Source organism: Peribacillus sp. NPDC094092 (genome assembly GCF_050279365.1).
GTDB lineage: Bacteria > Bacillota > Bacilli > Bacillales > DSM-1321 > Peribacillus.
In genome coordinates, this window is the sequence record NZ_JBNNUC010000003.1 from 115343 (window position 1) to 230685 (window position 115343).

At 42.5% G+C, this 115343-nt stretch carries 118 protein-coding genes, 1 other RNA gene, 1 pseudogene and 4 riboswitches (2 of these 124 running past the window's edge); of the genes and pseudogenes, 32 read left to right on the plus strand and 88 right to left on the minus strand.

Translation table 11 applies throughout. The features are described from left to right. The 4 genes in view from ACQKNS_RS16200 to ACQKNS_RS16215 are tightly spaced (at most 23 nt apart) and all read right to left on the minus strand, a layout consistent with a single transcriptional unit that may run on beyond the window. Window positions 1-194 carry the 5' end (the start) of a 5' nucleotidase, NT5C type gene (locus ACQKNS_RS16200; RefSeq protein WP_427644373.1) on the minus strand. Its footprint begins 370 nt before the window's first position, so 194 of the gene's 564 nt are visible here — the first part of the coding sequence; the start codon lies at window positions 192-194; its stop codon lies beyond the left edge, outside the window. A 15-nt stretch (window positions 195-209) separates the two neighbouring features. Then, window positions 210-1307 (minus strand): FAD-dependent monooxygenase, encoded by a 1098-nt coding sequence (locus ACQKNS_RS16205; RefSeq protein WP_427644374.1) that lies wholly within the window; start codon window positions 1305-1307, stop codon window positions 210-212. A gap of 23 nt (window positions 1308-1330) precedes the next feature. Then, complete coding sequence (gene ribD / locus ACQKNS_RS16210) at window positions 1331-2425, minus strand: bifunctional diaminohydroxyphosphoribosylaminopyrimidine deaminase/5-amino-6-(5-phosphoribosylamino)uracil reductase RibD (RefSeq protein WP_427644375.1); 1095 nt, start codon at window positions 2423-2425, stop codon at window positions 1331-1333. 13 nt (window positions 2426-2438) lie between these two features. Continuing rightward, window positions 2439-3188 (minus strand): GTP cyclohydrolase II, encoded by a 750-nt coding sequence (locus ACQKNS_RS16215; RefSeq protein ID WP_427644376.1) that lies wholly within the window; start codon window positions 3186-3188, stop codon window positions 2439-2441. Window positions 3189-3442: 254 nt separating this feature from the next. Here ACQKNS_RS16215 and ACQKNS_RS16220 point away from each other — a divergent pair, with 254 nt between their 5' ends. Next, a complete protein-coding gene (locus ACQKNS_RS16220; protein WP_427644377.1) occupies window positions 3443-3838 on the plus strand; it encodes a hypothetical protein in 396 nt (131 codons plus the stop codon). A gap of 59 nt (window positions 3839-3897) precedes the next feature. Here the strand turns inward: ACQKNS_RS16220 and ACQKNS_RS16225 are convergent, their stop codons facing one another. Further along, complete coding sequence (locus tag ACQKNS_RS16225) at window positions 3898-5403, minus strand: leucyl aminopeptidase (protein WP_427644378.1); 1506 nt, start codon at window positions 5401-5403, stop codon at window positions 3898-3900. A 258-nt stretch (window positions 5404-5661) separates the two neighbouring features. Between ACQKNS_RS16225 and ACQKNS_RS16230 the strand changes: the two genes are divergently transcribed. Then, window positions 5662-6144, plus strand: coding sequence for a divergent PAP2 family protein (locus ACQKNS_RS16230; RefSeq protein ID WP_427644379.1), 483 nt, complete (start codon window positions 5662-5664; stop codon window positions 6142-6144). Window positions 6145-6153: 9 nt separating this feature from the next. Further along, window positions 6154-6942 carry a cobalamin-binding protein gene (locus ACQKNS_RS16235; protein ID WP_427644380.1) on the plus strand — a complete coding sequence of 263 codons (789 nt, stop codon included), beginning with the start codon at window positions 6154-6156 and terminating at the stop codon, window positions 6940-6942. A gap of 90 nt (window positions 6943-7032) precedes the next feature. Here the strand turns inward: ACQKNS_RS16235 and ACQKNS_RS16240 are convergent, their stop codons facing one another. The 5 genes from ACQKNS_RS16240 to ACQKNS_RS16260 form a co-directional block, all read right to left on the minus strand. Next, entirely contained in the window at window positions 7033-7725 is a 693-nt protein-coding gene (locus ACQKNS_RS16240; protein WP_427644381.1) for a 3D domain-containing protein, read from the minus strand. 349 nt (window positions 7726-8074) lie between these two features. Then, window positions 8075-8392 carry a YuiB family protein gene (locus ACQKNS_RS16245; RefSeq protein WP_230300510.1) on the minus strand — a complete coding sequence of 106 codons (318 nt, stop codon included), beginning with the start codon at window positions 8390-8392 and terminating at the stop codon, window positions 8075-8077. Between the two features lie 107 nt (window positions 8393-8499). After that, the gene (locus ACQKNS_RS16250) at window positions 8500-8979 is read right to left on the minus strand and encodes an NUDIX domain-containing protein (RefSeq protein WP_076368524.1); all 480 of its coding nucleotides are present in this window, start codon (window positions 8977-8979) and stop codon (window positions 8500-8502) included. Continuing rightward, window positions 8927-9199, minus strand: a complete 273-nt coding sequence (locus ACQKNS_RS16255) for a hypothetical protein (RefSeq protein ID WP_427644382.1) — start codon at window positions 9197-9199, stop codon at window positions 8927-8929. Before ACQKNS_RS16255 ends, ACQKNS_RS16250 begins: the two co-directional genes overlap by 53 nt. Before the next feature lie 18 nt (window positions 9200-9217). Next, a complete protein-coding gene (locus tag ACQKNS_RS16260) occupies window positions 9218-10432 on the minus strand; it encodes an NAD(P)/FAD-dependent oxidoreductase (RefSeq protein WP_427644383.1) in 1215 nt (404 codons plus the stop codon). 474 nt (window positions 10433-10906) lie between these two features. On the opposite strand from ACQKNS_RS16260, the gene ACQKNS_RS16265 reads away from it, so the two are divergent. Both ACQKNS_RS16265 and ACQKNS_RS16270 read left to right on the plus strand, forming a co-directional pair. Next, window positions 10907-11899 (plus strand): NAD(P)/FAD-dependent oxidoreductase, encoded by a 993-nt coding sequence (locus tag ACQKNS_RS16265; RefSeq protein ID WP_427644384.1) that lies wholly within the window; start codon window positions 10907-10909, stop codon window positions 11897-11899. Window positions 11900-12030: 131 nt separating this feature from the next. After that, window positions 12031-12672, plus strand: a complete 642-nt coding sequence (locus ACQKNS_RS16270) for an SDR family oxidoreductase (RefSeq protein WP_427644385.1) — start codon at window positions 12031-12033, stop codon at window positions 12670-12672. Window positions 12673-12744: 72 nt separating this feature from the next. Here the strand turns inward: ACQKNS_RS16270 and ACQKNS_RS16275 are convergent, their stop codons facing one another. Further along, window positions 12745-13107, minus strand: coding sequence for a HesB/IscA family protein (locus ACQKNS_RS16275; RefSeq protein ID WP_241592743.1), 363 nt, complete (start codon window positions 13105-13107; stop codon window positions 12745-12747). A gap of 245 nt (window positions 13108-13352) precedes the next feature. Here ACQKNS_RS16275 and ACQKNS_RS16280 point away from each other — a divergent pair, with 245 nt between their 5' ends. Then, a complete protein-coding gene (locus tag ACQKNS_RS16280; protein WP_427644386.1) occupies window positions 13353-13565 on the plus strand; it encodes a DUF2225 domain-containing protein in 213 nt (70 codons plus the stop codon). After that, window positions 13565-14026, plus strand: coding sequence for a DUF2225 domain-containing protein (locus ACQKNS_RS16285; RefSeq protein WP_427644387.1), 462 nt, complete (start codon window positions 13565-13567; stop codon window positions 14024-14026). The genes ACQKNS_RS16280 and ACQKNS_RS16285 overlap by 1 nt, the downstream gene beginning before the upstream one ends. Window positions 14027-14079: 53 nt before the next feature. On the opposite strand, the gene ACQKNS_RS16290 is transcribed toward ACQKNS_RS16285, so the two are convergent. Beyond that, window positions 14080-14316, minus strand: a complete 237-nt coding sequence (locus tag ACQKNS_RS16290; RefSeq protein WP_098371467.1) for a YuzB family protein — start codon at window positions 14314-14316, stop codon at window positions 14080-14082. 288 nt (window positions 14317-14604) lie between these two features. On the opposite strand from ACQKNS_RS16290, the gene ACQKNS_RS16295 reads away from it, so the two are divergent. Next, a complete protein-coding gene (locus ACQKNS_RS16295; protein ID WP_427644388.1) occupies window positions 14605-15672 on the plus strand; it encodes an NAD(P)/FAD-dependent oxidoreductase in 1068 nt (355 codons plus the stop codon). 81 nt (window positions 15673-15753) lie between these two features. On the opposite strand, the gene ACQKNS_RS16300 is transcribed toward ACQKNS_RS16295, so the two are convergent. Next, window positions 15754-16083 (minus strand): YuzD family protein, encoded by a 330-nt coding sequence (locus ACQKNS_RS16300; RefSeq protein WP_427644389.1) that lies wholly within the window; start codon window positions 16081-16083, stop codon window positions 15754-15756. Window positions 16084-16250: 167 nt separating this feature from the next. On the opposite strand from ACQKNS_RS16300, the gene ACQKNS_RS16305 reads away from it, so the two are divergent. Beyond that, entirely contained in the window at window positions 16251-16490 is a 240-nt protein-coding gene (locus ACQKNS_RS16305; protein WP_076368151.1) for a NifU family protein, read from the plus strand. A gap of 170 nt (window positions 16491-16660) precedes the next feature. Here ACQKNS_RS16305 and thrB read toward each other — a convergent pair whose 3' ends face one another. From thrB to yutH, 5 genes are all read right to left on the minus strand, one after another. Beyond that, window positions 16661-17605: a homoserine kinase gene (thrB, locus tag ACQKNS_RS16310; protein ID WP_427644390.1), complete on the minus strand. Its 945-nt coding sequence runs from the start codon at window positions 17603-17605 to the stop codon at window positions 16661-16663. After that, window positions 17602-18663 (minus strand): threonine synthase, encoded by a 1062-nt coding sequence (thrC, locus tag ACQKNS_RS16315; protein WP_076368153.1) that lies wholly within the window; start codon window positions 18661-18663, stop codon window positions 17602-17604. The genes thrB and thrC overlap by 4 nt, the downstream gene beginning before the upstream one ends. Then, complete coding sequence (locus ACQKNS_RS16320; RefSeq protein ID WP_427644391.1) at window positions 18660-19958, minus strand: homoserine dehydrogenase; 1299 nt, start codon at window positions 19956-19958, stop codon at window positions 18660-18662. Before ACQKNS_RS16320 ends, thrC begins: the two co-directional genes overlap by 4 nt. A gap of 187 nt (window positions 19959-20145) precedes the next feature. Continuing rightward, window positions 20146-21060 carry a L,D-transpeptidase family protein gene (locus ACQKNS_RS16325; protein WP_427644392.1) on the minus strand — a complete coding sequence of 305 codons (915 nt, stop codon included), beginning with the start codon at window positions 21058-21060 and terminating at the stop codon, window positions 20146-20148. A 105-nt stretch (window positions 21061-21165) separates the two neighbouring features. Further along, the gene (yutH, locus tag ACQKNS_RS16330; RefSeq protein WP_427644393.1) at window positions 21166-22167 is read right to left on the minus strand and encodes a spore coat putative kinase YutH; all 1002 of its coding nucleotides are present in this window, start codon (window positions 22165-22167) and stop codon (window positions 21166-21168) included. 186 nt (window positions 22168-22353) lie between these two features. Between yutH and ACQKNS_RS16335 the strand changes: the two genes are divergently transcribed. Beyond that, entirely contained in the window at window positions 22354-22851 is a 498-nt protein-coding gene (locus ACQKNS_RS16335) for a phosphatidylglycerophosphatase A family protein (protein WP_427644394.1), read from the plus strand. Window positions 22852-22911: 60 nt separating this feature from the next. Here ACQKNS_RS16335 and ACQKNS_RS16340 read toward each other — a convergent pair whose 3' ends face one another. The 3 genes from ACQKNS_RS16340 to ACQKNS_RS16350 are packed head-to-tail and all read right to left on the minus strand — an operon-like array spanning window position 22912 to window position 24286. Further along, the gene (locus ACQKNS_RS16340; protein ID WP_427644395.1) at window positions 22912-23679 is read right to left on the minus strand and encodes a TIGR01457 family HAD-type hydrolase; all 768 of its coding nucleotides are present in this window, start codon (window positions 23677-23679) and stop codon (window positions 22912-22914) included. Window positions 23680-23702: 23 nt separating this feature from the next. Next, window positions 23703-24140: a DUF86 domain-containing protein gene (locus ACQKNS_RS16345; protein ID WP_427644396.1), complete on the minus strand. Its 438-nt coding sequence runs from the start codon at window positions 24138-24140 to the stop codon at window positions 23703-23705. Further along, window positions 24128-24286, minus strand: coding sequence for a hypothetical protein (locus ACQKNS_RS16350; protein ID WP_427644397.1), 159 nt, complete (start codon window positions 24284-24286; stop codon window positions 24128-24130). The genes ACQKNS_RS16345 and ACQKNS_RS16350 overlap by 13 nt, the downstream gene beginning before the upstream one ends. Before the next feature lie 280 nt (window positions 24287-24566). Between ACQKNS_RS16350 and ACQKNS_RS16355 the strand changes: the two genes are divergently transcribed. Beyond that, complete coding sequence (locus tag ACQKNS_RS16355; RefSeq protein WP_034310182.1) at window positions 24567-24833, plus strand: DUF3055 domain-containing protein; 267 nt, start codon at window positions 24567-24569, stop codon at window positions 24831-24833. A gap of 70 nt (window positions 24834-24903) precedes the next feature. Next, a complete protein-coding gene (locus ACQKNS_RS16360; protein WP_427644398.1) occupies window positions 24904-25191 on the plus strand; it encodes a cytosolic protein in 288 nt (95 codons plus the stop codon). A gap of 30 nt (window positions 25192-25221) precedes the next feature. On the opposite strand, the gene ACQKNS_RS16365 is transcribed toward ACQKNS_RS16360, so the two are convergent. Next, complete coding sequence (locus tag ACQKNS_RS16365) at window positions 25222-25497, minus strand: YutD family protein (RefSeq protein WP_076368161.1); 276 nt, start codon at window positions 25495-25497, stop codon at window positions 25222-25224. Between the two features lie 113 nt (window positions 25498-25610). On the opposite strand from ACQKNS_RS16365, the gene ACQKNS_RS16370 reads away from it, so the two are divergent. Then, on the plus strand, window positions 25611-26273 hold the full coding sequence (locus ACQKNS_RS16370) for a YhcN/YlaJ family sporulation lipoprotein (RefSeq protein WP_427644399.1): 663 nt from the start codon (window positions 25611-25613) through the stop codon (window positions 26271-26273). Between the two features lie 39 nt (window positions 26274-26312). Here ACQKNS_RS16370 and lipA read toward each other — a convergent pair whose 3' ends face one another. After that, window positions 26313-27227, minus strand: a complete 915-nt coding sequence (lipA, locus tag ACQKNS_RS16375; RefSeq protein WP_427644400.1) for a lipoyl synthase — start codon at window positions 27225-27227, stop codon at window positions 26313-26315. A gap of 187 nt (window positions 27228-27414) precedes the next feature. Between lipA and ACQKNS_RS16380 the strand changes: the two genes are divergently transcribed. Further along, on the plus strand, window positions 27415-28404 hold the full coding sequence (locus ACQKNS_RS16380) for a M23 family metallopeptidase (RefSeq protein WP_427644401.1): 990 nt from the start codon (window positions 27415-27417) through the stop codon (window positions 28402-28404). An 86-nt stretch (window positions 28405-28490) separates the two neighbouring features. Beyond that, on the plus strand, window positions 28491-29243 hold the full coding sequence (gene yunB, locus ACQKNS_RS16385) for a sporulation protein YunB (RefSeq protein WP_427644402.1): 753 nt from the start codon (window positions 28491-28493) through the stop codon (window positions 29241-29243). 22 nt (window positions 29244-29265) lie between these two features. Here yunB and ACQKNS_RS16390 read toward each other — a convergent pair whose 3' ends face one another. From ACQKNS_RS16390 to ACQKNS_RS16490, 21 genes and pseudogenes are all read right to left on the minus strand, one after another. Beyond that, window positions 29266-30363: an HD-GYP domain-containing protein gene (locus ACQKNS_RS16390; RefSeq protein WP_427644403.1), complete on the minus strand. Its 1098-nt coding sequence runs from the start codon at window positions 30361-30363 to the stop codon at window positions 29266-29268. 178 nt (window positions 30364-30541) lie between these two features. Beyond that, complete coding sequence (locus ACQKNS_RS16395; RefSeq protein ID WP_427644404.1) at window positions 30542-30844, minus strand: YunC family protein; 303 nt, start codon at window positions 30842-30844, stop codon at window positions 30542-30544. Window positions 30845-30899: 55 nt separating this feature from the next. After that, complete coding sequence (locus ACQKNS_RS16400; protein ID WP_427644405.1) at window positions 30900-32291, minus strand: bifunctional metallophosphatase/5'-nucleotidase; 1392 nt, start codon at window positions 32289-32291, stop codon at window positions 30900-30902. Between the two features lie 16 nt (window positions 32292-32307). Continuing rightward, the gene (locus tag ACQKNS_RS16405) at window positions 32308-33135 is read right to left on the minus strand and encodes a sulfite exporter TauE/SafE family protein (RefSeq protein WP_427644406.1); all 828 of its coding nucleotides are present in this window, start codon (window positions 33133-33135) and stop codon (window positions 32308-32310) included. 83 nt (window positions 33136-33218) lie between these two features. Next, window positions 33219-34067 (minus strand): annotated as a pseudogene (locus ACQKNS_RS16410) (DUF72 domain-containing protein). Window positions 34068-34262: 195 nt separating this feature from the next. Beyond that, window positions 34263-35660 carry a Fe-S cluster assembly protein SufB gene (sufB, locus tag ACQKNS_RS16415; protein ID WP_427644407.1) on the minus strand — a complete coding sequence of 466 codons (1398 nt, stop codon included), beginning with the start codon at window positions 35658-35660 and terminating at the stop codon, window positions 34263-34265. Between the two features lie 55 nt (window positions 35661-35715). Further along, on the minus strand, window positions 35716-36144 hold the full coding sequence (sufU, locus tag ACQKNS_RS16420; RefSeq protein ID WP_076368171.1) for a Fe-S cluster assembly sulfur transfer protein SufU: 429 nt from the start codon (window positions 36142-36144) through the stop codon (window positions 35716-35718). Further along, window positions 36134-37363 carry a cysteine desulfurase gene (locus tag ACQKNS_RS16425; RefSeq protein WP_076368172.1) on the minus strand — a complete coding sequence of 410 codons (1230 nt, stop codon included), beginning with the start codon at window positions 37361-37363 and terminating at the stop codon, window positions 36134-36136. The genes sufU and ACQKNS_RS16425 overlap by 11 nt, the downstream gene beginning before the upstream one ends. Continuing rightward, entirely contained in the window at window positions 37363-38664 is a 1302-nt protein-coding gene (sufD, locus tag ACQKNS_RS16430; protein ID WP_427644408.1) for a Fe-S cluster assembly protein SufD, read from the minus strand. The genes ACQKNS_RS16425 and sufD overlap by 1 nt, the downstream gene beginning before the upstream one ends. 15 nt (window positions 38665-38679) lie before the next feature. Next, window positions 38680-39465, minus strand: coding sequence for a Fe-S cluster assembly ATPase SufC (sufC, locus tag ACQKNS_RS16435; protein WP_427644409.1), 786 nt, complete (start codon window positions 39463-39465; stop codon window positions 38680-38682). 755 nt (window positions 39466-40220) lie between these two features. Beyond that, on the minus strand, window positions 40221-41057 hold the full coding sequence (locus ACQKNS_RS16440; protein WP_427644410.1) for a MetQ/NlpA family ABC transporter substrate-binding protein: 837 nt from the start codon (window positions 41055-41057) through the stop codon (window positions 40221-40223). A gap of 15 nt (window positions 41058-41072) precedes the next feature. Beyond that, window positions 41073-41741 (minus strand): methionine ABC transporter permease, encoded by a 669-nt coding sequence (locus ACQKNS_RS16445; protein WP_427644411.1) that lies wholly within the window; start codon window positions 41739-41741, stop codon window positions 41073-41075. Continuing rightward, the gene (locus ACQKNS_RS16450; protein WP_427644412.1) at window positions 41734-42768 is read right to left on the minus strand and encodes a methionine ABC transporter ATP-binding protein; all 1035 of its coding nucleotides are present in this window, start codon (window positions 42766-42768) and stop codon (window positions 41734-41736) included. The genes ACQKNS_RS16445 and ACQKNS_RS16450 overlap by 8 nt, the downstream gene beginning before the upstream one ends. Before the next feature lie 153 nt (window positions 42769-42921). Next, window positions 42922-43033, minus strand: a riboswitch (SAM riboswitch). A 117-nt stretch (window positions 43034-43150) separates the two neighbouring features. Continuing rightward, complete coding sequence (locus ACQKNS_RS16455) at window positions 43151-44461, minus strand: O-acetylhomoserine aminocarboxypropyltransferase/cysteine synthase family protein (protein WP_427644413.1); 1311 nt, start codon at window positions 44459-44461, stop codon at window positions 43151-43153. Between the two features lie 100 nt (window positions 44462-44561). After that, a riboswitch (SAM riboswitch) is annotated at window positions 44562-44668 on the minus strand. 145 nt (window positions 44669-44813) lie between these two features. Beyond that, the gene (locus tag ACQKNS_RS16460; protein WP_427644746.1) at window positions 44814-45122 is read right to left on the minus strand and encodes a thioredoxin family protein; all 309 of its coding nucleotides are present in this window, start codon (window positions 45120-45122) and stop codon (window positions 44814-44816) included. Between the two features lie 3 nt (window positions 45123-45125). After that, the gene (locus ACQKNS_RS16465; RefSeq protein WP_048688210.1) at window positions 45126-45491 is read right to left on the minus strand and encodes a toprim domain-containing protein; all 366 of its coding nucleotides are present in this window, start codon (window positions 45489-45491) and stop codon (window positions 45126-45128) included. Window positions 45492-45583: 92 nt separating this feature from the next. Beyond that, on the minus strand, window positions 45584-45967 hold the full coding sequence (gcvH, locus tag ACQKNS_RS16470) for a glycine cleavage system protein GcvH (RefSeq protein WP_427644414.1): 384 nt from the start codon (window positions 45965-45967) through the stop codon (window positions 45584-45586). Between the two features lie 95 nt (window positions 45968-46062). Then, window positions 46063-46419, minus strand: a complete 357-nt coding sequence (locus tag ACQKNS_RS16475; protein ID WP_427644415.1) for an arsenate reductase family protein — start codon at window positions 46417-46419, stop codon at window positions 46063-46065. Window positions 46420-46559: 140 nt separating this feature from the next. Further along, complete coding sequence (locus ACQKNS_RS16480; protein WP_214791261.1) at window positions 46560-48347, minus strand: acyl-CoA dehydrogenase family protein; 1788 nt, start codon at window positions 48345-48347, stop codon at window positions 46560-46562. A gap of 69 nt (window positions 48348-48416) precedes the next feature. Continuing rightward, window positions 48417-49595, minus strand: a complete 1179-nt coding sequence (locus tag ACQKNS_RS16485) for an acetyl-CoA C-acetyltransferase (RefSeq protein WP_427644416.1) — start codon at window positions 49593-49595, stop codon at window positions 48417-48419. A 73-nt stretch (window positions 49596-49668) separates the two neighbouring features. Beyond that, window positions 49669-52053, minus strand: a complete 2385-nt coding sequence (locus ACQKNS_RS16490) for a 3-hydroxyacyl-CoA dehydrogenase NAD-binding domain-containing protein (protein WP_427644417.1) — start codon at window positions 52051-52053, stop codon at window positions 49669-49671. 207 nt (window positions 52054-52260) lie between these two features. Between ACQKNS_RS16490 and ACQKNS_RS16495 the strand changes: the two genes are divergently transcribed. Further along, a complete protein-coding gene (locus tag ACQKNS_RS16495) occupies window positions 52261-52395 on the plus strand; it encodes a YuzL family protein (RefSeq protein ID WP_072273724.1) in 135 nt (44 codons plus the stop codon). A 48-nt stretch (window positions 52396-52443) separates the two neighbouring features. On the opposite strand, the gene ACQKNS_RS16500 is transcribed toward ACQKNS_RS16495, so the two are convergent. Then, entirely contained in the window at window positions 52444-53361 is a 918-nt protein-coding gene (locus tag ACQKNS_RS16500; RefSeq protein WP_427644418.1) for a proline dehydrogenase family protein, read from the minus strand. Between the two features lie 150 nt (window positions 53362-53511). Here ACQKNS_RS16500 and ACQKNS_RS16505 point away from each other — a divergent pair, with 150 nt between their 5' ends. Together ACQKNS_RS16505 and ACQKNS_RS16510 are read left to right on the plus strand one after the other, a co-directional pair. After that, complete coding sequence (locus ACQKNS_RS16505) at window positions 53512-53790, plus strand: hypothetical protein (protein WP_427644419.1); 279 nt, start codon at window positions 53512-53514, stop codon at window positions 53788-53790. A 13-nt stretch (window positions 53791-53803) separates the two neighbouring features. Beyond that, entirely contained in the window at window positions 53804-54139 is a 336-nt protein-coding gene (locus ACQKNS_RS16510; RefSeq protein WP_076368185.1) for a spore coat protein, read from the plus strand. A gap of 80 nt (window positions 54140-54219) precedes the next feature. Here the strand turns inward: ACQKNS_RS16510 and ACQKNS_RS16515 are convergent, their stop codons facing one another. From ACQKNS_RS16515 to ACQKNS_RS16535, 5 genes are all read right to left on the minus strand, one after another. After that, on the minus strand, window positions 54220-55392 hold the full coding sequence (locus ACQKNS_RS16515) for an FtsW/RodA/SpoVE family cell cycle protein (RefSeq protein WP_427644420.1): 1173 nt from the start codon (window positions 55390-55392) through the stop codon (window positions 54220-54222). A gap of 146 nt (window positions 55393-55538) precedes the next feature. Beyond that, window positions 55539-56420, minus strand: a complete 882-nt coding sequence (locus tag ACQKNS_RS16520; protein ID WP_427644421.1) for a metal ABC transporter permease — start codon at window positions 56418-56420, stop codon at window positions 55539-55541. After that, on the minus strand, window positions 56417-57343 hold the full coding sequence (locus ACQKNS_RS16525; protein WP_427644422.1) for a metal ABC transporter permease: 927 nt from the start codon (window positions 57341-57343) through the stop codon (window positions 56417-56419). The genes ACQKNS_RS16520 and ACQKNS_RS16525 overlap by 4 nt, the downstream gene beginning before the upstream one ends. Before the next feature lie 7 nt (window positions 57344-57350). Further along, window positions 57351-58106 (minus strand): metal ABC transporter ATP-binding protein, encoded by a 756-nt coding sequence (locus ACQKNS_RS16530; RefSeq protein ID WP_427644423.1) that lies wholly within the window; start codon window positions 58104-58106, stop codon window positions 57351-57353. Window positions 58107-58118: 12 nt separating this feature from the next. After that, on the minus strand, window positions 58119-59042 hold the full coding sequence (locus ACQKNS_RS16535; RefSeq protein WP_427644424.1) for a metal ABC transporter solute-binding protein, Zn/Mn family: 924 nt from the start codon (window positions 59040-59042) through the stop codon (window positions 58119-58121). Between the two features lie 625 nt (window positions 59043-59667). On the opposite strand from ACQKNS_RS16535, the gene ACQKNS_RS16540 reads away from it, so the two are divergent. Both ACQKNS_RS16540 and ACQKNS_RS16545 read left to right on the plus strand, forming a co-directional pair. Continuing rightward, window positions 59668-60630, plus strand: coding sequence for a LacI family DNA-binding transcriptional regulator (locus ACQKNS_RS16540; protein WP_427644425.1), 963 nt, complete (start codon window positions 59668-59670; stop codon window positions 60628-60630). Between the two features lie 255 nt (window positions 60631-60885). Further along, window positions 60886-61071: riboswitch (Lysine riboswitch) on the plus strand. A gap of 96 nt (window positions 61072-61167) precedes the next feature. Beyond that, window positions 61168-62619, plus strand: a complete 1452-nt coding sequence (locus ACQKNS_RS16545; protein WP_427644426.1) for an amino acid permease — start codon at window positions 61168-61170, stop codon at window positions 62617-62619. 39 nt (window positions 62620-62658) lie between these two features. Here the strand turns inward: ACQKNS_RS16545 and ACQKNS_RS16550 are convergent, their stop codons facing one another. From ACQKNS_RS16550 to ACQKNS_RS16580, 7 genes are all read right to left on the minus strand, one after another. Beyond that, window positions 62659-64362, minus strand: a complete 1704-nt coding sequence (locus ACQKNS_RS16550) for a glycoside hydrolase family 13 protein (protein ID WP_427644427.1) — start codon at window positions 64360-64362, stop codon at window positions 62659-62661. Between the two features lie 84 nt (window positions 64363-64446). Next, window positions 64447-65529, minus strand: a complete 1083-nt coding sequence (locus ACQKNS_RS16555) for a Ger(x)C family spore germination protein (protein WP_427644428.1) — start codon at window positions 65527-65529, stop codon at window positions 64447-64449. Continuing rightward, window positions 65526-66626 carry a GerAB/ArcD/ProY family transporter gene (locus ACQKNS_RS16560; protein WP_427644429.1) on the minus strand — a complete coding sequence of 367 codons (1101 nt, stop codon included), beginning with the start codon at window positions 66624-66626 and terminating at the stop codon, window positions 65526-65528. The genes ACQKNS_RS16555 and ACQKNS_RS16560 overlap by 4 nt, the downstream gene beginning before the upstream one ends. A 23-nt stretch (window positions 66627-66649) precedes the next feature. Continuing rightward, entirely contained in the window at window positions 66650-68161 is a 1512-nt protein-coding gene (locus ACQKNS_RS16565) for a spore germination protein (protein WP_427644430.1), read from the minus strand. A 142-nt stretch (window positions 68162-68303) separates the two neighbouring features. After that, on the minus strand, window positions 68304-68846 hold the full coding sequence (locus tag ACQKNS_RS16570; protein ID WP_427644431.1) for a YhcN/YlaJ family sporulation lipoprotein: 543 nt from the start codon (window positions 68844-68846) through the stop codon (window positions 68304-68306). 54 nt (window positions 68847-68900) lie between these two features. Continuing rightward, on the minus strand, window positions 68901-69221 hold the full coding sequence (sugE, locus tag ACQKNS_RS16575; protein WP_427644432.1) for a quaternary ammonium compound efflux SMR transporter SugE: 321 nt from the start codon (window positions 69219-69221) through the stop codon (window positions 68901-68903). A 47-nt stretch (window positions 69222-69268) separates the two neighbouring features. Next, window positions 69269-69367: riboswitch (guanidine-I (ykkC/yxkD leader) on the minus strand. 40 nt (window positions 69368-69407) lie between these two features. Then, window positions 69408-69737, minus strand: coding sequence for a DUF948 domain-containing protein (locus tag ACQKNS_RS16580; protein WP_427644433.1), 330 nt, complete (start codon window positions 69735-69737; stop codon window positions 69408-69410). A 118-nt stretch (window positions 69738-69855) separates the two neighbouring features. On the opposite strand from ACQKNS_RS16580, the gene ACQKNS_RS16585 reads away from it, so the two are divergent. Both ACQKNS_RS16585 and ACQKNS_RS16590 read left to right on the plus strand, forming a co-directional pair. Next, window positions 69856-70035 carry a hypothetical protein gene (locus tag ACQKNS_RS16585; protein WP_034310080.1) on the plus strand — a complete coding sequence of 60 codons (180 nt, stop codon included), beginning with the start codon at window positions 69856-69858 and terminating at the stop codon, window positions 70033-70035. 466 nt (window positions 70036-70501) lie between these two features. Beyond that, window positions 70502-71122: an RraA family protein gene (locus ACQKNS_RS16590; RefSeq protein WP_427644434.1), complete on the plus strand. Its 621-nt coding sequence runs from the start codon at window positions 70502-70504 to the stop codon at window positions 71120-71122. A 59-nt stretch (window positions 71123-71181) separates the two neighbouring features. Here ACQKNS_RS16590 and ACQKNS_RS16595 read toward each other — a convergent pair whose 3' ends face one another. The 5 genes from ACQKNS_RS16595 to ACQKNS_RS16615 all read right to left on the minus strand — a co-directional run bounded on the left by ACQKNS_RS16595 (window position 71182) and on the right by ACQKNS_RS16615 (window position 78031). Then, entirely contained in the window at window positions 71182-73152 is a 1971-nt protein-coding gene (locus ACQKNS_RS16595; protein WP_427644435.1) for an LTA synthase family protein, read from the minus strand. Between the two features lie 1073 nt (window positions 73153-74225). Further along, window positions 74226-75170: a siderophore ABC transporter substrate-binding protein gene (locus ACQKNS_RS16600; protein WP_427644747.1), complete on the minus strand. Its 945-nt coding sequence runs from the start codon at window positions 75168-75170 to the stop codon at window positions 74226-74228. 218 nt (window positions 75171-75388) lie between these two features. After that, a complete protein-coding gene (locus ACQKNS_RS16605; protein WP_427644436.1) occupies window positions 75389-76147 on the minus strand; it encodes an ABC transporter ATP-binding protein in 759 nt (252 codons plus the stop codon). Next, entirely contained in the window at window positions 76141-77088 is a 948-nt protein-coding gene (locus ACQKNS_RS16610) for an iron chelate uptake ABC transporter family permease subunit (RefSeq protein WP_427644437.1), read from the minus strand. The genes ACQKNS_RS16605 and ACQKNS_RS16610 overlap by 7 nt, the downstream gene beginning before the upstream one ends. Continuing rightward, window positions 77081-78031, minus strand: coding sequence for an ABC transporter permease (locus ACQKNS_RS16615; protein ID WP_427644438.1), 951 nt, complete (start codon window positions 78029-78031; stop codon window positions 77081-77083). Before ACQKNS_RS16615 ends, ACQKNS_RS16610 begins: the two co-directional genes overlap by 8 nt. Window positions 78032-78297: 266 nt before the next feature. Between ACQKNS_RS16615 and ACQKNS_RS16620 the strand changes: the two genes are divergently transcribed. From ACQKNS_RS16620 to shc, 3 genes are all read left to right on the plus strand, one after another. Beyond that, a complete protein-coding gene (locus ACQKNS_RS16620; protein WP_427644439.1) occupies window positions 78298-78639 on the plus strand; it encodes a DUF1450 domain-containing protein in 342 nt (113 codons plus the stop codon). Between the two features lie 219 nt (window positions 78640-78858). Next, window positions 78859-80508, plus strand: a complete 1650-nt coding sequence (locus ACQKNS_RS16625; protein ID WP_427644440.1) for a M14 family metallopeptidase — start codon at window positions 78859-78861, stop codon at window positions 80506-80508. Between the two features lie 160 nt (window positions 80509-80668). Next, entirely contained in the window at window positions 80669-82564 is a 1896-nt protein-coding gene (gene shc, locus ACQKNS_RS16630) for a squalene--hopene cyclase (RefSeq protein ID WP_427644441.1), read from the plus strand. A gap of 224 nt (window positions 82565-82788) precedes the next feature. Here the strand turns inward: shc and ACQKNS_RS16635 are convergent, their stop codons facing one another. The 16 genes from ACQKNS_RS16635 to ACQKNS_RS16710 form a co-directional block, all read right to left on the minus strand. Further along, window positions 82789-83271 carry a tetratricopeptide repeat protein gene (locus ACQKNS_RS16635; RefSeq protein ID WP_427644442.1) on the minus strand — a complete coding sequence of 161 codons (483 nt, stop codon included), beginning with the start codon at window positions 83269-83271 and terminating at the stop codon, window positions 82789-82791. 230 nt (window positions 83272-83501) lie between these two features. Next, complete coding sequence (locus ACQKNS_RS16640; RefSeq protein WP_427644443.1) at window positions 83502-84056, minus strand: PepSY domain-containing protein; 555 nt, start codon at window positions 84054-84056, stop codon at window positions 83502-83504. Window positions 84057-84121: 65 nt separating this feature from the next. Beyond that, window positions 84122-85477 (minus strand): ATP-binding protein, encoded by a 1356-nt coding sequence (locus ACQKNS_RS16645; RefSeq protein ID WP_427644444.1) that lies wholly within the window; start codon window positions 85475-85477, stop codon window positions 84122-84124. Continuing rightward, a complete protein-coding gene (locus tag ACQKNS_RS16650; RefSeq protein ID WP_427644445.1) occupies window positions 85474-86169 on the minus strand; it encodes a response regulator transcription factor in 696 nt (231 codons plus the stop codon). The genes ACQKNS_RS16645 and ACQKNS_RS16650 overlap by 4 nt, the downstream gene beginning before the upstream one ends. A 111-nt stretch (window positions 86170-86280) precedes the next feature. After that, window positions 86281-86802, minus strand: a complete 522-nt coding sequence (msrA, locus tag ACQKNS_RS16655; protein WP_427644446.1) for a peptide-methionine (S)-S-oxide reductase MsrA — start codon at window positions 86800-86802, stop codon at window positions 86281-86283. Window positions 86803-86904: 102 nt separating this feature from the next. Beyond that, window positions 86905-87513, minus strand: a complete 609-nt coding sequence (locus ACQKNS_RS16660; protein WP_427644447.1) for a response regulator — start codon at window positions 87511-87513, stop codon at window positions 86905-86907. Between the two features lie 12 nt (window positions 87514-87525). Further along, on the minus strand, window positions 87526-88647 hold the full coding sequence (locus ACQKNS_RS16665; protein ID WP_427644448.1) for a sensor histidine kinase: 1122 nt from the start codon (window positions 88645-88647) through the stop codon (window positions 87526-87528). A 259-nt stretch (window positions 88648-88906) separates the two neighbouring features. Further along, window positions 88907-89614: a response regulator gene (locus ACQKNS_RS16670; RefSeq protein ID WP_427644449.1), complete on the minus strand. Its 708-nt coding sequence runs from the start codon at window positions 89612-89614 to the stop codon at window positions 88907-88909. Next, complete coding sequence (locus ACQKNS_RS16675) at window positions 89614-91203, minus strand: ATP-binding protein (RefSeq protein WP_427644450.1); 1590 nt, start codon at window positions 91201-91203, stop codon at window positions 89614-89616. Before ACQKNS_RS16675 ends, ACQKNS_RS16670 begins: the two co-directional genes overlap by 1 nt. 79 nt (window positions 91204-91282) lie before the next feature. Then, entirely contained in the window at window positions 91283-92809 is a 1527-nt protein-coding gene (locus ACQKNS_RS16680; RefSeq protein WP_427644451.1) for a tripartite tricarboxylate transporter permease, read from the minus strand. An 18-nt stretch (window positions 92810-92827) separates the two neighbouring features. Beyond that, entirely contained in the window at window positions 92828-93283 is a 456-nt protein-coding gene (locus ACQKNS_RS16685) for a tripartite tricarboxylate transporter TctB family protein (protein WP_427644452.1), read from the minus strand. Between the two features lie 57 nt (window positions 93284-93340). After that, window positions 93341-94363 carry a Bug family tripartite tricarboxylate transporter substrate binding protein gene (locus tag ACQKNS_RS16690; protein ID WP_427644453.1) on the minus strand — a complete coding sequence of 341 codons (1023 nt, stop codon included), beginning with the start codon at window positions 94361-94363 and terminating at the stop codon, window positions 93341-93343. A gap of 160 nt (window positions 94364-94523) precedes the next feature. After that, entirely contained in the window at window positions 94524-95450 is a 927-nt protein-coding gene (locus tag ACQKNS_RS16695; protein WP_427644454.1) for an AEC family transporter, read from the minus strand. Window positions 95451-95604: 154 nt separating this feature from the next. Then, window positions 95605-96477 carry a LysR family transcriptional regulator gene (locus ACQKNS_RS16700; protein ID WP_427644455.1) on the minus strand — a complete coding sequence of 291 codons (873 nt, stop codon included), beginning with the start codon at window positions 96475-96477 and terminating at the stop codon, window positions 95605-95607. A gap of 117 nt (window positions 96478-96594) precedes the next feature. After that, the gene (gene fdhD / locus ACQKNS_RS16705; protein WP_427644456.1) at window positions 96595-97392 is read right to left on the minus strand and encodes a formate dehydrogenase accessory sulfurtransferase FdhD; all 798 of its coding nucleotides are present in this window, start codon (window positions 97390-97392) and stop codon (window positions 96595-96597) included. 55 nt (window positions 97393-97447) lie between these two features. Next, window positions 97448-97810: a DUF2294 domain-containing protein gene (locus ACQKNS_RS16710; protein WP_076368224.1), complete on the minus strand. Its 363-nt coding sequence runs from the start codon at window positions 97808-97810 to the stop codon at window positions 97448-97450. Between the two features lie 334 nt (window positions 97811-98144). Between ACQKNS_RS16710 and fdhF the strand changes: the two genes are divergently transcribed. Beyond that, window positions 98145-101084, plus strand: a complete 2940-nt coding sequence (gene fdhF, locus ACQKNS_RS16715; protein ID WP_427644457.1) for a formate dehydrogenase subunit alpha — start codon at window positions 98145-98147, stop codon at window positions 101082-101084. A gap of 18 nt (window positions 101085-101102) precedes the next feature. Next, entirely contained in the window at window positions 101103-101579 is a 477-nt protein-coding gene (locus ACQKNS_RS16720; RefSeq protein ID WP_427644458.1) for a DUF1641 domain-containing protein, read from the plus strand. A gap of 200 nt (window positions 101580-101779) precedes the next feature. Here ACQKNS_RS16720 and ACQKNS_RS16725 read toward each other — a convergent pair whose 3' ends face one another. Both ACQKNS_RS16725 and ACQKNS_RS16730 read right to left on the minus strand, forming a co-directional pair. After that, window positions 101780-102631, minus strand: coding sequence for a nuclease-related domain-containing protein (locus ACQKNS_RS16725; RefSeq protein WP_427644459.1), 852 nt, complete (start codon window positions 102629-102631; stop codon window positions 101780-101782). A gap of 244 nt (window positions 102632-102875) precedes the next feature. Beyond that, complete coding sequence (locus tag ACQKNS_RS16730) at window positions 102876-103307, minus strand: Lrp/AsnC family transcriptional regulator (protein ID WP_076368227.1); 432 nt, start codon at window positions 103305-103307, stop codon at window positions 102876-102878. Between the two features lie 166 nt (window positions 103308-103473). On the opposite strand from ACQKNS_RS16730, the gene ACQKNS_RS16735 reads away from it, so the two are divergent. The 3 genes from ACQKNS_RS16735 (at window position 103474) to ACQKNS_RS16745 (ending at window position 105948) form a co-directional block, all read left to right on the plus strand. Next, window positions 103474-104055: a beta-class carbonic anhydrase gene (locus tag ACQKNS_RS16735; RefSeq protein WP_427644460.1), complete on the plus strand. Its 582-nt coding sequence runs from the start codon at window positions 103474-103476 to the stop codon at window positions 104053-104055. A 34-nt stretch (window positions 104056-104089) separates the two neighbouring features. Continuing rightward, window positions 104090-104539 carry a cyanase gene (gene cynS, locus ACQKNS_RS16740; protein WP_427644461.1) on the plus strand — a complete coding sequence of 150 codons (450 nt, stop codon included), beginning with the start codon at window positions 104090-104092 and terminating at the stop codon, window positions 104537-104539. A gap of 128 nt (window positions 104540-104667) precedes the next feature. After that, window positions 104668-105948, plus strand: a complete 1281-nt coding sequence (locus tag ACQKNS_RS16745) for a purine/pyrimidine permease (protein ID WP_427644462.1) — start codon at window positions 104668-104670, stop codon at window positions 105946-105948. A gap of 121 nt (window positions 105949-106069) precedes the next feature. On the opposite strand, the gene ssrA is transcribed toward ACQKNS_RS16745, so the two are convergent. From ssrA to secG, 5 genes are all read right to left on the minus strand, one after another. After that, window positions 106070-106431: a transfer-messenger RNA gene (gene ssrA, locus ACQKNS_RS16750) on the minus strand. A gap of 123 nt (window positions 106432-106554) precedes the next feature. Then, window positions 106555-107022, minus strand: a complete 468-nt coding sequence (smpB, locus tag ACQKNS_RS16755; protein WP_283916247.1) for an SsrA-binding protein SmpB — start codon at window positions 107020-107022, stop codon at window positions 106555-106557. Between the two features lie 67 nt (window positions 107023-107089). After that, entirely contained in the window at window positions 107090-109447 is a 2358-nt protein-coding gene (rnr, locus tag ACQKNS_RS16760; RefSeq protein ID WP_427644463.1) for a ribonuclease R, read from the minus strand. A gap of 33 nt (window positions 109448-109480) precedes the next feature. Then, window positions 109481-110227 (minus strand): alpha/beta hydrolase, encoded by a 747-nt coding sequence (locus ACQKNS_RS16765; protein WP_427644464.1) that lies wholly within the window; start codon window positions 110225-110227, stop codon window positions 109481-109483. Between the two features lie 140 nt (window positions 110228-110367). Further along, window positions 110368-110601: a preprotein translocase subunit SecG gene (gene secG / locus ACQKNS_RS16770; protein WP_427644465.1), complete on the minus strand. Its 234-nt coding sequence runs from the start codon at window positions 110599-110601 to the stop codon at window positions 110368-110370. Window positions 110602-110777: 176 nt separating this feature from the next. On the opposite strand from secG, the gene ACQKNS_RS16775 reads away from it, so the two are divergent. Next, window positions 110778-111320 carry a hypothetical protein gene (locus ACQKNS_RS16775; RefSeq protein WP_427644466.1) on the plus strand — a complete coding sequence of 181 codons (543 nt, stop codon included), beginning with the start codon at window positions 110778-110780 and terminating at the stop codon, window positions 111318-111320. Between the two features lie 55 nt (window positions 111321-111375). Then, window positions 111376-112200, plus strand: a complete 825-nt coding sequence (locus tag ACQKNS_RS16780) for a M15 family metallopeptidase (protein ID WP_427644467.1) — start codon at window positions 111376-111378, stop codon at window positions 112198-112200. A gap of 158 nt (window positions 112201-112358) precedes the next feature. Here ACQKNS_RS16780 and eno read toward each other — a convergent pair whose 3' ends face one another. The 3 genes in view from eno to tpiA are tightly spaced (at most 30 nt apart) and all read right to left on the minus strand, a layout consistent with a single transcriptional unit that may run on beyond the window. Further along, window positions 112359-113654 carry a phosphopyruvate hydratase gene (eno, locus tag ACQKNS_RS16785; protein ID WP_427644468.1) on the minus strand — a complete coding sequence of 432 codons (1296 nt, stop codon included), beginning with the start codon at window positions 113652-113654 and terminating at the stop codon, window positions 112359-112361. A 30-nt stretch (window positions 113655-113684) separates the two neighbouring features. After that, window positions 113685-115220: a 2,3-bisphosphoglycerate-independent phosphoglycerate mutase gene (gene gpmI, locus ACQKNS_RS16790; protein WP_427644469.1), complete on the minus strand. Its 1536-nt coding sequence runs from the start codon at window positions 115218-115220 to the stop codon at window positions 113685-113687. After that, window positions 115213-115343 carry the 3' portion of a triose-phosphate isomerase gene (gene tpiA, locus ACQKNS_RS16795; protein WP_427644470.1) on the minus strand. Its footprint extends 631 nt past the window's final position, so only the last 131 of its 762 coding nucleotides appear in the window; its start codon lies beyond the right edge, outside the window; it ends in the stop codon at window positions 115213-115215. The genes gpmI and tpiA overlap by 8 nt, the downstream gene beginning before the upstream one ends.

Consider the following 115343-nt stretch of genomic DNA (forward strand, 5'->3'; position numbering starts at 1 on the left):
ACTTCCTCGGCAAGGCTGTTCCACATCTTGCCCCCAGCCTCTTTATCAAGCCCGAACGCTTCATGAATCTCCAACGTCTTTAAAGCTCTGAATTTCTCTATCTCTATGTTCGTATTAAGCTTTTCATTATAAAGATGGAATGCGAACTCCCTCAAGTTAATAAGGGTATCGTCAATATCAAAACCGAATTTCATATCCTTCACTCCCATTCAAACATAAGCGGCGACAAACTGTGATGCGAAGGAAATTTCCTTGTCCACCTGAATGGCCTGTAATCTTTCAATTTCGGCTTTTCTTTTTGGCTCAGCCATTTTAAGCCCAAGGAAATCAGTATCCCCCTGAAGGATGCATCCAGAAATAAGCTCGGCTAATATATCGGCATCCTTCATGGCACAATTGAGTCCGAACGCACCTGTCGGCGTCATCGTATGGGCTGCATCACCTAATAAAGCAACGCCATCCTTTGTCCATGTTTCACAATAGCTGCTGTAAACATCCAATAAAATGAAGTCCTGCCAAGAGCGGATATTTTCACTCACAACCTTTTTTAATTCAGGAAAGGCAAAAAGCAAATCTTCAATGAACGGATCAAAATGCTGTTTTCGCAAATGGGGAAACGAACCATGTTCTATATTCCAGCCAATCTGGATGAAACCTCCAGCCTGAGTGAAGAGGGCAACCTGTGAGCCATTGACCAATGCCATCTTGATCGAAGGCTTCCAATCCTCGGGAGCTGGAATTTTTGCCCACAGTAAATCGTAACCATGATTTTTAATCACCACTGGGATTCCCGCTTTTTTTCGAACGATGGAAAATCTGCCGTCCGCTCCGATTATCAATGAACTTTGCACTTCCAGGTCATTTCCGCCATTTCGAGCCTTGACACCCGTAAAGCGGCCCATTTCATTTTGTATCAAGTCCGTAACCCTCGTATTCATCATCAATTGAAAAGAGTCCAGCTTTTCAGCTTCATTCAATATAGCTGTAAGCAGATGATTTTGAGGGACATGTATCCCAACATGATCGGCAGGCCATTCAGGGAAAATCTTTTTGAATAATTGGCCATCATTCCAATATTCAATTTGTTCCATCCTAAGCAAACCTAGTCTTTCCACACTCTCGAATAAACCGTGCTTTTTAAGAATGCCCTCTCCTTCATCGTTCAAGAACTCGCCCCTGAACTCCCTTGAAACTTCAGAATGCCTCTCAAGCAATACGACTGAAATGTCCTGTTTGGCCAATAGGTAGGCCAGCAGGGCTCCTCCAGGTCCTGATCCGACTATGCATACATCTGATTTAACCAACATGCCTCTTCACCTGTTGTCTATTATTATTTAGGATAAGCCGTGATGCGTATGTCCTCACCAAACGTTTCCACGCCAGAGAAGGAAACATCCATCGCTTCATCCATCGTATCCACATTCATTCCAGTATACGGTGTTAGTGAGTTTCTTCCGCCCAATAGTTTAGGAGCTATATAAATCAAGAATTTATCGATAAGCCCTTCCCTAAGGAAAGAGGCATTCACTTCGCTTCCGCCTTCCAGCAAGACATCCGTAATCCCTTTTTTATACAGTTCCTCCATTAAAACCCTCAGATTCAGTCCCTTCTCGTTTTTAGGGACGAAAATGAATTCGATCCCTTTTTCACGTAATAGGTCCATTTTATCCGCGGATGCATTTTCATGCGTTACGATCAAGGTTCTCGCATCCGATACTTGTACAACATTGGCATCCAAGGGAACACGTAATTCACTGTCTAAAATGATCCGGATCGGATTTTTCCCTCCGCCCTCCGGAAGTCTTGTCGTCAGTGATGGATCATCGGCCAATACAGTCCCGATACCAACAAGAATGGCATCCATCTCATTACGCAGCAAATGAACGGAATGACGTGATCCTTCCCCTGTTATCCATTTTGAATGGCCTGTGTGGGTTGCAAGTTTTCCATCGAGCGTCATCGCATACTTCGATATGACAAATGGCCGATTCGTCAGCATATTGTGAATGAAACGCTCATTCAGCCTTTGGGCTTCCTTCTCCAGGATCCCGACTTCCACTTCAATGCCCGCTTCCTTTATGATCGATATCCCTCTGCCGGCCACTTCCGGATTCGGATCTTGAGTAGCCACCACAACTCGCCGCACACCCGATTCTTTCACCAAATTTGCACAAGGAGGTGTCTTTCCATAATGCGAACAAGGCTCAAGAGTCACATATAGCGTTGCACCTTCTGCATACTCACCCGCCATTTTGAAAGCATGTACTTCCGCATGCGGTTCACCCGCTTTACGGTGGATCCCTGTCCCGGCTATCACACCGTCTTTGACTATGACTGCACCGACCACTGGATTCGGATTCGTCTTTCCTTTTGCACTGGCAGCCAAATCCAGTGCCAGCTTCATGTAATATTGATCATCATTCATACTATAGCTCTCCTTATACAATCAAAGTTGGCTTCTTTTGGGGAATATGTCCAGACTTCTTAACCTTTGTATCCAGATAGAAACTATTATCTTCCGTCAAGCCGCCCCAAAGCGGAATATGGTCCTTTGCCGCAAGTCCATGTTTCATGAGGGCGTCCAGTTTCTTGGGGTTGTTCGTGATTAAAGTCACCGGATCCTCGCGCAGTTCGCTCAAAACTCGAATGGCTCCCTCGTAGGATCGCGTATCATCATCGAATCCTAAAGCCTCATTCGCCTCGACCGTGTCATAACCTTCTTGCTGAAGCAAATAAGCAAGAGATTTGGAAAACAGGCCGATCCCTCTTCCTTCATGGTCCGCAAGGTAAAAGATGGCCCCGCACCCATGCTCGGCTATCATCTTCATCGATTGGTGGAGCTGGTAGCCGCAATCACAGCGTTTACTGCCGAAGATGTCACCTGTGTGACAGATGCTATGCATCCGGACAAGTGCATTCCCCGAATTTTTAAAATCTCCAAACACCAGAACGGAGGATTGCTGTCCAAAAGCAAGGTTTGCTTCCGTAAGTGAATCAAGCACCGTTTCCTTGTCATTATCCGTGCCGTCAAGCTGAAGCCATGTATACCATTGGAAAACCGTTGAGAAATCTCCTTGTTCAACAGGCAGGTTCACAGGTCCCACAAGACATATATCAGTTTTTCCAGGGGTTTTGATGATATTCATTTTATCTATTAAAAGTTTTTTTGTTTCCTCGGTTATTTTCATGTTAACATCACCTATTTTATAATTTATAGTGTGCCTTCTCCTTACTTTAGGTAAGTAAGTATATTACTATACACTATACCTGTCAATGAAGCAGTTTACAAATAATAGTGTGTCTTTGGCCATGATTTTCAAGAAGGTGTTTGCAGAAGAACAGTCATTCACAAACCGCTATCATATCGGCTGGCCTTAATACATATTTTAATATATAACGAAAACGTGTCTATAGACAGGCTTAAGGAAAGGATGGAAACCTTTTGGAGGATTTCCCTTATTTTTTATACGACTCTATCCTATTTCCGCCACACGCCAGGGCAATCAATAGGAATCTGGAACGGGAAGGAACATTGCGCCCATACTTGGCAACCAATCCAGATCTGCTTGTTAAATCGGCAAAGACCTCGCAATCTTTAATGATTGATGTGAAAAAAGTCATGGATACTATAGCCACATCCAAGCCTTTCTCGAACCGGTTGATGACTGCTGCCCAAGCATCGCAAAAGAGTGTCGTGATCGATATGATCCGAAAGATAGGAATTAATAACGAACCTGATATCACGTATAACCCCGATGGGATCCGTTTTGATTTCTATCCTAAATCGGGGGAAGAGAATTGTCATATCATCGTCAGCTTGAAATGGAGGGATATATAAGTCCAATACACTCTTTTGGTAAAAAAACCGAAGCCTATTTCGGCTTCGGATATTTAGGTTCATCTTGTTTTCGTTTCAAAGGTTTCAACCAGCAGTGCAAGCGTTCGTGCCATGACACCGGTAGCCCCCGCCGTGCACAATTCGGAGTTGCTCGAAGTTGTGGAAGTTCCGGCAATATCCAGATGGACCCACGGAGTGCCTTCAGCAAATTCGCCGATGAAGGCCCCGCCCATGATTGCATGTCCTGCCCCTCCAGGTGAATTATTCAAATCCGCTATTTTACTATTTCGTACCCGTTCTTTATCCTTTTCTGTAATCGGCAATCTCCAAATGGGCTCCCCGGCCTCCTCTGAGGCTTTGACCACTTGCTCATAGAATTCCGTGTCATTAGTCATCGCTCCCGTCATATCCATGCCAAGCGCCGTTATTACACCGCCCGTCAAAGTGGCAACATCAATAAGATAGTCAGCACCATGATGTTTAGCGTAAGTCATGGCATCCGCCAAAACCAGCCGGCCTTCCGCATCCGTATTCAATACCTCTATCGTCTTGCCGCTCATGGCAGTGATCACATCATCCGGCTTGAATGCATCACCGCTGATCATGTTATCAGTGGATGGAATGACAGCCACGACATTTTGATCAGGTCCTAATTCGCCGATAATTTCCATTGCACCCAAAACAGCTGCCGCACCGCCCATATCCGTCTTCATCCCAACGATTCCAGCCTTCGTTTTCAATGAGTATCCACCCGTATCGAATGTGATGCCCTTGCCGACCAGCCCGATAACATCCTTCCATTCATCCTTACCTTGATACTTCAGGACAATCATTTTAGGAGGCTCGACCGAACCTTTATTGACAGCAAGGAGTGCGCCCATTCCCAACTTGAGCATATCTTCCTTCTCGAGTATCTCCACTTCAAAACCATAACGTTCGCCCAAGGCGGATGAATAATCCGCCAAATCGGTGGAAGTCAACAAATTGCCTGGTGTGTTGACCAATGTTCTGGCTGAGTTCGTCGCCCTTCCGAAGACTCTCCCTACATGAAGCGCGGCACCGACCTCTTCTTCATCATATTCACTGTAAACCGTAATCGATTCGAGGCTTTTTTCGACCTGGTTCGATTTTTGCTTGTATCCGTCAAATTTATAGGAAGCAAGTTCGAAGGCCTCGGAACAAGCATGCGCTGCGTCCAATGCATCCAGATTTTCAGTCGTGAATGTATCCAAAGCGATGGAAAGAGTCGTAATTTTGGATTCTTTTATCGTCTTACGCGCTTTTCCCAACGCTTCACGGAGGGTTTCAAAGGATAGTTCCTTTTCCTTGCCCAACCCAACGAAAATCAATCTCTTTATGCTTAATTTACCTAATGTATGTATTTTGACCACCGATTTTTTCTTGGAAGAGATTTCTCCGGCTTTCACTAACTCCGTTAGCTGGCCGTCCAATCGTTCATCCGCTTCTTTTCCTATGCCTGAAAATTTTACGGGTCTGTCAAATACGCCTAGAATCAGGCATTCGTCAATCAAATCTATATTCAGGGAATCTTTTACTGTGAACATTCTGATACCTCCTCCATTCGATTACATCCATTATAACGAAATCTTCGAAAATTTTCGAATAAGGCCCGCGTAAATCATAATAAAAAGGATATTGTTTAAAATGGGTGACTTTAGAGTAATAGTATAAGATAGATCATATTTTACTATTACCGGCAGGGAATCGACCGGACTGAATGGAACTAATAATAAGGGCCTTATTCCGATTTACCCAGATATGGATTTCATCTTTACTTATAACTAGAAAGAAGGCTGATACTCTTGGAATTATTACTCAACTTCCCTTTAATCGCAGCATTGATCGCCATTTTCTTTGCTCAATTCATTAAAGTGCCCATCCACTTCATAGCATTTCGCAAAGTGAACTGGTCACTCATTAACTCCACAGGCGGTATGCCCAGCTCCCACTCTGCGGCCGTGTCCGCCCTAACCGTAGCGGTGGGGATCGAAACCGGGATGGATTCCCCTGTATTTGCGGTTGCCGCGATCTTTGCAGTCATCACGATGTTCGATGCGACAGGGGTGAGACGGCAGGCAGGAGAACAGGCAGCCGTCTTGAACCAGCTCGTTACCGACTTCAATACATTTGTCGAGCAAGCAAAGAACTGGCAGAAAAAAGAAGAAAAACAGAAACAGCAACAATTAAAGGAACTGTTGGGCCATAAGCCAATCGAGGTATTTTTCGGAGCCTTGACCGGGGTATTCATTGCACTGGCACTTCACTTTTTCATCTTTCAAGGGTAGGTGTTCAATTTGAAAATAATCTCTCTTTGCCCCAGCAATACGGAACTATGCACATATCTAGGGATTGAAGATCAGCTGATCGCCATCGATGACTACTCTGATTGGCCTGAAACCATACAGCACCTTCCCAAGGTCGGGCCTGACTTATCGATCGACATCAATCATGTTGAATCATTAAAACCCGATTTGGTGCTGGCTTCACTGAGTGTACCGGGCATGGAAAAGAATATCGAGGGGCTAAAAGAACGGAACATCCCCCATATCATCTTCAACCCGCAATCACTTGAAGATATCGCAAAAGATTTACTGACCTTGGGCGAGGCCATGGATCTTAAGGAAAAAGCAGAGGAACAAGCTGCCAAATTCCGTGATGCCATCCTTCAATATAAAAACGTCGCCGACAAAATCGAAACAAAGCCATCCCTGTATTGGGAATGGTGGCCCAACCCCTTATTCAGCCCAGGGGGAGTTAATTGGTTATCCGAGATCAGCATGCTTGCAGGAGGATATAACCTTTTCGAAGATGTCGACATGGCAAGCATTCAAGTCACTTCCGAAGATGTCCAAAAAAAGGATCCCGACCATATTTGCTTGGCTTGGGTCGGTGTCCCTTTACGAAAAGTAAACCCGGATCTGGTCAAGAAACGGAAAGGTTGGTCTGATATGAAGGCAGTGCGGGATAATCATATTCACATCATGGAAGAACCATTATTCTGCCGGCCCTCTCCGCGCTTGCTGGACGGTCTTGCCAAATTGGCAAAGACCCTGCATCCTGAAGCCTACAAAAGCATGGCCTAAGGGAGTCGCAGCTGAAACAGAACAATCAAAAAGGCTGCCTCAATCGAGGCAGCCTTTCACCTTCACTTTCTCCAATTCGTCTTTCTAACATTAAAAAGCAAAGGAAGCTACATGCTCGTTCAATGTTTTCTCAGCGATTTTCGGCTTGAATACCTGCTTGATCTTGGTTCCATTCAACCTGCTTAACTGTTCTTCAGATAACTCGCCATTCCCTCTTTGCACAACATATACTTCCAGGGTTTTCTTTCCCCAATTCTCGTAAACATCTTGTACCGTTTCGTAGTATAGGTCAAGGTGGTTTCCTTTGATCGCACCACCCTTGTCCGCTACAACCCCATAGCCATAGCCAGGAATCCAAAGGATGGTTCCGAGAGGGAATACGGCAAGATCTGCGGCAATGGTGGAAAAAAGATCCCGCTTCACCTTCACCCCTGAATAAGTGATTCCATAGGATGGGCTTTCCGGGTGCTTTCCTGTCGATTCATACCCTGCTGTATATCCTGTAGCCAAAACTTCATGCTTCGGGTATTTCGAGAGCTCGATTGCCTCCGCTATCGTCGTCGGGCCATTGCTCGTGGATGCCGAAGCCATTAGCGTCGCCACTTGACCTCCATTATGGATCGCTTTATATTCGAGACCGAGCATTCGATGTTGTCTCATTGCCTCTTCAAAAGGATGACCTTCAGACACAGCACCAAAAACATGATTTAAGGTTGATTCGATGGCCAGGATAAATAATATGATAATAGCAACCCTCAAAAATAATGCCTTTACAATCTTCATATGTATTAATTTCACTCCTCTCACAAGGATATTTGTTCCCTTTCCTGAGTGAAAGTATTCATAAAGTATCGAAAGAACCAATTTCCCTTACAAAAAAAGGCTCTTTTCATAAAGATTGTTGTTTTTAAAACGAAACTATTTAAGGATGATTGGAGCGGAGTGCGAGACTCCTGCGGGAGCAGCGGGATAGGTGAGACCAACAGGCGAAGGAGGCTCACCGCCCGCCATGCGGAAAGCGAGCATCTGGAGGGGAAATCAACCACACCGCACTGCTTGGTAAATAGCAACAAAGTATGCGAAAACAGCCTACAAAAAAAGGACCGTCCAAAAATGACGGCCCTTTCCTTTATCAAAACATTTGATATCCTTTTTTCCTTAAAATCCTGATGACCACACCCGCTAAAACAGCGCCAAGCAGCCCGCTTGATAAAATGATGATGTCTGCCGTATGAAGGGATGTAAGGTTCGTTCCAAGATTGGAAAAAGAGATTCCCGGATTTCTAAAATATTCTATTAGCTTTGTTTCATTGACAATGATGATGAAGACGATCGGAAATAAGATGACCATGATCCATGAAGAACGAAAGAGCATATTCAGCAAAAAGCCGATTCCGAAAAACAATATGAAAAATAAGAGTATTGAGATAATTAAAACAGGCAATGGCATGTTATTCTTGACCCTCCTTAAAAGCGACACCTTTAGTTTACTGAAAAAATAATTGCTGCGTCAACGACTTATACCAAATAATGCCGAAGAAAAGATAATTACCCAAATCACATGAATAATTTATAGGATGTATATCCAAATTGATCGCCCGGGTTCAACCCGTCGAGCATCGTCTGCATTCTTTCCTTCTTAAATGCTAACAGCTGTTCCAATAGTAAAGATTGCTTCCCCTCCTGCATGAGTAAATCAGGGTCATAAAATTTAGCTTCATACAATTCATCCAATTGGGCGGTTACTTCAAAACTGACCGGTTTAAGTAAAAATATCAACATATTATCACTTATATCCCCTTTGATGACTCCGCTTCTCACTCCTACAATACCTTCGATTTCTGTTTGAATGCCCGTCTCCTCCAACACTTCCCTTACGACCGCTTCATCGACGGTTTCATCATTTTTGACAAAACCTGCCGGAAGCGACCATTGCCCTTTCAATCCGCCATACCTTTTATTCACGACCAGCCACTCACCTTTATCAGATATCACAAGGCCGGACACTGCCAGCCAAACATTTTTGCATCGTTCCACCAAAACCCACTTCCCCTACATTCATTATAATTAGCGTAAACTCAAACAGCAGAAGATCATTCGATGGCGCCAAAGGCAAGGACTTTCTTGATATAGCTCCGCCATCCTTCTCCCCATTATATTCCACATAAGAAAAGTGCATACTCCACCATGACACACACTCAACGATGGATGAGATGCCAATGAAAAAACCATTCAGGGACACTCCCCAAATGGCCATTATTTATATCCAAAAAATTTAAAGGACGTTGAATTTACCTTTTTTCGCAACAAGGGACGCTCCGCCAATCAACAACAATGCTCTGTTATCAACCATTTTCTTCATGAATGATGCAGTCTTACCGGTCACTTTCTTGCCGAAGACAACACCAATCGCGTTGTCTTCACCAAGTGAACATACCGTCCCTTTGTTTTCGAAAGTGAACGTTTCAAGGTCGCTTTCATTACGAACCATTTTAGTCAGGTTCTTGGCAATGACCTCACCTTGCTGCATGGCGATTTGAGCGGTAGGTGGATATGGACGATTAATTTCCTCGTTGATGATCAAAGCGCAATCCCCCACGATGAAAATATCGTCATGGCCCGGTGCCCGCATGTCAGGGTTCACTTTGATACGTCCGCGCATAGCTTCAAAACCGGAAGCCTCTATCACGGAGTTTCCACGTACGCCAGCTGCCCAGACGACAGTCCCCGCTTTGATTTCCTCCACTTCATCTTCGCCTTTTGCCACGATGATCCCTTCGGGGGTAGCCCCCTTGATCGGTGTACCGATCTTGAATTCCACACCTTTTTTCTCAAGATAAGATACTGCATAATCTACCAATTCCGGATCGAAGCCAGGGAGGACGGCTGGTGCTGCCTCCACACAGTACATACGGACCTTTTGGAAATCGATGTCGTATTCTCTACAAAGTTGAGGGACACGGTTAGCCAATTCGCCAAGGAATTCGATACCCGTAAATCCTGCTCCTCCAACAACGATCGTCAAGCGATCTTCATTCTTCTCGGCCTCAGTGCTGTACGTAGCGAATTGCAGTTGGATATGGTCACGGATTTTTCGTGCAGTGTTCACGTTAGAGATAGAGAAAGCATATTCCTTTAGCCCTTGGATTCCGAATGTTTCCGATTCAGGTCCAAGTCCAATCACTAAGTAATCATAAGAAATTTCGCCGTTTTCAAGGATGACTTTTTTGTTCTCTGTTTTCACTTCCAAAACAGAGTCCTGGATGAATTTAACTTTGCTGTTAATGACACTTTTGATTGGATAGCGCACACGATCATGGTGTAGAGTTCCAGCGGATGCTTCATGCAGCCATGTTGTTTCATAGTGGTAATCATTTTTGTTAACTAATACGATTTCTGCTTCATTTTGACCTAATGCCTTCTGTAAGCGAGTAACAGTCATCAATCCACCATAACCTGCTCCCAAAACAACGATAGTTGGCTTTTTCAAAAGTATTCGTCCACCTTTACGATATTTTCTTGCGATGCTTTCCATAACTAAAATATATTGTCTATCTTATTAATTTCCATTATAAAAAGCACTCTTATACATTTGTGACGTATTTCACGTAACACTTCATAAATGTCATAAAAAATTCATAAAAATTTTACCAAATGATGTATAAGTAAATATTAGTCTTTTTCCATACCTTTTTCAAGTAACAAACCGAACTTTTTCGGGTTAAAACAAAGCCAAAAAACGTTACTTTTCACCCAGTTCCGAACCTATTTTTCCGATGTGCTTAACATTGATAAAGAGTAATTTTCCCCGCTTTTGAAAGAGAATAAAGAACATTCATCATGAAACCGCCCATATATAGTCAAAACTTTCTCACTTTTCTAACTTTACCCGTTTTTTAAAAGATCATCTATGTTAAAATAAGAGAATAAATTTCAGCAAACCTAGTATATCGGAGGGATAACGTTGGAAGTTAATGAAAAAGTTTATGATATTACCATCATTGGCGGAGGCCCAGTTGGATTATTCACTGCATTTTATGGGGGAATGAGACAGGCTTCCGTAAAAATCATCGAGAGTCTACCACAATTAGGCGGACAATTGTCGGCCCTTTATCCTGAGAAATACATCTATGATATCGCTGGTTTCCCTAAAGTGCGTGCTCAGGAGCTAGTGAATAATTTGAAAGAACAAATGGCAAAGTTCGAACAGGAAGTTGTCCTGGAGCAGGCCGTTCAAGAAGTGGAAAAGCAAGCCGATGGAGTTTTCAAGTTAACGACTGATAAAGAAATCCATTACTCCAAAACGATTATCATCACAGCTGGAAATGGGGCTTTCCAACCCCGCCGCATCGAAATTGATGATGCAAAAAAATATGAAAGCCGTAACCTTCACTATTTCATCGACGACCTCAATCATTTTGCCGGCAAAAAAGTGGTGGTCTTCGGAGGCGGGGATTCAGCGGTGGACTGGGCCCTGATGCTGGAGCCGATCGCCGAGAAAGTGAGCATCATACACAGAAGGGATAAATTCCGTGCCCACGAACATAGTGTCGAAACACTTAAAAATTCAAAAGTTGAAATAAAGACTCCTTACATACCTTCAGAGTTGATTGGTACAGACGGACAGATCCATACCATTGTCATCAAGGATACAAATGGTGAAGATACAGAGACGATGGAGGTAGATGCAGTCATCGTCAACTACGGCTTCGTTTCTTCCCTTGGTCCCATTAAGGAATGGGGACTCGATATCCAGAAGAACAGTATTTTGGTGAATTCCAGAATGGAAACGAATATCCCGGGAATTTATGCAGCAGGTGATATTGCAACATATGACGGTAAAGTAAAATTGATTGCAAGTGGTTTTGGTGAAGCACCCACTGCCGTCAATCACGCCAAACAGTATATTGACCCAAAAGCAAAAGTTCAGCCGATGCACAGCTCTTCCATGTTTTAAAATCTCTCAAAAAACCCGGCCTTCACAGCCGGGTTTTTAGTTGTCCCCAATCCGTTGGTTGTGGATAACTTATTTCCATTGGTTATCCACAGTGCTTACCCCTGTCATTCTAAGGGTAAAGAGTCACGTATATGAATATTTTAATTGCAGGAGCGAACGGAACGACCGGAAAACAGATCATTGGGGAATTATCAAAAAATCCGCAAATGAATGTATACGGGATGATCCGGAAAGAGGAACAGGCTCAAACGATAAAAGAACTCGGCGGGCATCCAATCCGTGCAGATTTAGAGGAAAATGTGGATAAAGCAGTGGATAACATGGAAGCCATCATTTTTGCCGCCGGATCCAGGCCAAAAACAGGGCCGGATAAAACGACAGCTGTGGATAAGAATGGAGCCATTAAACTGGTTGATGCCGCCAAGAAGAAGGGGATCGAACGTTTTGTCATGTTAAGCTCTGTCGGATCCGATAATCCGGAACTAGCCCAAGAAGGAATGCGTCATTATCTCGAAGCAAAACATGATGCCGATGAACATTTAAAAGCAAGCGGGCTGACATACACGATTGTCCGGCCGGTAGCTTTGACATATGAACAAGCCATCGGGAAAATATTTGCGGGTGAGAAAGTGGATCATACCAACAAATTCATTCCAAGGGCCGATGTCGCCGCCGTTCTTGCCCAATCAGTCACAGAGAAAAACACATTCAATAAAACATTCGAGATTTTCAGCGGCACCCTCCCCATCAAAGAGGACCTGTACAATATTTAAGGCAGCAAAAAAGCATAGAAAAAAGGGGGCACTCGTTAAAGTGCCCCCCTTTTCCCACTGTCTTGGAGTTTCTTAGCAGTTCTCCGGCGTTCCGGCGTTTTTTGCGGTTTTAAAGGAAGACCCGCAACCGCATGAAGCGATAGCATTGGGGTTTTCGATCGTAAAGCCTCCGCCCATCATCGTTTGTTTATAATCAATTACCGTTCCATTCAATATATCTGCATCCTCGGCATCAACAAGGATTTTAATTTCAAACTGTTCCAGCTGGCTATCTTTTTCCCCCGGCTCTTGTTCAAAACCCATTCCGTAGGATAATCCGCTGCAGCCCCCGCCTTTAACGGCCACTCTTAAAAATGAACCCTCTTCGCCATTATGTTTCATCATTTCTTTTATCTGAAAAGCGGCAGCTTCCGTTATTTGAACAACTTCACTCACAATAAATCCCTCCTTCTTCTGAAATGTGAGATAGAACTATTTCTCTTTATAGTATATACCAAAGAAATTCCCACGCTCAATTTTCCAGCTTGAAAAAATTCATATTCCCCCACCTATTTTACCAACAAAAATTAGTTTATAATAAAACGAATGGGTATAATGAACCAATCTATTAGACCTAATCACAAATTACAATTAAGGGGGTAATCTCCATCGAAGGTATACATCCTCTATATGATAAAAGCATGGAATGCCTTTTATGCAAGCAAAAATCAACCACTAAAAAGGTACGGTCGCGTTTTGTAAAAGTAACTAAGTATGACACGGACTTTCACCCCATTTATGCTGATCCAACCGTTAACGCCCTTTACTATAATATTTTTGTTTGCCCTCACTGCGGCTTTTCTTATTCCGAGGATTTCTCCCGGTACTCCCCCCCCCTACAATGGAAACCATAATGGAAAAAGTCTGCTCCCGGTGGGTTCCCCATCATTTCAGCAAGGAGAGATCCCTTAAAGATGCGATCAATACATACAAGCTGGCGAGTTATTGCGGAGCTTTAAAAAAGGAAAAACATATAACCCTTGCAGGAATCTATTTACGGATAGCCTGGTTATACAGGATCAAGCAAACCAAGGAAGAAGAAGAAAGATTTTTGAGGTTCGCCTTGAAGGAATATGAAGTCTCCTATTCAACAGGGGACTTCAGCGGCACCCAGGTATCCGAAGCAAGGGTCCTTTATCTCGCTGGCGACATCTCCAGAAGGATAGGAAATGAAAAGGCAGCCATCAAGTATTTTTCATTAGTGTTCGAAAGACAAAAAAATGCCCGGGAAGCCTCCATCATCCAGATGGCCAGGGATCGTTTTCTGGAACTCAAGCAGGAACATGGAACATCCCGCCCGATGCCGCATAACTGATAAGTAAAAAAGCTGTTCCATCGCGGAACAGCTTTTTTATTCACCGTTGATGATTAGAACATTTCATATTCATCAATGTACTTATATATTTTATCCACCAATTCATCCGTTGTGTCACCAAAAACCACTTCACCGTTTACAAGAGCATATAAGTTACTGGAGCACCTGCCGCAATATCCCAGACAGCCATATTCTATGATATCTAAATTTGGATCCCGCTCCAATCTTTCCAGAGCCTCCTGAGCGCCACTGGCCAGATTGCTTACACAAAATTCAATTATCGGGTACATTGTTTCACCTCACAGTTACTAACAAACCATCTTATTACTTTTCCCATATACAGTCAATATTTACGCATAAAAAATCTGCCGATTTCAAGATATCGGTTGTGATTTCCTTTTATATTCGTTATACTTTTGTCGGGGTACGTAAAAAAAGAAAATTATCTAATTTTTTTATTCTTGTTACTAATTGGGGTATATATATTTATTTAAACTTTAAAGGGGACCATTTGGGGGAATCCTATAGTTAAATGCTAGTCAAATTCTCAAGAGATCAAATAAAGGGGAAAAAATCATATGAAGAATCTAGTCATACTAGGTGGCGGGTATGGTGGTATGCGCATGTTGCAAAGATTGCTGCCTAATCAGCTTCCTGAAAATGTGAGCATCACGCTTATCGACCGTAATCCTTATCACTGCTTAAAAACGGAATATTATGCTTTAGCAGCAGGTACCATTCCAGATCAGCACATCCGTGTTGCATTTCCTGAACATCCTCGCTTGAAGAACGTATACGGAGAAGTACTTTCCATCGATATGGAAAATAAACAAGTCATTATAGAAAATCAAGATCCTGTCGCTTATGATGACTTAGTCATCGGCCTTGGCTGCGAAGATAAATACCACGATATTCCTGGTGCAGACACACATACTTACAGTATCCAAACAATCGATAAATCACGCAGCACATATTCAGCTTTGAATAATTTAGGTGCCGGTGCAACCGTTTCTATCGTTGGTGGCGGACTGAGTGGTGTCGAGCTTGCAAGTGAATTGATTGAAAGCCGTTCAGATTTAAACGTTAAGCTATTCGACCGCGGACCGCATATTCTATCTGCATTCCCAGAAAGATTAAGCACATTTGTTGAATCATGGTTCGATAAACATACAATCGAGATCGTCCATCATTCAAATATAACGAAAGTTGAGCCAAACCTTCTTTATAATGGCGACGAAGCCGTTCAAAGCGACGTCATCGTATGGACAGCTGGAATTCAGCCAAGTAAGATCATCCGCGATATGGATATTGAAAAGGACCGCCAAGGAAGAGCTGTTCTGACTCCTCAGCATTTCCTACCTAATGATGACAGCATCTTTGTCGTCGGCGACTGTGCGAGCCTGCCTCATGCACCAAGTGCTCAATTAGCGGAGTCCCAAGCAGAGCAAATCGTCCAAGTTCTTGTGAAGAAATGGGCAAATGAACCACTTCCGGAAAGCTTCCCTACAATGAAATTAAAAGGAACATTAGGCTCCCTTGGGAAGAAACAAGGTTTTGGTCTTGTTGCAAATCGCCCAATCACAGGCAGAGTGGCACGATTAATGAAATCAGGCATCCTCTGGATGTATAAATATCATAACGGTTGATTTCAACCGATGCTACATCAAACTGACCCATGAACTGCATGCAGCTCATGGGTCAGTTTTTCTTATTTCTTCCATTATATATCACGCCTGCATCGTATATCCGTATTTTTCCATGGTTTCCACCACTTTTTTGAGACGCACATTTCCTTCTGCAATGATTTCACCTTCAATGAGGACCAGTGGATAAAATAAATCCTCTTCGATCATCTTCGCGGCAAAGCTCTTTTGCTTCAACGTTTCTGGTGGATTATACATATCTATATAGGATATTTTGAATTTCTGCTCAGGAAACTTTCTCGTTAAAGCGGCTTCTAGCCACTCGCAGGTATCTTTCGAAGAAGGGAGATTCACGCAACTCGCGCATATTTGCTCCGCTCCATACACTTCTATTTCAATTTCTTTCTTTACCATACTCTTCCTCCCTCATTTTAGTATATTCACTTCATTTTTAATACTTTTTAGAAACATACACCTGTTTCCATCATACCAGAATAATATAGATTATATTTCCGCAAAGTTACAGTTGGATTTTTTATTACCTTCGCATTATAATATGATTAGGAAAGGAGTCGATTGCAATGTCCGACCAACAAACAATGGAAGTCCAAGTTCAAGAGGTTCTAGATAAGCTTCGTCCGTTTCTTCTTCGTGATGGCGGTGACTGTGAACTAGTTGACGTAGAAGATGGAATTGTAAAATTACGATTACTAGGTGCATGCGGAAGCTGTCCAAGTTCGACCATTACGCTAAAAGCGGGGATTGAGCGTGCCCTTCTTGAAGAAGTCCCTGGTGTAGTGGAAGTTGAACAAGTTTTCTAATAGCCCTTTAAAATAAGGGTGAAGGATCGATTCATCTATAAACGTATCCAGGCCGGAATCTTTTCCGGGCTGTAATAAAAATAAAGCTGACTCGGCTTTTGCCCTATCAATTGAATTGATACGGCTTGACACGGGTCAGCTTTTTTATATGGTCGTCAAATGAACATGGCTCACGATTTCAAAAACTTCAATTCCTTTTTTTCCTGTTCTGAAAGGATTGCCGTATAACTTCCATCATTATCAATTTCCAATTCTTTCACAAGGAATTCCGGAAATCTTTCCTTCAATCCAGTGAGCAAACCTTCACTTCTTTCCGGAGATGATAAGCATAAAACAGTCGGTCCTGCTCCGCTTAGTGCCGCACCAAATCCGCCTTCATTAAGGACAACTTCTTCTATAAGCGCTAAATGAGGGACCAACTCCGCTCTATATGGTTGATGGAAACGATCGCTTTGCATCATTTCGCCAACGAGTTTCCAATCTTTCGAAAGAACTCCCGCCAGCAAAACATTTGCGGCTGCACTTCCGCTTATCGCATCTTTATAGGAAAGCGAATTCGGAAGGACATTTCTTGAATCTTCAGTAAGCAATTCAAAATTGGGAATGACAGCAATCACCTTAACTCCCTCTATCGGAAACGACACGACATCCGTTCTTACATCCGTATGAAGGCCCACGACCAATCCACCATATACAGATGCGCCCGCATTATCCGGATGCCCTTCAAAGAGGGAGGCATGCCTATTCTTCTCATCATCGGATAAATGAAGTTCACCAACTATGTTCGCCAATTCAATCCCCGCCACAATGGCAGAGGCACTGCTTCCAAGACCCCGAGCGAGAGGAATTTCGCTAGAGACGAAAAGCCGGCATGGGGATAATTCCTTTCCATAGGAAGCCGCCGTTTCCTTGGCAATCTGGACGATGTAATTACGATCATCCCTTGGAAAAACAGACATTTCCTCTGAAAGGGGAACGACTTCCCAATGATCTGATGAAGATCCGTGTATTTCCAGGTAAAGTCCTAACGCCAAACCGATGGAATCGAATCCCGGTCCTAAGTTGGCCGTACTTGCTGGTACACGGATCAAGAACATCTCCGATTCTGCACTCATGCCTGCTTCACACCCTGCAGATGTTCTAAAATGACTTCTTCATCCATTGGCAGCAATGTCGGTTGAATCGTACTTGTATTGACTGCCACATTCGGATCTTTCAATCCATTTCCAGTCAATACTGCAACGATCTTACTACCTTTTTTGATTTCACCGCTTTTTAGTTGTTTATAAATACCTGCAATGGAAGCACAAGATGCCGGCTCTGCAAATACCCCTTCTTTTTTAGCAAGGAAATGATAGGCTTCCAGAATCTCTTCATCTGTCACCTCATCAATTTTGCCTTTGGATTCATTTGCTGCTTCGACAGCAAAGTTCCAGCTTGCAGGATTTCCAATCCGGATGGCTGTTGCAATCGTTTCTGGGTTTTCAATGATGCTATCCCGGACAATTGCAGCCGCACCCTCAGCTTCGAACCCTCTCATTTCAGGAAGGCCCGTTTGTTTCGACTCGTTATATTCTTTAAAGCCTTTCCAGTAAGCAGTTATATTACCTGCATTCCCGACAGGAAGCGCCAAAATATCCGGTGCTGAGCCGAGAGCATCACAAATTTCGAAAGCCGCTGTCTTTTGCCCTTCAATCCGGTATGGGTTGACCGAATTCACAAGAGTTATCGGTGAGCTCTCACTAAGTGAACGGACGATTTTTAAAGCTTGGTCGAAGTTCCCTTCGATCGAGATGATTTCCGCTCCATACATAACGGCTTGAGCAAGTTTGCCCATGGCTATTTTACCTTCCGGAATGACAACGATACAGCGCAGGTTGGCACGGGCCGCATAAGCTGCTGCAGCTGCTGATGTATTCCCGGTGGAAGCGCATATGATCGTGTCACTGCCCTCTTCTATCGCTTTGGCGACGGCCATGACCATTCCACGGTCTTTAAACGACCCTGTTGGATTGGCCCCTTCATATTTTACATGTAAGTCGATTCCCCACTCTTCGGATAATCGATTCAATCTGATTAAAGGTGTATTCCCCTCCAAAAGGGTTAGTGCAGGTGTGTTTTCATTAACGGGTAAAAAATCTTTATACGTACTTATAAGTCCTTGCCAGCTCATTTGATGTCCTCTCCTTCAACTCTGTATGTGCTTTTCACTTCTCTTACCATATTGTAATCATTTAATTTCTGGATTATTTGCTCAAATGCAGCCTTTGTGGCAGTATGCGTAACCAATACGATTTCGGAAGATTCCTTTTCATCCAGAGGCAATTGAAGGATTTTATCGAATCCTACCCCATGCTCGGCAAATAAATTCGTGATTTTGGCTAAAACGCCAACCTCATCTAGAACATGTAATCGAATGAAGAACTTAGCGAAAATCTCGGTTGCATCTTTCAATTGTTTCGGGTACTGAGGTGAAACGGCACTGTTGCCATTTACGCCCAGCCTCATATTCTTGATGACCGTCACCATATCCGAAACGACTGCAGTCGCAGTAGGAAGACTGCCGGCCCCCGGTCCGTAAAACATCGTTTCCCCCACGGCTTCCCCATAAACATATACAGCATTATACTCATTATTTACCGACGCTAATGGATGTGCTTCAGGAAGAAGTGCAGGCTGGACACTCACTTCGACCCTATCCCCTGCCCTGGAAGCGACGCCGATCAATTTCATTGTATAACCAAGCTTCTTGCTATATCTCAAATCCTCTTCGGATATCTCGGTAATGCCCTGTACCTCAACATCATTCAAACCAATGTTCATGGAAAACCCGAGCGTGGAAAGGATCGCCATTTTCCTGGCCGCATCCAATCCGCCTACATCGGCTGTCGGATCTGCTTCAGCAAATCCCAGCTCCTGAGCTTCCTTCAATACGTCATCATAAGCTCTGCCTTCCTTGCTCATTTTCGTCAAAATGAAGTTTGTCGTTCCATTGACGATCCCCATCATTTTCGTGATGCGGTCAGAAGATAACCCATCCACAAGTCCGCGCAGAATCGGGATCCCCCCTGCAACACTTGCTTCATAGAACAAATCGCATTGATTTTCGGTGGCCAATTCCAGCAATTCCGGCCCATATATGGCCATTAGGTCTTTATTTGCCGTAACGATATGCTTTTTATTCTTTATTGCCTCTACCAGATAACCGCGTGTTTCATCGATTCCACCCATCACTTCTATTACAACATCAATCTCGGGATTCGAAAGGATATCCTCAGGATTGTCAGTTAACATACCTTTATCGATCTCGACAAGTCTCTCCTTCGTCGTGTCTTTGACTAGAATCTTCTTAATGGATATGGAACAGCCCACTTGGTGCATGAGCTTGTCCTGATGGCTTTCAATGATTTGTACGACTCCTGATCCAACTGTACCTAAACCCAATAAACCGATCGAGATGGCTTTCATATTTTGGTTCCCCCTTAAAAACTGTTTGCCTGAAGAAGACGTTTGTATTTGTATAGTAGACATTATATGTTTAATTCATATAATTAGCAATAGTTGAAAAGATGAATGCTCGAACTTTTTTCGCCCATCCCTTGAACGAGTAAGAACGGAAAAGCTAAACTTTTTCGGGAAACCATTTTGGTGATTATTACTTGACGCCCTTCAATGAATCATTTGTACCCATTACAATATGTGGCTTTTGCACGGGATCCATCCATTTCAGTAAACTGACGACATTCTTTTCGGCCGTGGCTGTGCATCCAGCCGTCGGTTTTGTACTCCCTCTCCATATATGAAGAAAGATTGCACTTCCTTTTCCTTTTACGATGGGATTCGTATTATAATTAATGACTGCCCCATACTTATAGAGTTCATGATTCATCCTTTCGAAAGACTTCCATTTAACTGCAGGATTTCCTTTATAGGTTTTCCACTTGTTATAATCCGTGGATGTCCGATCATCAATCCAGTAGTCATATTTCGTCGTTTTCTTATAACTCATTTTCACTCCTGCCGGCTTCGTTTCGCTTCCAAAGGCCGTACCAAATGAATAAATCCCGACCGGGGATTTCCCATCACCCTCTTTTTTGCTCTTCGTGAAGCCGTTCTTCCCAATGACACCGTCCATCTTCTTCAATGCCCGGCGCCATTCCCCGAGTTTCTTCTCATAAGTTTGGATCGTGACCTTCGTATCACCCATCGATTTACCTGTCACTGATACAACTTGGTTAACGCCTTTTCTCCCATCGAATTTCACCAAAATGGCTTTTTCACCTGAACTGAAAACCTCTTTTGCATCTGCCATATTGATATATGCTGTCTTATTTGAGTGACAGACCTTATACCAGCTTCCAGTTCTTCCGCTTGTTGATAATTCTTTATTTTTCTTATAGGTTTTTAATGTTTTACTTGCAGCCGACGCCTTTTCCTTCAGATCCGCTTCAGCCTTCAAGACAATCTTGAATTGCGTTGCTTCGCAGCCTGTTTTCGTTTCAGCTTTCGCAAGATTTGCCGTTTGGATGATTAAAAGGGCTATAAGGGCGGCCATCATCAATCTTTTCATGGTCCCATCCTTCCGTAGTGATCAAATATCTAATTATTCTAAAAAATCTTGTTATCATCATAACATAGTAAGTAAGAATGCATCATATTTCTTTCCCGTTTTTATCTAAATCCAGTCAATTTTAGGCAAATCATATTGCTTGGCAGGAACCTCTGCCAATTCATAAAAATGTTTGAGGAAGGACTCATATTGTTGGGAGGATTTCGTGATTGAAGATATTTTATCCTCCAATTGGTTCGACCTCGATTCAGTCGTTTTTGAAAAATACTCTTCCACAGTTTCAAAATAATGAATGGGAAATAGCATCCTCGAATATAATAACCGGGCTGAAAAGCTGGAGAACGGTTCTATGGATTGATATTCCCGAAAGAAATGGCCAATTCCCCGCTGATGCGTATGCACATTTTGAAAATAATGTTCCCTCACCCATTCCGCTACATCCCTGGTTCCGTGGTCAAATACCCAATCGAACGGATTTTTCATCCACTTATTGCTTTTCCAGGTATCATGTAAAAAACGTTCATAACATACCGTTCCACTATCGACAATTTGCGGGGTATCACCGATTTCCGTGTCGACTAAATATTGAATCGCATTTTCACCCAGGACCATATAATAGGGAAAGGTTTCTATAAATAATTTTTCAAACTGGTTATCAGGATGGGCGTTGAGCTTATCCCGCCAAATCTTTTCTAACTGATCGATCCTTTGTTCCCAGAGTTCTTTCCATTTACCGATTCTTGAACATGTTCGAATCGTATCATTAATCGTTCTCCCACGCTGATGGAATCTTGCCAGTCGTCTTCCTGGGTTGAAATTCTTCGGACCTTCCAATGCCTGATTGGCAAGAAGGATGAATAATTGTTCATCCGCTTCCGAAACATAGCTTCCATGATTGGCAAGGACAAAGGCGGATACGTGACGATCACCTTGGGAAATCAGATGTTGAGACATTTTATAACGTTCCACTAATTCCTCCTGCTCCATATTTTCAATGGGAACGATACTGTACACCATATTCCCTGTACGGAAGCTTGGAAATCTGACATTGGATTCTTCAAGTTCAACCTGTATACCATAATTATTAAATATGATTTCTTCTATCATGGAATGGCCCCCTTCATCAAATGGATATAATAAATATTGGACATCATATACTTATATATATGTGGAATAACCCGTTTTCTGAATGATTATCGAAACCTTATTAGCAATTCCAATCAAAACGTTTAATCAAATCAAACTACCTGCATTAGAACTTTCCCTTTAAAATATAGAGAAATGGGTGATGACATGGCTAATATTGAACAATCAATGTCTGAAAAAACGGCCCGGAAATGGCTAATTGACCGAGGAGTGAAATTGGAGGATATTGCTGAGCTTGTCATGTATTTACAATCGAGCTACCATGAAAATCTCCAAATGTCCGATTGCCTTCACAATGTCGAACGGGTCCTTTCAAAACGCGAGGTCCAAAATGCCATCCTTACCGGCATTCAGTTGGATATTCTAGCAGAGAAAAAACTTCTCGAGGAGCCTTTGCAGAGCATCATTGAAATAGATGAAGGCCTATATGGGGTCGATGAAATATTGGCTTTTTCAATTGTGAATGTTTACGGATCCATCGGCTTTACCAATTATGGTTTCATCGATAAACAAAAGCCGGGTATCTTAAAATATTTAAACGATAAAAGCACGGGTAAGGTGAACACCTTTTTAGATGATATCGTCGGGGCAATTGCCGCTGCCGCTTCAAGCCGGCTTGCCCATAGGACCGAAAATGCGGAATAGTGGACTTTGATATTCACGGCATAAAAAAACCAGGGCCGCATTCGCAGGCCTGGTTTTTTTTCATTCGAAGCGCCATAAGTCGAGGGTGTCCACCACATGCGTCGGCTGCTCTTTATATTGCTTTAAGCGTTCTTTTGTCGTAACGCCAGTATGCACAAGAAGTGTATCGATCCCTGCATTGATTCCGGCAAGGATATCCGTATCATAGTTATCTCCAACCATGATTGTCTCTTCTTTAGGTACCCCTAATACTCTTAGAGCTTGCTCGACTATGACGGATTCAGGTTTTCCAATGAAAATCGGCTGTACCTGGGTCGAAACGGAAACTACGGAGGTCAAGGCACCATTCCCCGGTAAAAGGCCTTGCTCTGTAGGAATGGCAATATCACCATTTGTCGAAATGAAAACAGCGCCATTTCTTACAGCAAGACAGGCTTTTGACAACTTTTCATAATTGACCCCGCGGTCGATGCCCATTACCAGAAAGTCTGGATGTTCTTCCACAAGCTTCATTCCTTTTTCCTTAAGGGCCTCGATGATGCCTTCTTCACCCACCACATAAACCGAGGCATCCTTCTTTTGTTCAGCTATGTAATTGGCAGTGGCCATGCTTGTCGTGAAAACCTGGTGATCTTCCGTCGATATTCCGATGCTTCTCAATTTATCAGCTACCTGTGCCGGAGTCCTGGATGAATTATTTGTGACGAATAAATAAGGGATATCCCTTTTCCTCAGGTCATTAATGAACCCTGCCGCTTCCGCAATCTGTTCGGTACCGCGATACATGGTGCCATCCAAGTCAATTAAATATCCTTTATACGACTTCATTTGATTTCGCCTTCCTAACGCTGCTAGTTTTTAAAAGCTGATACAGGTCCCAATTCGTTTGTTAAATAGTTCCTTACCAAATCCGGGAATTGCTTGAATGCCTCGATATTTTCCGAAAATACGGCATGCAGTTCTTTGTGATTCACTTCAATGAAGTCTTGAACCAGCATTTTCCTTAGCGGCAAAACCTTTTTGAATTGTATCGCCTTTTCTTCAGAAATGACTTTTTCATCTTGCAGGATATCGATAATATCTTCATAACTTCCTGGATCACGCATAATAAAACCATCAATTACCGCATTTCCTACATCCAACACGGAATCGATGGAAGTTTGTATGAGCCTTTCAGCGATAAGTTCTGAAAGTTCTCCGTCCCAATTATCATGACCTTCAAAAAGTCCAAGCTGCTTTTCAAGAAAACCTAATATTTGTTCAATCTTTTGGCGGTCTACAAAGTACATTTTTTTCCAGATCCTTTCTGATCTAAGATGATATAGGGAATCATTGGTTGAATGAGCGGCATAGTTAAACCCTGTGCTGCACCAACCTTATTCCTTGATAATACCATAGCTTCTCCCTTACTCTCAATTCCTTCAACCACAACCATTGCTTCATCCAATAACTAACAGAAGCGGGTGTGTTGCACATTTGCCTTTCCTATTGGTGCATTCCCCGGCATCGACGGCAAGAAAACCAATTCACGACCTCCTTTATATTCTTACCATTTACATTTAATCGATGAACGCTCATGTTGCCGGAGGTTCCTGAGGCATCATGAGAAGAGACGGGGTTCTCCAGGCAGATGCCCCGTAAAATGTCTGTTTCCCTATTGAAGTCACTTTGTTATGATGGAACTACAAATGTAAAGATAAGAAGGGAATGATACCATGGAAGATCGTTTTTATTTATACAATGACGTCGTTGATTCAAAAACCCGGTTCATAAGCTTCATGGGAGAGGAATCAAGATTCGATCTGGCCATTACGGCTACCGATCGTTTTTATGGAAAGAAGCTTGTTTTAAATATGCAGAGTAATCGTTTCGCGATTATTGGGCCTGATGATTTAGAAGAAGAAGGCTATCTTGAGCATGCCTTTCAGTTATCGGAAGCGGAAGCCGAAGAACTGCGTCACTTTTTAATGGAAATCGTCTGAGTGCTGAAGTTTTTTATTTTAAACGGGAAACCTACTGAATGTAAGATCGATTACATGAGGGGGGATTATCTTGGACAAAGAAGAATACCACGATTTTTCCAATGTCGAAAAACAGAGGGATTATTTAATTCCTGAAGAATTTCCCGAAGGACCTTTTGGATCAGCCATAGCAAAAGATGCACCAGTTCAGAATAAAAACACCCCGTGGCAGGAAGGGCAACGATATCAAAGTGCCTTTAATTATGAAAATAAATCATTGCACGAAGGTTTACCTCGACAATATCCTGGTGCTCATCCGACACATGATGATCCAGAAAAAGATGAACAGCCTCCATATAAAGGATATGGTAGCTCTTAACATGGAAGGCCAGAGCGATTTCTGGCCTTTTTATTTCTTTATTTTCTTCACGACGAAATAAGGACAGCCAAAATTGCAGTATTCATATAAATATTCACTAAGCGTGCTTATTTTCGTATCAAAGGTCGCTTTCTGATTATTATCATCAAAAAATCCACGCAGCCTCAATTGCCCGTAACCCCAATCCCCCACTATATAATCATACTTCGTTAAAATCTCACTGTATCTGGCCTTAAACGCTTCTTCGTTATAGCCTTCCCTTTCATTCTCAATTATTTCATAGGTCATGTTATTGATGTTAATCATTGTTTTCACCTCTCATATATACATTCCTTCTTTAAATTATAACTGATTCCCCATCAATTACTAAGCGAAAAATAGAGAAATATGTTTATCCTAAAGTTACGGGGGTGTTATTGATGAAAAAAACAATAATAACGATAGGTTTAAGCTCGATTATTGCACTAACCGGATGTGCTGATAAAGATAAGGATCAGGGGCTCGGTGCAAAAAACAATGCCGGTAACCCAACAAACGTAAATAATCCAACTCAATATTATGATGAAGATTATCGTAATAATGACAATAAAAGTGATGATTTCGGTTTTACCCGTACAAATAGCGCAACCATTGACGGCCGTAACATTTCCAACAAAGCTGCTTCCATTGACCGTGAACAACTTTCCGATGTCATTTCGAAACTGAGTGTCCAGATTCCAAATGTCAATGATGCCGCTACCCTCGTTACCGATGAGGAAGTGCTTGTCGTATATGATACCAATGCCAAGGATCGGACGGAAACAGCAGACCAAGTTAAACGCACTGCCATGTCCGTCGTTCCTCGCTATTATCATGTCTACGTCAGTGATGATTACCAAACCCTTGCCCAAGATGTCGAGAATTTCTCCACATTGAAATCAGGCAGCAGAGGGATCGACTATACGATCGAACAAACCATTAAAAGAATGCTGAAGTCGCCTCAAGGATACAAAATGAGTGACGACGAAAATGAAAACGGGGAAATGGTTAACGATAAAAGAGATCATCACGATAACATCCATCAAAAAATGGATAACCGCTGAATAAAAAAGGACCGAATTCTTTCGGTCCTTTATTTCACTCTATTTCAATAATTCTTCACCTTGGTTTTGCTTATGTTTTGCTGCAGCATTAACCTGTTCATCCGCATGGTAGGATGAACGGACAAGCGGACCGGATTCACAATGGCTGAAGCCTTTTTCCAATGCGCGTTCCTTCAGCTCGGCAAATTCCTCAGGCGTGTAGTATTTCAACACCTTTAAATGCTTTTTAGTCGGCTGCAAATACTGTCCGATCGTCATGATATCCACATTATTGGCCCTTAGGTCATCCATGGTCTCAAGGATTTCCTCCCGAGTTTCACCCAAACCTACCATTAAGCTGGACTTTGTCGGGATTTCCGGATACAGTTCCTTGGCTCTTCTTAAAAGTTCCAATGAACGTTCGTACTTGGCCTGAGCCCGTACACGATCGGATAAACTTCTGACAGTCTCTATATTATGGTTCAGGATATCCGGTTTAGCATCCATCAAAGTCTTGATATTTTCAAACACCCCGCCCATATCGGACGGCAATACTTCAATTGATGTAAATGGATTTTTTCGTCGGATGGCACGGACCGTTTCAGCGAAAACTTCAGCGCCTCCATCTTTTAAATCATCACGGGCAACAGCCGTAATGACGACATGCTTTAAATTCATTAAAACGACGGAATCGGCAACACGCTCAGGTTCAGCCCAGTCCAATTCATTCGGACGTCCGGTTGTAACAGCACAAAAACGGCAAGCCCTTGTACAGATTTCACCTAAGATCATGAAAGTAGCTGTCCTTCTCACTGCCCAGCATTCGTGAATATTCGGACATTTCGCCTCTTCACAGACAGTATGAAGATTTTTCTCGCGCATCATATTTTTTAAACCGAGGTAATTTTCGTTAGTATTAAGCTTTATTTTCAACCAATCTGGTTTACGAAGAATTTCTTTATTTGTAGAAGACATGAAAATGCCACTCCATTCTATAGAAATTAACACACCCTACTTTAACAATAAAAAAGCTTTTATACAAGTTATAGTTGGTTTCCCATTATTTATTTTTCATGTTTATTGCTAAATCAGCAAAACTATAAAAGATGGATGGACTGATGTTTTTTAAATACGGAGAATGTCATGAAAGGAGCCTGCCCCGTTGAAAAAATTATTCCTTCTTACCATAACTTGTTTGTTTATTTTGAATGCACCAGGCCGAGTGGCTAATGCTGCCGATACCCCAGATGTTTATGCCGGGAGAATGGAGTTATATAAAAGCATGGAGGCCACCCTCCAAATCCCGTGGTATTACCTTGCTGGGGCTGATCAATATGAGCACAGCCTCAGAGCCGCACGAAGGGATTTAGAGCCGTCAAAGGGTTTAATAGGCATCCATATCGAGCCTTCAAAGTGGAGCGGGGCCCTCAATCCTGACTTAAAGGACGTGAACCCGCTAACGATCACATTTTTTGATGGGTTGGGCCAGGATGGCAATGGCGATGGTAAAGCTGATATCAATAATGATACAGATCGATTGTATGCTTTTTCAAGGCATCTCCAATCTTATGGTGCTGATGATGATAATATAAGGATCGGCTTGTGGGATTATTATAAACGAGATAAAGCCGTCAGCATCATAATCGGCAATGCCGAGATATATAAAAAATATGGCCGGTTGGATCTACATGAAAAGGCCTTCCCGGTTCCGGTACGAACTCATTATACGTACTTAAATACATGGGGAAGCGCTCGCGGATGGGGCGGAAGGAGAATCCATGAGGGCACTGATATTTTTGCGGATTATAGCCTTCCCGTTCGTTCCACGAGCTATGGGATCATTGAAATGAAAGGCTGGAATAAATTCGGCGGTTGGCGGATCGGGATACGGGATTTAAATAATACCTATCATTACTTTGCCCATTTAAGCGGCTTTGCCAAGGGGTTGAAAGTTGGGCAAATCGTCGAGCCCGGACAAGTCATCGGAAGTGTCGGCAGTACAGGTTACGGCCCTCCAGGAACTTCCGGAAAATTCCCCCCCCATCTTCATTACGGAATGTACAAAGACAATGGAATCACAGAATGGAGCTTTGATCCTTACCCCTATTTAAGATTGTGGGAAAGGAAAGATCTGGCTAAAAAGCAAAAGTGAGCGGCGTGAATTTTACGCTGCTTTTTTTTGATTCGAACATAAACCCCTGAACTTGATGCATAGTTATTAGTAAAGGGGGCTAAAGCGTGTTCCGAAAAAGATTTCGAACGAAGAAATTCCGAAAAAAGGGGCCTCTTCCCACCCGAAAAGTATTTCTCTATTCCTTTATCCTGTTTATCATATCAAGCATCATGACCCTTTGGTACGTGGACAAATCAATCGAACCCGTGATCATGAGTGTAGCCGAATATGAAATCAAACGGATTGCAACGGAAACGATACATGAATCGGTCGATGAGAATATAGCGAAGGTCGATATGAACAAAATCATCACCAACACCAAGGGTGGTACGGACTCCAGTTCTTCCTATAGCTTCAATCCGGTCATCTACAGTGAATTGCGGGCTAACATTACGAATGATATTCAAAAAAAGCTTGGCATCAAACAGGGAAACCCTTTTAAAACAGGTTCAGCCAAAATAAATGATGATGAACAATATAAAAGCGTGGTCTATTATATACCATTTGGGGTCGTAACCGGGAATAACCTCCTTTCCAATTACGGGCCTGAAATCCCAGTGAAAATGTCGGTCATCGGGAATGTTGAATCGGATTTGAGGACAAAATTGACTAACGCAGGCATCAATAATGTTTATTATGAATTGATAGTGGATTTTGATGTCAATATTCAAATCGTCATCCCCTCATTCACAAAGGAGACCAAGGTGAGTCAGGAAGTGACCGTCGGAAGCTTGCTGATCGAAGGTGATGTCCCAAGTTATTTTAGTAACGGGAACGGTTCGGTTGCACCTCCCATCATGAAGGAAAACAAGGAATGAAAAAACCAGCTTATCCTTGAGGTTAGGCTGGTTCTTGTATATTGAGACATTTCATGATAAGCAAATGCAGGTTTTTATTCAGGTCCACTTCATACGGCTCCTTGATTTGCTCCCCATCTTCTTCAAGAATCCTTATCATGGGACGGTCTCCTATCCCCTCGTTCTGGGCGGATACCACCCCTTTCCTCCCATCATTCAATTCAACGGATAGACCGTTAGGATAAATGGCAACCGCCCGGCGGAATGCTTCGATGATCGTATTGTCGAACTTTTTCCCGACTCCGGCATAAAGGACTTCCAATCCCTGATGCGGAAGCATGGCCTTACGGTAAACCCGGTTGGAAGTCACGGCGTCGAATACATCGGCAACGGCAATGATTTTGCCGAAATAATGGATTTCATCCCCCTTTATCCCACGGGGATAGCCAGATCCATCCAACCGTTCATGGTGCTGATAGGCACAATTCGCAACTAATAGGGAAACGGTATGAACATTTTTGATTAGATGGAATCCGTAATCGGCATGTTTTTGGATTTGTTCAAACTCCCTTTCAGTCAGCTTACCGGGTTTATGGAGGATTTCCAAAGGCACGAGCATTTTGCCGACATCATGTAAAATCGCTCCCAGCCCAAGAATTTCGAGATTTCTATCATTGATATTCAATTCCATCCCGATTGCCAAGGTATATAGGGTCACATTGAAGGAATGAGTAAAGATATAGTCATCGTATGTATAAACATCGGCCAATAGAGTCATTAACTCTTTATTCTTTTTCAGCTTGCCCATGATGTTCCGAACTAATTGAGTGAGCTTGACGTTAGCCCGCTCTATCGTGAATGAACCAGCAAGGTTCATTTTGTTTTTCATGTCCAGGAAAGTGGTTTCAATCGTATCAATGGCTTCTCTTCTTAGTTTCCCTGACACTGGGGGCATGGGAATAATGTCATCCGTCCTGGAATCTCGAATGTAAACAAAGGGAATATCAAGGGACACCAGTCGATTGATCATTTTCTGCGTTAATGTCAGACCCTCGCATAATAGGATATGGCCCCGCTCATTATAGATGTTTTTACCGAGCCTCGCTCCAGGGCTTAGGGACTTTGTAATAGCTAGCCTCATACGTTTACTCCATTTCCCCATTCAATATTGTTAATCAAACCGATTCTTTCCTTTATAAGGATTATCGGAAATTATTTTGATAAATGAATCAGTTTGAATACATTTATTGAAAAAAATATCAGCATTTTCTTTGATAAAAAAATAAGGCCCCCTTCTGGAAAAAAGAAAGCCCCCCTTTTCAAATCATTTTGATTAATGCCTCTTTACCAATCATCCCTGGATGAATGCCCCTTTCCACTGCCTCCCAGGTAACTGATTCAAGCGGCGCTTCCAATAGCTCTTCAATCGATTTAACTCCTGTGGCCCTTCCTGCAAGGATTTTACGATCTCTCAATTTATCATTCAGCAGTCCCACATCTAATGCACCGCACATTATATACCCTTTTCCGGACGAGACAGCAAGTAAATTCGTTTTGGGAAGGCGGACAGAAATGGCTAGGAATGTATGATCATCAAGAATTATCGGCATCATGTTAATCAATTGGTTTCGCCCCTCTCTTCCTCATACTTTATGAAAAAAAGGGCGAAACCGTGTTTTAGAGTTTGGTATTTGTATATATATTTTCCAGCTTCCATAAAAGGATATCCCGTAAGAATTCCGGCAGTAAGTATTCCTTGCGATTGGAGCGCTGGATACTAGGAAAGAAGTGCCCGAATGTGAACATATCAGGTATGGCCAGTTTATAGGACTTATCCGCCTGCAGTTTCTCCCCTTTTATAAGTATCCCTTTTACGATTCCATTCCCCATTTCACTAAATTCAATTTGATCATAATGCATGACTCCCATGATTTTGCCGCGAAAACCGAAACCTTTCACCTGAATATGGGGCCACTCCTCATTTCTCGATTGCATTAAGATTTCTTTTAATTCATTCCCATTAACTTCAACGATGCAAGGATTGATGGGATGTGGACAGATTCTGTGAATATCCCCTATTGTGACAGGCCCCTTTGGCAGCCCTTCGAGCAGAAGACCGGCATTCAAAAAGGAACAATCCGCCTGAGTCCACTCCCTTAGGGCAGCCCCAAGGAGTTCGGTCAAAGGACTTCCTTTAAACCAATCATTATCCAGTGCCTCGGGTAAATCCACTGCCACCTGTTTTAGCGTTTCCCCTCCAGCCTGGTATATTTCTTCAATCCATGACCGTTCATTCTCCAACTCCAAAAAGTCATTGGTATCATAAAGAATGGCACTCTTATGGCTCACTTCCCTTTCCTGATTGACGGTCATCTCCACCTGTCCAACATAGAAACCATATTTCCCTGCGCCGCAAAGGAGTGTATCATTGATCAATTTACCTTGGTGGAGGATGTGGTGGGTATGCGCGCCAAGTATGATGTCAATCTCCGGAAAATCCTCTGCCATCCTCTCATCATCATGGATTCCCAGGTGGGAAAGGATGATGATTACATCCGCCTCCGCTTTGACCTTTTCGAGCTGTGCCTTTAACTCCAAGAATGGATCTGTTATTTCCCAGCCCATCGCAGAATAAAATTTTTGGAAAAAGGCTGTCAATCCTATCATGGCAATTTTGGTGCCTTTTGCCGTCGTATGTATCCAATATGGCAGCGCCCATTCTGGCCTTTCATGATCACCGTAATAAATATTGGCTGCCAGGACCTTGAACTTTGCCTGATCATATATGGAATCTAACGCATCATGAGGTAAAGTGATCCCTTCATTATTGCCGATGGTCACATATTGGTAGCCCGCTTCATTAAGCAGTTCAATATTTCCTTTACCCAACGTACCTTCTGTATATGGATGCCAGCGGTCCACATGATCGCCTATATCCAGTATGATCGCTTCTTCTCCCGTTTCTTGATGAAGTTGTCTTCGTTCTTTAAGAAACTTATCAATACGAGGCCAATTCTCAAAATGACTATGGAGATCATTGGTATGATACAAATGAATGATTTCTGACATCATTTCTCCTCCTCGTTTATCCTGTAATACCTTGATATATAAGACGTAAACCAATGATTATCAGCACTATTTTCAACATATTTTCCAGCGACGCACTCTTTAGGCGCGTATTGATGAATGCGCCCAATTTAGCACCGAACCATGCACCCGGAATCAGGGCAAAAGCATATGGCCAATTTACATTCCCAAGGGAAATATGCGTAATCGAATTAGTGATGGAAGATAGAAATACCATGAACATCGAAGTCGCTACAGCCATACGCGGAGGGAAGAAGAATAGAAGCATCATGACAGGAACCATTAAGGCCCCACCGCCAATTCCAAATAACCCAGAGCAGAATCCCACGACAAAGGAAATCAATACAGCCAAAAGGGGATGGTAACCATATGAAAATGAATGTCCATTTTCCGTTTTATACGTTTTCACTATTTTCCCTTTTCCAGGCTTGAAAAGCATTGGCTTCAAACGATTTTTCACTAATAACACGATAGCCATGAAAACCATGAAAATTCCAAAGTACAATGAAAAAGCTTCGGCGTTAAGGTTTTTATTCACATAAGCCCCTATTATTCCACCAGGTGCACTGCCAATAAAAAAGATTAAGCCGGCCTTATAATCCACCACTTTATGTTTTAAATAAGATAAAGTGGAAGATAGGCCGGTAAAAATCATGATTATGGTTGAAACACCTACGGCGACCTGAGGAGTCAACTCATCGATAATATTCGTGGTTGTACCTAAATATAAAAGAGAAGGCACAATGATGATGCCGCCGCCCAGACCGACGAGAGCGCCGATTGCTCCCGCTATTAATCCAATACCCACTAATACTAACCATACCATGAAGAAGTCCGCCTTTACCTGTTTGTGAGGATATTACCTCTCTAGCTTGTCACATCATCTCTTTATTAATTATATGATTCCTCTTAAAACAAACCAAGCTGCTTAGGAGCCAGCCCTTCATATTCTATACCAAGCAACTCAATCATTTGTTTGGCATTATCAGCGGCGTCTCCGCCTGAGTTATTATTGAACAGGACATATATCTCCTTGGATTCCTTTTCCAATCCCCTGATTTTCTCCACCCATTCTGTCAATTCCTTATGATTATATCTATATAAGTACCTGACCTCACGCCAATTATCACCTGAGGAAGGCCTTTGCCAACCATGCAGGTTACGGCCATGAAAGCGTATCAGGGTTTTATCTTTATCGGCGGCATGCAGAACGACAGGAATGGATCCCTCCCCTGCCTGAGGCTCATCGCATACAGTATGGATCCAGCCTTCCTTTTCGATAAAGTCCAAAGTTTGCTGGACTACATTGGGCCTGTACCAGCTTTGATTCCGAAATTCAATGGCAACCGGGATTTCGCCCATTTCAGCTTTGCACCATCGCAGGTAATTCACATTTTCCCGTTTACAATCAAACCATGGCGGAAACTGAAATAGGACCATCGCAAGCTTACCGGACTTCTGATAAGCTTCCAGAGAGTCGCAAAATGCCTTGAACATTTCCTTCTTATTCTCAAATGGGATTTCCCCGCGCTGATGTCCTGTCATCCCTTGATAGGCTTTTACGATAAACTAGAATGATGCAGGCGTCTCGGATACCCACTTTTCACTGTTCCTCTTTGGCTGGACTGCATAGAATGAGGCATCCACCTCCACAATGGGAAAATGAGCACCGTACTCTTTTAGTTTATCACGCTGGGACACACCGCCATGATACAAACTATCATGATCACCCCAACCGGTCACACCAACATAAATCATCTGCATCATCACTCCTTTGGGACAGGCCCCATTTACTTGACTTCTTCTTTTATTATTTTTTACCCTTATTGAGCCATATTTAATCTTTGGTATAAGGGTGTGGATATCAAGAACAAAAAGCCTGCCAGAAAGACCTGGCAGGCTTTTTATATGAATGGTTATTCTAAATCGCCTTACAGGCAGGCAAGTCGGTTATTAACCGATGGAGCCTTCCATTTCGAACTTGATCAAACGGTTCATTTCAACCGCATATTCCATTGGAAGTTCTTTTGTGAATGGTTCGATGAAGCCCATTACGATCATTTCCGTTGCTTCTTGCTCAGAAATTCCGCGGCTCATCAAGTAGAACAATTGTTCTTCAGATACTTTGGAAACCTTCGCTTCGTGCTCAAGGGAAATGTTATCATTCAAGATTTCATTGTAAGGGATCGTATCAGATGTAGACTGATTATCCATGATTAATGTATCACATTCAATGTTGGAACGAGCTCCATCCGCTTTACGTCCGAAATGGACGATACCACGGTATGTTACTTTACCGCCCTGTTTAGATATTGATTTTGATACAATCGTTGAAGATGTATTAGGCGCTAGGTGAATCATTTTTGCTCCTGCGTCTTGGTGTTGGCCTTTGCCGGCAATGGCAATCGATAATGTCATACCGCGAGCGCCTTCACCTTTTAAGATGACAGCAGGATATTTCATTGTCAATTTGGAACCGATGTTACCATCGACCCATTCCATTGTTGCGTTAGCGTCACAAACCGCACGTTTCGTAACCAGGTTAAACACGTTGTTTGCCCAGTTTTGGATTGTCGTGTAACGGCAGTAGGCATCTTTCTTGATGACGATTTCAACAACCGCACTATGAAGGGAGTTAGTCGTATAAACAGGTGCTGTACAACCTTCGACATAGTGAACGGATGCACCTTCATCAACAATGATGAGCGTACGCTCGAATTGCCCCATGTTTTCAGAGTTAATCCGGAAATAAGCTTGAAGCGGAGTATCCACTTTAACGCCTTTTGGTACATAGATGAAAGATCCGCCTGACCAAACTGCTGAGTTCAATGCTGAGAATTTATTGTCAGTAGGCGGGATCGTTTTTCCAAAGTGCTCACGGAAGATATCTTCATTTTCACGAAGTGCTGAGTCCGTATCTTTAAAGACGATACCCAATTCTTCCAATTCTTCTTTCATGCTATGGTAAACCACTTCTGATTCGTATTGAGCAGATACACCTGCAAGATATTTTTGTTCGGCTTCAGGAATTCCCAATTTATCAAAAGTCTGTTTGATTTCATCAGGAACTTCATCCCATGATTTCTCAGATTTCTCTGATGGCTTAACATAGTATGTGATTTCATCAAAATTCAGGCTCTGCATGTCGCCGCCCCATTGAGGCATTGGCATGTTGTAAAAATGCTCCAATGACTTCAAACGGAAATCAAGCATCCATTGCGGTTCATCTTTCATTCGAGAAATTTCTTCCACGATTTCTTTTGTCAGACCACGCTTTGAACGGAAGATGGAAACATCTTTATCCGCAAAGCCATATTTATAATCGCCGATTTCAGGCATTTTCTTTGCCATAGCTCGTATTCCTCCATTTCAAATGGCTGAATTACAACAGCTCATTTTAATTTAATTATTCCTTCAATCCCTTTTCCATGGCTTTCCAAGCTAAGGTAGCACACTTGATTCGGGCTGGGAATTTAGAGACACCTTGAAGGGCTTCAATATCCCCAAGATCCATCTCATCGTCGTATTCTTTTCCTTGGATCATCAAGGAAAAAGTCTCGGATATCGCTAGGGCAGTATCAACATCTTTGCCCTTAATGGCTTGAGTCATCATGGAAGCCGAACTCATGGATATCGAACAACCATCACCATCGAATTTAACATCGCTGACCTTGCCATCTTCAATCTTCATCGTTAAACGAATCCGATCGCCGCAAGTTGGATTATTCATATCGATTGTCATGCTGCCATCCTCTAGCATGCCCTTATTACGCGGTTTCTTATAGTGATCCATAATGACTTGTCGGTAAAGTGTATCTAGGTTATCAAAAGACATTACTGAAATACTCCTTCGTTTTAACAAGCCCGGATACGAGCTTATCAATATCTTCTTCCGTGTTATATAGATAGAAGCTTGCTCTTGCCGTCGAGGATACGTCAAGCCATTTCATTAATGGCTGTGCGCAATGATGGCCGGCACGGACAGCAATTCCATCTGCATCAAGAACGGTAGCGACATCATGTGGATGTACGTCATTAATATTAAAGGTTATTACACCCGCACGCTTTTCTGCATCTTTAGGACCGAATATGGTCAGCCCTTCGACTGCTGACATTTTTTCCATTGCATAAGCTGCGAGCTTATGTTCATGCCGTTCAATATTATCCAAGCCGATTTCTTCCAAGAAATCGATCGCAGCACCAAGGCCTATGGCGCCGGCAATGATTGGGGTACCGCCTTCGAATTTCCACGGGAGTTCTTTCCATGTAGACTCATGCAAACCTACAAAATCGATCATCTCTCCGCCGAATTCAATCGGCTCCATTTTTTCAAGAAGTTCCTTTTTGCCATATAACACGCCTATACCTGTCGGACCGACCATTTTATGGCCTGAGAAGGCAAAGAAATCACAATCCAGATCACGGACATCCACTTTTAGGTGCGGCGTGCTTTGCGCCCCGTCGACTACCATTACGGCACCGTGTTCATGGGCAATTTTCGCAATTTCCTTCACAGGATTGATGACACCAAGTACATTCGAAACCTGCATGATGGAAACGATTTTCGTTGCGTCCGTAATCGTTGCCCTGACATCATCAAGGGAAATCGTGCAATCCTCTTGAAGCGGAATATACTTCAGTACAGCGCCTTTTTCTTTGGCAAGCTGCTGCCACGGAATGATATTACTGTGATGCTCCATGTAGGAGATGACGATTTCGTCACCCTCTTTAATATTTGCACCACCGTAACTTCTTGCTACAGTATTTAAAGAAGTCGTCGTGCCTCTTGTAAAGATGATTTCTTCTGTAGAAGAAGCATTAATGAATTTACGTACCTTTTCACGTGCACCTTCATACGCATCCGTAGCTTTTGTTCCAAGTGTATGCACTCCGCGGTGGACATTCGAGTTGTATCCGCGGTAATATTGCTCAATCGCTTCAATCACTGCAGCCGGTTTTTGAGAGGTTGCAGCACTATCTAAATAAACTAATGGCTGACCATTGACTTCTTGATCTAATATCGGAAAAAGCTTACGAATTTCGTATGGGTTCATTACTGTACTTTCCTTTCAATGACCGCTACTAATTGTTTTTTAACTCCCTCAATTGGAAGCTGGTTAACAACAGGGGCCAAGAATCCGTGAATGACAAGTCTTTCTGCCTCTTTCCTAGAAATACCACGGCTCATTAAATAATACAGTTGAAGCGGGTCGACACGACCGACGGAGGCAGCATGGCCAGCCGTTACATCATCTTCATCAATCAAGAGGATTGGATTGGCGTCTCCGCGCGCTTTTTCACTTAACATCAAAACGCGTGATTCTTGTTCCGCATTTGACTTTGTAGCGCCATGCTCTATTTTCCCAATTCCATTAAAAATGGAGGATGCGGCGTCTTTCATGACACCGTGCTTAAGGATATAGCCCTCAGAGCGTTTGCCATAATGAATGATCGCTGTCGTAAAGTTTTGTTTTTGTTCCCCGCGACCGACTACAACGGTTTTAGTATCGCCGTGAGAACCATCGCCCATTAGATATGTTGTATTATCTGAAATCGTATTTCCATCGTTCATCAGGCCTAGCGCCCACTCGATACGAGCGTCACGCCCTGCCACTCCACGGCGGTTAACGTATGTCGTGAAGCCTTTAGAAAGGGTATCGACCGCTCCGTACTCCACTTTGGCATTCGCATTAGCAAATACCTCGGTTACGATGTTGGCAACCCCTTCGTTAGAGTCAACGCTTGAGAAGTAATTCTCTACATAAGTGACGGAGCTATTGTCTTCCGCTACGATCAAGACATGGTTGAAAAGTGTAGTATCTGGATTATCCAAAAGGAATACCGATTGGATCGGCTCTTTGATTTCTACATTTTTCGGAACATAAAGGAATGCTCCTCCATTAACTAATGCAGCATGAAGTGCCGTTAAACGATGTTCATCTATCTTAACGCCGTCTTTCATGAAATATTTTTGCACGAGCTCTGCATGGTCGCGAGCCGCTGTTAAAATATCCGTAAAAATGACGCCTTGTTCTTTCACGTTTGCTGACAGATTGATATGTGCCGGCGTATTATTGCGTTGAATGTATAAGTTTTCATTTTCTTCGACGATGGATTTAATTTCTTCCGGAAGCTCCTCTAAAGAGGCAAAAGCTTCACTTTCAACCGTATGAGTCTGGAAAGAAGTAAAATTCCATTTATCGATTTTCGTTTTATCCGGCTTTGGCATCGGGAGCTTTTCTAATTCAGAAAACGCTTGAATCCGAAGCTCGGATAACCAAGCTGGATCATTATTTTTAGTTGAATAGGAGCTTATATCCTCTTGTTCAAACGGTAATTTCGTTTCTGTAGTCATTGCAAATCCTCCTACTTACGCTTCTTCGCCAACAGTTTCGTCTTCAATGCCCAATTCTTGTTTAATCCAGTCATAACCTTCCGCTTCCAAGCGGGCAGCAAGTTCTGGACCGCCTGATTTAACGACACGTCCTTGCATCATAACATGTACAAAATCAGGAGTGATGTAATTTAATAGACGTTGGTAGTGGGTGATGATCAAGCATCCAAAGTCTTCTCCGCGCATTTCGTTGATTCCTTTTGAAACGACTTTAAGCGCATCGATATCTAGACCTGAATCAATCTCATCCAAGATTGCAATTTTAGGTTGGATCATCATTAATTGAAGAATCTCGTTGCGTTTTTTCTCCCCGCCTGAGAATCCTTCATTCAAATAGCGTTGCGCCATATCTTCATCCATTTCAAGGAACTCCATATTTTTGTCCATTTGACGGATGAATTTCATCAGTGAAATCTCATCGCCTTCTTCACGGCGTGCATTAATGGCAGAACGCAAGAAGTCAGCATTCGTAACACCGCTGATTTCACTTGGATATTGCATAGCTAGGAATAGTCCGACACGAGCGCGCTCGTCTACTTCCATTTCCAATACATCTTCGCCATCGAATGTGATGCTTCCGCTAGTGACCTCATATTTAGGGTGACCCATGATTGCTGATGATAAAGTGGATTTACCAGTTCCATTTGGTCCCATGATCGCATGGATTTCTCCACCTTTGACTTCAAGGTTTACCCCTTTTAAAATCTCTTTACCTTCAATTGATACGTGAAGATCTTTAACCGTTAATGTAGAAGCTGACATAATAATACCTCCGTGAACTAATTCCAATTTTATTACCAGAAAGTAAAGATTACTTTCTTTACTGTAATTTCCGTAAAAGCATTCTCACTTTATTCTCATTCCAATTTTATAACAAATCCAATTTGGAATCAACTAAATAGATAGGGGTTTCTACTTCCGCCATGTTTAAAACCCGTCCTATTCTTACAATACTAACAGATATAGCCCGTTTACTGCATATTCATACTTATTTTAGCTTTTGTTAAAATTATCTTATTATTCAGCGAATCTTCGTCCTTATTAATATATGTTCAAAAAATTCAATTGCAAGGTATGAACGTTCCGCTTTAAAAGAAAAAAAATCGGACTGTCAGGCATATGTAAGTTCATCCAATAAGGAACCCCTTATTTATGGACCACTTTCCATTTTACCTCTACAGACCGATCTTTTAAAGAATTCTTTTATATGCTTATCCGTGAATTTTGCGTTGTAGGTCCTGGACCATTTTATTGCACTTTACATGTTCCCTATCCCGTTCTTTCTCGACCTCGATTCGGAGGTCTAGGTTTCTACTGTACTCACTGTAGCCAATCCCATGTGAAGACTGCATCGCCTTTTCCATTTCGCTTGTTACATGTAAATCTAGAGTATTGATAGTGAACCATCCTTTCAAATTTCTGTATCATTTTAATGCCTTCATTAACTCTATACCCTTCATTTTCATGGATTAAACATAAAAAACGGCCTGAATTAAAATCAGGCCGCCATACTTGGATTATTTATCCGCTGGTACAACCGCACCATCGTATTCATTAAGGATGAAATCTTGAATTTTTTTAGAATGCAATACTTCTACAAGCGCTTTGATTTCTTCTTTATTTTCATCGCCTTTGTTTACAGCGATGACATTCACATAAGGTGATTCGGAATCTTCAATCGCAATTGAATCTTTCAATGGATTCAAGCCAGCGTCGATTGCATAGTTAGAGTTGATTAAAACAGCATCTCCTTCGCCGCTTTCATAGATTTTTGGAAGTAATGCCGCTTCATAATCAGCATCGAATTTAAGGTTTTTCTTATTTTCAACAATGTCTTTCGTTGTAGCTGTCGTTTTATCGATGCCTTCTTTTAATGTAATCAGACCATTTTTTTCTAATAGAGATAACGCACGTCCGTGGTCAGCAACAGAGCTGCTCATAATAATTGTTGCGCCTTCCGGAAGTTTATCAATGCTTTTATATTTTTGTGAATATAGAGCAATCGGCTCGATATGAATTCCGCCAGCATTGACGAAGTCATATCCATTTTCTTTGATTTGCCCCTCTAAATATGGAATGTGCTGAAAATAGTTAGCATCCAATTCCTTATCATTCAACGCCTTATTCGGTAAAACATAGTCCTGGAATGTTTCGATTTCCAATTCGATTCCTTTTTCTTTAAGAAGCGGCTTAGCTTCCTCAAGGATTTCAGCATGCGGAACATTGGATGCCCCTACAACTAATTTCTTCGATTCTTTTTCCGTATCGCCGCCGCTTTTATCCTTTTCACTTCCACAAGCAGCCAAAGCGATAGATAACACTAAAATTAATGCAAATCCTAAAAACTTTTTCATCCTATTCATCTCCTTTTATCTTTTGTCCAATTTAGATGTAATCACATCTCCAATAATTTGAATTATGAAGACGATAATTAGAATAACGATAGTCGCTACAAGCGTAACGTCATTTTGATTTCTTTGATAGCCGTCCAAATAGGCTAGATTACCAAGTCCGCCTGCGCCGATGACCCCGGCCATTGCGGTATATCCAACCAATGCAATCGATGTTACCGTAATCCCGGAAATAAGGGCAGGCATCGATTCTGGAAGAAGGACCTTCCAAATGATCGTGCTCGTTTTTGCCCCCATCGATTTAGCTGCTTCAATTACACCTTTATCGATTTCACGAAGGCCGATTTCAACCATACGCGCATAAAATGGGGCAGCACCGATAATAAGTGCCGGCAATGCAGCGTTCTCCCCGATCATGGAACCGACAAGTGCCTTAGTGAAAGGAATGAGCAGCACGATCAAAATTAGAAATGGAATGGAACGGAATATATTAACGATCGCACTCATGACCCCGTTGATTACCCGGTTTTCCCACATATTACCCTTCCCTGTCAGGAACAGGATTAATCCTAATATTATGCCTATAAAAAAGGTTGCCACTACAGAGACGCTTGTCATGTAAAGCGTTTCTTTCGTTGCTTCAATAATGTCTTCCCAGTCAACATTCGGCAATAATTCTTCAAGCATGAGTAATCACCTCCACGCCTACTTGCTGTGCTTTAATGAATTCGATTGCGCGGAGCATTTCATCCTCTGTGCCATCAAGATGGATAAACAATGTTCCATATGAACCGCTTCTTGTTTGGGATATCTTACCTTGAACGATATTGACATCCAATTCGAAGTTACGTACAAGCTTCGTGATCAACGGGCTTTCTGCATGATCACCCACAAAGGTCAATTGAATCACTTTGCCTGCTGGAAAACGTTCGAGCAAATGATCCATCGTTTCTTTCGTTTCTTCTGGTTCCGTTACCTGTTGCACGAAACGCTTCGTCATTTGTTCTTTAGGATTCTTGAAAACATCCAGGACAGGACCCTGTTCAACAACTTGCCCGTTTTCCATCACGGCCACGCGATGGCAGATTTTACGTATTACATGCATTTCATGTGTTATCAAGACGATCGTCAATCCCAGGCGCTGATTGATGTCAACAAGCAATTCGAGTATGGAATCGGTAGTCTGAGGATCCAAGGCAGATGTCGCTTCATCACACAGCAGCACTTTAGGGTTATTTGCCAGAGCCCTGGCTATGCCCACCCTTTGCTTTTGCCCTCCGCTTAATTGTGAAGGATAGGCCTTTTCCCTGCCTTCCAGTCCGACTAACTTGATCAATTCGTTCACACGCTTGGTCCGTTCATTTTTAGAAACTCCTGCAATTTCCAATGGAAAAGAAATATTTTCCTGGACGGTCCTTGACCATAATAGATTGAAATGTTGGAAAATCATGCTGATTTCTTGACGGGCTTTACGGAGCTGAGCCCCTTTAATTTTAGAAATTTCCTTCTCAGCCACGACAACGGATCCCTCTGTAGGAGTTTCCAATCCATTGAGCATTCTGATCAACGTACTTTTCCCCGCTCCACTGTAACCGATGATACCGAAAATCTCACCTTTATTTATTTCAACATTCACATTATTTACAGCCTTGATCGTCTCACTGTTTCCTTTTCCTGTTCGAAACAGCTTACTGACTTTCGTCAATGTAATCATTAATCCTCACCTCTTTTATCCAATAAAACCTATGAACTTAGTCGATTTCTCTACATTATTAGTCTGTTCCTCATATCATGCACATGTTTTCCCCATTAAAACAGAAAAAACCTTTCTGCATGAGCAGAAAGGCAGGTGAAGAAACAGGCCTTTCTCTCATCTTCCAAAGTAATTAAACTTTGTGTGAATTGGCACCTTTCCAAGGAATCTCCTTGTCGGTTGCCGGGTTTCATCGGGCACATCCCTCCACCTCTCTTGATAAGAGCTAATATATAGAATATTTGTACATCATTAAGTTCTTTAGTATGGAGAAATTTTATCATAGATAAAAAAGGAGCGCAATGTATATTATTTCTAGTTCATGAATGAACAGGAACTTTGCCTAAAGCGTTTCGGAAGTCAAGGAGACGATATTCGTCGCTTTTTCAATTGCCTGCTCCAAATCTTCTATTAAGTCGTCTACATTTTCAATCCCAATGGATAAACGGACTTGATCGGCACTCACACCCGCTTTCGCAAGACCCGCCTCACTCAATTGTTGATGGGTCGTACTGGCTGGGTGGATGATCAAGCTCTTCGCATCCCCGACATTCGCCACATGGGACCATAATTCCACCGAATTGATAAGTTTTGCCCCAGCTTCGCGATTACCTTGTATTCCAAACGTCACGACAGACCCAGCTCCCTTAGGCAAATACTTATCCGCAAGGGCTTTATCGGGATGATCCTCATCACCAGGATGTGAAACCCAAGTAACGGCAGGATGGTTTTTTAAATATTGAATGACGGACTTGGTGTTTGATAGATGCTCTCTCATCCTTACATGCAGCGTTTCAAGTCCAAGCGTAAACTGAAATGCACTTTGGGCACTTAGCGCAGGGCCTAAATCACGAAGTAACTGGACTCGGGCTTTCGTTATGAATGCGGCAGGTCCGACTGCCTCGGCGTATACCAGACCGTCGTAACTTGGGTCTGGCTCCGTGAAGCCAGGGTAGTTTGGCGAGTTCCAATCGAACTTCCCTCCATCCACGATGACACCGCCTAGTGTCGTTCCATTTCCCAGAAGCCATTTAGTAGCGGAATGGATGACGATGTCCGCGCCAAAATCAATTGGTCTGCAAAGATATGGTGTCGCAAAGGTATTATCAATGATCAAAGGTACGCCGGCATCATGGGCAATTTTCGCTACCGCTTCAATATCAAGCACCCTCAAACTTGGATTGCCGATCGTTTCGGCAAAAATGGCTTTAGTTTTTGGCGTGATCGCCCTTTTGAAATTTTCAGGGTCATCGGGAGAAACGAACTTTACTTTGATCCCATATTTAGGAAGAGTATTTTCAAAAAGGTTATACGTACCTCCATATAATGTAGAGGCTGAAACAATCTCGTCACCTGCAGCGGCAATATTCAGGATTGAAAGCGAGATGGCAGCCATTCCGCTCGCTGTTGCCAATCCGCCGATACCGCCTTCCAATAAGGCCATTCTTTCCTCAAAAACGCTGACAGTGGGATTATGAAGTCGTGTATATATATAGCCATTCTCCTTTAGGCCGAATAAATTCGCTGCATGGTCGGTGTCTTTGAACAAGTATGCATTGCTTTGATAGATAGGAACTGCACGTGCACCTGTTTCATCAGCCTGCAGACCGCCATGAACACTCAATGTTTCGAAACGCAACTTTTTCCCTGACATATGATTTCACCTTTTTCTATGGATTTAGTTGGAATTATATGATACCTGGCCTTTTACAAACAAAAAAACCACTTCAATTAAGAAGAGGTCTCAAGAACACACCTCATCTACCAGAGCCAACACTCTGCTGGAATTAGCACCGTATATAAAATTTATACCGGTTGCCGGGCTTCGTCGGGCCAGTCCCTCCGCCACTCTTGATAAGAACTATTAAATTCTGCCATTACTTAATTCAAAATATAGCATTTTAGAATAAATCAGTCAATGAATTGTTAGAATATTCTTTTTTTAATTCCGATCTCGCATTCAATTGGCACAAACAAAGAAACCAATCACGGTTCTGATTGGTTTCCTAGCTGATTTCCTTAAGCAATCCGTACAAATAAGGAACGGATTGAAAGGCATATATTTTTTTGTGCAGCTGCCCTTTTTTGAAAAGCAATAAACAAGGAACACTTTCGATTTCATATGTTTCGGCAATTGCTTGGACATAGTTCATATTCATTTTGCCTGCCTTCAATTCCGGGAACAGCTCCAAGGATATCGTCAGCATCTTGGAGGCAACCTGACAAGTGCCGCATAAAGGCGTATATAAATATAAGCAAAAGGTTCCCCCATTTTCAACAGCAAGCTTACACTCTTCTTCTTTCCATTCCTGCATCAATTAGTCGTTCACCCTTTGACTTAAAAATTTCATTTTCACATTCATATTGGCAGATAGAAGCACAGTTGCGATATGATGTTCGGGTGAGCTTTCCACTTCTTTGTACATTTTATTAATATACAGGTGGTTCGCTTCCGGCATTTCCCTTCGGAACTGCTTCCGCAGTTTTTCTCCTGATTCATCTGCGTCAAACAGGAGATAAACATCACGATCCATCAATTCATCCACTAATTCATCCAGCTTAGTTAATGATATGGTCCCATTCGTACATCTTATTTCCACATCTTCATTTAAAACGGAGGCAACTTTTCTTCTATCGGAACTGCCTTCTACAATGATCACTTTATCGAATTCGCCCCACTCCATGTCATCACTCCATCTCACGAATTATGTGTGCAACTGCCGCTGTATAAAATGAAAAAGAGAGCAGGCCTATTCAGTCCCCCCTCTCCTTCTTTTTAACCGTTGATTAAACTCTCATACTCTTCAGCGCTCATCAAGTTTTCAATATCACTGCTATTAGTTGGTTCAATCACGACCATCCATGCCTTTTCATAAGGAGACTCATTTACATATTCAGGGTTGTCACTTAAATCTTCGTTTACTTCAACAACCTTGCCACTGATAGGTGCATAAAGCTCAGAAACGGTCTTAACGGATTCAACACTTCCAAATGGTTCGTTCGCTTTCAATTCATCGCCGATTTCCGGAAGCTCAACGAATACGATGTCCCCAAGCTCGGACTGTGCGAAAGCTGTAATCCCAATGCGCACTGTTCCATCTTCCGTTTTGACCCATTCATGTTCTTTAGTGTAACGAAGTTCTTTTGGTGTTGTTGTCATTATTAACCCTCCATATGTACATCTTATTTTATCTATTCCATTATAAGGTAGATTATGTGTTTAAGTAAGGAATTAACCAAATATTTTGTGAAATTTCAGTTCCAAACCTGTTCGAATTGCTCTTCTTTGAAACCTACCGTCACTTTGATGCCATCTGTAACAATCGGCCTTTTCAGAAGCATGCCATCCGTGGACAATATATCAAGCATCTCTGCTTCAGAAGCTTCTTTCAGCTTATCCTTTAAGCCTAGCTCCCGATATTTTTGACCGCTAGTATTGAAAAACTTCTTCAATTCCAAATTGCTGATTTTATATAGTTTTTCTATTTCTGTTCGCGAAGGCGGATTTTCCGCTATATGGATCGCTTCATATTGCAGTTCATGATTATCCAGCCACTTCTTCGCGTTACGGCATGTACCGCATTTTGGGTACCAATATAATGTTAAGCCCATCATTTCACCACCTATCAATAGAATACCCGTTTTCAGCACGCAATACAACGAAATGTCTTTTGAATTTCCGATGCGATTTCATCAAAGGAAATAAAGGGAATGCCTTTACGGCATTCCCTTTACAGATTCTGATTCATTGCTTAAAGAGCATATTTTTCCGCTTCGATTACCTTTACGGAGGCTTCACGTTTTTTCGCAATGACATTGATCGGATTGTGTCTTGTCAGCTTGCGTAGCGACGAAAGCATGATGCGAAGAGTATCGCCTGTTTCCACCGCAATTAACGTTTCTTTTGCATGCTGTTCTATTTCATTGAAAGCTTCCTGAACGAAGATTTCAGTGTAAAGCACTTTTTGTTTGTTCTTCTCCAGGCCTGTAGCTGCGATGGCTTTCTCCGTACGCAATACCACGGATTCGGCTGCATAGGCAAGGGATGCGATATCGGCAATGTTAGAGAGGATCTCTTGTTCTTGATCAAGGGTTTTGCCGTATTTCTGTGCCGCTAGGCCAGCTGCCAAAATACCGATTTTCTTAGCGTTCCTAACAAGCATTTTTTCTTGTGCCAGTGGCTCATCGCCAGGTTCTTCAGGCATCATCATCATTAACTCCTCTTGCAAGCCTTGAGCTTTTTGAAGAAGCGGCAATTCCCCTTTAAGTGCTTTCTTCAGGAAAGTTCCCGGGACAAGCAATCGGTTGATTTCATTCGTACCTTCAAAGATCCGGTTAATGCGGGAATCGCGATAGGCTTTTTCAATTTCATACTCCTGCATGAAACCATAACCGCCATGAAGCTGTACGCCTTCGTCCGTAACATAATCCAATACTTCGGAAGCGAAGAATTTATTCAATGAACACTCAATGGCATATTCAGCAACTGCAGCCGCCATTGATTTCCCATCTTTCACTTGCTCATCCGTCAATTTGCTTTGTCTTTGATCATAAAGGCCAACGGTACGATATACAGAGCTTTCGGCTGCATAAATTTTAGCAGCCATTGTTGCAAGTTTTTCTTTTGTCAAGTTAAAATCGGAAATTTTCGTTTTGAACTGTTGACGCTGATTCGTATAAGCAGCTGTAATCTCAAGGGCACGCTTAGATCCGCCGACCGCACCGACGCCCAATTTATAACGGCCGATATTCAGGATATTGAAAGCGATGACATGCCCTTTTCCGGCTACACCCAAAAGGTTTTCGACTGGTACATGTACGTCTTCAAGTATTAATGTACGTGTTGATGAGCTTTTGATCCCCATTTTCTTCTCTTCAGCACCAGTTGATACGCCTTTATAATCACGCTCAACAATGAAAGCGGAAAATTGTTCGCCGTCGATTTTGGCGTATACACAGAAGACATCCGCAAAACCTGCATTTGTAATCCATTGTTTTTCACCGTTTAAAATATAGTGTGTTCCTTCTGGATTCAATTTTGCCGTCGTTTTTGCTCCCAAGGCATCTGAACCTGAGCTTGGTTCCGTTAAGGCATACGCAGCAATCTTCTCACCCGTTGCCAGTAAAGGTAGGTATTTTTTCTTTTGTTCTTCATTGCCGAACAATACGATCGGCAATGATCCGATACCTACATGTGCACCATGTGTGATTCCGAACCCGCCTGCAAGTGCCATTTTTTCCGTAATCAATGCCGAACTGATTTTATCAAGACCCAATCCGCTGTATTCCTCAGGAACATCAGCACCAAGTAAACCGATTTCTCCTGCATGCTTCAGCAATTTAACGGACCGGTCAAATTCATGGTTTTCTAAATGTTCAACCTGCGGCAGAATTTCATTCACTACGAAATCCTCGGCAGTTTTGGCGATCATTTTATGCTCATCAGAATAATCTTCCGGTGTGAACACTTGATCATACGTAATATCTTCCACTAAAAAGGCTCCGCCTTTAATGAGGTTACCAGTAGTTTGATTTGACATGTTATTTCCTCCTAAGTATTTATGATGGTAAACCCGCCGGAAGCATGACAGCTTCCGGGAGGCGTGGGATTACGCCAATAATTCAAATACTCCAGCAGCACCCATCCCGCCGCCGATGCACATTGTCACGACTCCGAACTGTTGGTTTCTGCGCTTCATTTCATGAAGCAGGCTTAATGTCAATTTTGCCCCCGAACATCCTAGTGGATGGCCTAAAGCGATGGCTCCGCCATTTACATTGACAATCTCTTCATTCAATCCGAGCTCACGAATGATTTGAATGGATTGGGAAGCAAAGGCTTCATTCAATTCAAATAAACCAATATCCGATAACTCTAGACCTGCTAGTTTCAAAGCTTTAGGAATGGCTGCAATCGGTCCGATGCCCATAATTTCAGGCGGCACTCCCGCTACTGCAAAGGAACGGAACTTACCCATCGGTTTCAACCCTAATGAAGAGGCCTTTTCCCTATCCATGACCATCACCGCTGCTGCACCATCACTCGTTTGTGATGAATTCCCTGCTGTTACGGATCCTGTAACAGAGAATGCAGGTCTCAGTTTTTTTAGCACTTCGGCAGTCGTGCCTGGACGAACGCCCTCGTCCTGTGTAAAAGTAAATGATTTTTCCTTTAATTTAAGATCTGGTCCCACTGAACGGAGGGTCACTTCAACCGGTACGATCTCATCGGAAAACTTACCTTCTGCAATGGCCTTAGCCGCCTTTTGATGACTTCTAACAGAAAATGCATCTTGATCGTCACGGGAAATGCCGTATTTTTTTGCAACGGCTTCAGCAGTGTGACCCATGCCCATATAATATTCCGGTGCCGTTTCCGCAAGTCTCGCGTTCGGACGCGTTACATGGCCCATCATTGGCAAAAGGCTCATGGACTCCGCTCCTCCTGCAATGACTGTATCACTTTGGCCGAGCATGATTCTTTCCGCTCCATAAGCGATACTTTGCAGCCCGCTTGAACAGTAACGATTAATCGTTATGGCCGGTACTGTATAAGGCAATCCTGCCAATGCTCCAATGTTACGCGCCATGTTCAACCCTTGCTCCGCTTCTGGCATTGCACAACCGATAATCAGGTCATCTATGGCGCCTTCATAATTCCCTGCCCGCTTTAACGTTTCCTTTACAACAAGAGCCCCTAAATCATCAGGACGTACACTAGCAAGAGAACCTTTTTTCGCTCTTCCTACCGGAGTCCTTGCTCCAGCTACTATTACCGCTTCTTTCATGAGGATCCCCCTTACCCATTTTTAAGCTATCGATCTATTAATCTTCGTTCTTTGCATTCTCTTCATCTATTCATCAATTACGGAGCGGTTTACCTTTAACAAGCATGTGCTGCATCCTTGCCTGGGATTTCGGAGTCGAGATCAGTTTTAGGAATGCCTGTTTTTCCAGGTTCAAGATATACTGTTCATCTACTTCCGTGCCAAATGGGAGTTTCCCTCCTGCCAGGACGTATGCGAGTTCTTTGGCAATGACAAGGTCATGATCTGATAAGAATCCTGAAAGGCGCATGGATTCCGCCCCTAATAGAAGTGCGGCATATCCAGTTTCACCTACGACAGGGATCTTTGTGCGTGCTGGAGCGGTATAACCTTGTTCATGCATGGAAAGCACCGCCTGTTTCGCATCATATAACTGATGATCCGCATTCACGCTTATTCCATCAGCTGAATTCAGGAAATTATTCTCTCTCGCTCCCTCGGCTGATGTCGAAACTTTTGCCATGGCGACCGTTTCAAATACTTGGTTTGCCACTTTCTGTAAGTCGAAATCGACGCCCTTCGGCATATTCCTCAACGTCTTCACATAAAGTTCTTTCGTCCCGCCCCCGCCTGGGATCAAACCCACGCCAGCTTCCACTAATCCCATATATGTTTCGGTCGTTGCCTGGATGCGCGCTGCCGGAAGTGACACTTCAGCACCCCCGCCAAGTGTCATATTAAACGGGGCGACCACTACGGGAACTGCACTGTACTTAATTTTAAGCATCGCCTTTTGGAATTGGCTGATGACCATATCGAGTTCAAAAATATTGTCATCCTGAGCTTCCATCAGCATCATGGCAATATTAGCGCCTACACAGAAATTCTTTCCTTGGTTACCGATGACCAGGCCTTTAAAATTCGCTTCCGCTTCGTCGACCGCCGCATTGATCATTTGTATGATATCCAGACCGATTGCATTATTCGGTGAAGTGAATTCAAGAAGGGCCACTCCATCGCCGATATCCATCAAGCTTGCACCACTGTTTTTCTTGATTACGCCTTTTTGCTTCTTGATCGCTTTAAGATTGATCACTTTAGGATTTTCGACAAGTTCTTTATATTCACCATCATCATAATAGTGAACAATGCCATTTTCTTCTTTATAGAAAGAAGTGATGCCTTTAGCGAGCATATCCTTCACCCATTGCGGAACGGTGATGCCTTCCGCTTCCATTCGGGCTACCGATTTTTCTATGCCTATCGCATCCCAGGTTTCAAAGGGACCAGTGGACCATCCGAAGCCCCATTTCATTGCTTGATCGATCGCCACGATGTCATCCGCGATGTCCCCAAGCAGCTGGGCGGAATACACAAGCGCCGGATTCAGAACATTCCAAAGTAATTGGCCGGCACGGTCTTCGCTATAAACAAGCGCTTTCATTTTATTTTCCAAGCCCTTGGCCTGTTTAGCCATTTCGACGGAAGGCGTTTTTAACCTTTTTCGTGCATCATATTCTAGGGTTTCGGGATTCAGTTCAAGGATCTCCTTGCCTTTTTTCAAGAAAAACCCTTGGCCTGACTTGCTGCCAAGCCACCCATTCTTAAGCATTTCATTCATGAAATCAGGTATTTGGAAAACTTCTTTTTCTTCTCCATCCACCTGGTCATATACGTTTCTTGCAACATGTGCAAAGGTGTCCAATCCAACTACATCAAGTGTCCGGAAAGTAGCGCTGGTTGCCCTTCCAATCAACGGACCTGTAACCGAATCGACCTCACCAACACTGTATCCGCCTTTTTGCATTTCCCGCAAAGTGACCAATAAACCATAAGTTCCAATGCGGTTTGCGATGAAGTTAGGGGTATCCTTGGCTTCGACGACACCTTTTCCCAGTACATCTTCGCCGAATCGCTTCATGAATTCGAGCACTTCTGGTGAAGTTGCTTTAGTAGGGATGATCTCCAACAATTTAAGATAACGCGGCGGATTGAAGAAGTGGGTTCCCAGGAAATGCTTTTGAAAGTCCTCCGAACGGCCTTCTGCCATCGCTTCGATTGAAATTCCGGATGTATTCGATGAAACGATGCTTCCCGGTTTACGATGCTGATCAACCTGGGCAAACACACTTTGCTTAACCTCAAGCTTCTCGACGACCACTTCGATGATCCAATCGACATCCTTTAAACGACTTATATCATCTTCCAGGTTTCCCGCCTCGATCAACGCAATGTTTCCCTTAGCGGAAAGCGGAGCTGGTTTCTGTTTTAGAAGTTTCGTAATCGCAGTTTGGCTGATGCGGTTACGCACTTGTTTATTATCTAATGTCAGTCCCTTTTTCTTTTCATCCTCAGTGAGTTCACGAGGTACAATATCCAATAGTAAAGTCGGAATGCCGATGTTAGCAAGGTGTGCAGCAATCCCTGATCCCATAACTCCTGACCCTAGAACAGCAGCCTTTCGTATTTGTCGAACCAAGTTCATATCCCCCTTACGCATTTTATTGAATGAATGTTCATTCATTTTTAATTCAAAAAAATTTTGAATATTTTTTCTTATTACTAATATAGAATATATTTGGAAATTCCGCAATGATTATACAGGAAAAAAAATATTTTTTCTCCGGGTTCTTAAGGTTATTTCTCCTCCGTTCAGCAAAAAATAACCGGGCAGGAGGTGACCTATATAATGAAGCGTAAAGATAATCCTTCTAAAGCGGCCGTAAGCGCAGCAAGCGTTAAAGGCAATGCCGGACCTGGCGCCGAACGTCAACATGGAATCAATAAAGTGAACAGCCAGAACAATCAGTTCAAAAGATAATCCTTCTTGATCGAGCAGCCGTCCCTTTTCCGGGGCGGCTCTCGCTTCCTATTTCTTGAATAGGCCTTTTAAAACGAAAGCAATATTGGCCGGCCTCTCCGCAAGGCGTCGCATGAAATATCCATACCAATCCGTACCATATGGAACATACACCCTTACCTTATATCCTTCTTTAGCAAGTTCAAGCTGCTTTTCAGTGCGGATGCCATATAACATTTGAAATTCAAAACGATCCAGGGGAATTCCCTGATCTTCGACAAAGTCCCTCGTATAATCAATGATTTTATCATCATGTGTGGCAACGGCTGTATAATGGCCATTTTGCATATGCTTTTTGATGATTTTCTTGAAATTCTCATCGACATCTTTTTTCTCGGGAAAAGCTACTTCCCTCGGCTCTTTATAAGCTCCTTTAACAAGTCTTAGATTCGGCTGGTATGCATCCAGTTCATCAATATCTTTCACAGTCCGATACAGATAAGCTTGGATGACAGTCCCCAATTCATTATATTCAGGCTTAAGGTTTTTGAATACATCCAAAGTCGGCTGACAGCGCGGAAAATCTTCCATATCAAGCGTCACGAAAACACGATGGGCTTTAGCTTCATCTAATATCCTCCGCATGTTATTCATTACGACTCGTTCGGACACATCCAGGCCCATCGAGGTCAATTTCAGGGATAACTGTGAATCCAGTTCATTTGTGCCGATCATGCGGATCGCTTCGATGCACCCATCTGCCATTTTCCTTGCTTCTTGTTCATCTTCAATGAATTCACCTAAATAATCAATGGTGACGGCAAGTCCTTTCCGGTTAAGGTCTGCAATGACTTCACATGCCATATCCAAGGATTCCCCTGCCACGAAACGAGATGCCCCAAACCGCAGCCCGTATTTTTTCGCTGCCTTTGTCATGCCTTTATTCTTTGATAAAAAAAGGAATAGGTTTTTCAAAATTCTTTCCATCTGCATTCCCCTCCAAATCATTTTGGAAAATAGATGCACAAGATTATTTTACCATTTAATTCAATTTCCAGATATTTAGAATCAAGAATAAAAAAAATTCATGAAGGGAAAATTAAGCTCGTTTAAAGAAACACTTAAGGAGGTAGAATGATGGAACAGCAAAATACGTTTAACAGCCAACAGCAGTCCACCGGATTCATGAAACAGCCGCCGGAAATGGTTTCGGTGAAAGATAGCTTATACTTAACCGATATGCTTGCATGGAATCTTAATGCGGTTAAAAAAGCACATTTTTTTGCCACACAATGCAAGGACCCGCAAATCATTGATGCGTTAAATCGGTGCGGACTCATGCATCAACGCCATTACGATACCATTTTGAAACATTTGAACCCGAACCAAAACCAGGCTCAACAACAATACCAGTAAAGGAGGGTTCCTGATGCCCAATGAAAACAAAGTCCAAAATCCAGAATCTCCCGTGGCAAAGACACCGCAAATGAACGACAGGGATTTTATAAATGATATGCTCACAACTGAAAAGTACTTCTGTAACTCCCTTTCCGTCGCCCTGCATGAAATGAGCAACCAAGCACTATTCCAAGACATTTTCTCCGTTTCCAAAGAAAATCAGGAGATGCAGCGAGAACTCTATAACCTTATGTTCGAAAAAGGCTGGTATAGTTTAGAAAAAGCGCAATCCACCAGCTTAGGCCAATCGTATCAACAATTTTCCGGTTATAAAAATCAATTTCCATCTGGAACGAACATTCAATAAGCAAACATTCAGGGGGTGGATTCTGCTCCTTTTGTTTTTGCGCTACAAGAAAAGCCGGCCCATTGGGGCCGGCTTTATTTTTAGATATCCGTTGAAAACATATACTTCTTATAGTGATACCGAATGCTGAATATTAAGCCCATGGCCATCATGTTCCCCATTAGCGAGCTTCCGCCATAACTGACAAATGGAAGCGGAATCCCAGTAATCGGCAAAAGACCTACAGTCATGCCGATATTTTGAAAAACGTGGAACGTCAACATGCTTATAACGCCAACACAGATATATGTATAGAAGTTATTTTTCGTGTCCATTCCCGTTTTTGTTATATGATAAATCAATAGGAAAAACAAGGAAATGATGATGCTTGATCCGATGAAGCCGAATTCCTCACCGATGATGCTGAAAATGAAATCCGAATGGCTCTCAGGCAAATACACTTCCCTCGAACCGATTCCCTTGCCCGTTGTCTGTCCGGATCCGATGGCCAGCAAGGATTTGGTTAAGTGATACCCTTCGGAGCTGGCATAATTATATGGATCCAGCCAAGAATAGATACGGCCGAATTGATAGGATTTTACCCCTAGGTATTTTTCCAGGATTTCCGGCTTCCAAAGTACAAAGTACAGGACAGTGGACGCGACGACAATCCCTCCCGAAACGATCGGCAGCAGGATCTTCCATGATACCCCTGATATGAAAATCATTCCAAGCATGATTGACATGATGACAAGCGAAGTACCCAAATCCGGCTGTTGCATGATTAACAATAAGGGCGCACCGGTCACAAGACCGATCTTAATGAGCAGCCAGATATCCGTTTGAATCGTTTTCAGTGTGTTTTTGAGATGATGGTTCGATATGACATTGGCTAGAGCCAAAATCAGGAAAACCTTCATGAATTCCGATGGCTGAATCGAACCGATTCCCGGGATGATGAACCAACTTTTCGCACCATTCCGGACAGGAACGATGGATTCTGGCATAATGATCAGCAAAAATAGCAAAAACAATCCGAATCCATAGGCATACCAAGAGATTTTTTTCAGTTGGTCCGAATCCAGTGTGATGAACCCTAATACGATTCCAATCCCCACTATATACCAAAAAATTTGTTTAATTAAGAAGTTTTCAGCGTACTGTCCAGTCGTTTGGGCACTATAGATTGCCAGGCAACTTCCAATGCATAATAACAGCAATATCGTGACCAAAGAAAAATCTATTCGAGATGAAAATTTATTTTGTTCTTCCATACTTAACTCTCCCTTAAAAAGGCTCCTGCGATACATCTATAAATACACTTATTCATTATACTTTAAACAAATAAAATCACAACTATATCGAAGAATTGTTTACAGGCTTCATGGAAATAATCCATGAAGCCTGTAGGCAGGGGGAGCTATGCATGTGATTCCTTTGATTTTCTCCGTTTCAGCAATGTGCTGACCAATCCATGGCTTGGGGAAAAGAGAAAGGCCAATCCGAATAATATGGCGGCCGATCCCACCATGCAACCCGATATCGAGGCATCCAAAATGGTGGCTGAATAGTAGCCGATGACGGAACTTAGCACCCCGACCCCGATACTGACCAATATCATGCGGCTTAAACGGTCTGACAGCAGATAGGCCGTCGCAGCAGGTATGATGAGCATTCCAACTACTAAAATGGAACCTACGCTATCAAAAGAAGCTACAGTTGTCAGTGAAATGAGGCTCATCAATAGATAATGAAAGAACAGTACAGGAATGCCCATCGCAGCCGCAAGTGATGGATCAAATGACACGAGCTTAAATTGTTTGAAGAAAAGGAAGATCAGTATGAGGTTCAGGATAAAGCAGCTGCCGACAATCCAAACAGCTTTTGGTCCAGCTTCGATTCCCGAGATTGTCATCGTGTTCCAGGGAGTATACGCTATTTCTCCATAAAGGACATGTTCCAGGTCAAAATCTATTTGTTGCGTATACAAGCTCACGAGTACGATCCCCGTTGCAAAAAGTGAAGTGAATACAATCCCGATCGCTGCATCAGATTGAACCCCCGATGATTGGAAAAGCTGGATCAAGAATACGGTGAGCAAACCGAGCGCAGCTGCCCCTATCAGCATTGGAACAGAGTCACGAGTCCCCGTTATTAAAAATGCCAATACGATTCCGGGCAAAACGGAATGACTGATGGCATCCCCAATCAACGTCATTTTCCTGACTATCAAAAAGCATCCCAATACACTGCAAGCACTCGCCACCAATGCTCCGACTAAAATAATCCAAAAATCATTCATGATGAGTGGCTCCCTTTCCTTCTATTCTGTTCGAGAGAATATTTCTTTTTCGTCGATACCCTTCTCCATATAGATGAAAGCACTCCGCGTTTTGGCGCAAAAAGCATGGAAAAGAAAAACCATACCGTCGCGGATAAGACAATTAACGGTCCTGTTGGCAAATCATTGACAGATGTACTGATCAACGTTCCAGAAACACCGCTCAACATTCCGAATATACCGGACAGGATGACCATGATATGCAGCCGCTCAGTCCAATACCTCGCAGAAACCGCAGGCGTGATCAGTAAGGATGCCATCAATACGACGCCTACAGCCTGGATACCGATCACCACAGCAGCCACGATCAGCATCATGATGAAATAATCCAGAAACACAACCGGCAATCCCATCCCCTTGGCAAACCCAGGGTCAAAGGACAGTAATTTGAATTCTTTAAAAAATACGGTACAAGTGAAAATGAGAATAAAGGAAACTGTCATCATCATATATACATCGGACATGACCATTGACGCCGTCTGCCCGAATAAAAAGGTATCCAATCCGCTCTGGTTTCCATACTCACTCTGCTGAATTTGTGTAAGCATGACAATTCCGAAGCCAAAGAAGGAGGATAAGACGATTCCCAAGGCCGCATCCTGCTTGATCTTACTGTATCTCGTAAGCACACTGATCAAGAAGACTGCCACTAAGCCAGCCATGGCCGCACCTATTAGAAAGTAGGAAGTGGATTTCACTCCCGTTAACATGAAGGCGACACAAATACCGGGTAGCGCTGCATGTGCGAGCGTGTCGCCAAGCAAAGACTGCTTTCTGAGGTAAGCAAAGCTGCCGATGACCCCGCTGCTTAATCCGAGGAGCATCGTGCCAAGCAATATCCACCTCGTATTTGGATCAGTAATAATATCCATTATGTTCATCATGTACACCTCATTTTAATAAAAGGCCGGACTTCGTGTCTGATAATATCGCCAGGCGGCCTCCATATGTTGCCTGTAAGTGTTCGGGAATGAACACTTCCTCCGTCGGGCCTATTTTCATCACCTTTTTATTCAATAACATCGTCCAGTCAAAATATTCCTTCACGGTCGATAGATCATGGTGCACAACCAGAACGGTTTTGCCTTTTTCCTTCAATTCCATCAGCAATTGTATGATCGCTTTCTCCGTTGCGGCATCCACCCCTACGAACGGTTCATCCATAAAATAAATGTCCGCTTCCTGTGCCAATGCACGGGCCAGGAATATCCGTTGCTGCTGTCCACCTGATAGCTGGCTGATCTGGCGGTTGGCATATTCAGCCATCCCCACCTTTTCCAGGCACTCCATCCCCTTCTGCCTTTCGGACTTACCTGGTCGCTTCAGCCATCCGAGATGACCATATCTGCCCATCATCACGACATCGAGTGCGTTGGTCGGAAAATCCCAATCCACTGACTCTCGTTGCGGTACATACCCAATACTCTTCCTCATCGATCTATAAGTAGAACCCTTTATTGTGATTTGCCCCGATATTTTGGGGATCAATTCGAGTATCCCCTTTATCAATGTGGACTTCCCTGCTCCATTGGGGCCAATGATGCCGATTAAATTCCCTTCCGGCACCTCAAATGAGACATCTTCGACAACCGGCTTCTTATGATAAGCAATCGTTAAATTCTCAACCTTCAAAGCTGCTAAATTCATAGTTTCTCCCCCTTATTTCAAAGCACGGACGATGGTGTCGGTATTATGACGGACCATTCCGATATACGTTCCTTCTTCCGTCCCTTTTTCACCCATGGCATCCGAGAACAATTCACCGCCGATTTCCACTTTGTGACCCTGCTTGCCTGCTCCCTGAATGACAGCCTCGATGGCCTTCCTTGGTACGCTTGACTCAATGAAGATCGCTTTAATTTTGTTTTCCACAAGATAATTCCGCATATCCGTCACATCTTTTGATCCATATTCCGATAATGTATTGATCCCTTGGAGCCCTCTTACGTCCAGGCCGTATGACTGGCCGTAGTACCCAAAAGCATCATGTGCCGTGACGAGCACCCGTTGATCTTTTGGTATTTTATTAATTTCGTCTTGAACATATTTATCAAGTTCCTCCAATTGCAGAACGTACTCTTCATAATTTTCACGAAACTCTGCTTCATGGTCCGGATCATTGGCAATCAATTCTTTCTTTACTGTATCCGCAGCAACGATCCAAAGCTTTACATCAAACCATACGTGGGGATCATGTTCCTTTGCACTCACTTTGCGAAGTTGGTTCTCCTTGAAGTCCTCCGTTACGGCAATCGTCGGTTTATCCTTGCTCATCATTTCAAATATATCCGTCATTTTCCCTTCAAGATGCACACCGTTATAAAAAATCATATCAGCCGAATCCAGCGTCTTAACATCACCCTGTGTCGCTTTATATAGATGGGGATCGACTCCCGGACCCATTAAACTGGTGACCTCGACATGTTCACCGCCGATATTCCCAACCAAATCTCCAATCATTCCCGTTGTTGCAACGACATTCAGCTTACCATTGCCTTTATCACTTTCGACCGTATCATTGCCGCACCCCGTTAAAATCAGCAATGCAGCAAGCACGCTCCCAATAGATTTCAGAAAACCCATCCATATTCCCTCCCTTTTTCCTCTTTCTAAAATAGTTTGCCATGCGCAAAACTAAGTGTAAATTTTTTTACATTGTCGTAAATACTAAAAAGTTTCCCTTGCACAACTTATTTTATACTATACACAAATACACAAAAAAAGTGCAACAATTTTTTTAAACATTTCAAAAAAGACAATGACATTTACAAACAGCAAAAACTGTCAGGCAGCTCCAAAAGGAGCTGCCTGACAGCCGGTCATTCCGTACATGAAACTAACGCTGAAGTTATATTTATATTGTGGGGTTTTAATGGTGAATATAAACGATGGGGGCTATTTCGGGACGGTGTGAAATTCACGAGTAAAGTGCCAAAATTCACGAGTAAATGTGCATTGCCACTCATTTTTTCAAGGAAATTGCCAAGTACGCAAAGCCCAATTCGATTCCGCAAAGCACTAAAAGGGTGATTAAAGTTTGGAACATCATGTTTTCCTCCTCCTCTAAGATTTAAAACAATCTTAAAGGATGAAACCCATACCAGAACAAGACCTTATTTAAAGAAATCTTCGGCTGCCCCACTCTGTTCCCTTGCCCTGAAATGGGTTTCATACTGTACAATATAAAAAAAGAAAAAACGGTGATACCATGACAAATATTAAAGAAATAGCTCAATGTGCCGGTGTATCTGTATCAACAGTGTCCCGTGTATTGAATGATCATCCATATGTAAGCCCCGAAAAAAGAAAGAGCGTCTTGGAAGCCATCGATCGTTTGAATTATACGAGAAACATAAACGCCATTCATCTTTCAAAAGGTAAAACTAATCTTATCGGCATCATCATCCCCTTCAACAATCACCCATATTACGGGGCAATCGTTAACGGAATCACTAAACAGGCAAATGCAATTGGCTGCCATATCGTCATCTTTCAAACAAATTATGACAGAGAGAAAGAAATCCAGGCTTTTCATATGCTGCAAATGAAGCAGCTAGATGGCATTATCGTTTGTTCAAGGATTTCGGAAATGAAAATCCTTTTGGATTATCAAAAATACGGGCCGATTATTTTATGTGAAGACACAGCCCAGGCTGAATTCTCATCCATCAGCATTGATCATTATGCAGCTTTCTCCTGTGCCCTTGAGTACGTGATTGCTAAAGGATATAAGAAAATCGGATACAGCCTCGGCCGTAAAAAGAGCAGAAATAGTTCCAATCGTATAAAGGCCTTTAACGATGTCATGAGTAAACATCAATTGATAAACAATAAAGAATGGCTGTTTGAAGGCAGTTATCACATCAAAGACGGTGAACAATTGTTTCAGGAATGGAATTCGATGAGAGATAAACCTGAAGCCATCATCATCACGAATGATGACACGGCGGCAGGCTTCATTCTTACCGCTAGGAAATCGGGTATAAGGGTTCCGGAAGATGTGGCCATTCTCGGTTTCAATAATGATAGTCTGAGTGAAATGCTCGACATCACGACCATTTCCTTGCCGCTCGAATGGATTGGGAAAATGGCAGTGGACCTATTTGAGAACCCTGAGGCGGTCCAACATGTAAAGCTTGACTACGCCCTTATAAAAAGGAGGACCGTCTAGTCCTCTCCATGCTTTATTTTGGTATATCGTCATTTGGATTCTTCCTTGCTGCCATCATTCATTAACTAGGAAAAAATAACCACATAAAATAACCATTGCGATATCCATGAGATTAATTTATAATTTTGATATAGTAAAGTTTACTCAATTACTAGCAATCTATTAGCGATTGCATGAATTTCATGAGTACGATCGTCCAACGTCACTTACAAGCTGGCGTAACGATTTTAGAAAATTGAATACTTCCTCATTTACCGATGAGTTAGAGGCTGCAGCTTATAATAGTAAAACGGACGAGATTCTGGAAAATTAAAGACTCCGTTTGAAAGGATAAATTGCCGAAGTTAGGGTATATTCCATGTATATTCTTGCTGGCGGTGTTACCGAACAGGAACACCACTGTCACGTTTTTTCAAAAAAACGTGGGGAGCTATCTTCGGAAGGATAAACGGGTTTATTATAAACAGCCGTCGATCTTTTTCGACTGCTGTTTTTTTATTTTTCGTTCCCTTCCAATAAAAAGGAGTGTAACATCAATTGTCAAATTCACAATCAGCATCAAGCCCTACCGAACTGAAAAGGAGCCTGAAAGCGCGTCATTTAATGATGATTTCATTAGGTGGAACGATTGGAACAGGTTTATTTTTAGCAAGTGGCGGTGCCATTCATTCAGCTGGTCCCGGCGGTGCCTTGGTGGCATACGCGGTCATCGGCATCATGGTTTATTACTTAATGACAAGTCTTGCAGAAATGGCAGCTTTCATGCCTGTGGCCGGTTCGTTCCGTGTCTATGCATCCAAATTCGTCGATCCGTCTTTCGGTTTTGCGATTGGTTGGAATTACTGGTATAACTGGGCAATCACCATTGCCGCTGAATTGGCAGCCGTTGTCTTAATTATGAAGTTCTGGTTCCCGGATAGCCCTTCAATTATCTGGAGTGCCATTGCGTTAATCATTATGTTTCTTATCAATTACATGTCAGTTAAAGGTTTCGGGGAAACGGAATTCTGGTTTGCCATGATCAAAGTCGTGACAGTCGTCATTTTCTTGATCACGGGTGTCCTGATCATTCTTGGAATCATGGGTGGGAAAGACCCAATTGGTTTTTCCAATTTCACAATGGGCGAAGGTCCCTTTAACGGGGGATTCTTCACGATCCTGGGCGTATTCATGGCTGCCGGCTTTTCATTCCAAGGAACGGAATTGCTTGGAGTGACTGCTGGTGAAAGTGAAGATCCAGAAAAAAATATCCCAAAAGCGATCAGATCCGTTTTCTGGCGCATTATCTTATTCTATATCCTTGCCATTTTTGTAATTGGAATGATCATTCCTTTTACCGATTCTCGTTTATTGAGTGAAGATGTTGCCGTAAGTCCATTCACGCTTGTATTTGAACGGGCCGGCCTTGCATTTGCTGCATCCATCATGAACGCGATCATTCTATCATCCGTACTCTCTGCCGGTAACTCTGGCATGTACGCTTCAACCCGTATGCTATGGGACTTGGCACGTGATGGGAAAGCACCGAAATTCCTAGGCAAGTTGGATAAAAGAGGAGTACCCGTGAATGCACTTATCGTGACTTCTTTAGTAGGCTGCTTTGCATTCTTAGCTTCATTTTTCGGTGATGGAGTCGTTTATATCTGGTTATTGAACGCTTCAGGCATGGCGGGATTCGTGACATGGGTCGGGATTGCGATCGCCCATTATCGATTCCGCAAAGCTTACGCAGCTCAAGGCCTTGATATGAATGCTTTACCATTCCGGGCAAAAGGCTTCCCATTCGGGCCTTTATTCGCACTTGTCCTTTGCATTATCATTATCATCGGACAAGGCTATCAAGCTTTCAGCAGCGATGGGATCGACTGGAATTCAATGTTTGTTTCCTACATTGGCTTGATTTTATTTTTCGTCCTATGGTTCGGCTATAAAATCAAACATAAAACGAAAATCATTCCGCTTGAGGAATGTGACCTTAAATCTAAATAACACGCAAAGGACCTGTTCTATGGTGAACAGGTCCTTTTTTCATTTCAAGAGATAAACTCGGCATTCATATGGACGCAGAGGTTTGCCGGAGATCCCTTCTTCCTCCTGATCATAATTGCTGACTTCCTCCTGATCATAATTGCTGATCAGCCTTGTGGCTGAATAGGCATGCAGCTCTTCAGGCAAAGTATAGGAGGCCTGCTCTTCTTTAAAGTTGCATAGCACCAACAGCTTTTCCCCTTCAAACGATCTCGTGTAGGCAAATATTCGTTCGTCATCCGGCAAGAGCAGTTCATAACGGCCATAAACGACGATTTCATGTTTCTTGCGTAATTGGATAAGCTTTTTATAAAAATGAAAAATGGAATTCGGATCATTATAGGCTTTTTCTGCATTAATTTCGGGAAAATTAGGATTAACCTTAATCCAAGGAACCCCTTTCGTGAACCCTGCGTTCCGGGAGTCATTCCACTGAATCGGTGTCCTCGCATTATCCCTGCTGCGGGCGTGGATGGCTGACATCATCCGCTCTTTTGACCAGCCATGCGAATTGACGAGTTCTTCATAAGAATTCAATGTTTCGATATCCCGGTAATCATCGATGCTTTCAAAGGCAACATTGGTCATGCCCAGCTCTTCCCCTTGATATATATAGGGTGTCCCTTGAAGCATATGAAGGCAAGCTGCAAGCATCTTTGCGCTTTCAATACGATACTTTCCATCATGACCAAACCTTGAGACAATCCTAGGCTGATCATGGTTGTTCCAGTATAAACTGTTCCAGCCATCCCCCTCCAAACCAGTCTGCCACTTGGAAAGAATTCGCTTTAAATCGGTAAGCTTCCACTTATCATTACTCCATTTCCCTGCTGGTCCGCTCCCCAAATCCATATGTTCGAATTGAAAGACCATATGTAGCTCACCACGATCTTTACCTGTGAACAATTGCGCTTCCTCCGGTGTGACGCCTGGCATCTCCCCAACCGTGATCACGTCATGTCCTGAAAGTGCCCGTTGATTGATTTCCTGCAAAAACTCATGTATGCGCGGGCCATTCAGGAAAAAGGGGCTTCCATCTCCATACTGTTTCTCATGATGAACGGCTCCATCTGTATAGCTTTGATCTTTTGAAAGGAAATTGATGACATCCATCCGGAAGCCATCGACACCTTTATCAAGCCACCAAGTCATGATGCTGTAGATTTCTTCACGGAGCTTAGGGTTCTCCCAGTTTAAATCCGGTTGTTTCCTGCTGAATAAATGTAAATAATATTCATCCGTTCCTTCATCATATTCCCATGCTGAACCTTTAAAAATGGACTCCCAATTATTTGGTTCTTTTCCATTCCTGCCAGGTTTCCAAATATAATAATCCCGTTTCGGATTATCTTTTGAGGATCGGGATTCCTTGAACCACGGATGTTCATCAGAAGAATGGTTGACCACCAGGTCCATCATGATCTTCATTCCACGTTCATGAACCGCCTTCAACAACCTATCGAAATCAGCCATGGTCCCGAATTCAGTCATGATTGATTTATAATCACTGATGTCGTATCCATTGTCATCATTGGGAGATTGATAAACAGGGGATAGCCATATCACGTTCACACCCAGCTCTTGTAAATAATCGAGCTTCATCAAGATTCCGTTTATATCCCCTATCCCATCCCCATCACTATCCATAAAACTCCTTGGGTACACTTGATACACAACAGCCTCTTTCCACCATGCTTTGTCCATGCCTTTCCCCCTCTTTGGCCGCATTGATTAATCATTACACCAATACCCCTATTATAAAGAGGGAAACTTCAGAATATTCTACTTTTATTCAGCTATTCCCGTTTGAATCATTTCAATATCCAGATCCACTTCGATTGGAATATAGGGATATGCCTTCTCCCAATGTTTCTGATCAAAATTTCTGGTTTTACTTTTAGCGTGATCACCGATTGCAATCGGATCGATATTGTACTCCTGAAACATGGTTACCATCTCATTTAATTTTTTCCCAATGACACGCTCGGCCCTGGCCTCTATTTTATTCAGGTCGACCGCTTTGCCCAAGTCATAGCCTTGGACTTCCAGCAGACTCGCCTTTAATTTCACTTCAATCCTTACCTTTGGGTCTTGGTTTGCATCCGAAATATGATAATGGACACGTGACTCCACGTTATTGATATCTGTAAAGTCATTTTCCTTCCATTTAATTTCATAACTCCCCATCTTAAAGTTATCAGTAAGGACTTTAAATAAAAATCCGTCCTCATAAGGAATGTATTTGCCAATATAACGATCCTGATTAAACAATGCGATCCCTTTAACCCGTATTTGGTCCCCTTCCGTTTCCAATAAGGGCAAGACCGGGTCGATTCCTTTACCATGACACGCATATAAATACCTGTGTAGATCGACTTCAGGCAAATTAGTCCTTATATTCTGTTCGATCAGCTCTTTCACTTGAACTCCTGGAGTTTTAATCAACTTCGGCTCCATTTTAACTACATCCTCCGCTTTGCCATGAACGACCGCTAAGTACAAATCCCTTCCCACCATCGGGTCACGCCTATATGTATCGACATAATCATTCAACCCCTTGCCTGCCAATTCTTCACCATAGAGAATGACAGTCAGTCTTCCACCGACAATCGGGAATGGTGTTTTTGCATTTTCCTGCTGGCGGGCTGCCTTTATATCATGGGAGACCGCCTCATATACTTCTTTACCGAGATTTGCTTCCTCCCCAGGCTGTGGAACGCTGACAACGACCGTACCTTTGATTTTTTTGCCTTCGGCATCATCATAACCTACGACTTCAGCAATTAAAATATCTTCCAATATTTGTTTTTCTACGCCGCAAGCCGTCATCAAGAAACCTGCCAATGTTATCAAGAGAATTCGGATTTTCACGATTTACGCCCCCTGACCTTATAGACAATCGACTGCCATATGAATAAGAGCGGAAGATACAAATAAATGATATAAAAACCAATTTCCGAACTTATCGTGTTAAACTTATCGATTCTATAGCGGTTATCCAATAAAATGCAGGAAACTAAAATGATTAGCAGAATGAAGACCAGCATCTTTTTCTGCCTTAGTCCAAATACTCTTTTTGCTGTCCTGCTCGCTGCCCAAACCCCTATGCAAACATTCGGCAGCACCATGAACAGCCAAACGGAAATCCCTATGTATTCGAACCTTTCAATGAATGGAAGGTCTACAATTTTCCATAACGTTAAAGTTGCCCATATTACATCTTTCAATTGATCTTGATGATAGTAGGCTAATGAAACAATGATGGATACTAAATATATCGCCATAGTGAACACCGCCCCTAAGTGGGCCCATTTTTGAGATTTTTCACGGTTCTTAATGAAAGGGTAATAAATGAGGAGTAATTCAAAACCAAGGTAATTCAGGGTCATTTTCTTGCAGGCCTTCATGATTTCCAAAAAGGAATGATCAAGAAAAGGACCCAAATTTTCAAAGTGGGCGTACTTCAATGGGAAGTAATTCAAAAAGAATAATGGTGATCCGATAATAAGCCCGATAATGCAAAAACCGGTAATGACCCTGAACCCTCCCGCCACAAAACTATACACGAGAATAAGCATGACGGTTATTAGCATCAGGAGATTGACACCAGGGAACATCCAAACCTGAATGACTTCTAAATAAGTCCTGATAAGAATGATGGAGATCATTATAAAGTAGAGGATGAATAAAATAGTGAAAGCATTTCCGACCCATTTACCGAACAAATCCTTGTGGATGGCAACCAAATCAAGTGTTTGGGGACCCCTGCCTAAAAGCCTGAAACACATCCAAAGCAGAACATTTATGATCAACCCTGATATGAGGACAGATAACCATGCGTCTTGACCAGCCTCTTTCACTATGACCCGTTCAAACCCCAATATCCCTACCCCAATCTGCATGCCGGGCATAAGGAAAAAAACAAAAAATGGCGATATTAATTTAGTTTCATTCGGTTTGACTTCCATACCTTCTCACCGCTTTCTACACCTTATTCATCAATATCATTATGGGAGTTTCGCTCTTCCGCCTCCTTCCTTATCCTTAGTGGATTTTCCGTCCGCAGAAATTGCGGGCGTTTTTTCTGCTTTGAAAAAGGGAGGCGAATGAGACTATCTTTAAAGTCATGAATTCTTAACGGGTAAAGCGGGTCTAAATAAGGACTGCCAAGCGAAGTCAATTTCAATAAATGACTTAAAATGAATGCACTGCATAAAGCTATTCCAAACAGGCCGTATAACTGGGCTGCAATCAGAAAAGGGAAGCGGATAAGGCGGATGGTATTACTGATTTGGTAAATCGGCACCGTAAACGAAGCCAAGGCAGCCAAAGCGACGAGCATCAGTAAGACATTACTGACAAATCCAGCTTCCACGGCGGCTGTACCGATGACTATACCGCCAACAATGCCAATGGTGGAACCAACCTTAGCAGGCAGCCTGACCGCTGCTTCCCTCAGCAATTCAATCGTCCCTTCCAGCAAGATGGCTTCCAAGATCGGCGGAAAGGGGATCACTCCCCTGGATGAAATTAAGATTGGCAGCAAATCCGTGGGAATCACTTGATAATGATAGGTTAAAACGGCAACATACAGAGGTGAAGATAAAACGGAAAACAGCACGGCGAAAAGCCGAATCAAACGGAATGACGTGCCGAGATTCCAAATTTGGAAATAATCTTCAAATGATGAAAAGAACGAAATGATGGTATTTGGACCAACTAATGCATGTGGAGATCCATCCAGCATGATCCCTATTTTCCCTTCCGATAATACACTTGCCAGATGATCAGGCCGCTCCGTATCAATCAGTTGCGGAAACATCGAATTTCGATTATCCGTGATCATCTGGCTTACAAACGAAATATCGACGATCGTATCATAGTCTATATCATCTATTCTCTGCATGACCGTATTCACGATCTGTTGATTTACTACCCCATCTATGTAGAGTACCGCTAACCTTGTTTTAGAGATGCTGCCGACCCTGAATTCCTTGGACTGCAATTCAGGAGTGGGCAACCGGTTACGGATCAGATTCAAATTCGAATCAAGCGATTCAACAAAGGCCTCCTTGGACCCAACGACCGTATACTCGGACTCGGGTGTGGAAATTTGCCTTTTCACACTATGAACACATGGAATCAGCAAACACATTTCATCATCTTGCTTGTATTGAATCATGATTGATCCTGCCAAAACCAATTTTTGAATGTCTTTTAAATCAGCCGTCAATTTCATATCTTCCATCGGAATATCGCCTTTTAATCGCTTAAGATCCTTCTTCGGTTGATTAGACATGACAGCCAATACTTGTTCATGAAGCTGTTGTACACTTACCAGTGAATCGAAGTAGGAAATCGTGTAGCCATCATCATCCGGGAATTGGAAGGCAAGAAAATCATGGGATGCTTTAAACTTTTTAAGAAGTTCCTGAAAATCCTTGGAAGTAACCTGAAAGGATGCTGCATCCATTTCCCTCCTTCCCTTAAAAAACCTCACCATCCCACCCCCTTTTTACGTTCATTCGATTATTGTAACCACCCTTTTTAAAGTTAGTCATGATCCACCGATATCTCCAAAATAGGAAAAGACCTATCCGGAATCCACCGGATAAGCCTTACGTCTTGATTCATTAATGAACCCATTACCTTTGACTTGGAAAAATGCGTGTTACCAGTTCACGGAACTCTTCACCCAATCCTGCAACGGGTTTTCCATTCTCAATATCATTCGCATACCCTTTCATTCTTTGAACAAAGTCCGGGTTTGTCGACACATAAACTTGGTCTACCGATGGATCGGCTCCCCTTACTGCATCAGCAACCCTTTCTTTAAGGTCATTCGAGATATCCTTATCCCCGCCGTCTTTCAATACCGCCCCTACATAAGCATTATTTCCAGTGACGATGACACTTGCTCTACTTACTTCCTTCAGGGCTTCGACCCGATTTGAGATATCCTTGGAGACCCTCATATCGTTTACGCCATTATCATTATTGTCATTGTTATTGTTATTATTATCATTAATATTTTGCCTTGTATCGCTTACATTCATCGGATTATCTAAATTATCTTGATGGGTACGATTCAGGCCAAGATTTTCACTGGCACCTTCTTTATCATTAGTTGAACAACCTGTAATCATTAAAGCCATCATCGCACTTGATACTATCGCTTTATAGTTCATTTTCTTCACTCCTCTAAAATCGTTTAACATTACTATTTACGAGGAGAGGATAGATTATTCAGAAGAAGTGATTTTCAAGCCGATAATCCCCACCAAAATTAAACCGACGAATACCAAACGCATCGCATCCTTAGGCTCGTTAAAAACGATGATGCCAACCAGAACAGCCCCAAGGGCCCCTATTCCGGTCCAAATTGCATACGCCGTTCCCATAGGCAGGGTTTTTATCGCCGATGATAAAAAATAAAAACTAATGACCATACCGGCAATCGTTATGATAGAAGGCAATAATTTCGTAAAACCCTCCGTATACTTTAAACTTGTCGCCCATACCACTTCAAATAATCCTGCAATCACCAAATGAATCCAAGCCATCTTTTTCCCTCCAATTACAGAAAAAGCCCGAAAGGTCATAAATCATAACCTCCCGGGCTTTTTTCCCTCCGTGTACACAGATTCCTGCGCGTTTCTCTTGGACCATTCCGGCAAAATTCAACCGAGGAACCCTAGAAACTTATTATTTCCATACTATATCATGTACATTTCAAATCGGTCAAACACTTATGCATCGCTTCTGTTTCTAAGCTTCCACTTGTCACCTTTTATTGAAAGCCAAATATTTTTAAATGGTTCAGGCATTTCTTTAGCCGCATCAATCGTATATTGTACAGCCTCTTTTTTATATTGGACATCTTCAGTGATTTCTTGCTGGGTCATGGCGAGTTGGTCCGTCTCCGATTTAATCTGGTCCGTTTTGGCCTGTATGCGTGTAACGGTTTCAGTCACATTTTCAATTGTCGGTTTGGAATCCTTAAATGTTTTAAAAGCAAAAAACGCTAAATAGATAATCGCTCCGATAAAGAGGGCAAGACTAATATATACAATGATCACCTAGATTCCTCCTTTTATTTTACCTTTACTATACCCGTAATAATTGGGCAGAAAACGAATCCCCATGTATTTTCTTTTATGCCTGGTCATATTATTGATAGAAAAAGGAGGAATGAAAATGAATCAAATGCCTCTGCTTAAAGCCTGTTTTAAAGCGGGAATACACTTCATTAGACATATGACCATACAGCAGGCTGCCACTATTGCAGGAATCATTTTTTTAATCATTCATCCAGAAGTTTTCAGCCCCCTTTGGCTTACATTGGCAACCTCCGTCTTGATTCTGCTCCTGCTTTGAGGTTTATAAGTGACCTTCCGCACACTTGTAGAGTTATCGATTTCTTCTTTAACATCCCCATCCAGATTGAACATCGAGGATATGCAAAACAATTCCTCTCTTGATCCTGGAAGAACATTCCGGCACGGATCAAAAAGGCATGGAGACCATAACATTAATAGGACTGCTTCTATGCATACATACGGTGTAAAACACTATTTCCATTAACACCTTACTCTTCTGAAATAATGGCATTGAAATAAAAAGGCATTTCAAACTCTTCATCATGATGAAGTATAAAGTTTAATCAATCGATTGATTAAAAAGGAATTGGACTTTAACCCCCTTGTGACGGCAGAACTTCCCTCCCCTTCATATATTGATTATACTGCATTTACCATTTTATCAAACGGAAAACTATTAGAAAATTACAAAATTTGTGTATAATTAGGCTATATTCATTAACTCTTAAGGAGGAATCATAATCATGGACACTCTCATTCAACAGTTCAGGAATTTGCCCACCACGGCGATTTCCGATGCAATGGAAGGGTTGAGCAATCTGGAATCAGCGATTAAACCCTTAAAGGAAGAATTTCGAATGGCCGGACGAGCTTTGACTGTACAGATGCCCGTTGGTGATAATTCAGCTGTGTTAAAAGCAATCGGCCAAGCAAGGCCTGGGGATATAATAGTCGTTGACAGCAAAGGTGATACATACCGGGCTATAGCAGGAGACTTCGTTGTCGGCATGATGCAGACCATGGAAATTGGCGGCCTCGTGGTAGATGGGGTCATTCGCGATCTTGAAGCCATTAAAGAGATGAATTTCCCTGTTTTCAGCAAAGGGACGACGGTTGCCTCAAGTGGCAAGGCAGGTGTAGGCGAAACCAATATCCCCATTTCCTGTGGGGGTGTCACCGTCTTTCCAGGGGACATCATCATAGGGGACATAGATGGAGTCGTGGTCGTGCCAGAAGCCATTGGTGAAGAAATCCTTATCAAAGCAAAGGATAAAATCATGAAAGATGAACAGCGTGCTGAAAAATATGCAGGGAATCCTGATGAAATAAGAAAGTATATTGCCATGATGTCCAATAAAGCATGATCTAACACATAAAAAAACAGGCAGGAAGCGATGGCTTCCTGCCTGTTTTTTCATTAGCCTTATTTATCGGTCTTTTCATCTTCCTTTGAACCTTCTTCATCATATGTGTAATCATAATCAGCAGGGTCTATCGGTTTAAAACCATTTGGAGTATAGAAACGGAGTAAGTCACCGTTAACTACTTGATCGGATAAATTGAGCATCGTTTCAGCTCTCTTTTTATAATTGAGGATGTCATCATTTTCCTCGACCAATTCCCCTGTTTTAGTATCGTAGTATTTACCTTTAATGGAAGTGACATCCGGTGTAACAAAATCACCATTCCTGAAAGGTACCACTTCATTATGATCTTTTGACAATAAATCTGAACCGAATTGTACATAATCTTTAGATTCGATTCCTAACAGATGCAATAAAGTCGGGAGAAGGTCGATCTGTCCTCCGTATTGGTGCATTTCCCCGCCTTCAACACCCGGAACATGAATCAATAATGGCACACGTTGCAATTGGGCATTCTCAAATGCGCCAACATCCTTGCCAAGCACTTTTGACATGGCTTCTTTATGGTTTTCGGAAATACCATAGTGATCACCATACATAACGATTACCGAGTTGTCATATAGACCGGATTCCTTCAGATAATCGAAAAACTCTTTAAGCGCCTCATCGGCATAGCGTGCAGTCTGGAAGTAATTATCCACGGAAGCATCGCCTGTCGTATGCTTACCGATTGTTGCTTTTTCCTGATCCATCGAATATGGGAAATGGTGAGATACCGTTATGAATTTTGTATAGAAAGGCTGTTTAAGCGTTTCTAACATTGGAATCGATTCCTTGAAGAAAGGCTTATCCATTAATCCATAACTTAGTACTTCCTCTTTATTTTCCATATTATAATGGTTTGCATCGAAGAACTGGTTAAAACCAAGAGACTTATACATCTTATCCCGGTTCCAGAAAGATTTGTAATTACCATGGAACACAGCAGATGTGTATCCTTGTTGTCCTAAGATTGCTGGTGCTGCTTGATACGTATTTTGGGAACGGTTTGTGAATGCTGCCCCCTGCGGTAAACCGAACAGGGAATTTTCAAGCATGAATTCGGCATCCGCTGTTTTACCTTGGCCCACTTGATGGAAGAAATTATCAAAGCGCATGAAATCTGACTTATCATGTGCAAGTGAGTTCAAAAATGGAGTGACTTCCTCCCCATCCAACTTATAATCGATCAGGAAATTCTGCATCGATTCCAAATGCAGGTAGATAACATTTTTACCTTTGGCTGCACCAAAATATTCAGGGTTCGGTTCAGCGCTTGTTGCCTTCGTATAGTTGACGACTTCAGCGATATCGGTGCTGTTTGCAGTTGCACGCTGAGCGTATGTTTTAGTATTCTGAACGGCATCATAAACCGTATAGTTGAACATGCCCAAATATTTGACGATATAGTTCCGGTCGAATGTCCTTGATAATAATTGCGGGCGATCCTTTTCAGCAAGTCCCAAATTGATTGCGAAAATTGCAAGTCCCGCTAGGTAAACCATTCCAACTGTACGGCGTTTGACTTTGAAGTCTTCCACTTTAAAGTCTTTGAATCTGTACAACACGATCAAAAGGACCGTATCAAGGAAATAAAGTACATCATGGCCTTTAAATAATTCTAAAATACTCGGCCCCAAATCCCCGGCATTTTGTACTTGCGTCAAGGTTGGCAATGTAATGAAATCGGTAAATGACCGATAGTATACAATATTGAAGAATAACCATAGTGACATCAATAGGTTCAACCTGATGATCCATTTAAACGTTTTTTTGCCTCTAGCCAATAGTGCCAAGCCGAAGAATAAAATGGCTGAACTAATCGGGTTTATGAACAGTAAGAACTGTTGCAGGCCATTTTCAATACCTAAGTTAAATTCAACTCGATATCCAATATAAGTTTTTATCGTAAACAAGACTACCGCAATAAAGAAAAAGCCTAGTATGTTATCTGCAAATAAATGCCGGCTTTTTTTAAGAAAATTATTCATGCTTTCACCTCTATTAATCTAGTGGTTTATTTATATAAATTTTTACAAACTTACAAAAGACGGAAAATCGGAAACCCTATAATAGCATTCTTTCACTTGGATAGTCAAGATTGTGAAAACCACTTATTGTCACATCCATAACCCTTATATCCAGAACACTTCTTTAGCTTATGAACAAGCCTTTGAAAAAATAACAGAGTTTCGCCCATCTCGAATGTTCAGCGCACCTATAACAAATATATAGGAACTCCATTTCTTAATCCAATAAATATCACCGTAACTTTTTGGGGTGACTGCGGATGACAGTCGCTAATTAGCTTCACGTCTTTCAGGCTTTTACCATTATAAACGACTCTTTATAAAAAAACCAGTACATTACAAAATATGTAAAGATATAAATCTTCAATTATTTAAAGCTATAAGGTAGATCCAGGATTTCTTTCCCGATGATTCGACAGTTGAGAATGGATCGCCGGTTACATGGAAGCATGTCTCCTCCGCATTTTTAATACCCCCGCCAAAATCAAATCCTGCAAAAGTTTGACCCGTTTATCATTGCGTCCCTCCGCCTCTTAAACCCCATAAAATAACAATAGGGTTTCGCTTCATATCGACATCATTCCCCTCCGGCATATTTAGCTAGCTTTTTTCAAATAATTTTTCCTGAAAGCGATGATCTTTTTGTGTTTATATTTTTACTTTCCGGGATCATTTATCACCCATAAAAGATTCAATTTACCAAAGTTCACTAAAATTACAATTTTAAAACCCTTCCTGGAAACCGAGAGGATGCAAATGACATTATAATAGGAAGAAACTGAATTTTTCCATATTGGCTGAAGGGTTATACTCTTTCGATAGGAAGCCCATATGACCATAGGAGCGGTAACAGGCTTTGAATATAGGACTTGTCTATTCTCCCCCCCTTATTAGGGGTTATGGCGCCTTAAAAGCTTTCCTGTGTATGGCAAGAAATCTTTTCGTCCCCTTTGTTAGTATATTGGTTTCATCCAGCTTTATTATAAAAAATAAAAATCCTGCCCTCGACCGAGGACAGGATTCCTTATTTTATATTACTTGATGCCTTCTGAAATTTCTTTAACCATAGCATCAACAGATTCTAAACCGCCGCCTGATAAGTACCAGTAGTTAGGGTCTAGATAAATGATGTTACCTTCTTTAAATGCTTTTGTATTTTTTACAATGTCATTTTCAATCGTTTCTTTTGCTGCAGCTCCATCACCGGCAACCGCATCCCTATCTACAACGAATAGGTAGTCAGGGTTCTTTTCAGCAATGTATTCGAAAGAAATGCTTTGACCATGTGTCGATACTTCCAATTTATCATCTACTGCAGGCACTCCGAATACATCATGGATGATGCCAAATCGTGAATCCGGTCCGTAAGCACTTACTTTTCCACCGCTCGAAAGAACGATTAAACCAGTTTTGTCAGTTGGGGCTTTTTCTTTCAAAGCATTAATGTTTTCTTCAACACTTGCCAATTCTTTAGCTGCTTCGTCTTTTTTATCGAAGATTTTACCCAAAAGTGTTACGTTTTCTTTAAAGGATTCCATATACTTTGTTGTATCCACACCAACAAAAACAGTAGGGGCAATTTTGCTTAATTCTTCATATGCTTCAGATTGACGGCCAGAAATAAGGATTAAATCTGGTGCAATTTCGTTGATTTTTTCGAAGTCAGGCTCTTTTAATCCGCCGGCATTTTCAGTTGTATCTTCATATTTAGAAAGGTATTCTGGAAGTCCATCATGAGGAACAGCTGCCACTTCCACACCTAATTTATCAAGAGTATCAAGAGTACCCATATCGAATACAACGACTTTTTCAGGGTTAGTTTTTACTTTCGTTTCGCCTAGTTGGTGCTTAACCGTAATTTCTTCGCTCTTGGCACTTTCTTTTTTCGCGCTTGATTCTTCTTTTTCCTTATCTGATCCGCAAGCTACAGCCACTACAGCGAGCATTGCAACCAAAAGCAGTAAGGATAATTTCTTAATCATTATGGTCACCTCGAAAAATTTTTTTATTTAAAATTACATATTGAATCCTCACCTTCACAGAGTTCACCTTCATCACTTTCCCTGCCGTATGAACAGGAGGCGGCTAAAGTCTTGGGCGCCCGCCAACTCTTAACTGCCTAAGAAGCGTATGAGGTGATTCCGGGAAGGCTACGAATACTGAAGTAATTTAAAACCAGATGGAAGGGTCTTGGGTCTTATGTGAAGTACACACAGATCTTATTGTCATTGATGCTTTGGATTTCAATATCCATATCATAGATTTCCTTTAATACATTGGAATTGATGACTTGCTCTGTAGGTCCATTATGAACAACCTTGCCATCCTTCAACGCGACAATATAGTCGGAATAACAGGATGCAAAATTAATGTCATGAATGACGATGATGACCGTTTTCCCTAATTCATCGGCCAATCTCCTCAATACCTTCATGATTTGGACGGAATGCTTCATATCAAGATTGTTCAGGGGCTCATCAAGTAGTACATACTCCGTGTCCTGAGCAATAACCATGGCAATGAAGGCCCGCTGTTGCTGCCCGCCGCTAAGCTGGTCCAGAAACTTATCCTGCATGTCGGCAAGTTCCATATATTCAATCGCTTCATCGACGTATTTCCAATCCTCTTTGGTCAGCTTTCCTTGTGAATAAGGAAAACGGCCAAAGGCGACGAGTTCACGAATCGTTAAACGGATATTGATGTGGTTAGCCTGCTTTAAGATGGCAATCTTTTTCGCAAGTTCATTGCTTTTGAATTTCCCCATATCTTGTCCATCGATCAGGACTTCTCCCGAATCCCGGGTAATGAGACGGCTGATCATCGAAAGGACGGTACTTTTACCCGCTCCATTGGGACCGATGAAGGATGTGATTTTCCCTTGCACTATTTCAATGGAAACATCCTCGACAACCGTTTTACTATTATATTTTTTGAATAAATTTTTCACTTCTACCATGATTTATTCTCCTTTAATAGAAGATAGATGAAATAGACACCGCCGACAAAGTTGATGATGACACTTAAGGTGGTGGAGAACGTAAAGATTCTTTCCACAATGAATTGGCCGCCGACAAGGGCGATCACACTGATCAGCATGGCACCCGGGATGATATGTTTATGCTGATAGGACTTAATGAATTGATATGCCACATTTGCAACAAGTAATCCGAGGAACGTGATCGGACCGATCAGGGCAGTCGAAATGGAGATTAAAACAGTAACGACGATTAAAACCCGCTTCGTGACAAAATCATAATCCACACCCAAGTTTATGGCTTGGTCCCTCCCCAGTGACATGACATCTAAATATTTCAAAAGTCTCATGAAATATATCATTGCCGCTATCATGAGGATAATGGCTAACGTTAACAGGTCGGTGTTGACATTATTGAAGCTGGCGAACATTTTATTTTGAACGATTTGAAACTCATTCGGGTCAATCAATACCTGCATGAATGAAGACATGCTGCCGAATAAGGTTCCGAATATGATACCGATCAGCAACAGGAAGTATATATTGCGGTTTTTCTTGAACATGAACTTGAACAGCAGGCTGGAAAAAATAAGCATGGCCGCAAGTGTAATCAGGAAATTGAGATTTTTATTCATGATCATGATATGCGTTGAACCGAAGAGGAAAATCACTCCCGTTTGGATCAGCATATACATGGAGTCCAACCCTAAGATGCTCGGTGTCAAAATTTTATTATTCGTGACCGTCTGGAAAATCACTGTTGAAAAAGCTATTGCACAACCAACCACGATGATGGCGATGATTTTTATTACCCTTCTCGGCAGTGCATAATCCCAATTCGGACCAAGGTCCCAAAAGATATAACCTGCCGTTAAAGCTGCTGCAAGAACAGCCAATATCATGATCCTACTTTTATTATTCATATGCCTTTCTCCTCAGTATCAGATAGATAAATACGGCGCTTCCTATCACACCAACCACGAGTCCGATCGGGATTTCAAATGGATATATGAGGATCCTGCCCAGAATATCGCAGATCAATAGGAATACGGCCCCTAGCAATGCTGTATGAGAAAGACTCTTTTTCAAATTGTCACCAAGGTAAAGGGATACAATGTTTGGTACGATCAATCCTATGAAAGGAATCGTTCCCACCGTTAACAAAACGACAGTGGAGGATAATGCCACGATGATCAACCCAAAATTGACTATAAGCTTATAATTGATTCCTAGATTGATGGCGAACTCCTCACCCATCCCTGCCACAGTGAATTTATTGGCAAAGAAGTATGCGAGAATGACTAGAGGGATACTTACATATATAAGTTCGTACCTTCCAGACATGATCATCGAGAAATCCCCATTCATCCATGTGTTGAGGCTTTGAATCAAATCATATTTATAGGCAAAGAAAGTCGAGATGGATCCGACGATATTACCAAACATCAAACCAACCAATGGAATGAAAATCGTATCCTTATATTTCACTTGATCAAGAATTTTCATGAACAGGAATGTACCTGCCAAAGCGAATACGAAAGCGAATGCCATTTTCTCAATAAGCGCTGCCGATGGAAAAATGATAATGGCAAGAAGAAGTCCAAGCCGTGCAGAATCCATGGTTCCGGCAGTCGTCGGGGATACAAATTTATTACGGCTCAATTGCTGCATGATCAGACCGCTTATACTCATCACGATACCGGCAATGACTATGGTCACCATTCTTGGGAAACGGCTTTGCAGCATGATTTGCACTTTATCATCACTTAGATCCAATAAATCAAGAGGGCTAATATCTTTTACGCCAATGAATAATGACGTAAATGATAAAACGATTAATGCCATGACTAAATATCTTATCTTCATCTACATTTCCTACTCTTCCTATCTCAGTTAATACAGCGATATAATATTTTTAATTAAGTATATTTGAATATAGACTATCGCAAAGTCACCTTTTGAAATGGAAATCATGAAGTCGCAATAGTTACAAGGTTTTCCCATTCGTGATAATGAGATTCATTATCATTAACTCTTATTCTATCATTTCTCAGACATGTGTCAATATATACAAGGGAATTACTTTGATATTCTCCGAATAGTCATATTGTAATGAATTTTGGTGAACAATCATGCATTTCGTTACAGGAAGTGATAAAATCAAAATAACAAATATTTACTCTTCCAATGAAAGAAGCGATATGATGAAAAACTTGCTATCCAAAGTGTTCTCAAAAAAGGCGAAAATCCAGATTGAATTTTGCCAAAATAATCTTGACCGCTTCCTTAATGAAAAAACAGTTGCTGATTATGGTAAGTTCTTGGCGAATCCAAGGATTCAATATAAAGAATATGAATGTTTGAGTGAGTGTAAACTTTGTAAGAAAACCCCCTATGCGAAAGTGAACGGCCACGCAGTGAGTGGCGAAGATTCACAGGATCTTTTAAATAAGTTACATGATGAATTGAAATGATACGGGCCAAACAAATTGCTTAATCCGTATCTTTTTGACTTTCCACCTGTAATTATACAGAATACAGGTGATGAACATCTATTAAAAGGAATTGAAAATCATGCTAGGGAATCATTAATCTAGTCGTTACTTCCTGTTTTTCACTATTTTCTACTTTTTCACTGTATAAATAGCTTAATATATGATAATTTATGGAAAAAGATAGACAGGAGGACGTCCATGAAAAAAATCATTCCTACCATCGTATCAGCCGTTACGCTAAGTCTTGTCACTGGATTGCCTGGCCCCATGGCCGAAGCAGAAGAATTCACCCCTTATTATGGAAATGGTCCAAGCTACATTCAACCAGATAACCTCTCCCACCTTTTCCCTGTCCCTAATGCATCTTTCAACACCCCTGCCTTTAAACAAAACAAGGTCGCCTTTACGAGCCAGGAAGAAATGTTGGATCATATCAAGTCCCTCTCCCATAAATACAAGAACATCCATTTCAAGACGATAGGCAAGTCCACAGAAGGACGCGACATCCCGCTGCTTCTTTTCAGCAAGGATTCAAAAAGACCGAATAAGGATTCACATAAACCATTGATTTGGATTCAAGGACAGATACATGGCAATGAACCCGCTTCAGGTGAATCAACATTAGTCCTTGCACAATGGCTGGCTGAAGGCAAGCTTGGGGATGTCCTCGATAAAGTGAATGTTGCCATCGTTCCACGCGTCAATCCTGATGGCTCTTATTATTTCAAACGATATACGGCAAATGACATGGATGCGAATAGGGACTACTTAAAAGTGGAATATCCTGAAGTACAGACGATTCATCAGTCAATCGATGATTATGAACCGGAAGTCATTCTGGATGTACATGAATATACAGTGAACCCCGCACCCCTGAAAAAAGTGGGAGCAAACGGATCGATCGCTTCCTATGATTTACTCATCTCCTCAGCCAAGAATTTAAATATTCCCAAACAGCTTCGAAAAGCATCCGATGAACTTCTTTTGCCTAATGTTTATAAAGCATTGGAAAAAGAAAAGCTTTCCTACCACGATTACTATACACTGGCCACTTCTGATGATGGAATCCTAACCGCCACAGAAGGAAGCACAGAAGCCCGGATTGGCAGAAACGCCCTCGGCTTGAAAAATACAATGACCTATTTAATTGAAACGAGGGGAATCAATATCGGCCGTACGGATTTTAACCGACGTGTCTTTGCACAAGCTACAGCTCAGGCAGCCTTCATCAAAACGACAGCCGAACAGGCCGGTAAAGTTAAAAAGGCCGTTAAACAGGCAGAAACTGAAGTCGTGCAAAAAGGGCGAAAAGCAAATGATCATGATAAAATTATCATCACCAGTGAAAATAAATTGGTTAAGGATCAAAAATTGAAGGTAGTCGATTTAGCGAAAGCTAAATTGGCCGATGCCTCCATCGATTGGCTGGATTCTACCGATGCCTACCCTACACTTGTTAGGGATCGTCCGACAGCCTATATCCTTCCACCGGAATATAAAAATATCGCCAAGAAACTTCAGCTATTGGGAGTAGAAGTTAAACAATTAAAAAAACCTATGAAACTAGCTGTTGAAGGCTATAGGGTCAAGGATTTAAAAGTTTCCGCTGAACTGGAAAGCGGACATTCCACAAGGGAAGTCACGACCACCGTCACTTCAACAACTCGGGTTTTCCCAAAAGGAAGCTATGTTTTCGACATGGCCCAGCCTGATGCCAACTTCATCCCCCTTGCCCTCGAACCTGAAGGCATCGACAGCTATGTGACATTCCATTTCATCCCGGCTGACAAAGGAAAAGAACTGCCGATTTACCGCTATATGCAGCCATCTTCTTTACCAGTTAAATGATGCAAAGTATCTCGCTTTGGCAGCTTTCATTGCCAAAGCGTTTTTAATTTCCCCTCCTTTATTCATGCAGGACGATGCGCCTGACATGATTTCTTGAATGCGACGGCAAGTTTTGAATATACATATAAACGGAAACTGTGTTTTTAGAGGAGGAAAGTCATTGAACCAACATGTACAATTGGAAATCAATCGCCTTGTTCATCGCCTGAAACGAGACCAATCCGCTGATGGTTCGTGGAATTATCCCTTTGACACCGGGATTACGGCAGATGCCTATATGATCATATTATTGAAAATTTTAGATATGGAAGATGCCCCTCTTATAGAGGCTTTAGTAAAAAGAATCGAAAGCAAGCAAACAGAAAACGGTTCATGGAAACTTTTCCACGATGAAAAGGACGGCAATATTACGGTTACGATCGAGGCTTATTACGGCCTTCTTTTCAGCGGACTCCGCAATAAGAACGATCCCCATATGAGGAAAGCCAAACAATTCATTCTTTCCAAGGGTGGCATCAAACAAGCCAAAATGTTAACGAAAATGATGCTTACTGTCACCGGACAATACCCATGGCCGCGCCTATTCCCCATTCCTCTCGAAGTGGTCTTACTTCCTCCGACCTTTTTCGTCAGCATTTATGATCTTTCCGTATATGGTCGGGTCAACATGATTCCATTGCTATTACTAGGCCATAAAAAGTTTCAGATCAAAACCCCGGAAACGCCAAGTTTAAAAGAATTATTTCAAACAAGGGAGGACCTTTCCGAAGAGCATGTGTGGGAAGAGTATCGTACCGAGGAATATCGTTCCTTCTTCTCCAAACTTCAAACAGGCGTCAAAACTTTGATTGGTTATCCCGATTATTTACATTCCTTAGCCTTGGATTCAACGAAAAGGTTCATGCTCGACAGGCTGGAACCAGACGGGACACTGTACAATTATTTCGGTTCTACCTTTTTCATGATCTTTGCCCTCCTTTCAATTGGATATTCGAAAAAGGATCCAGTGATTCTAAAGGCCATTGCCGGTCTGAAGGGGATGGCCTGCTCCATTGAGGGACACACACATATCCAGTTCACGACGCCCCATGTTTGGAATACCTCCTTAATAAGCTACTCCCTTCAAGAAGCCGGCATACCTTCCAAAGACCCTACGGTCAAGGCCGCCAATCAGTATTTACTGTCACACCAGCATTATATGTATGGTGATTGGCAGATCCATAATCCTCATGCGATTCCAGGCGGCTGGGGGTTCTCGGATTTCAATACCATGAATCCAGATGTCGATGATACGACCGCCTCACTGCGGGCGCTGGCTAAACAACTGCAAGCAAAACCGGATAATCGAGACAGCTGGCAGCGCGGTGTCTCCTTCACGATATCCATGCAAAATGATGATGGCGGATTTCCAGCCTTCGAACGGAATAACGACCATAAATGGCTGCACCTTCTTCCTATAGAGGGTTCGAAGTATCTCCTGACTGATCCTTCTACCGCTGATTTGACAGGGAGAACACTGGAATTCCTGGGGAACTATATAAATATGAAGAAGCCCGAAGAAGTCAGTAAAAGAGCGGTGGATTGGCTATTGGAAGACCAGAAGCGCGACGGCTCCTGGTATGGGCGCTGGGGCATCTGCTATTTATATGGCACATGGTCTGCACTGACCGGCATGAAGGCAGCAGGGCAAGCCACTGGACATCCATCCATCCAAAAAGCCTTAACTTGGTTGAAGAAAATTCAAAATGAAGATGGCGGCTGGGGGGAATCTTGTTACAGTGATATCAAGCAGCGATATATCCCGCTCGGAGAAAGTACACTGACACATACAGCTTGGGCTGTGGATGCGTTGATATCGGCATCCGAAAAGCCGACAGCCGAAATCGAAAAAGGCATTGCCTATCTCATCCGTTCAGGTCAACAAGACAGCTGGACCAATGATTATCCTGCAGGCCAGGGAATGGCAGATTTTTTGTATATCCATTATCATAGCTACCGCTATATTTATCCCCTTTTAGCCTTAAGTCATTACAATAAAAAATTCCTGATAACTTAATCGTCAGTTTTCTTTATCATAATGGTGAATATGTGGATTACCTGTGGAAAAGTAGTGAATAACACCCGAAAGTTATCCACGTTCTGAGGTTATCCACATTCATTTATCCACAAATGTGCTGAAATCAAGAAATTCACCGTCATATTTGTTGATTTATTCATTTCGTATATGTAAAAATGACTTATTTTATCCAGGAGTTGTGGATAGTTTGGGGATGATCACTATTATGTGAAAACTTTATCCAGTTTATCACTATAAAACTCGATGGCCTTAACATAAGATTGTATGTCTCGATCCTTTGAGGTTTCGGCAATTATCTTCAATAAAGATTCCATTGCAAGTTCATGTTGGCCCAAATTATAAAAAGCCATCGCCCTGAATACCAATAATGCCTTATCCTCAGGAAACTTCTCCAGCCCCGATTCCAATGTCTGTCTCGATTTTTCATATTCCCCTATGGTGCGATATGTGCTCCCCAATCCTAGGTAGGCCCCTTTTGCATCCTCCTCCGGCAAACCTAAATTGATTGCCGCTTCATAATAGGGCACCGCCTTTACCTCAAGTCCGAGAATATCCAAACTCCAGGCACACTGATACTGCATGACTGCATCGCCGGGATTTTGCTTTGCAAGATCCATCAATAATCGATTGGATTTTTTGAATTCTTTCTTTCCTCTTAATGACAGTGCCATTTCCAAATTCCCCATGACCATTCCTCCATTGTATAAGATTCCTTATTGCCCCTATTCGCGATTCCTTTTCAAATTCCTTTATAACCGCAATTATTTTCAAGGTGTCTTCAGCTCCATGGTCGTTTCTTCCACCCATCCGGCTCTTCATCTAGATTCATACTGGCTTAAAAAAAAGGATCTGCCACTCGGCAAATCCTCCATGCACTTCAATTCATGATCATTCTTAGATCACAGATTACCATCGATTAATCATCCAACTGGTTTTTCAGTACTTTTCCAGTGGTGGCATCCACCACAACATCATATTCCTTTTGTCCTTGTTTTATTTCCAGCTCGTACACAAGGGTTCCATTCTCCGAATCCAGCTCTGCATCCGTTACTTGACCATCCACCGCTTTCAAGGCAATCTTTTCGGCTTGGTCACTGCTGATTTTTGCAGTTTCCGCCGCTTGTCGTATGCTCATATCGTCATCTTCATCGTCACCGTCTTCCATTTCCTGAGAAAGAATCTCTCCTTTTTCAGCATCAACGTCAACGTCTTGATAGCCTTCCTTCGTTTTAACAGTCATCTCATAGGTCATCGGCTGATCCCAATCCTTTTCAAATTGAGTGACTTCCCCGCCTAGTTTTTCTGAAATCATTTTGACAGCCTCATCCTCGGATAGGTTACCCTTATTGATTGCATATACCGCCGTTCCAGCAGCACCCCCGAAAAGTAAAACGGAGGCCATGGACACTGTCATGATGACCTTTTTCCTTTGTATGATACCCTCTTTGATCGTACTCCACTGTTTTTTCATGAATGAATTCCTCCTTTAAGTTGTTACCTTAATAATAAGCATCCTTCATGAAACCAACATGAGCGTTAGATTAGAATTTGATGAGAAAGAGTAACCGTCACCAACGTTCCTTCCCCCACTTCGCTTTGAATCTCCAATTTACCTTCGAAAGACTCGACCAGCGTCCGGGCGATGGAAAGCCCGAGTCCATTGCCTCCCGTTTTCCTCGTCCTCGATGAATCCACGCGATAAAAACGTTCGAATACATGTGGGAGATGTTCTGGTGATATCCCTGCTCCATGATCTTTCACACCGATGAAAATTTCATCGGCCTTCCGTTTTATCATGATCTGAATACTTGATTCGCTGTATTTCATAGCATTGTCCAATAGGATGACCATCACCTGTTCAAGCTTACCGGAAATGGTCATTGCATGTAATTCCTTAAACTCTGATTCTATCGTTATTTCACGATTCCCCGTCCTTCTGAACGTTTGGGCAATCCCTTCACAAAAAGAAATAAGTTCTATTTTCCCTTCCACTTCTGCTGAAGGTTCCGTTTGGGAAGCAGACTGCAGAAGATGTTCCGTCAGCTTTTTCATTCGGACGGCTTCATGATGGATTGCCTCCACCGCCTCTTCCTGAATCGCCTCATCCTTCATTCCCCAACGTTTCAAAAGTGAGGAGTAGCTTTCTATGACCGTAATCGGTGTTTTCAATTCATGCGAAGCATCTGAAAGGAATTGCTGCTGTTGGTTATAATTCCGCTCCAGCCTTTCTATCATCCTGTTGAATGCCACTCCCATCACCTGCAGCTCGTCCTTTGACTGATCCGATAGCGGTATCCTTTTGAATTCCCCGCTTTTCTCAATATCTTTCATCGTTCCGCTCATGATCGATATCGGTTTAAGGATCAGGTTGGCAAGCCACTTACCGGCAAGAATGGATAAAAGAATGACAAAAAGGGATGCACCGCCTAAAACGAAGGCAAGCGTCGATAAATTATCAAGGAGGGTTTCCTGCGGCCGTGTGACCTCGATCATCCCTAGCTTCTTCCCTTCATCGGGATAAGGATGACGGTAGGTCATTACATATTCCCCGTCAGCTTTGGTAAAATCATATCCTTTTTCGTTGATGGCTTTAACTGTTAGCCCCTCAAGTTCCTCTTCATCGGTAAATGATTTTACCATCCTTCCATCCGTGTCGAATATCCGCACCATTCCATCATCCGGGATATACGGCTCCATTAAATCGGGATCACCGTAAATCAAATCTTTCGCCAGGATATTTTCTTCAATCATTGAAGCTTGATCTTCAAGCAGATCCCGTTCCCTCTCCACCGATATCCAAAGGAAAGCAATTAAAACGATGATACTCAACAATATCAGCATGACGCTCAAAAAAAGACTGGAATACGTTTGGATTTTTGTCCGGATCTTCATACTGGCTCCTTCAAGCTGTAACCTACACCGCGGTATGTATGTATGAGCTGCTGCTCAAAGGGATAATCTATTTTTTTGCGTAAATAACGGATATACACATCGACCACATTCGTATCCCCTGCAAAATCATATCCCCATACATGTGTCAGGATTTGCTCCCTCGAAAGTACTTGATTCTTATTTTGTAAAAGAAAAACCAGCAAATCGAACTCGCGTGAAGTCAGCTCAACCCTTTTGCCTTGCCTGTGAATGTCCCTTGTTCCGAGGTTCAACTTCAGATCATGAATCTTCAGTTCATCCACTTCCCCTTCTGGTTGGCGCTCCCTTACATTGGTTCGGAAACAAGCACGGATCCGTGCGAGCAGCTCTTCAATTTCAAACGGTTTCGTTACATAATCATTTGCACCATGGTCAAGGCCATTCACCTTGTCTGGCACAGCATCCCTTGCGGTTAGTAGGATGACCGGTGTCGATCCATTCTTTTTCCGGTAACGCCTAAGTACTTCTATGCCATTCAGCTCCGGCAGCATCACATCCAATAAGATTAAATCCCATGCTTCGGCTTCTGCCCTTTCAAGACCTGCCTTTCCGGTAAATGCCGATTCAGTTTGATAACCCTCATGATTAAGTTCCAGCTGCAGAACTCTCGCAATTTTCTCTTCATCTTCTATAATTAAAATTCTTTTATTCATGATCATCACCACCTACCCCTTAGTGTACTGAAGAAATATGAAAATATCATGAGAAAATGAACCCTCCTCATGAAAAAAAAGAACCGGATGTGAAAACACACCCGATCCATTTCATTCACCATTCCAATGCTGGTCAATGAATTCATCGCGTCCCGATTTTGCACGGTCCGCCTTATAATCCTCTTTGTTTTTTTTATGATAGCCTTGATGGTATTCTTCGGCGGGATAGAAGATTTGGGCCGGAAGGATTTCCGTTACGATGGGTTTCTGGAATTTCCCGCTGGCTGCCATCTTTTCTTTCGCTTCAAGAGCCAGTTTTTCTTGAGCTTCATCATGATAGAAGATGGCCGTCCGATATTGGCTTCCTCTGTCATGGAATTGGCCGCCATCGTCGGTTGGATCAATTTGCTGCCAATATAGTTCCAACAATCTTTCATAAGGAAATAACTGAGGATCGAAAGTGATTTCCACGACTTCATAATGCCCCGTGGTTCCCGTCTTCACTTCTTCATAAGTCGGGTTTTCAACATGTCCTCCCGAATAACCGGATACGATTCCCCCAATCCCCGGCAGTTCTTCAAATGGTGTCACCATGCACCAAAAACAGCCTCCAGCAAATGTAGCCTTTTGCATAAGGTCAGCCCCTTTCCTGTATGTAATAAAAGTTAATATACCATATTCCAATCCTGAAACTGCATTTTTTGATTTGGGAAGCCGCCATTACATGCACTTTGGTCAATCTTTTGACCAGCCCTTTTCCTTGAACCTTACAATCGCTTCAACGCGGTTGCTTACATCCAATTTATCAAGGATGACCGATATATAATTACGAACCGTTCCATTAGTCAAATAAAGCTGGCTTGCGATTTCTTTTGTGGTCTTACCATCCGCGACCAATTTGAGCACTTGGCACTCTCGTTCAGTCAAAGGGTTTTCTTCTTCGAAAGCCATATCCACCAGCTCAGGGGCATAAACGCGCCGCCCATCCATGATGACACGGATCGAGTTCGCCAGTTCATCGCTTGGGCTATCCTTCAGCAGATATCCACCTACTTCTGCCTTTCTGGCTCTTTCAAAGTACCCAGGACGTGCAAAAGTGGTCAAAATGATGACTTTGCATTGGTGGCCCTGATCCTTGATCTCCTCCGCTACATCGAGCCCGGTTTTTACTGGCATTTCAATATCGGTTATGCAGATATCCGGCTTTAATTGATTGACGAGATTCATTGCTTCTTCTCCATTGCTCGCTTTTCCAACCACCTCCATGTCACTTTCCAAATCAAGGATGGAACCTAGCGCGCCAAGAAGCATCCGCTGATCTTCGGCAATTACGATTCGAATCAATGCCTTTCCCTCCTATCCATTATTTTTTATCGCATTCGGAACCCTTATATAAAGTGTCGTTCCATCTGTTGATTGAATATCCAGGCTGCCATTAACGAATTCGAGCCTTTCTTTCATTCCTTGAAGCCCATTGCCTTTAAATACCTCTGATCTATGTGAAAGTCCCACTCCATTATCCTGTACTGTGATCGTCACCCCTGTTTGTAATTCTTCAATGATGATATGACAGCAGTCGGCTCCGCTATGTTTGACGATATTGGTCACAGCTTCTTTCAAGCACATGCTTAAAACGGTTTCAACAAGTAATGGGGTATCTTTCAATTCCGTGGTGCCTTCCAAATTGAATTCTATCCCTGCCGCTTTCAATATTTGCTTGACCCGGATGATTTCATCGCATAGCTTGGCCCCGCGCATTTCCGACACCATTTCACGTACTTCCTTGAGTGCCGTCCTCGCCGTTTGACGGATATCCTTGATTTCCTTCTTGGCGGACTCTGGATTCAAATCGATCAATTTCCCGGCAAGGTCACTTTTCAAGCCAATCAAAGACAGCTTTTGTCCAAGTGTATCATGTAAGTCACGGGCAATCCGCTGACGTTCTTCCATTTTTCCAAGCTCTGATATTCTTTTATGTGCGTCCTCCAATTGTTCTTCCAGCCTGCCCCGTTTATTTCGATTATATGTGTTGAATGGGAGGAGAATCACGCCTACCACACAAATGAGCATAAAGGGAAATTGCGAAAAGAATGTAGGATCTTTCATGATGAATCCAATATTGACAGACACGATGGTAGCCAATAGCTGGATCGAATATAAAACGAAAAAGCCGACCTTATTTTGAACATTCCCAATAAAGAAGGCTAAAAAAAGCGAAAAATAAATATAGCCGAAAAATATGGTCATGGATATGGATATGACTATTTGTATCGCCGTCCATACGTATACGGGCCATCCCTTTGAAACGAATGAGAGTCCATATGATATGAAAAACAAAATGATCATGACGATTCCAAAGACGATCTCCAACATCGAAGAGGATTTGAAGATGAAATAAAAAGGAAGGATACAAAAAATGATCCAGACATAAGGGCTCAGCCCTGTGTTTTTCGGAAAGATATGATACCAACTTTGCATGGCGCCGCCTCTATTTCTTTTTATCCTAGTATATACTAAGGAGTTTCATCAAAAAACCATCCAGTGGGAATTGGATGGTTTTTGGGTGAATAATTTATTGAAACTTGGACATTCATTATGGATATCCTTTTTTTCCATCAAGCCTTCTGTCATGTCAGGTGGATTTTTTTGAGATTACATTTTGGTACTCTCGGACTAAGATTGCTAGTGATGAAAACCATATTATAGCCAAATAAGATCCGCAGCTTGGCGAACCCGTTTATAACTTGATGGCATACACCCGTTCAGGACGTCCAACCGTACCATATGTTAAATCGGCATCAATTTTTTCCTCTGACATCAAGTGCTCCAGATAACGCCTTGCCGTTGTCCTGCTCACCCCGATTTCCTTTGCCACTATTTCGGCCGTTAACCCAGGGGAGGATTTCCCCAACACAGCCATCACCTTCTCCAAAGTCATCCGATCGATCCCTTTTGGCAGTGAAGACTGTTCTCTCTCTTTTTCTTTCAATTCCTTTCGCAAAAGCTTATCAACCTGTTGCTGCGTTACTGGAAAATTGCCCTTTTCCAATTCTGACAGTTTAATGTGATACTCTTGATATCTGTGTAAGGACTGCTTGAAACGTTCAAATGCCACAGGCTTGATAATATAATCAAATATGCCGATCTTGATGGCTTCCTGGACTTTTTCGATTTCTTTAGCCGCCGTTATCATGATGACATCCATTTGTTTGCTTTGCTGCTTGATTTCTTTCAGGATATCGAGCCCACTCATATCCGGAAAATACATGTCGAGCAGCAATAGGTCCGGCTGCATGATTTCCATGAAGCTTTTGGCTTCGTCATAGCTTGAGGCGATCCCAATCGTTTGAAAACCCTCAAGCTTTTCGATGAATAGTCTTTGTATCTCGGCAATCCGCAGGTCATCTTCTACGATTAAAACTTCTATATCGCGATTGGCCATCATCAAATCACCCCTCTTTTTTTTGGCAGTGCTACAGTAAAAATCGTATATTCCCCTTCTTTCGACGAAAAAGTGATATACCCCCCTAATCCATCTATCGCTTCCTGTACAAGGCTCAAACCTATACCTGAATTGGTTTGATGGCTTTTCGTCGTAAAGCCGTTCTGGAAAATCAGTTCGGTAACATCTGAATTCATCCCTTTTCCATTATCTTCAACCTCTATGATCAACTCTTTACCCAAGTCCGTGACGAACAATGATACCCTTTTTTCCTCCCTATCGTTTTCCCGTACAGCTTCGAAGGCATTATTGATGAGGTTGCCGATGATCGTCACCAATAAATCCCGATCTATTTCGGAAGGAATATCTTTAAAACTGCTCTCTCTATCAATTGTAAAATCAATTTTCAGCTCGCTCGCTAAACTCACCTTCCCTAAGATGAACCCAGCAATAATCGGATCAGGTATTTCTTTCATCAGAAAGTGAATGAAGCCTTGTGTGACATCCACCTCCTTCGATATGAAATCCATCGCTTCTTTATATGAACCAAGTTGAATCAGGCCTAGCAAAGTATAGAGCCGATTCGAATATTCATGTGTCTGGGCCCTCAGCCCTTCTGCATATGCCTTTACATGTGACAGTTCCTGAAGGAGATTGGAAAGTTCCGATTTATTTCTCAAACTTGCAACGGCACCGATGACTTCACCCTGTCCATTCAAAATGGGAATCCGGCTTGCCAAAAAAACTTCACCGTCTATCATGAATTCCTGATCATACTCGGCCTGTGCGGTGCTGACTACATCTAGCAAATGTGTATGCGTGATGACTTCTTCGATTTTTTGCCCGCGAAGCATGACGTCTTTAGGGATATGAAGGATTTTATGCGCCGTTTCATTGACGACCGTGATTTTCCCATGAACATCAATGGCAATGATGCCTTCATGAATGGATTCCAAAATGGCATGCTTCTCTTGAAACATCCAGGCGATCTCTTTCGGCTCCAGACCCAATATCGCCTTTTTTATATTGAATGAAATGAAAAAGGCTATCAATAAACCGCCGATTAATATAAAAGAGATGATCCAGACGATCTTTCTTTGTATACTGGACACTTCTTTTTCAATATCATCCTGAAGGTAGCCAACAGAAACGACTCCAATGACTTTTTCATTTTCGATTATCGGGGATTTCCCCCTTATGGAAGGACCCAATGTCCCAGTGGACTCCGTGATGATGGATTTCCCATCCCACACTTCGGCGTTATCTCCCCCCACCATTTTCCTCCCAATCATGTCGGGATTTGGATGGGACAGCCGTGTTTCATTCTCATCTCCTATTACTATGAATTCCGCATCGATCTGCCTGCGAATCCTTTCCGCGATGGGCTGGATGATTACAGAAGGATTATCCGTTCGAAAAGCTTGTTTAATTTCAGGCAGCAAAGAAATGGTCTGGGCAACCGACAATGCTTTTTCCCCTGTCTCCTGCTTCAGGTTATTTTCCAGGATATTTATAAAAATAATTTCAAAGATTCCACCCATTAAGATGATTAAGGTACAGATGCCCAGCATCAACTTGGTGTGTAAACGCATTCAATCACCTCTACTTACATCATATAAAAAAAAACCCCTTTAAAAAAGGAGTTTTTTCATAACATTCAGAAAATACGGATTAACCTTCAATATTGATGACAACATCCTTCCCTCTCTTCTTAAGCAAAACCGGAATGAGCAGCCATAATGCCGTTACGATCAGGAATGTCAGGGAAAGCGGACGGGTGAAAAACAAACTGTAATCCCCATCGGATATCGTCAGGGCCCTGCGCATATTATTTTCTATCATCGGTCCTAAAACCAACCCTAAAACCAATGGGGCGATTGGATAATCATTTTTACTTAAGAAGTATCCCAAGACCCCGCACCCTAATAATAGCAATAAATCATACGTCGATACTTGTACCGCATAAACGCCAAAAATGGAAATCGCGATAATGATCGGAATCAAATACTTCTTTGGCGTTTCTATGATTTTCGCAAAAACCTTAACGAGCGGGATATTAAGGATGAGGAGCATCAGGTTCCCGATGAACATACTGGCGATAAGCCCCCAAGCCACCTGAGGATGGTCCTCGAATAATAATGGGCCTGGCTGAACATTGTACATCATGAGCGCCCCCATTAAAATCGCCGTTGTACCGGAACCCGGAATTCCCAGCGTCAATAAAGGAATCATCGCTCCGCCGGATGCCGCGTTATTGGCCGTTTCAGGTCCAGCCACCCCAGCGATCGCCCCTGTACCAAATCTCCAAGGTTTTTTTGAAATCCGTTTTTCCATAAGGTATGAGAAGAAAGAAGCTAGAGTAGCCCCTGCACCCGGCAGGATCCCTACAAAGAAACCTAAGAGCGACCCCCTCGCAATGGGACCCGCGGATTCCTTGAATTCTTCTTTGGAAGGAATCAAATTTTTGATCTTTGCAATTTCCCCATCATCCTCTTCTTTTTCCAAGATTGTCTTGAATACTTCTCCAAGTGCGAATAGACCGACTGCGATCGTCAGGAATTCGACCCCTTGATACAGCCAAGGAATGTCGAATGTAAAACGGGCGATCCCGGATACATTATCGATGCCTATCGTCCCGATCAACAAACCGCAAACCGTCATGATCAGTGCCTTTGTTACGGATTTTCCCGCGAGGCCGCTGACGGCCGCCAACCCTAGGAGCATGAGCGAAAAATACTCCGCCGGACCGAATTTAATGGCAATCGTCGATAATGGCTGAGCCAAGGCAATCATGGCGATAAGGGTGACTATCCCTCCGACGAAGGAACCTATAGCCGAAATGGATAGAGCACTTCCCGCCCTTCCCTTCTTCGCCATTTGGTAACCATCCAATGTGGTGACAACAGAAGAAGATTCGCCAGGTGTATTCAATAGGATTGAAGTTGTCGACCCTCCATACATCGCCCCATAATAAACACCTGCAAGTAAAATGATGGCGCTTGTCGCCGCTTGCTCTGGTGGAAGCCCCCCTGTAATCGAAGCGGTTACCGGAATCAAAAGAGCCACGCCGCTCATCGGCCCGATCCCAGGCAAAACGCCGACAGCCGTACCGATCAATACTCCGACAAATGCAAAAAGGATGTTATACCAAGTTAGTGCCGTTTCAAATCCATGAATTAAATAATCAAAAGTGCCCACTTCACATCCCCCTTCCTTTTATGAAAACCAGATTGGCCAACCCGGCAGTGTCCCCTTTAAAACATTCACGAATAAATAATAGATGATTCCGGAAAATCCTGCGGAAATGATGAGCGATGTCACCCACTTATTCCGTTCCATCGTTTGAAAGCAAACAAACAAAAAGAGAAAGGTCGTAATGACATATCCTATCGTTTCCAATGTCAAAATATAAATCAAGGTGGAGAGCAGAATGATGATAAAGGGTTTATATTCCAGATTTCCCTTGCCCGATTCCTGCACCTTGCTCCGAAATGCCTCATAGAACAGGCGAATACTTAAAACAGCAAGAACGAGCCCCAATACAAAAGGGAAAATGTCCGGTCCTACCGAACTTCCATAAGAAGAACTGGCCAGTTTCCTGCTTCCTATCATGAACAGCACCCCGACAGCCAGAAAGGCTACTGATGCAAAGCGATCAAATTTCACGTCCATCCTAATCCCTCCATTTCAGAAAACAAGAAGAAGGTGAAAGCACCTCCTTCTCCCCGATTATTTTTCCATGCCTAAAGCTTCTAATAATTGCTGCACCTGTTTTTCCTGTTCTTTTAAAAACTTGCTGAATTCTTCACTATTTTTATATTCCTGTTCCCATCCTTGAACTTCCACTTCCTTTTTCCATTCAGAAGTTTCAACTAGCTTTGCAATGGTTCCGTCCCAAAAGGTTTTCGCTTCACCAGACATATTCTGAGGTCCAAAAACCCCTCTCCAAATCGTGAATTCAGCATCAACACCCTGTTCCTTTGCCGTTGGTATGTCTTTTAGATCGCCACCCAAACGTTCTGTCGAGGTTACGGCCAACACTCTAATCTTCCCTGCTTTTAAAAATTCCCTGACACTGGATGCATCCGTTCCGATCACATCTGCATTACCGCCAAGCAATGCCGTAATCGCTTCCCCGCCCCCATCGTACGAAACGTATTTAAGTTCGGTTGGATTCAAGCCATATTCATAGGCTGGAAGAATGGAAATCAGATGATCCATGGATCCCGGAGCAGATCCTCCTGCAAATGTCAGCTTACGCGGATCTTTCTTCACCGCTTCCAGCACTGATTTCAAATCCTTGAATTCAGAATCCGCCTTTACCACTATCGCCCCATAATCCTTTGTCAGCTGCGCCAAAGGGGTCGTATTTTTATATCCGTAAGGACTGTTGCCTTCTTTTTTAAGATTATTGATGATGACAGGCGGTGAATTCACGAACAGCATGTCATTGTTATCCGCTTGCTGTGTAGCATAATCCGCCATGAAGACTGCGCCCCCTCCACCGGGTTTGTTCTCGACGGTCAATGGCTGGTTCACAAGTTTTGTTTCACCCAAGACCTTTGTAAATGAACGGGCGGTTAAATCCCATCCCCCGCCTGCGCCCGATGGAGCAACGACCGTTATGGCTTTTTTCGGATAGCCTGTACTTTCTTTCTTTTCTCCTGATGTATCCGAACTGCTGCATGCACCTAAACTTAAAGCTAACGAACCTGCCAAAATGACCGCTGAAATCTTTTTACGTGAAAACATAATAATCCTCCTTTTGAAAGCGTTTTCTTAATTCTACAAAAATATCATCGTTTTCCTTGATTATTAACCTAAGATTCATAAATTCCATAACCTCTATATTGTTCATAAAGTTTTATCGGGAGGCATGGAAAAAAGGCCCGCCCATTAAGAGCGGCCCTGGCTAGAATAGTATTTTTGATAGATAGACGACCATCGTAACCGTTATACTGCTGAATAAAGTTGACATCAAGACTGCCTGTGCGGCATACTCCGGATGGTTGTCATATTCCAAAGCGAATAATGCGCTGTTCCGTGATGTTGGAAATGAGCTTGCGATAAATAATCCCTGAGCGACAGTCCCTTCCAAGCCCAGCAGGAGGATGATCAGGAATGCGATGGATGGCGAGAGTATTAACCGGCCAACCAAGCTTAGGATAAGCGGGAGCGGAAATTGCGTTATTTTCAAATAGGCACTCTGTGCACCCAATGTAATCAAGGCAATGGCTATGAAAGCACTCGCAATATTATCAATCGGGGTCCATAAGAACAGAGGAATGTCGAATGAAGCGGAATGTAATAGAAAACCGAGTAATAAAGCATAAATGACGGGGTTCTTCAAGAACTCGCGAATGGCGCCCTTCGCACTTTTTGTATGGACTGAAACGGAATTCATCAATCCATAGGTATAGGTCAACAGGTTTTGAAAAATGATGACGATGACTTGGATCGACAGGCCAAGAGGATTTCCATTGAAAACCATCTGGCTGACGGGTAACCCGAAATTGGCTGAGTTATTCAGGACTACACTATTTTTAAACGTGGCAGAAAGACTTTGATCAAACCTGGCAAGCTTAGCAATCACTGTACTTACGATGATGAGGCTTATCGCTTGAAGAGCAAGGAAGCTGAATATCTGGACGATCATCCCCCCGCCCATTTTACTTTGATATATATTGACAAAGCTAATGGCCGGCATGAGCAGGAAGTGATTCAATTTAGACAGCGTATTCATATCCAACTTGAATTTACGATGCAGGATGGCCCCCGCCCCTATTAGGAAAAAAACCGGCACGATGACATTCAATACGATCAGAAACAGGACACTCACTTGACTTCCTCTCCATTCCTTAGGCAAATTCCTGATGATTTACATCTCCCATCTATCATAATCCCGGGATAACCATAGTTAAAATACCAAAAAATTATCGTTAACCATTCGAAAAAGGAATGACAAAAAAGCACAGATTTTTCTGCGCTTCCAGTTAAATATCCATCATGAAGTCGACGTCTTTGACAAATTCGACAAACGCTTTGACCAATTTTAATTCCAGTGACTTTTCATGATATAACATCCATGTATTCCTGATAAGGGGATTACCTTGCTTATCCTTAAGGTCCATTTGACGGAGATTTTGATCCTTCTCCAATAAAACACTGGGGAGGATGCCATATCCCAGTCCATTCCTGACCATTTCTTTGCATGTATCACCTTTGTCCACTTCCATCCCCACCAAAGGCGGTCCTGAAAAATTGTCTCTCCACCAATTATCGATCATCGTTTTCAAAAAAGGATCCGTCCCATAATCGATTCTTGGCAGGAAAGGGAGGTCCCGGACTTCGATTTCTTCCTTGGAAGCAATGCAAATCGTTTCCTCAAAAAGATGGTGCCTTGATCCAGCCCATTGATAGTCCCCCCGAACGATCCCTACATGCACCTCTTCCTTGTAAATGAGGTTCAGCACTTCTTTACTCCAACCGGTTGTCACATGGAAATCGACTTTAGGATATCGCTCACGAAATAATCTCAACAGGCCAGGCAATTTATGCAGCGTGATATAATTGGAAACACCCAGCCGTAATGTCCCACTGATCTCCTGCCCCATATTGAATGCTGTCTCTTTGATCTGCCGTAGCCTGATCAGCATCTCATCTGCACAGTTCGCCAAATATTCTCCTTGAGGGGTGAACTGCACTCCCCTTGTTCCCCGCTCCACAATCTTTAGATTGAACTCCTTCTCTATTTGTTGAATTCGTTTAGTTAAAGAAGGTTGCGAGATATATAAACTTTGCGCCGTTTTTGTAATATTCTTATGCTCATGCAACACCTTTAAAATATGCCAATCCCTTTCATTCATAACCCTTCCCCCGATACCGCTTTTTCCTTGAATATCATCCAAACTGTACAATAAATGAGATGTTGGATATATCCACTCCATTCCTTCAAGGACTTTCATCTTTCAAGCGGAGGACGCTCAGTCATTCAATTGAATTCTTTCAGGGCATGTATAGATATTCAGTGAATCATTACGAATGAACCCGACCGTGGTGATTCCCAATCCTTCAGCCAACTCCAAAGCCAATTCGGTTGGAGCGGATTTCGAGAGGATCAGTTCACAGCCGATTTTCGCCACCTTCAAGAGAATTTCCGATGAAATCCGGCCGCTGAACACGATCGCTTTCCCTTCTATCGAAATGCCATTTTTCAAGCAATGGCCGTATATTTTGTCCAGGGCATTATGCCTTCCGATGTCCATCCTGCTTAATACGAGGCCATCAACATCGCATAAAGCGGCATTGTGGACTCCGCCTGTGTTCTGGAAGGTGACAGCGGAATTCTGTAAATCCTTCATCAAGCGGAAGCAGTCATCAGGAGTCAGTCTCACCGAAACATGATCCATTTTCTTGGCGGTCAATGCATCATTCACAAAGACGAACCCTTGTCTGCTCATTCCGCAGCATGATGTAATATACCGCTTATTTTGAAAGTCCTGGAAGTAGGGATTCACTTTATCTGTCTTCACATGAACAAAGCCTTCTTTTTCCTGGACCCAGATTTCTTTTATCTCATCAAATTTTTTGATGATGCCTTCCGAAGCCAAATAACCAATCACCATATCCTCGATGTATTCAGGTGTACAAACCATCGTGACGAATTCCTGCCCATTTATTTTGACAGTAACGGGATACTCGGTTACGATCGTATCTTCCGTCCGCTCGATGTTGCCTTTGGTTATCCGGATGATGTCCCTCTTCTTTTCAATCGCTTTCATGTTCCCACTCCTTTAACTTTCCAGGAGCCAATTGACCAATATGTGAGGAACATGGTCAATGCCCGTTTAGTTTGTCCGCTATATCCTTATCAAATACGAATACGGAAATCGCTATATTCTCTTTGATTTTGATGTCTGAAAACAAATGGACCAGTTTAGCCCCAACCAGTTCTTCCATTCCATCGGGAGGACTCTCCGAATACACATCCTGAACCATTTTAGTTCGTGCTGAATGGACCATGTCCCTTCCTTCCTCCGATCTTGATATGAACATTTCCGTAGGAGTCAAATTCCCATATAACGTAGAAACGGCCATATTCTCCACGAAAACCGTGTGTATGCGTTCCGGTCCTTTACCGAATAGTTCCTTGCGCAGCTTACGAATCATATCATTGAATTCATGGATAACTTTTGACACCGTTACGTCACTCCAATTCAAGAAAATTAAGTTCCCAATTTTCTTATCATAAAACAACGCGAAGAAAAACGAAAGGAATTTGGGAATGATAACCTCTTTCCAGGATTGTTTCTTGTTAAAATTAAAGGTATAATATCAAGGAGGAAAGTTGGGAGCATAATAGTGTACTGTTGTGTCCTATCTTTTTTAAAAATTATCCATTATGGTATGGATTGGTATATTGGCAAGCTTTGCTATTAAACTATTCCACCATGACCTACATTTCCGTTCAGAGCCGGAGGTGTGATCATGGTGGTTTTTTTTCGTGTTTTTCGCGATATAAGGGGGAAATATAATGAGCGATTCAAACATCACCATCAAAATCAACGGGAAGGATTATACCGCTAATGAAGGAGCGACAATACTGGAGGTCATCAACCAAAATGAGATAGCACATCCACAGATTTGTTATGTTCCTGAAGTGGATCCGATCCAAACATGCGACACATGCATCGTCGAAGTTAATGGGGAACTCGTCCGATCTTGTTCGACAAAAGCAGCGGGCGGCATGGAGATTGCCTTGGATTCAAGCAAGGCAAAAGAAGCCCAAACCGAAGCCATGGACCGGATCCTGGAAAACCATTCTTTATACTGTACTGTATGTGATAATAATAACGGAAATTGCAAGCTGCATAACACAGCGGAATTAATGGAAATTGAACACCAAAAATACCCTTACACACCGAAAGTGGAATTAGGTGCCGTCGATATGTCCCATCCGTTTTACCGCTATGATGCCAATCAATGCATCGCATGCGGGCAATGTGTCGAAGTCTGCCAAAACCTTCAGGTCAACGAGACACTGTCCATCGACTGGGAAGCGGAACGTCCCCGGGTAATCTGGGATGAAGGAACGGAAATCAATAACTCATCTTGTGTAGGCTGCGGACAGTGTGTAACCATTTGTCCATGTAATGCATTAATGGAAAAATCGATGCTGGGTGAGGCTGGCTTCATGTCAGGTTTGAAAAACGATATGCTCGAACCAATGATTGACCTTGTCAAAGAAGTGGAACCTGGATACAGCGGGATTTTTGCCATTTCAGAGATTGAAGCGGCAATGCGCGATACACGGACGAAGAAGACAAAAACGGTCTGTACGTTCTGTGGGGTGGGATGTACATTCGAAGTCTGGACAAAAGGCCGTAAAATCCTTAAGGTCCAACCTACTCATGAAGCACCCGTCAATGCAATATCCACATGTGTCAAAGGGAAATTCGGTTGGGACTTCGTAAACTCGGAAAAACGTTTGACCAAGCCCCTGATCCGGAAAAATGGTAGATTCGTTGAATCAAGCTGGGATGAAGCACTTGATTTGGTTGCATCCAGACTTGGTTCGATCAAACAGCAATATGGCGGAAATTCAGTAGGCTTCATTTCCTCATCAAAGATCACGAATGAAGAAAACTATGTGATTCAAAAACTGGCACGGCAAATGTTCGAAACGAATAACGTCGACAATTGCTCGCGTTACTGTCAATCCCCGGCAACAGACGGACTGTTCCGTACAGTCGGCATGGGCGGGGATGCCGGTACGATTAAAGATATCGCCGCAGCAGGTCTTGTCATCATCGTTGGGGCTAACCCTGCAGAAGGCCATCCTGTATTGGCGACACGCGTAAAACGGGCACACAAGCTTCACGGACAAAAACTGATCGTAGCAGACATCCGCAAAAATGAAATGGCCGAGCGCTCCGACATCCATATCAGTCCAAAGCAAGGAACAGACCAAGTTTGGTTGATGGCGGTTACAAAATACATGATCGATCAAGGCTGGCATGATCAAGAATTCATCAATGAAAATGTTAATTTCTTCGACGATTATAAAGAAGTACTTGAAAAATACACTATGGAATATGCCGAAACACACACAGGCATTTCAAAAGAAACATTGATCCAAATAGCTGAGACCATCCGCGATGCAGACGGAACTTGCATTCTCTGGGGAATGGGCGTTACACAAAACACCGGTGCTTCCGATACTTCAGCGGCAATTTCCAACTTGCTTCTAGCTACGGGAAACTACCGTCGTCCAGGAGCGGGAGCTTATCCGCTTCGCGGCCATAACAATGTACAGGGCGCCTGCGATATGGGAACCCTGCCAACATGGCTTCCAGGATATCAGCATGTTACCGATGACGTGGCACGTGCCAAATTCGAAAAAGCTTATGGAGTGAAAATCGATGGCAAACCAGGCTTGAACAATATTGAAATGCTTAAAGCGATAGAAAAAGGCGACATGAAGGCCATGTATCTTGTGGGAGAAGATATGGCACTTGTCGATGCAGATGCAAACCATGTTGATAAAGTGTTATCCGGATTGGACTTCTTTGTTGTCCAGGATATTTTCCTTTCAAGGACAGCCCAATATGCCGACGTAATATTGCCAGGGGCTCCATCTCTTGAAAAAGACGGAACGTTCACCAATACGGAGCGCCGTGTTCAGCGTTTATATAAAGCCCTTCCCACTATGGGTGATTCTAAAGCGGACTGGGAAATCACTCAAGAGATTGCCAACCGCTTAGGTGCAAATTGGAACTACACTCACCCTAGTGAAATCTATGATGAAATGGCAAGCCTGTCACCGATTTTCAGCCAAGCGAATTACGAGGTGCTGGAAGGATGGAACAGCTTCCTCTGGGGAAGCCATGATGGATCAAGCACGCCGCTTCTTTATGTGGATGGCTTCAACTTCCCTGATAAGAAAGCGCGCTTTGCACTGGCTGACTGGGTGGAACCTCATAAATTCCCGGAAGAATATGACCTTCATATCAATAATGGACGTATGCTGGAGCATTTCCATGAAGGGAATATGACGAACAAATCCAATGGAATCCAATCGAAAGTACCCGATATTTTCGTTGAGGTATCACCGGAACTTGCCAAAGAACGTAAAGTCGGCGATGGCGGGCTCGTACGCTTAGTGTCACCATTCGGGGCCGTTAAATTAAAAGCCCTGATCACAGACCGTGTGAAAAAGAATGAGCTATTTTTACCGATGAACTCCGTCGATAAAGACTCTGCCATTAACTTCCTGACTGGTCCCATCTATGATCAACGCACAAGCACGCCTGCTTACAAACAGACGATGGTCCGCATGGAAGTATTAAGCGCAAGCGGAGACATCCCTTTACCGGGCACCAATCCGCGGAACAAAAAACGTCACCCTCAAAATGGTGTCGAGGTTGAACGTAAGTGGGCCCGTCCAGGGTATGTTCACTTAACGGATAAATAAACGAGGAGGGTGAAGATCATGGCAGCTCCTATAACGGAAATCCATAATCCTATTACTGAGGAAGATATAAAGCTACAAAAACTCGAAGAACTGAAAACGCTGATCACCGATCATGAAGATGCATTGAACAATATGTTTAAAATCGTCAATGAACTGAATGACTCGGGAGTATTCGAAGCCGCGACCTCCATGCTTCAAGGAAAAGAACAAATTGCGAAAATCGCCCTTCAACAAATCACAAGGCAACCTGTCACAAACCTGATCAATACCCTTATGGGGGCAACAGGAGCCTTGATGAACGCCGATGCCGCACAATCCACAAAACTGCTGAATAGTGCACTTGCAGGAATCGATGAAGGTAACAAGTTCCTTCAGGCCGATAAGAAGATCGGAGTTTTGGATTTAATGAAAACACTGAATGATCCAGACATAAACCGGGCGATCGGCTTTGGCGTCCACTTCCTAAAAGGAATGGGCAAGGAATTAAAAGAATAGAACCGGAACAAAGACTCAAGAGAACCTTCTCTTGAGTCTTTGTTTATCATAATTAAGGAATCGCTTAGCCTGATCACCTAGATATCACTCATCAAAATACAGGCTGTACACCCTCCCCTTATTCGCACCACCGCTTCTCAGATTCAATGATTGCAAGATCCTCGTTGCACTGGATAAAGAGGAAATATTTAAAAAGTCCCTCAACTGCCGATTCGTATGGTCGATCCTAATAGATAAAAATAATCCCGTAAAGCCGGGATATGTGCTTTTTTACTGGATAGTTGGCATTGAGGGCAAATCCATATGCCATGCCTTCTACATAACTGATTCCCCTTGCAACTCTCACATATCACACCTTTTATTAGGTCCTTTTCGGTAAGGTTGTATCGTTCCAGAATGGAAAAGTCCGCATCGATGTGGAGTTTATTCATTACACGAACTGCCTTTTTCAAATCTTTTTCACTAAAACTGGAGTCTGTTATGAAGTCTTCCATTTGACTAATTTTATAAGGAAGTGCATCGCGATGGATAACTTTATAGTGGAGTTTATGGTTTCCAGGAGCCGTACGGATGATTGTTTGGGGATTACTGATCACAATTAAAGAGTGGATGGGAAGTGAGGGAAAACCATTTTTCAAGAACCATTTGGTTAACTGTGATTCTTGACGGCTGACTTGCATGATGGGATCTGGAAATGCCGTTTCTTTTCCTTCGATCGTTCGAATCAGCTGGTTGAAATGCGGATCAAAATAGATGGCCCCTACAATGTTCTTCACTTCAATAATAAGCGCATATTTCTTGGAGATTAATAAGGTATCCAGTTGAAAAAATCGGGATTGATCCTGCAGCCTTAAATCGTGGAAGATATAATAGCTTTTCGGTTCAAGAAAACTTAATGGAAAATCAATGGAACATTCCCCTTTATGGCCCGCTTCCCTTTTTTTGAGATCGTTCATGATTAAGGGGATTTTAGGGTGGTTCGGAGGAAGCCTGCCCGCTAACGCACGTAATTTGCGGATGGCAAGAGGAACATTTCGCTTTTTTACAATCAATTTCATCGCTCCAATCTTGGTTTCTTCCAAAGGATTCTACAGCAGCAGGAAATATTCCTTTAAATGATAGCGATTGTATAACTTATCTGCGAAATCGGGAATATATCTTCGAAAATGGAGATATATCTGCGAATTATACGATTTATCGATTTTTCGACAAAAACAACCAAAATTAAGCAAAAAAAAGCCTCACTACACACAAATTGTAGTAAGGCTCTGACTATTTAAGATACTATTAACAACCTTATTTTAACTTTCCTATTGATAGGTTAACACGATAATTCCCGTACTTTAATAGCCGTCCTAGAAAGTTATCCAATTCTTCATTGGAAGCAAAATGCGTTTTTAATAAATAACATCCCTCACCACTTACACGATGTACTTCAGAAATCCCTTCTTCTTCTTGAAAGAAATCCATAAACTCTTGATGATTAGCTGTCGTTACGAACAAAGTAACAAATGCAGTCACGATTTGTCCTAATTTGATTCGGCTTATTGCGATTGTATATTGTTCAATAATCCCTAAATCCTCTAATCTTCGAATTCGATTTCCTACAGCCTGCCCCGTCATATGTATTTTTTGACCAAGTTCTTTCCATTGTATTCTTGAGTTTTCGCCTAATAATTTCAGTATCTCAAAATCTGTTTGATCAATGATATAAACCAATCCTTTCATCGTGAAAGCAGAAAGCCAGAAAGTGTTTCGCCAACTTATTCTGCTTATCGATACAATTCACTATACTTAGTTTACCCTCTTACATCACATTATTTATCAGTTATATTCACCTATAACATAGAGGACGCAACAAAAAATACATCTAGATTTAAAGGAGGTTACAAACATGTTATTACAAGAAATTTTATCGTACAATGAACAATTTGTACAAAACAAGGAATACATGCCATATGAAGCAACAAAAATGCCGCAAAAACGTATGGTTGTTGTCTCTTGCATGGATGCTCGTTTAATTGAGCTACTTCCAAAAGCTTTAGATTTACACAATGGTGATGCAAAAATCATCAAAAATGCAGGTGGTACGATTACCGAAGCCTTCGGCAGTATCATGCGAAGTGTTGTAACAGCTGTATATGAATTAAATGCAGATGAAATCTATATCATTGGACACCATGCATGTGGCATGAGCCAAAGTAATCCAAAAGGAACACTTAAAAAAATATTAGATCGTGGAGTATCCTCACCAGAAATTTTATCAGCTATTGAATATGCTGGAATTGACCTTGAAAAGTGGTTATTTGGATTCGATAATGTCGAAGATTCAATTCAAGCTAATATTGATTTAGTGAAAAATCATCCATTTATTCCAAAAGACGTTCCTGTACACGGCTTAGCTATTGATCCTCACACAGGTAAACTAGATTTGTTAGTTGATGGATATAAAGCATTAAATGGTCTGAAAAATTAATCATTATTACTTAAATGGAAGGAAGTTATTAGATATGATTAGAAAAGAAGCTACTCAAAAAATTATGGAAGCAAAACTTGCAAAAGGTTTAACATGGGAAGAAATTTCAAAGGTAAGTGAAAACTCTGAGACTTGGGTTGTAACAGCATTATTAGGACAAGCTACAATGACACGTCCAGAAGCAGAAAAAATGGCCGCACTATTAGAGTTAGATGAAGAAGTAGTTCAAGCATTAACGGTAATTCCACATAGAGGTGAAGTAATGCAAATGCCTCCTACTGACCCAATCTTATATCGATTGTATGAAATGTTATTAGTGTACGGACCAACTATTAAAGAATTAATTCAAGAAAAAGTTGGCGAAGGTATTATGAGTGCAATCAATTTCGAACTAGGTGTGGACAAAGAAGAAGATCCAAATGGCGGTGACCCTCGTGTAGTCCTTACACTTAACGGAAAGTTCCTACCTTATCGCAGATGGTAATCGATTAAGAAATTTATCTATATAATTAAAATAATTTTATAGACCTAAAAAATCCATCCTTTTTAATCTACCTGTATAGAAAGGATGGATTTTTACTATGAGAATCTTTTTCTGCAAAGGAGATTAATATGAATAAAAAATATTTTGATACCAGCTTCAGTATCCTACAGTGGTTTGTGTTTCTATTAGCAAATGCAATCGCATTGCCTATCATCATTGGTGGCATATTCCATTTATCAATAGAAGATATCTCAACATTAATGCAGCGAACTTTTTTAATTGTGGGAGTAAGTTCATTTATACAAGCATGGTTTGGGCATCGCTACCCCATTGCGGATGGTCCAGCCGGTTCATGGGTAAGTATATTTGTCATATTGGGACAAGTAGGTATGAATCAGGGACAAAGTGCAAAAGATGTATTACAACTTTTAGAAGGTGGATTAATTATTGCAGGCATATTACTCTTCATTCTTGGTATAACAGGGCTTGTCCACCGAATTCTACGTTTATTTACACCTTTGGTTACAGGAACCTTTCTTTTAATCTTAGCTCTTCAGCTTAGTGGTGTGTTACTAAAAGGAATGATGGGATTACAAGGAGCTGTAACTCATCCTGATTATACAACAGCCATTATAGCGCTCTTTGTTTTTGCCATCATTACTTTCTTATCGATTAAAGGGAAAGGATGGATGAAAAGTTACGCTGTGTTACTTGGAATTTCATGTGGTTGGCTATTGTATGCTGTATTAGGAAAATCGTCTCATATGCCTTCACACACACCATTAGTTAAGTTACCAGAGATATTTGCTTGGGGCATGCCTAGATTCGATATTGGAATGACTCTAACTGCAACTTTATTTACATTTCTTTTAGTTGCAAATACGATTGCTGCTATTACGGCTGTAAAACAAGTGGCTCCGTTATCTAAAGAAAATGAAAAGCAAACACTGAACCGGGGTGTATGGGTCGGAGGTATATCACATATTATTTCGTCGTTATTCTCGACAATTGGAATTGTACCATTACCTGCATCAGCAGGATTTATTCAACTAACAGGACAAAAAAAAGTGAAGACGTTCCTTATGGCAAGTCTCATATTAGCAGGAATTTCTTTTATTCCCTTAATTGTAAGCTTTATATCCTTGCTGCCAGGTCCTATTGCTAATGCCGCACTTTTAGCAACATTTGTCCAAATGATAGGAATTTCATTTCAATCGATTTTACGTGAAGAATTAAATCAACGTCGATTAACTATATTAGGAATTACATTATTAATCAGTTTGGGAATCATGTTTCTTCCAGAAAGTGCATTTAGCGGAATTCCTTCTTCCTTACAATATGTTTTAAGTAATGGATTACTCGTGGGTACTATGATTGCCATTCTACTGGAACAGTTTTGGAAAGAGTAAAGTATTTATAAAAAGAAGTTTTAGATGGAACCGGAACAGTAAAAGAAGCATATATTGGCCAAAGCGGCCATTTTATGCTTCTTACTAAAAAAAACAAATAAAAAACCACCAATATATGTATTGGTGGAGACGGTGGGAGTCGAACCCACGTCCAGACATAACGGCACTTAAGCTTCTACGAGTGTAGTCGATATATTCGCATTTCGCGAACTCATTAGCCTATCGACAGGCGGCAGAGCAGCTAGTCTGATTGGTCTCTTCCTTCATCCTCAGACGGTGGATTCCGGCGTATCCCACTTAGAGTGAGTCCCTTACCCTACCACGTGGGCCATGGAGGGAGGAACAGCTATCGACTGTTATTAAGCAGCGAAAGCTAGGTTGTTGTTTTGTTTGCCAGTTATAGGCGTTGACGTTTTAACGAGGCCGATCCCCTCGACTCGCAACTTAAGCTCGAACTATCCCTGTCGAATCCGTAACGTCCCCATGATAGAAATGGAGCGTACGAGAAAAGAATAGTCAGCAAGTTGGCTGATATTCAATTGTCATCGGTACAGGATTAATTATAACAGATTGGTTCAAAAAATCAATTGTAAGGTCTTGGCAGTTCTACATCTTCTGACGCTCACGGAAAGCACGTTCAATATCACGTTTCGCTTCCTTCTTCTTCAGGTCTTCACGCTTGTCATATTGTTTCTTCCCTTTACCCAGACCGATTAAAACCTTGGCAAAGCCATTTTTCAAATACATTTTCAACGGCACGATCGTGTAACCCGTTTCTTTCGTTTCGCCAATCAGCTTATTGATTTCCTTTTTGTGCAGAAGGAGTTTACGTGTCCGTAATGGATCATGATTGTAACGATTCCCTTGCTCATACGGGCTGACATGCATATTATGAAGGTACAATTCGCCGTTTTGTATTTTGGCAAAGGAATCCTTCAAATTCACTTTTGCGGCACGGATCGATTTGATTTCGGTCCCTTGCAAAACGATTCCCGCTTCAAATGTTTGTTCAATAAAGAAATCATGATACGCTTTTTTATTTTGTGCTAGTTGTTTACCTGAGCCTTTTGGCATCTAACTCTCCCCTTTTTGCATCCAATCGCGGCGAGAGGATGCAATGATCATCCCCCCGCTTCAATCTTTATCTCTTTTTTGGTTTTCTCTTGCGCTTGGCAGCTGGCGCATTTTCAAAGAATTTTTTCTTCTTTTTCGGTTTTCTTCCAGAAGAAGGCGAATCTCCATTACGGCCGCCGCCTTTTCCTTCCTTACGTCCCCCATTGCCGCCTCGGCCCCGTTTGCGTTCGCCTGAATTGGCTTTGAATATTTTCTTCTCGCCAGATGGACGCGGTCGGCTTACCTTCATGCCGATGATTTCAAAATCGATGGCGCGTTCCTCTTTATTGACGTTGGAAACACGTACGTCGATCTCATCGCCAATCCGGAATACATTACCGGTACGTTCCCCGATCATTGCAAGCTGACGCTCATCGAAGCGGTAGTAATCATCCGTCATGAAGCTGACATGGACAAGTCCTTCAATGGTGTTCGGCAACTCGACGAACATCCCGAAATTCGTAACCGAACCAATGATCCCGGTATATTCTTCGCCGATTTTATCCAGCATATATTCCGCTTTCTTCAGATCATCCGTTTCCCGTTCAGCATCGACTGAGCGACGTTCACGTTTCGATGTATGATCGGCAATCTCAGGTAAATTGGCCTTCCACTTCTCCTTCGTAGCTTCATCCATTTTACCTTCCACCAAGTAGGTCCTGATCAACCTGTGCACGATCAAATCCGGGTAACGGCGAATCGGTGATGTGAAATGTGTATAAAACTCAGCAGATAAACCAAAGTGGCCTAAGCTCTCCGGATCATATTTCGCCTGTTGCATGGAACGAAGCATGACGGTGGAAATGACCGTTTCTTCCGGTTTACCGGCAACTGCCTCAATGATTTCCTGTAACGCCTTAGGATGGACGTCATTGGCAGATCCCCGTACAATATATCCGAAATTCGTAATGAATTCGAAGAAACGCTGCAGTTTTTCCGGCTTGGGATCTTCATGAATACGGTAGATGAACGGAACGTCAAGACGGTGGAAATGCTCAGCAACGGTTTCATTTGCCGCAAGCATGAACTCTTCTATCAGCTTTTCCGCAACCGACCTTTCACGTAAAACCACATCAGTCGGATGGCCCTCTTCATCAACGATGACTCTCGCTTCATTGAAATCAAAGTCGATCGCTCCGCGGTTCATCCGGTTTTTACGAAGGATGGCAGCCAACTTCTCCATGTCCTGGAACATCGGCACCAACGCTTCATAACGTTCGAGCTGTTCTTCATCTTTATCCACAAGGATTTTATTCACATTGCCATATGTCATACGTTCCGTCGTCTTAATGACACTTTCAAAAATCTCATGGTTGACGACTTTGCCATCTGGCGTGATTTCCATTTCACAAGAGAGTGTAAAACGATCGACTTGCGGGTTCAAGGAACAGATGCCATTCGATAAACGATGCGGGATCATTGGGATGACCCTGTCCACCAAATATACGCTCGTCCCTCTTTCCAAAGCTTCCTTATCGATTGGAGATCCTTCCTTCACATAATGACTGACATCAGCAATATGGACACCCAGCTTGTAATTGCCATTTTCAAGTTTGGAAACAGTGACGGCGTCATCCAGGTCCTTTGCATCCGCTCCATCAATCGTGACCAAAACATCATTGCGCAAATCCCTGCGGCTGCCAATTTCACTTTCTTGAATGGTATCCGAAACGGCATTGGCTTGCTCCATTACGTCTTCCGGAAACTCCATCGGCAAACCATATTTATGGATCACGGAAAGAATATCAACACCAGGGTCATTTTTATGCCCCAGAATCTCAATGATTTCGCCTTCAGCACTTATGCGTCCTTCAGGATAGGAAGTAAGCTTGACGACAACCTTATGGCCCTCTACCGCTCCATGTGAAGCGTGCTGTGGAATGAAGATATCGCTGGCGATCTTTTTATCATCAGGGATGACGAAACCAAAACTTTTACTTTCGGAGTATGTACCGACCACTTGTGTAATTCCGCGTTCAAGTATTCTGATGACCGTGCCTTCTTGCCTTGAGCCCGATGTTTCCGAAGAAACCCGTACCATGACGACATCTCCATGCATCGCTGTGCCCGTTTCATTTGGCGGAATGAAAATATCATCCATTCCTGGGTTATCGTCAGGTGTCACAAATGCGAATCCCTTTGCATGTCCCGTTAATTTACCGCGGAACAAATTCATTTTTTGCGGCAGGCCGTAACGATTGCTCCTCGTCCTGACCACCAATCCCTTTTCTTCCATCTTCACTAAAGCCTTAACGAAATTCTTGAAATCTGCCGAGTCTTCGATTTTCAAAGCCTCTTCCAGTTCTTGTACCGTTAACGGCTTATACGCTTCATCCGTCATATATGTCAGAAGCTTATTAATATGTTCTTGAATGTTATCTTCCATGAAAACCCTCCTATTCAGGGTATAATAAATTTGTTATTCGGACCAATCCAGACTTTCTAAAAATTCCAATACATCTTCATGCAACTGGTCTTTTTCTTTATCAAGGGTTATGACATGGCCAGATTCTTCATACCACTTGATTTGTTTGACCGGCGATTCAATGGAATCCATAATAATATCGGCACTTTTTGGATTGATAACATCATCATGCCGGCCCTGCACGACAAATGTCGGAGCGTAAATAAGGTCGACGTGCTCTCTTACATCCGTTATCAAATCCTGAAGGGCCTTCAATGTATTCATCGGTTTATCGGCAAGGAGGTCCATTTCAAGCTCTATTTGCTCTTGAGTTTTTCCTTCATACTTCTTAAATTCTCTGGCGTACTCCAATACTCCTTTAAACATCATTTCTTCACTTTTAATATGCATAGGCGCACACATTGATACGATACCCTTTATAGGTACAGTGTAACCTAATTTAAGAGAAAATACGCCTCCTAATGAGAGTCCGGCAACAGCAATTTCTTCATGGCCTTTGCTTTTCAGAAAATCATAGGCCATCATGACATCTTTCCACCAATCTTCCGGACCCGTTTTCACCAGCTCCTCTGGCGGAACGCCATGCCCTTTATAGTGCGGGGCATGGCAGGTGTATCCCTGTTTCTCCAAATAACGGCCAAGCATCCGTACATCCGCCGAATTCCCCGTAAATCCATGTAAAAGTAAGACAGCCCTTTTTCCGCCTTCAAAAGTGAAGGGCTGCTGCAGCTTGATTTTCATGACTCCAAACTCCTTTATCAGTAAATAAAATTAAAAATATCCCTATCTTATAATTAAGTACTAAAATCACTATATCTATTCATGCAACTATTGTGCAAAGAAAAAAGCCTAGCTGATCAGCTAGACTCATTTTTGATCCATTACACATCAAAGTAAGCAACAAGTAAAGTTAAAGCAAAGAAAAAAATCGCCAATACTATTGTTGCACGATGTAATACCAGGTCCAAACCGCGTGCCTTTTGCTTTCCGAATAGCTGCTCAGCACCGCCGGCAATCGCACCAGATAAACCTGCACTCTTACCTGATTGAAGCAATACCGTCACGATGAGGGCGATACTGACAATCACTAAAAGCGTTATGAGAAATGCATGCATGCAATTACACCTCCTGAAGAACCAATAAACAATTACTTTAACTTTACCACACCCAATAAATATCCACAATCTTTGTTATACTATGATGGTAAGAATTCCTAAAAGTCCATAGTCATTTATTTCTTTTTGAAACAAAGTTTGAGATAATTTGCATAAATAGAGAAAGAGGTGTCAACATGTTTAAGTCCATACTTCGGATTCTTGATCTCCTGACCATCCTATTCTCGGCGGTTGCCGGCTATTCTTTATGGACAGGCGGTAGCAATCTTATCAGTGTCCTATTAATCATCCTATCACCGCTTTTATTGCTGCTGGCAAAGTATCACGGAAATCGATACTTATTATTTGCTGCATATATCACGACAACCGTTTATTTTACTGCTATTATTTATAATGGACTTTCCAATAGCGGTACCGACTTTTTCCAATCCAGCTTCCATGTCCTTCTGATCGGGGCAGCAGCCGCCTTGCTGAGCGTCATAGCAGCGGTCATCGGGTTTGGGACCAATACTCTAACGATTCTTTGGTTATCGCTTCACGCCCTTGTCACATTCGAGACAATCAGGATGTCATCTGGTTTCCTTTCGAACTTCTGGTCCGATCCCGTTGTGGAAACCGCAGTTCGTAATGATTATCCATTTTTATTGATGGTCGTGTGGATTGGCTTATTTCTGGATAAATATCAAAGTGAATTAACAAGGGATTACTTATCACGATAATTTTTCAAAACTACTTTTATTGGAAATCTTATATTAAAAGCAAGGGGCCTTTCAAATGTTAAAACCTATATTTGCAGCAACCGCTCTATCATCTTTCATTCTGATGGCTGGCTGTTCATCCGAACTGACAGGGGACCATGAAAAAGAGCAAAAAGAAGAACAACCGAGCTCCCAGGATTCGGAGACAGAAACCGATAAGAATGATGAATCAAAAGAAACGGCCCAACGCCAGGTGGATGTTGATGAAACGGCTAAACCCGCCCAGGCTGGCCTTCAGACGTTAGCCCATCCGGAAAGCATACCTGTACTTGTCAATAAACAATACAGCCTGCCTGAAGATTACAAACCCGCTGACCTCATCTACCCAAAAGTGGATTTCATCTTTCAGGATAAAATCGAAAAAAGAATGATGCGCGAAGAAGCGGGGAAGGCTCTTGAAGTGATGTTCGAAGCTGCCGAAAAAGACGGCATGCATTTTGCCGGCGTTTCCGCTTACCGCTCACACCAAACACAAATCACGGTCTTTAATAACTATGTGGCTAAGGACGGGGAAGAAAAAGCGAAAACCTACAGCGCAATGCCTGGGACAAGCGAGCATGAAACGGGCCTAGCGATCGATGTCACGACCCACGATGGTGCATGCGCTGCCCAAGACTGCTTCGGTGATACGAAGGAAGCGGCATGGCTTGCTGAACATGCGCATGAATACGGATTTATCATCCGCTACCCTGAAGGCAAGGAAAACATCACAGGGTATAAATACGAACCATGGCACATCCGTTATGTTGGTGTCGCTACCGCAACTGAAATTTTTGAAGCGAAGATTACATTAGAAGAATACTATAATGCCGTACCAGTGGAAGCTGTATCGAATAGATAAAAAAAAGGTGCCCCGATGGGTCACCTTTTTTTTATTAATCAAACGTTTGATTAAATCCTTTTATCAACTTCATAAGCAAAAAACTCCCATTCCATGAGTATTCTCACATGGAATGGGAGGGGATCCATCTTCCCATCAGAAGCGGAATCCCCCAATAATTACTTTTTCAAGTTATAGAAAGATTTCAAGCCTGCATATACAGCCAAGTCACCAAGCTGGTCTTCGATGCGAAGAAGTTGGTTATATTTAGCGATACGGTCTGTACGGGACATGGAACCAGTTTTGATTTGTCCTGCGTTTGTTGCAACGGCAATATCAGCGATCGTTGCATCTTCCGTTTCACCGGAACGGTGGGAAACGACTGCAGTGTAGCCTGCGCGTTTAGCCATTTCGATTGCATCAAACGTTTCTGTCAGTGTACCAATTTGGTTCACTTTGATCAGGATGGAGTTACCGATGCCTTTTTCGATGCCTTCAGCCAATTTTTTCGTGTTCGTTACGAAAAGATCGTCACCAACAAGTTGAACTTTAGAACCGATGCGTTCCGTTAAAAGTTTGTGGCCTTCCCAATCATTTTCATCCAGACCGTCTTCGATCGAAATGATAGGGAACTCATTCACTAGCTCTTCATAGAATGCAACCATTTCTTCGGATGTAACACCATTGCGGCCTTCGCCTGCAAGATCATATTTGCCTGTTTCTTTATTGTAGAATTCAGATGAAGCCACGTCCATCCCAAGGTAGATATCTTCGCCTGCTTTGTAGCCAGCTTTTTCAATTGCCTCGATGATGACTTGCAGTGCTTCACGGTTTGAACCTAGGTTTGGAGCAAAGCCGCCTTCATCGCCGACTGCCGTATTCAAGCCTTTCGCAGAAAGGACAGATTTCAATGCATGGAATACTTCAGCACCCATACGAACCGCTTCTTTGAAGCTAGGAGCACCTACAGGAAGGATCATGAATTCCTGGAAGTCAACATTGTTATCGGCATGTGAACCGCCGTTAATGATGTTCATCATTGGAGTTGGAAGTTGTTTCGCATTGAACCCTCCAAGGTAACGGTACAATGGTAAACCTGAAAATTCCGCAGCGGCATGGGCAGCAGCCATTGACACGCCAAGGATTGCATTAGCTCCCAGGTTTCCTTTGTTTTCAGTGCCATCCAATTCAATCATAGTAAGGTCAAGGCCTGCTTGGTTCGTTACATCCAAACCGATGACAGCTTCAGCAATGATATCATTTACATTATCGACTGCTTTTTGTACCCCTTTACCCAGGTAACGAGATTTATCTCCGTCACGAAGCTCAACCGCTTCGTGTTCCCCTGTTGAAGCACCTGATGGTACGATTGCACGTCCGAAGTATCCGGACTCTGTTTGGATTTCTACTTCTATTGTTGGGTTACCACGGGAATCTAGCACTTCGCGTGCATATACATGTTCGATGTACGGCATTATAAATCTCTCCTTTTCCTATTCACAATTTTATTTAGATAATAGGGATTTCCCTGTCATTTCAACAGGTTTTTCGACTCCAAGCAAATCAAGCATCGTTGGAGCTAAATCGCCTAAGATACCACCTGTTCTTAATGTTACCTGATTTTTAGTGATAATGACAGGCACGGGATTCGTAGTATGGGCTGTCATGGGGTTGCCTTCAAGCGTTACGACTTCATCAGCATTCCCATGGTCAGCGGTAATGATTGCTGTACCGCCTTTTGAGACGATTAAATCGACAATCCGGCCTAGGCATTCATCCACTGTTTCAATCGCTTTAATGGTAGGCTCAAGCATCCCGGAATGACCAACCATGTCCGGGTTGGCAAAATTCAAGAGAATGGCATCAAAGCGGTCAGCCTCAATCTGTTCCACCAATGCATCCGTCACTTCATAAGCACTCATTTCCGGTTGTAAATCATATGTAGCGACTTTCGGAGAATTAATTAAAATCCTCTCTTCACCAGGAAACTTCTCTTCACGTCCGCCGCTCATGAAAAACGTCACATGCGGATATTTTTCCGTTTCAGCGATACGAAGCTGGGTAAGCTGGTTTTGGGAAAGTACTTCCCCTAATGTATTATCAAGATTTGTCGGATTAAATGCAACATATCCGTCAACTGTTTCTGAAAAATGTGTCAAACAGACAAAATGGAGATGCTTCGGATGTCCAGGACCGCGGTCAAATGAGCGGAAATCCTCATTCGTGAACGTATTGGAAATCTGGATCGCCCGGTCCGGACGGAAGTTATAAAAGATTACGGCATCATCATTTTTAATCGTTGCCACCGGTTTACCGTCTTCAGCCGTTATGACCGAAGGTATCACGAACTCGTCAAAAATACCATGTTCGTAGGAATCCTCGACACATTCCATCGCAGAAGAGTAAGCAGGGCCATCACCATACACCATCGAACGGTAGGATTTTTCCACACGTTCCCAGCGCTTATCACGGTCCATCGAATAATATCTTCCGGATATGGTCGCAAACTGACCAACACCGATTTCCTTCATTTTCGCTTCCGCTTCCTTAATATAACCCTGCGCCGTTTTCGGTCCGACATCACGGCCATCTAAAAATGCATGTACATATACATTTTTAACTCCTTCTTTAGCGGCCAATTTCAGCAGGGCATACATATGATCAATATGACTGTGCACGCCGCCATCTGAAAGAAGGCCGAAAAGATGAAGGTCGGTGCCTTTTTCCTTGGTATGGCTCATGGCATCGACCAAAGTTGGATTTTGGGCAAATTCGCCTTCACGGATAGCCAGGTTCACACGGGTCAGACTTTGATAAACGATCCGTCCTGCCCCGATATTCAAATGCCCCACTTCCGAGTTCCCCATTTGACCGGCAGGCAAGCCGACCGCTTCCCCGCTGGCAGTCAAATGGGAATGCGGATACTGTTCCCAGTAACGGTCAAAGTTCGGTTTTTTCGCATGAAAAACAGCATTTCCCTTTTCTTCATTACGGCAGCCAAAACCGTCTAAGATGATAAGTGCCACAGGCGACTTACTCATAGTGACCAGCCTCCAGCAATTGTATAAATGAATCGGATTTCAAGCTTGCACCGCCAACCAACGCACCGTCTATATCAGGTTGTGCCATGTACTCTTTAATATTCTCAGGTTTCACACTGCCGC

What these genes read in the sequence shown, in the direction of transcription:
- ACQKNS_RS16585 (WP_034310080.1), top strand. Translation starts at nt 69,856, where the DNA reads ATGAATCAAATGCCTCTGCTTAAAGCCTGTTTTAAAGCGGGAATACAC.
- sugE (WP_427644432.1), bottom strand. Translation starts at nt 69,221, where the DNA reads ATGGCTTGGATTCATTTGGTGATTGCAGGATTATTTGAAGTGGTATGG.
- ACQKNS_RS16215 (WP_427644376.1), bottom strand. Translation starts at nt 3,188, where the DNA reads ATGAAAATAACCGAGGAAACAAAAAAACTTTTAATAGATAAAATGAAT.
- ACQKNS_RS16550 (WP_427644427.1), bottom strand. Translation starts at nt 64,362, where the DNA reads ATGGACAAAGCATGGTGGAAAGAGGCTGTTGTGTATCAAGTGTACCCA.
- ACQKNS_RS16325 (WP_427644392.1), bottom strand. Translation starts at nt 21,060, where the DNA reads ATGAAAAGATTGATGATGGCCGCCCTTATAGCCCTTTTAATCATCCAA.
- secG (WP_427644465.1), bottom strand. Translation starts at nt 110,601, where the DNA reads ATGCATGCATTTCTCATAACGCTTTTAGTGATTGTCAGTATCGCCCTC.
- ACQKNS_RS16615 (WP_427644438.1), bottom strand. Translation starts at nt 78,031, where the DNA reads ATGAAGATAAGATATTTAGTCATGGCATTAATCGTTTTATCATTTACG.
- ACQKNS_RS16475 (WP_427644415.1), bottom strand. Translation starts at nt 46,419, where the DNA reads ATGGGCTTAACATTATATTGGTACCCAAAATGCGGTACATGCCGTAAC.
- ACQKNS_RS16370 (WP_427644399.1), top strand. Translation starts at nt 25,611, where the DNA reads ATGAAAAAAACAATAATAACGATAGGTTTAAGCTCGATTATTGCACTA.
- gcvH (WP_427644414.1), bottom strand. Translation starts at nt 45,967, where the DNA reads ATGACAACAACACCAAAAGAACTTCGTTACACTAAAGAACATGAATGG.
- ACQKNS_RS16520 (WP_427644421.1), bottom strand. Translation starts at nt 56,420, where the DNA reads ATGAATGATTTTTGGATTATTTTAGTCGGAGCATTGGTGGCGAGTGCT.
- ACQKNS_RS16240 (WP_427644381.1), bottom strand. Translation starts at nt 7,725, where the DNA reads ATGAAGATTGTAAAGGCATTATTTTTGAGGGTTGCTATTATCATATTA.
- ACQKNS_RS16365 (WP_076368161.1), bottom strand. Translation starts at nt 25,497, where the DNA reads ATGATTAACATCAATAACATGACCTATGAAATAATTGAGAATGAAAGG.
- ACQKNS_RS16540 (WP_427644425.1), top strand. Translation starts at nt 59,668, where the DNA reads ATGACAAATATTAAAGAAATAGCTCAATGTGCCGGTGTATCTGTATCA.
- ACQKNS_RS16455 (WP_427644413.1), bottom strand. Translation starts at nt 44,461, where the DNA reads ATGTCAGGGAAAAAGTTGCGTTTCGAAACATTGAGTGTTCATGGCGGT.
- ACQKNS_RS16480 (WP_214791261.1), bottom strand. Translation starts at nt 48,347, where the DNA reads ATGTCAAATCAAACTACTGGTAACCTCATTAAAGGCGGAGCCTTTTTA.
- ACQKNS_RS16505 (WP_427644419.1), top strand. Translation starts at nt 53,512, where the DNA reads ATGGAACAGCAAAATACGTTTAACAGCCAACAGCAGTCCACCGGATTC.
- ACQKNS_RS16320 (WP_427644391.1), bottom strand. Translation starts at nt 19,958, where the DNA reads ATGAAAGCCATCTCGATCGGTTTATTGGGTTTAGGTACAGTTGGATCA.
- ACQKNS_RS16665 (WP_427644448.1), bottom strand. Translation starts at nt 88,647, where the DNA reads ATGCAAAGTTGGTATCATATCTTTCCGAAAAACACAGGGCTGAGCCCT.
- ACQKNS_RS16645 (WP_427644444.1), bottom strand. Translation starts at nt 85,477, where the DNA reads ATGAAGATCCGGACAAAAATCCAAACGTATTCCAGTCTTTTTTTGAGC.
- cynS (WP_427644461.1), top strand. Translation starts at nt 104,090, where the DNA reads ATGATTAGAAAAGAAGCTACTCAAAAAATTATGGAAGCAAAACTTGCA.
- ACQKNS_RS16590 (WP_427644434.1), top strand. Translation starts at nt 70,502, where the DNA reads ATGGACACTCTCATTCAACAGTTCAGGAATTTGCCCACCACGGCGATT.
- ACQKNS_RS16440 (WP_427644410.1), bottom strand. Translation starts at nt 41,057, where the DNA reads ATGAAAAAGTTTTTAGGATTTGCATTAATTTTAGTGTTATCTATCGCT.
- ACQKNS_RS16700 (WP_427644455.1), bottom strand. Translation starts at nt 96,477, where the DNA reads ATGAATGAAAGGGATTGGCATATTTTAAAGGTGTTGCATGAGCATAAG.
- ACQKNS_RS16605 (WP_427644436.1), bottom strand. Translation starts at nt 76,147, where the DNA reads ATGGTAGAAGTGAAAAATTTATTCAAAAAATATAATAGTAAAACGGTT.
- ACQKNS_RS16255 (WP_427644382.1), bottom strand. Translation starts at nt 9,199, where the DNA reads ATGGCCATTTGGGGAGTGTCCCTGAATGGTTTTTTCATTGGCATCTCA.
- ACQKNS_RS16730 (WP_076368227.1), bottom strand. Translation starts at nt 103,307, where the DNA reads ATGAAAGGATTGGTTTATATCATTGATCAAACAGATTTTGAGATACTG.
- ACQKNS_RS16290 (WP_098371467.1), bottom strand. Translation starts at nt 14,316, where the DNA reads ATGTACCCGATAATTGAATTTTGTGTAAGCAATCTGGCCAGTGGCGCT.
- sufD (WP_427644408.1), bottom strand. Translation starts at nt 38,664, where the DNA reads ATGACTACAGAAACGAAATTACCGTTTGAACAAGAGGATATAAGCTCC.
- ACQKNS_RS16245 (WP_230300510.1), bottom strand. Translation starts at nt 8,392, where the DNA reads ATGCCATTGCCTGTTTTAATTATCTCAATACTCTTATTTTTCATATTG.
- ACQKNS_RS16595 (WP_427644435.1), bottom strand. Translation starts at nt 73,152, where the DNA reads ATGAATAATTTTCTTAAAAAAAGCCGGCATTTATTTGCAGATAACATA.
- ACQKNS_RS16765 (WP_427644464.1), bottom strand. Translation starts at nt 110,227, where the DNA reads ATGAAAATCAAGCTGCAGCAGCCCTTCACTTTTGAAGGCGGAAAAAGG.
- ACQKNS_RS16690 (WP_427644453.1), bottom strand. Translation starts at nt 94,363, where the DNA reads ATGTTTTCACGTAAAAAGATTTCAGCGGTCATTTTGGCAGGTTCGTTA.
- ACQKNS_RS16340 (WP_427644395.1), bottom strand. Translation starts at nt 23,679, where the DNA reads ATGAAGTCGTATAAAGGATATTTAATTGACTTGGATGGCACCATGTAT.
- ACQKNS_RS16350 (WP_427644397.1), bottom strand. Translation starts at nt 24,286, where the DNA reads ATGGTTGTGGTTGAAGGAATTGAGAGTAAGGGAGAAGCTATGGTATTA.
- sufU (WP_076368171.1), bottom strand. Translation starts at nt 36,144, where the DNA reads ATGTCTTTTGATAACCTAGATACACTTTACCGACAAGTCATTATGGAT.
- ACQKNS_RS16485 (WP_427644416.1), bottom strand. Translation starts at nt 49,595, where the DNA reads ATGAAAGAAGCGGTAATAGTAGCTGGAGCAAGGACTCCGGTAGGAAGA.
- ACQKNS_RS16295 (WP_427644388.1), top strand. Translation starts at nt 14,605, where the DNA reads ATGAAGAATCTAGTCATACTAGGTGGCGGGTATGGTGGTATGCGCATG.
- gpmI (WP_427644469.1), bottom strand. Translation starts at nt 115,220, where the DNA reads ATGAGTAAGTCGCCTGTGGCACTTATCATCTTAGACGGTTTTGGCTGC.
- ACQKNS_RS16400 (WP_427644405.1), bottom strand. Translation starts at nt 32,291, where the DNA reads ATGTCAGAAATCATTCATTTGTATCATACCAATGATCTCCATAGTCAT.
- ACQKNS_RS16560 (WP_427644429.1), bottom strand. Translation starts at nt 66,626, where the DNA reads ATGGAAGTCAAACCGAATGAAACTAAATTAATATCGCCATTTTTTGTT.
- ACQKNS_RS16565 (WP_427644430.1), bottom strand. Translation starts at nt 68,161, where the DNA reads ATGGTGAGGTTTTTTAAGGGAAGGAGGGAAATGGATGCAGCATCCTTT.
- ACQKNS_RS16445 (WP_427644411.1), bottom strand. Translation starts at nt 41,741, where the DNA reads ATGCTTGAAGAATTATTGCCGAATGTTGACTGGGAAGACATTATTGAA.
- ACQKNS_RS16780 (WP_427644467.1), top strand. Translation starts at nt 111,376, where the DNA reads ATGTTAAAACCTATATTTGCAGCAACCGCTCTATCATCTTTCATTCTG.
- ACQKNS_RS16270 (WP_427644385.1), top strand. Translation starts at nt 12,031, where the DNA reads ATGAATATTTTAATTGCAGGAGCGAACGGAACGACCGGAAAACAGATC.
- ACQKNS_RS16305 (WP_076368151.1), top strand. Translation starts at nt 16,251, where the DNA reads ATGTCCGACCAACAAACAATGGAAGTCCAAGTTCAAGAGGTTCTAGAT.
- ACQKNS_RS16620 (WP_427644439.1), top strand. Translation starts at nt 78,298, where the DNA reads ATGCATTTCGTTACAGGAAGTGATAAAATCAAAATAACAAATATTTAC.
- eno (WP_427644468.1), bottom strand. Translation starts at nt 113,654, where the DNA reads ATGCCGTACATCGAACATGTATATGCACGCGAAGTGCTAGATTCCCGT.
- ACQKNS_RS16335 (WP_427644394.1), top strand. Translation starts at nt 22,354, where the DNA reads ATGGCTAATATTGAACAATCAATGTCTGAAAAAACGGCCCGGAAATGG.
- ACQKNS_RS16530 (WP_427644423.1), bottom strand. Translation starts at nt 58,106, where the DNA reads ATGAATTTAGCAGCTTTGAAGGTTGAGAATTTAACGATTGCTTATCAT.
- ACQKNS_RS16425 (WP_076368172.1), bottom strand. Translation starts at nt 37,363, where the DNA reads ATGAACCCATACGAAATTCGTAAGCTTTTTCCGATATTAGATCAAGAA.
- ACQKNS_RS16300 (WP_427644389.1), bottom strand. Translation starts at nt 16,083, where the DNA reads ATGGTAAAGAAAGAAATTGAAATAGAAGTGTATGGAGCGGAGCAAATA.
- ACQKNS_RS16450 (WP_427644412.1), bottom strand. Translation starts at nt 42,768, where the DNA reads ATGATTACATTGACGAAAGTCAGTAAGCTGTTTCGAACAGGAAAAGGA.
- ACQKNS_RS16675 (WP_427644450.1), bottom strand. Translation starts at nt 91,203, where the DNA reads ATGCGTTTACACACCAAGTTGATGCTGGGCATCTGTACCTTAATCATC.
- msrA (WP_427644446.1), bottom strand. Translation starts at nt 86,802, where the DNA reads ATGCAAAAGGCTACATTTGCTGGAGGCTGTTTTTGGTGCATGGTGACA.
- ACQKNS_RS16515 (WP_427644420.1), bottom strand. Translation starts at nt 55,392, where the DNA reads ATGGAAGAACAAAATAAATTTTCATCTCGAATAGATTTTTCTTTGGTC.
- ACQKNS_RS16625 (WP_427644440.1), top strand. Translation starts at nt 78,859, where the DNA reads ATGAAAAAAATCATTCCTACCATCGTATCAGCCGTTACGCTAAGTCTT.
- ACQKNS_RS16405 (WP_427644406.1), bottom strand. Translation starts at nt 33,135, where the DNA reads ATGGTATGGTTAGTATTAGTGGGTATTGGATTAATAGCGGGAGCAATC.
- ACQKNS_RS16525 (WP_427644422.1), bottom strand. Translation starts at nt 57,343, where the DNA reads ATGATGAACATAATGGATATTATTACTGATCCAAATACGAGGTGGATA.
- sufB (WP_427644407.1), bottom strand. Translation starts at nt 35,660, where the DNA reads ATGGCAAAGAAAATGCCTGAAATCGGCGATTATAAATATGGCTTTGCG.
- smpB (WP_283916247.1), bottom strand. Translation starts at nt 107,022, where the DNA reads ATGCCAAAAGGCTCAGGTAAACAACTAGCACAAAATAAAAAAGCGTAT.
- ACQKNS_RS16205 (WP_427644374.1), bottom strand. Translation starts at nt 1,307, where the DNA reads ATGTTGGTTAAATCAGATGTATGCATAGTCGGATCAGGACCTGGAGGA.
- ACQKNS_RS16570 (WP_427644431.1), bottom strand. Translation starts at nt 68,846, where the DNA reads ATGAACTATAAAGCGATAGTATCAAGTGCGATGATGGCTTTAATGATT.
- ACQKNS_RS16535 (WP_427644424.1), bottom strand. Translation starts at nt 59,042, where the DNA reads ATGGGTTTTCTGAAATCTATTGGGAGCGTGCTTGCTGCATTGCTGATT.
- fdhF (WP_427644457.1), top strand. Translation starts at nt 98,145, where the DNA reads ATGAGCGATTCAAACATCACCATCAAAATCAACGGGAAGGATTATACC.
- lipA (WP_427644400.1), bottom strand. Translation starts at nt 27,227, where the DNA reads ATGTCTTCTACAAATAAAGAAATTCTTCGTAAACCAGATTGGTTGAAA.
- ACQKNS_RS16500 (WP_427644418.1), bottom strand. Translation starts at nt 53,361, where the DNA reads ATGGAAAGAATTTTGAAAAACCTATTCCTTTTTTTATCAAAGAATAAA.
- ACQKNS_RS16610 (WP_427644437.1), bottom strand. Translation starts at nt 77,088, where the DNA reads ATGAATAATAAAAGTAGGATCATGATATTGGCTGTTCTTGCAGCAGCT.
- ACQKNS_RS16510 (WP_076368185.1), top strand. Translation starts at nt 53,804, where the DNA reads ATGCCCAATGAAAACAAAGTCCAAAATCCAGAATCTCCCGTGGCAAAG.
- thrC (WP_076368153.1), bottom strand. Translation starts at nt 18,663, where the DNA reads ATGAGCTGGCAAGGACTTATAAGTACGTATAAAGATTTTTTACCCGTT.
- ACQKNS_RS16720 (WP_427644458.1), top strand. Translation starts at nt 101,103, where the DNA reads ATGGCAGCTCCTATAACGGAAATCCATAATCCTATTACTGAGGAAGAT.
- ACQKNS_RS16650 (WP_427644445.1), bottom strand. Translation starts at nt 86,169, where the DNA reads ATGAATAAAAGAATTTTAATTATAGAAGATGAAGAGAAAATTGCGAGA.
- ACQKNS_RS16345 (WP_427644396.1), bottom strand. Translation starts at nt 24,140, where the DNA reads ATGTACTTTGTAGACCGCCAAAAGATTGAACAAATATTAGGTTTTCTT.
- yutH (WP_427644393.1), bottom strand. Translation starts at nt 22,167, where the DNA reads ATGATAGAAGAAATCATATTTAATAATTATGGTATACAGGTTGAACTT.
- ACQKNS_RS16670 (WP_427644449.1), bottom strand. Translation starts at nt 89,614, where the DNA reads ATGATGGCCAATCGCGATATAGAAGTTTTAATCGTAGAAGATGACCTG.
- ACQKNS_RS16735 (WP_427644460.1), top strand. Translation starts at nt 103,474, where the DNA reads ATGTTATTACAAGAAATTTTATCGTACAATGAACAATTTGTACAAAAC.
- ACQKNS_RS16460 (WP_427644746.1), bottom strand. Translation starts at nt 45,122, where the DNA reads ATGCAGGAATGGAAAGAAGAAGAGTGTAAGCTTGCTGTTGAAAATGGG.
- ACQKNS_RS16640 (WP_427644443.1), bottom strand. Translation starts at nt 84,056, where the DNA reads ATGAAAAAACAGTGGAGTACGATCAAAGAGGGTATCATACAAAGGAAA.
- ACQKNS_RS16285 (WP_427644387.1), top strand. Translation starts at nt 13,565, where the DNA reads ATGGAAAAAGTCTGCTCCCGGTGGGTTCCCCATCATTTCAGCAAGGAG.
- ACQKNS_RS16745 (WP_427644462.1), top strand. Translation starts at nt 104,668, where the DNA reads ATGAATAAAAAATATTTTGATACCAGCTTCAGTATCCTACAGTGGTTT.
- ACQKNS_RS16635 (WP_427644442.1), bottom strand. Translation starts at nt 83,271, where the DNA reads ATGGGGAATTTGGAAATGGCACTGTCATTAAGAGGAAAGAAAGAATTC.
- sufC (WP_427644409.1), bottom strand. Translation starts at nt 39,465, where the DNA reads ATGTCAGCTTCTACATTAACGGTTAAAGATCTTCACGTATCAATTGAA.
- ACQKNS_RS16390 (WP_427644403.1), bottom strand. Translation starts at nt 30,363, where the DNA reads ATGAGGCTAGCTATTACAAAGTCCCTAAGCCCTGGAGCGAGGCTCGGT.
- ACQKNS_RS16775 (WP_427644466.1), top strand. Translation starts at nt 110,778, where the DNA reads ATGTTTAAGTCCATACTTCGGATTCTTGATCTCCTGACCATCCTATTC.
- ACQKNS_RS16280 (WP_427644386.1), top strand. Translation starts at nt 13,353, where the DNA reads ATGGAATGCCTTTTATGCAAGCAAAAATCAACCACTAAAAAGGTACGG.
- ACQKNS_RS16465 (WP_048688210.1), bottom strand. Translation starts at nt 45,491, where the DNA reads ATGGAGTGGGGCGAATTCGATAAAGTGATCATTGTAGAAGGCAGTTCC.
- thrB (WP_427644390.1), bottom strand. Translation starts at nt 17,605, where the DNA reads ATGAGTGCAGAATCGGAGATGTTCTTGATCCGTGTACCAGCAAGTACG.
- ACQKNS_RS16355 (WP_034310182.1), top strand. Translation starts at nt 24,567, where the DNA reads ATGGAAGATCGTTTTTATTTATACAATGACGTCGTTGATTCAAAAACC.
- ribD (WP_427644375.1), bottom strand. Translation starts at nt 2,425, where the DNA reads ATGAATGATGATCAATATTACATGAAGCTGGCACTGGATTTGGCTGCC.
- ACQKNS_RS16685 (WP_427644452.1), bottom strand. Translation starts at nt 93,283, where the DNA reads ATGGACGTGAAATTTGATCGCTTTGCATCAGTAGCCTTTCTGGCTGTC.
- rnr (WP_427644463.1), bottom strand. Translation starts at nt 109,447, where the DNA reads ATGGAAGATAACATTCAAGAACATATTAATAAGCTTCTGACATATATG.
- fdhD (WP_427644456.1), bottom strand. Translation starts at nt 97,392, where the DNA reads ATGAAAGCGATTGAAAAGAAGAGGGACATCATCCGGATAACCAAAGGC.
- ACQKNS_RS16225 (WP_427644378.1), bottom strand. Translation starts at nt 5,403, where the DNA reads ATGTTCACAGTAAAAGATTCCCTGAATATAGATTTGATTGACGAATGC.